The following is a 113650-nucleotide window of genomic DNA, read 5'->3' on the forward strand; positions in this document are numbered from 1 at the left end:
TGCGCGCTGGATGAGCAGTTGCGGGTCACGGAGGCGACGCTGGCGACCCGCAATAATTCGCTGAAGCTGGCACAGCGTCAGTTTGAAACCGGCTACACCTCCAGGCTGGAGTGGATGCAGGCCGCCTCGGAATATCAGTCGGCCAAAGCGCAGATGCCCCAGTTGCAGCACCAGATCACTCAGCAGGAGAATGCGCTGAGCCTTCTGGTCGGTATGAACCCGCGCAGCATCGCCCGTCGTCAGCAGTTTGACCAGATTTCACCGCAGCGGATGCCGTCGCTGCTGCCATCAGAGCTGCTCAATCGCCGTCCGGATATTGTGCAGGCTCAGCGTCAGTTACTGGCCGCAGATGCCAGCCTGGCATCGTCGCGCGCTAAGCTGCTGCCCGGGCTTAACCTCACCGCGACCGGCACTCTGCAGAGTTCGGTGCTGCACCAGCTCGCGGATGATCCGTTCCGGCTCTGGAGCGTGGGCGGCAGCATCCTGGCACCGCTGCTGAACCGTGAAGCGCTGACGGCGCAGGTGGATGTCTCAATGGCGACGCGAAATCAGGCACTTTATGGCTATGAAAAAGTGGTGCGCAACGCCTTCTCGGAAGTTAACGATGCAATAGACGCTATCAGGCAGCGTGAGGCACAACTTCAGGAGCTGCAAAAGCAGGAAGCTTATGTAACGGAGGCGCTGCGCATTGCCCGCAATCGCTATCAGAACGGCTACGCCTCCTATCTGGATGAACTCGATGCGCAGAGAACCCTGTTTTCAACGCAGCTGAATCGGGTGACTGTCAAAAATAACCTGCTGCTGGCGCAGATCGATCTCTACCGCGCGCTGGGCGGTGGCTGGACACCCGTCTCCACACAGTAATCCTCAGACCGATCCAGCCGCATCCAGAGTTTCTGCGGCCGGGATCGGCCTCTGCGCTGTCGCGGCGACTGCGTATATTCCCCGCTTTAATCCCCCAAATAACCCCCTAAAACCCATGCATACTTCTGCTTACCTGTCTTTACATTCGGTGGTATCATGCGCGGGTTTTAAGCCAGTCAGACGGAAAAGCGCACTGAAAGCTTAGCCTGCGCGAGGCGGATTAACCGTTTAACTTACTGATATGAAAACAAAAGAAGGGATTCATCATGAATAAAAAATTATTTTCACGCTGGCCGTGGTCGCTGCGTTATTAACCGGCTGTGCGCGCACTGCGCCGATTCATAACGTGAATCAAACGCTCACTCAGCGTTACAGCGACAACCAGATGAAACTGGCGATCATCGAAGCGGGTATTGGCCGGAAATGGGTGATGACTCCCGTTTCGCCTGGCGTGATCAATGGTCGTCTGGCCCAGCGTGATTTCGTGGCGACTATTCGCATCACGTATACCAGCCAGAACTACCGCATCGATTATGTCAGCAGTGAGAACCTGAAAGCGGAGCAGGGCGAGATCCACAATAACTACAACCGCTGGATTGCCAATCTCGATCAGGATATTCAGTTACGACTCTCTGCTCTTGCCGCTCAGTAATGCTTACGCTGTCGCAATGATGTGTCGACAGACGATCAAAGCATAAAGATCTCCGGCAGCCGGCCGACAAATCAGATGAGCTGCTATTGCTGAACCACTGAGTAACCCTCTACCGTGAAGGCCTGATGCGGAATCGGCAGAGGGTTTCCCGGACGCACTTTTTTTGCAGAGGGCCGGGATGACGCCCCGATGAACGCCGACGCCACACATATGACAAAAAGAGTGTTGAGATGAGACTCGCTTACTCACTGGTCGACTGGCAGGCTCTGGCTCCGGGATTACACGGGTGCGAGGGCTGGCAGCACTGGGCGCAACAGGGCACCGTCATAGACCCTAAAGAGGCGATGGCAAAGCCGCAATTTTTACCGATGATGACAGCACGTCGTCTGAGCGGCGGCAGTCGTGCGGCGGTAGAGTGTGGGCTGGCGCTGCTTGCGCGTCAGCAGGTTGACGCTATCGTGTTCACCAGTCGTCATGGTGAACTGGAACGTAATCTGCGTATCCTCACTACGCTGGCCGATCAGCAGTCTATGTCACCCACGGATTTTGCCATGTCGGTTCACAATTCGGCGGTCGGCAGCCTGACCATTGCAGCCAAAGCACCACTGGTCTCCACCTCAATCGCCGCCGGAGTCGACTCGTTTCAGCAGGGATTGATCGAAGTCAGCGCGCTGCATCAGGCGGGTTATCAGCAGGTACTGCTGGTCGATTTCGACGGCATCGTGCCTGACTACTATCTGCCGTGGCTGCCGGAACAGCGTGTGAACTTTCCCTATGCGGTGGCGCTGCTGCTGCGCCCGGGCGACCAGCTGCACTGCACTGGCCGTGCTGGCAGAGAGGAGAGGGCAGACACAGGGTTACCGCAGAGCCTGCGCTTTCTGCAGGAGTGGCTGGCGAAATCGCCCATCTTCAGCCTGCCGGGCGAACGCCTGACATGGCACTGGGAGAGACATCATGGCTGATTGTTCACAACCGGCGCACTACACCGGCAGCCGCATGAACTATTGCTGGCGGCTGGTGATGACGGCGGTGAGTTTTACGCTGTTTGGCATAGGCGGGCTGCTGCTGTCGCTGATTGGCTTCAACCTGCTGCTGCTGGTACAGCGCGATTCGCTGCGCCGCCGCCTGCTGGCCCGACGCGCTATCGCCTTTAGCTTCCGCTGCTTTCTGCGATTCTGCCGGATGACCGGGGTCTATGACTACCGGATTGAAGGCGCAGAGCTGCTGCAACAGGATCGCGGATGCCTGATTGTCGCTAATCATCCATCACTGATCGACTACGTGATGATCGCTTCAGTACTGCCAGAGATGGATTGTCTGGTTAAGGCCGATCTGCAAAAAAATCCCTTTATGCGTGGGGTGATCCGCGCCGCGGACTATCTGATCAACAGTGAAGCGGAGACGCTGTTGCCGGACAGTCAGCAGCGACTGGCACGCGGCGACAATATCCTGATCTTTCCGGAAGGCACCCGTACCCGCTACGGTCATCCACTGACTCTGCAGCGCGGGGCAGCCAATATCGCGGTGCGCGCCGGATGCGATCTGCGCGTGGTTCACATCACCTGTAGCCAGCGTATGCTCGATAAACAGAGCCGCTGGTATCAGATTCCGCCGGTTAAACCGCTGTTTACCGTGCGTGTACAAACGCGAATCGACAGTCAGTCGTTTTGTGAAAGCAATCCCGATGCGCAGCCGCTGGCCGCGCGTCGCCTGACCCGCCATTTACAGCAGGCGCTGGTCCCCCAGAACAGGTAAGACGAAAACCGGTATGGATTCATTAATTAACGATATCAAACAGATGATTATCGACACGCTCAACCTTGAAGATCTCAGTCCCGATGATATAGAGACCGACGCTGCACTGTTTGGCGACGGGCTGGGGCTGGACTCGATTGATGCACTGGAGCTTGGCCTGGCAGTGAAAAATCGCTACGGCGTGGCGCTGTCCGCTGAGAGTGAAACCCTGCGCGCCCACTTTTTCTCTGTTGCGACGCTGGCTGCGTTCGTCAACCAACAGCGCGGCTGAAAGCGGAGACAACCTTATGATGAACAAAGAACAGATCTATCAGGAAGTAGCTTCGCTGCTGACCAGCCTGTTTGAAATTGCGCCTGAGGATATCCATCCCGAGGCACGTCTGTATGAAGATCTCGAACTCGACAGCATTGATGCCGTCGATATGGTGGTTCATCTGCAAAAACGTACCGGCCGTAAGATTAAACCGGAAACCTTCCGCGCAGTGCGCACCGTGCAGGATGTGGTGGATGCCGTGGAACAACTGATGCGCGAAGACGCCTGATCCCGCCGTGCCTGCTGCTACGCTTCGCCTGCTGAATCTGCTTACGCTGCTGGCCTGGCCACTGCTGGTCTGGCTGGCGCTGACCCAGCCGCGCTGGCAGGGGCTTTTCTGGCTGCTGGCGCTGCTGTTTGGCCTGCGCTGGCTGCAGCTGCGTCGTCAGAAAAACGCCATGGGCGCGGTCATGGGCTGGCTGGCGCTGCTCGGCGCACTGCTCTGTGTCAGCAGCCAGCTATTACGCATTCAGCATCTGCTGCTGTGGTATCCGGTGGCGGTCAATCTGGCGATGCTGCTGGTGTTTGGCGCCTCACTCTGGAGTGCGATGCCGCTGGTGGAACGCCTCGCCCGGCTGCGTGAGCCTGAGCTTCCCCCTGCGGCAGTGCGCTATACCCGCCGCGTCACCCAAATCTGGTGCCTGTTTTTTATCGGCAACGGCAGCATGGCGCTCTTTACCTGTCTGCTGGGCGATCTGCGACTCTGGACGCTGTGGAATGGCGGCATAAGTTATCTGTTAATTGCAGCGCTGATGAGTGCTGAATGGCTGGTACGTCAACGCGTGAGGCGAAAAGCATGAGGGTGGCCGACTGGCTGACGGGAGACGATCGCGAGGTTTCCTGGCGCGGCGATCAACGCCTGATGCTCAGCACGATGCATCGTCAGGTCGTGGCGCTCAGCCAGCGATTAGCGGTACAACCGGGTAGCCACTGGGCGCTCTGTTTTGATGACAGTTACCGTTTTTGTGTGGCGCTGCTGGCATGCTGGTATGCCGGTAAAACGCCGGTGATGCCGGGCCACTGCCGCGCCGCGCTGCTGAATGAGAGGCAGGATCGGCTGGATGGCGTGCTGTGCGACATGCCGCTGGCGGTCAGCCTGCCGCTGCTGGCGTGGGACGACGCAGAAACGCAGGGGCCGCTGCCACCGCTGCCGGAGAGTGCAGAGCTGGTGCTCTTCACCTCGGGATCCACCGGCGCGCCGCGTCAGGTAGTGAAGTCGCTGGCGGTGATGGAGCAGGAGAGCCGCTGGCTCAGCAGCCTGTGGGGCGAACCGTTGCGGGGGTGCCGGGTCATCGCCTCGGTCAGCCATCAGCATCTCTACGGTCTATCGTTTCGACTTTTCCTGCCGATGACGCTCAGGCTGCCGTTTGCCGCCCAGCCGCTGTTTTACGGTGAACAGCTGGCCCGGCTTCCGCGCGACGTTCGCTATGCCTTTATCAGCAGCCCGGCCTTTTTATCGCGGCTGGACAGCACGCTGAAAGCGCCCGCCTGTGAACTGATTGTCTCTGCCGGTGGCGCACTGCGCGAATCTGATGCGGAGCAGGTCTGGCAGCGCTTTGGCTGTCAGGTCAGTGAAATCTACGGCAGCACCGAAACCGGCATTCTGGCCTGGCGTCAGCGTGATCGGGCGGAGGCGCCGTGGCGCTGCTTCCCGCAGGTCAGGCTGGAGCAGGTGACGCCCGATCGCTGGCAGGTCTGGTCGCCGCTGATTGCCGGTGACAGCGGGCTGCAGCTCGACGATCGACTGACTATGCAGCCGGATGGCGGATTTCAGCTGGCAGGCCGCCACGATCGCATCGTAAAAATCGGTGACAAGCGCATCTCATTAAGCGAGATAGAACGCCGTCTGACCGACCTGCCGGAAATCGAGGATGCCGTGGCGCTGGTGGTCACGCGTCATGAGCGTCAGGCGATTGGCGTCGTGCTGGCGCTGAACAGCGCGCTGGATGAGGCGGCTCTGCATCAGCGCAGGCAGCAGTGGAAACGCCAGCTGCAGCGCTGGCTGGAACCGCTGGCGATGCCGCGCTACTGGCGGATTGTGGCCACTATTCCGGTGACCACCCAAAGCAAACGCGCCTGGCCGCAAATAGAGGAACTTTTTCATGTTGCCGATTGAACGCAGCCGGGAGCTGCGGGCTGACAGCGTCACGCTGACCCTGCAGATAGATGCCGGACTCTTCTGGTTTCAGGGCCACTTTCCGCATCTGCCCATTCTGCCGGGTGTGGCTCAGCTCGACTGGGTGATGCACTACGGCGTATCACTGCTTGCGCCCGGTAAACAGTTTGCCGCCGTTGATAACATTAAATTTCAGCAGCCGGTATTACCCGACTCGCTATTGCAACTGCATCTGGACTGGGACGCTGAAAAATCCCGCCTGAGTTTCCGTTACAGCCTGCTGAAGAACGACGGCGAGCAGACCGCCAGCAGCGGGAAGATCGCGCTGTGTTAAGCGCCCCGTTTTCACCCTGCGTAGTGATCCCCTGCTACAACCACGGCGCGATGATGGCGTCGGTGCTGGCACGGCTGGCACCCTTTAATCTGCCGGTAATCGTGGTAGATGATGGTAGTGATGCGGCCACTCAGCTTCAGCTGGCGACGCTGCACGCCCCGCAGCTCAGCCTGCTGCGACTCGACAGTAATCAGGGTAAAGGCGCGGCGGTGATCCACGGTCTGCGGGCCGCGGCTTCACGCGGCTTCACCCATGCGGTGCAGCTCGACGCGGACGGCCAGCATCAGGCGGAAGATCTGCCGCTGATGCTGGCGGAAGCGGAGCGTTATCCCGACGCGCTGATCTCCGGTCAGCCGCTCTATGACGACTCGATCCCCAAATCACGTCTTTACGGTCGCTACATCACCCACTTCTGGGTCTGGATTGAAACGCTGTCGCTGTCGATCCGCGACAGCATGTGCGGCTTCCGCGTCTATCCCCTGGCCGCGACGCTGGCGCTGTGCGATCGCCGGGCCATCGGTCAGCGCATGGATTTTGATACCGAGATCATGGTGCGGCTCTACTGGCAGGGAACCCGCAGTCGCTTTATCCCGACCCGCGTCACCTATCCGGCCAGCGGGCTGTCACACTTCGATGCGCTCTACGACAACCTGCGCATCTCCTGGATGCATACCCGGCTGTTTTTCGGCATGCTGCCGCGCATTCCTCGTCTGCTGGCGATGCGCAAACCGCCGACGCACTGGTCTGTGGAAACGGAGCGGCGCGGACAGTGGGGATTACGTTTTATGCTGGCGGTCTATCGCTACGGCGGGCGCCTCCCCTTTACGCTGCTACTCTGGCCGGTAGTGGCGGTCTACTGGCTGAGCGGACAGCGCGCGCGACGCGCTTCCCGGCAGTGGCTGGCGCAGGTCACTACCGCCGCGCAGCAGCAGCAGATTGCGTTACCGCCACGGCTTAACAGCTACCGCCATTTCCTGCGGTTTGCCGTGGCAATGCTGGATAAAGTGGCCAGCTGGCGCGGCGATCTGCGCTGGGGACGTGATATCGATTTTGCGCCAGGCGCAGAAGCGGTGATCCGCACACCCACGCCGCAGGGCAAGCTGATTCTCGCTTCCCATCTTGGCGACATTGAAGCCTGTCGCGCGATGGCGCAGCAGGTCAGCGGGCTGGTGATTAATGCGCTGGTGTTTACCGACAACGCCCGGCGTTTTCGGGCGGTGCTGGAAACCATTGCTCCACAGGCGGGGGTGAATCTGATGCCGGTGAGCGATATCGGGCCGGAGACCGCTATCCTGCTGCAACAGAAGCTGGATGCGGGCGAATGGGTGGCGATTGTCGGGGATCGCACTGCGGTCAATCCGCAGCGCGGCGGCGAGCGGCGGGTGATCTGGAGCGACTTTCTGGGCCGCGCCGCGCCCTTTCCACAGGGGCCGTTTGTACTGGCGGCTGCGTTGCGCTGTCCGGTGCTGCTGATGTTCGCCCTGCAGCAACAGGGTAAACTGCGTATTCACTGTGAGCCCTTCGCCGATCCGCTGCTGCTGCCGCGTGCACAACGTCAGCAGGCACTGCAACAGGCGGTCGATCGTTACGCAGCGCGGCTGGCCCATTACGCACTGCTGGCACCGCTCGACTGGTTTAACTTTTTCGATTTCTGGACGCTGCCTGATCAACAGGCGCACCACAAGGAGTCTGACCATGACTGAACATCATGCTGAAGTCGTGCTGACCGTCTCATTCCACGACTGCGATCCTATGGGCGTGGTCTGGCACGGCAACTATTTCCGCTTTTTCGAAGTGGCGCGTGAAGCCCTGCTGCGCAGCATTAACTACAGCTATGTCGAGATGGCCGCCAGCGGCTACGTCTGGCCGGTGGTCGATACCCGGGTCAAATACCGCAAGCCACTGCGCTGCGAAGAGACAATTCGCGTCAGCGCCCGGATCACAGAATATGAGAATCGTCTGCGCATCGACTATGAAGTGCGAAATGCTGCCGGCCAGATCACCACCAAAGCGCATACTCTGCAGGTGGCGGTGGAGCAGGAGAGTCAGGCGTTGTGCTTTGTTTCACCCGATATTTTACTGGAACGTTTAGGAGTGAAAGGATGCTGAAAATTGTGCTTACCAGCCTGCTGCTGTGGGCCAGTGCCGCCAGCGCGGTCACGCTGGATCAGCTGCAGCAGCGTTTTGCCAGCCAGCCGGTGATTCGGGCAGACTTTATCCAGACGCGCACCATTTCCGGCATGCGTCAGCCGCTGGTCTCGCACGGGCAGATGCTGATCGCTCGCGAGCAGGGCTTATGGTGGCATCAGCAGACACCCTTTGTGATGACGCTGCTGCTGGATGATAAACGCATGGTGCAGAGCCTCAGCGGCCAGAAGCCTCAGGTGATCACTGCCGACAGTAACCCGCAGATGTTCCAGTTCAACCATCTCTTGCGGGCGCTGTTCCAGGCCGACCAGAAAGTGCTGAACGAGAACTTCAGCGTGGCCTTCAGCGATCGCGGCAACGGAGCCTGGACGCTGGAGCTGACGCCCAAAGCGGCGCCGCTCAACAAAATCTTCAACCGTATCTCGCTGGCGGGCAGCGCTTACCTGGACAGCATCAACCTGGATGATAAGCAGGGCGATAAAACGCAAATAGAGCTCAGCAACACCCGAATTGAACCGCCGCAGTTAAGCGACGAGGAGCAGGCGCGTTTTGCCGGGCCGTAACGATCGGCTGCTGGCCCTCCTGTGGCTGGCCCTCTGTCTGCTGCTGGCGGCAGCGCTGTCTTTTTTGCTGCCGCGCAGTCAGCTCAACAGCAGTGTGCTGGCGCTGCTGCCGCAGCAGAATCTGGGGGCGGCACCGCCTGCGCTGCAGCAGGGCTTTATGCAGCGACTGGATCGCCAGCTGGTGTGGCTGGTTTCACCCGGAGAGCAGGACGATCCCCAGGTCGCCGCCTGGTGGCTGGCCCAGCTGCGCGCGCTGCCTGACCTGAAACAGGTGCAGGGTGATCTCGACGGGCAACAGCAGCAGCAGTGGGGCCGCTTTGCCTGGCAACACCGTAACGGCCTGATCGATGAAGTGACGCGCGACCGCTTGCAGAACGGCGGCGAGGCGCAGGCTGACTGGCTGCTGGCGCAGCTCTTTTCGGCTTTCTCTGGCGTCAGCAGTAAAGAGTTGCAGGGCGATCCTCTGATGCTGGTGCGGGGTTCGCAGCTGGCGCTGGCACAAAACGCCGGGCGCATGACGCTGCATGATGGCTGGCTGACAGTAAAAGATGCACAGGGTCAGCAGTGGTATTTTCTGCATGGCGAACTGGCGAACAACGCCTTCAGTATGCAGCAAAGTCATGCGCTGGTTACCCGGCTCAGCGCGCTGGAGCAACAGCTTAAAAGCCGCTGGCCGCAGGCGAAACTGCTGACGCGCGGCACGGTGCTGTTCAGCGACAACGCCAGCCAGCGTGCGCAGCATGACGTAAAAACGCTGGGCAGTGTGACGCTGGGTGGCGTCATCCTGCTGGTGCTGCTGGTCTTCCGTTCACTGCGCCCGCTGTTGCTGACGGTCACATCCGTGGTCATCGGCGCGATGGCGGGCACGGTGATGACGCTGCTTTGCTTCGGTGAACTGCATCTGATGACGCTGGTGATGAGCCTGAGTATTGTCGGCATCTCGGCCGATTACACGCTCTATTATCTCACCGAGCGCATGGTTCATGGCGATCAGCAGACGCCGTGGCAGAGCTTGCGAAAAGTCCGCGGCACGCTGCTGCTGGCGCTCGGGACCACCGCCATCGCCTGGCTGCTGATGCTGCTGGCACCCTTTCCGGGGCTGCGGCAGCTGGCGGTGTTTGCCGCCAGCGGCTTAACGGCTTCCTGTCTGACGGTGATTCTGATCTATCCGTGGCTGGTGCGCGGATTACCGGTGCGTCCGGTACCGCTGATGGTGCCGCTGGCGCGCTGGCTTGCCGCCTGGCGTCGCCAGCGCGGGCTGCGCGTCGGATTACCGGTGGCGATGGCGATCTTCGCGCTGGCCGGTATCGCCCAGTTAAAGGTGGATGATGATATCGCCCATCTGCAAAGTGCGCCTGCGCATCTGCTGGAGCAGGATCGCCAGCTGGCAACCCTGACCGGACAGCGCGCCGATCAGACCTGGTTTGTGGTCTGGGGCGATGACGCGCAGCAGACGCTGCAGCGGCTGGAAAAACTGGCACCGGATCTGCAGCAGGCGCAGCAGCAGGGCTGGCTGCAGCACTATCGTCTGCTGCCGCTGACGTCGCTGGCGCAGCAACAGCGGGATCTTCAGCTGTTGAAAGAGGCAGCACCGGATATTACGGCCCGCCTGCAGCAGGCGGGTATCACGCTGCCGGCACCGGATCTGACCCCGATGCCGGTAACACCAGAGGCGTGGCTGGCGAGTCCGCTGAGTGAAGGCTGGCGACTGCTGTGGCTGACGCTGCCAGACGGGCGCAGCGGTGTTTTGATCCCCACCAGCGGCGTAAAAAACAGCGCTGCACTCGCGGAGCTGACCAAACAGCATCCGGGCGTCAGCTGGATTGACCGCAAATCAGGTTACGATTCGCTGTTCAGCTTCTGGCGCACCCTGCTGAGCGGGTTACTGGCGCTGGCGTTGCTGCTGATCACCCTGAGTTTTGTTATGCGACTGGGGTTAAAAGCGGGCTTACGCAGCGCGCTGCCGTCAGTGCTGTCGCTGGCGATGGCGCTGGCAACGCTGGGCTGGATCGGCGCTTCGCTGAACCTGTTTGCGCTGCTGGCACTTATTCTGGTGCTGGGCATTGGCATTAACTACACGCTCTTTTTCAGCAACCCGCAGGGTACGCCGCTGACCTCGTTGCTGGCGGTGTCGCTGGCGATGATTACCACCTTACTGACGCTGGGTATGCTGGTATTCAGCAGCACCAGCGCGATTGCCAGTTTTGGCACAGTGTTATGCAGCGGCATCTTCAGCGCTTTCCTGCTGTCGCCGCTGGCGATGCGACCCACCCGATTAAGGAGTAAACGATGATCCGCGCCGCTCTTATTCTGCTGACGGCTCTGCTGCTCAGCGCCTGTGCCGGACCTGCACCTGACAGCAGCCGTCCCACCGCCTGGCTGAAACCGGGCGTGAAGGTGACGCTGCCACCGCCGGGCATCCGTCCCGCCTTTCAGCAGCAGCAGTTGCTGACCGGACAGGTGAAAGGCCAGAGTCAGACACTGCTGGTGCTGCTCAGCGCCGATGAACAGCAAATTGATCTGGCCGGACTCTCCTCGGTGGGTATTCGCCTGTTCAGCCTGCGCTACGATGCCAGCGGTATTCACACTCAGCAGCTGATGCCGCTGCCGCAGATGCCGCCTGCCAGTCAGGTGCTGGCGGATATTATGCTCAGCTACTGGCCACGGGATCTGTGGCAAAAACAGCTGCCGCCAGGCTGGACGCTGCAGGATCAGGGGTTAAAGCGACGGCTGATCGATGCCGATAACCAGCTGGTCACCGAAATCGATTATCTGCAACGCGGTAATCAGCGCCAGCCCATCAGCATTCAGCAGCATGCGTTTGGCTATCAGATCCGCATTCAACATCTGGACGGCTCATGATTTACATCTCTGCCATCGGCATGCTGAATGCCCTGGGGAATAATACTCAGCAGATTGCGGCCAGCCTTACCAAGGGTGAGGCACCCGGCATGCAGCTGCGTCATGGCTGGCTGAGCGGTGACCGTGCCTGCTGGCTTGGCAGAGTTGAAGGTGATTTGCCATCGATTCCTGTTGCCCTGAGCGTGCACAACACCCGTAATAACCAGTTGCTGCTGGCCGCGCTGGCGCAAATCCGTCCGGCGCTCGACGCGGCGATTGCGCACTATGGTGCCAGCAGAGTGGCAATTGTGCTGGGAACCAGCACCTCGGGCGTGGACGAGGGCGATCAGCAGATTGGCGGCAGTCAGTCCGGTTATCACTATCAGATGCAGGAGCTGGGCGATCCCTCCCGTTTCCTGGCTCACTTTCTGCGCCTGGATGGCCCGGCCTATACCATTTCAACCGCCTGCTCCTCCAGCGCCCGCGCCATTATCAGTGGTGAGCGTCTGATCGCGGCGGGGCTGGCGGATGTGGCGCTGGTGGGCGGTGCGGACTCGCTGAGCCGGATGCCGATCAACGGATTCGACAGCCTGGAGTCGCTCTCTGAACGTCGCTGCGCCCCTTTCAGCCGCGATCGCGACGGCATCTCCATTGGCGAAGGGGCCGCACTGATGCTGCTGACGCGGGAACCGCAGCCGCTGGCGCTACTGGGAGCTGGCGAATCGTCTGACGCCTGGCACATGTCCGCTCCCCATCCGCAGGGCGAGGGCGCTGAACGGGCGATGCGTATGGCGCTGCAACAGGCGAACCTGTTGCCAGAGCAGGTGGGTTATATCAATCTGCACGGCACTGCAACGCCGCTTAACGACCAGATGGAAGCTGCCGTGATTCAGCGTCTGTTTGGCAATGCGGTGCCGTGCAGCTCGACCAAACATCTGACCGGCCATACGCTCGGCGCAGCAGGAGTATGTGAAGCCGCCCTCAGTGCGCTGATCCTGCAAAACAATCTGCCACTGCCCGCACAGGATTTCAGTGCGGCGGCGCAGGATGAGACGCTGCCGGATTGCGGATTGTTATTACAGCCGCAGGCGCTGCAACGGCCGGTCATCGCCTCTAACTCCTTCGCCTTTGGCGGCAACAACACCTGTCTGATTCTGGGACGCCAACATGGTTATTAATTCTCCCGCGGCACGCTGGCTGCCGCATGCTGCGCCGATGCTGCTGCTTGATCAGCTGATCGCCGTGGATGATGAGCAGGTCCACTGTCAGGTGTCGACCTGCGCCGGTGGCGTACTGACACCGTTTCTGACGCCTCAGGGTGAACTGCCCGCCTGGTTTGGCGTGGAAATGATGGCGCAAACCGTGGGCGTCTGGTCGGGCTGGCATGCAAAGCAGGGCGGCGCAACCCTTATCCCGCCCGGCATGCTGCTGGGCGGACGCGGCTGGCGGGCAGAGCGATCCCTCTTTCCCGCCAGTGTTACGCTGGATATCAGAATGACGCTGCTGATGCGCGATGACCGCATGGGCAGCTTTGAGGGCGACATTCATTACGGCACCCAGCGGCTTGCCAGCGGTCGCCTGAATACGTATCAACCCAATGAAGCAGAATTACAGCAATTGATGTCACAAGGAAATCAGCCATGACAGATTCGGTATTAGTGACGGGCGCCAGTAAAGGGATTGGCCGCGCGATTGCGTTGCGTCTCGCCCAGGATGGCTATCAGGTTATCGTCCATTTCAACCGTGACCGCGCAGGCGCTGAGCAGTGCCTGCAGCAGATCGAAACCGCAGGCGGCAGCGGCCGTGTGCTGGGATTTGATGTGGCCGATCGGGCGGCAACCCGCGCTGCCCTGGAGGCGGATATTGAGCAACATGGCGCCTATTATGGCGTGGTAAGCAACGCCGGTATCACCCGCGATGCGGCGTTTCCCGCCCTGACGGATCAGGAGTGGGACAGCGTCATCCACACCAATCTCGACAGTTTTTACAATGTGATCCAGCCCTGCGTGATGCCGATGATCGGTCTGCGGCGCGGCGGCCGCATTATCACCCTCTCGTCGGTGTCGGGGATAATGGGCAATCGTGGTCAGGTGAACTACAGCGCGGCGAAAGCGGGCATTATTGGTGCCACTAAGGCGCTGGCGATTGAGCTGGCGAAACGCAAAATCACCGTTAACTGCATTGCGCCAGGCCTGATTGATACCGGAATGGAGGGGCTGGAACCTCAGGTGATTGAGGAAGCGATGAAGATCGTGCCGATGAAGCGCATGGGCGCGGCTGAAGAGGTCGCCGGACTGGCGAGCTATCTGATGTCCGATATCGCAGGCTACGTGACGCGTCAGGTCATTTCTATAAACGGAGGCATGCTGTGATCCAGCGGGTAGTCGTAACCGGCATGGGCGGCGTAACCGCCTTTGGTGAGTCCTGGGCTGAAGTTTCGGCACGGATCCGTGCGGGCCGCAATGCGGTGCGCTTTATGCCGGAGTGGCAGATCTACGACGGGCTGCATACGCTGCTCGGCGCACCGGTGGATGACTTTGTGCTGCCTGCGCACTACACCCGCAAGCGTATCCGCGCCATGGGCCGCGTTTCGCTGCTGGCAACGCGCGCGACCGAGCTGGCTCTGACCCAGGCGGGCCTGATTGACCATCCGGTGCTGACCAGCGGAGAAACGGGTATCGCCTACGGTTCTTCCACCGGCAGCACCGGGCCGGTCAGCGAGTTCGCCACCATGCTGACCGAAAAGCACACCAACAATATCACCGGCACCACCTATGTGCAGATGATGCCACACACCACGGCCGTCAATGCCGGGCTCTTTTTCGGCCTGCGCGGCCGGGTGATCCCGACCTCCAGCGCCTGTACCTCTGGCAGCCAGGCGATTGGCTATGCCTGGGAAGCGATTCGTCACGGGTATCAGACGGTGATGGTGGCTGGCGGCGCAGAAGAGCTCTGTCCGTCGGAAGCCGCGGTGTTCGACACCCTGTTTGCCACCAGCCAACGTAATGACGCGCCGCACACCACACCTGCACCTTTTGATCAGCAGCGCGATGGTCTGGTAATTGGCGAAGGGGCGGGCACGCTGATCCTTGAGTCGCTGGAACATGCCCTGGCACGCGGTGCAACGATCTACGCCGAGCTCACCGGTTTCCATACCAACTGCGACGCCGCCCATATTACTCAGCCGCAGCGGGAAACCATGCAGATCTGCATCGAGCGGGCGTTGCAAAGCGCCGGTATCACGGCCGCAGACGTTGGTTATGTAAATGCGCACGGCACCGCCACTGAACGGGGTGATATGGCCGAAAGTCTGGCGACGGCGGCGGTGTTTGGCGAAACGACACCGATCTCCTCGCTGAAGTCCTATTTTGGCCATACGCTGGGTGCATGTGGGGCGCTGGAAGCCTGGATGAGTATTGAGATGATGCGGGAAGGGTGGTTTGCGCCAACCCTGAACCTGACGCAACCGGCAGCAGATGGCGGCCAGCTGGATTACATCATGGGTGAGCCGCGTGAGCTTGAAACCGACTATATCCAGAGCAACAACTTTGCCTTTGGTGGCATTAATACTTCACTGATCTTCAAACGCTGGCGCGGCGTCTGATCTCAGGCCCGTGCCGCGCTGGCACGGGCCAGTTTATTTTTCGGACGAAAGAACCGGACGATAATCAGCCTTTCATCTACACTGTCACTCACCGCATCACAACCCGGCGGCCCATGTTTTTCACAGGATAGTTATGTCTTTACCCTTGCCACCCGACGATCACGATGAGCCAATTCGCCAGTCACTTGACGATGCGCACTTTGCGATAGTGGTGCTTGCGGTGACCTCGGTAACGCTTATAATCTTTGTCCTGATGATTACGCTCTGGATGAGCTGACACGCACAGGGATTCAACGGATTGAATAAGGAGAAGGCGATGGACTCCGGAGATGACAAATTAATCGCAATTATCGGTTTGCTGGCGGCCTGCCTGATCGGGGTGACCTTCCTGTTTACCATGGTCTGGCTGACCGACGTACGTCATCCTGCCGATCCCTCTCTCGACGTTCGCTCCTGTTACCCTAAAAAGCCACCTTCTCAGCACGTCTGATTACGTGTCGCAAACTTAATCTGCTGACTGCGCAATACCAGCGCCAGCGGCTCATGCAGATTACGGTTGCCATTGGGATCGGCTAATCCCAGCAGCGGGCCAGGCGAACGCCGGTCATCGGCCCAGGCCGGATACTCCACTACCGGATAGAGCGAAATCCCCTCCACTGCAATGCCCTGATCCAGCGCCACCGCCACGTTTTCACTGATCTCCTGCAGCCAGGGGGCGCGCGCTTCACCCTCTGCGCCGGTTTCAGCAATCAGCATCGGACGCTGGTAGCGCTGCCAGCACTGCGCCAGCAGGATATGCAGCGGCACACGCTCCGGATCCTCCAGCGACATCGGCTGGTCGGGAAAAAACCAGTGGTTATCGGGATAGTAGTTCAGGCCGAGGATATCCAGGCAATCTTCACTGCCGCCCAGCTCCTTATCGACGCGACCGGCCAGCATGTCCCAGGCTTCGAACTGCGCCTGATGCTGCGCATCGGCATAAGGTTTGCTGTCCGGATTATCGGGATGATGAGCGATCTGCACCAGCGGGTCAGTCAGTACAAAACGCGCCTCCGGATAGACCTCGCGAATGGCATGTATCGCCGCCAGTGAGGCGCGAACCAGCTGCCGCTTCAGCTCTTTACCACGCTGCGCAGCATGAGGATTAAACCAGGCCACATCCGCCCCGGCCCATGACCAGAATGAGATTTGATTAACTGGTGTAAAGAAGGGGCGTTCGATGCCCTGATCGCGCATCAGTTGTGCCATCGCGCGGGCGAAACGACTAAAATGGTCAACAAATTCGGCTTTCCAGATATTAAGATGATCGGGATAACCGAAATGAGCCAGCTCCCAGATGATCTCCATCTGCTGACGTCGCGCGGCGTCGACCATCGGCAGAAAGCTCTGCCAGTCATACTGGCCAGGGATCTTTTCAATCAGATGCCAGCGCGCACCGTCGCGGGCGGTGAGCAGATGCTGCTCAGCCAGTGCGGCATAATCTTTTTCCAGCAGCATATCGTGTCCGCTGCTGATCACCATATCCAGCCGTTTCCCGGGTGTACGGCAGGCAGTGGAACAGGGGAAACTGCCCTGGAAAAAGCTGCGAAACAGGCCGGGATGATAGCGCTGGCGGGCATCTGTAAGGGATTGATGAGACATATTCCTCTCCTGCCGGGATAATGCCGGTCACAGATCGTCCGGTTAAGTCTAGACTAAAAAACGCCCGTGACCCCTCACTAACTCAGAACAGAGGAATAGCATCAGAGGTCGGACCGGGGAATAATAAAAATAACTGCATTTTACAGGGAAATGTCATGACCGAAGCGTTTGAGCTCTCCCAGCCATTGGAACGGTCCAGCTGGCTTGAAACACAGCTGGAACCAGAGTGTCTGCGCCATCCGGGGCTGAGCGGCGTCCATCAGCTAAGCGACGGGCTGGATGCCTTTGCTGCCCGCTATCTGCTGATGCAAAAAGCGGAGCGTTCACTCGATATCCAGTATTACATCTGGCAAAACGATCTCTCTGGCCGGTTGCTGTTCAGCGCCGTGCTGGAAGCTGCCCGTCGCGGGGTAAAAGTGCGGCTGCTGCTGGATGACAACAATACGCCGGGCCTGGACGAGACGCTGGCCCAGCTCAACCGCCATCCCAACATTGAGGTGCGGCTATTTAATCCGTTCTCGTTTCGCACCCTGCGCGCGCTGGGTTATCTCACCGATTTTGCCCGTCTGAACCGCCGCATGCACAACAAAAGCTTTACGGTGGATGGCGTCACGACCGTGGTCGGTGGGCGCAATATCGGCGACGAATATTTCGGCACCGGCAATGAACCGCTGTTTGCCGATCTCGACGTCATGGCAATAGGCCCGGTGGTTAAAGAAGTCGCAGAGGATTTTGAGCGCTACTGGCGCAGCAAGCCGGTTTCTCCACTGCAGCAGGTGCTGGATGAAGAGGAGCCGGAAGAGGACAGTGTGAGTCTGCCAGCAGAGTGGCGTCACAGTGAACCGGTGCAGCGCTATCTTCAGCGGCTGGAAAATTCTTCGCTGCTGCAGGAGCTGGAAGAGGGCTCGCTGGCTCTGACCTGGGCAAAAGCGCGCCTGCTGAGCGATGATCCGCGTAAAGGGCTGGGCAAAGCGCGTGCCAGAAGCCTGCTGCCGCAGCGAATGCTGGAGGTGATAGGCACGCCACAAAAGCAGTTCGACATCATCTCGGCCTATTTTGTACCCACCCGCGCAGGGGTCGCTCAGTTGCTTTCGCTGAAGCGCAAAGGGGTAAAAATTGCCATTCTGACCAATTCGCTGGCGGCTAACGATGTGTCGATTGTCCATGCCGGCTACGCTAAGTGGCGCAAAAAACTGCTGCGTCATGGTATTGCGCTCTATGAGCTGAAACCGCAGGCGGGCGTGCCTGATGCCCCGCACGACCGGGGATTAACCGGTAACTCCGGCTCCAGCCTGCATGCCAAAACCTTCTCAGTGGATCAACAGACGCTGTTTATCGGCTCGTTTAACTTCGATCCCCGTTCAGCGGTGCTGAATACGGAAATGGGACTGGTGATTGAGAGTGCGGCGCTCGCCGCAGAGACGCATCAGCGTTTCAGCCAATCAATGCGCGATCGGGCATGGACGCTGCGGCTGGATAAATGGGGCAGGGTAAACTGGCTGGAGTATCCGGATGAGCCGCAGCAGATTGTGCATAAACACGAGCCGGGCTGCTCCTGGTGGCAGCGCCTGCAGGTACGTCTGGTGTGGCGACTGCCGATTGAGTGGCTGCTGTAAGCTGGACCTTGCCTGGGTCCAGGCGCTGGCTCAGGAAGCATACGCCCTCCGCAAAGACGCAAAACCCGCCATCCCTGGCGGGCTCAGCGCGGGCCATCCCTGGCCCGCTATGCTTTGCTAATGGCGTATGCTCCCATCGCTTTAAACTCTTAAGCTGTCTGTGAGACACATCATTTATAGCCTGACCTCACTTATGGCCCGAGGTCACTGATCGCCTGTCATTGTGCTTGTTTACGCTCAAATTTCCCCGAGAAAAGGAACCGCAGCAGCGGGATGCGCAGGTGAATCTCATACAGCAGAAACGCGATGCCAAACACCATTAGCAGGCCGACGAAGAAGCCCAGCGTGTTGTTTTCAATGCGCGGCGTCACGTAAATGCCATACAGCAGCGTCAGCGGATGGTGCACCAGATAGATAAACAGTGACGCATTGACCAGATACATAATGCGCGGCGAATGTGAATTCAGCAGCTTATGACCAAAGCAGAAGCAGACGTTGAGCATGCAAATGCCCATCAGCGTCGAGATAATCGCATCCAGCTCATACAACCAGCCCTCACCGCTGCTCAGTCGCTGGTTGGCGCAATAGGCCGCAAACATCAGCAGCGCACCGACCCACATCACCAGATTGAAGCGGACAAACAGCTGCTTCAGCGGGGGATGTTTCCACGCCAGCGCTCCCAGCATAAAGAACGGCAGATAGAAGAGTGTCTGCATCACAATGATGCTAAACAAACCATCCATTAGCCACGCAGGCTGGAAAATAAACACCAGACGGCGGAACACGCACCAGAGCAGCGCCCATGCCAGTACGCCCGCCGTCAGCGATCCCCAGCCAACCCGCGAATAATCAATGGTGCGATGCTGATCGCGCAGCCAGCGGAAGGTCACCATCCCCAGCGTGGTCAGCATCACCAGCACCACCAGGAACCACAGGTGTGAAATCAGCTCCCACATCAGGTTATTAAACTTCTGATAGGGGGTGAAACGTGGCCAGTCAGCCAGCTTAGCCGTCCACTCTTTCAGCATAAAAAATTGCGGCAGCGTCAGCAGCGGAATGGCGGTCAGCAGTGGGATACCTACTCGTTCAAGACGCACCTTAAGGAAGCGACGTGGCTGATAGCGCAGATACAGCATGTAGGAGAAATAGCCCGAAATGACGAAAAACACCTGCATACGAAACGCATGAATAAAATCATTCAGCAGCGTCAGCCATAACGACGCTTCATGACTGTTTACTGCCCATTTCTGCGCAGAGTAAATGAGGGATACGTGAAACGGCACCCCCAGTAACATCAGATAGGCGCGGATGGAGTCGAGGAAGTATTCACGTTCAGGTTTTACAGTACTCATAAAGTTCCAGTTCGTTAGTACGTTTGACCGGTTTCACCCTGAAACCGGATTATGCTCTGTGAAAATTCTACCTGGGATAAACCAGGTATACTATCAGTGGAATCCGTAGTGTCTAATTGTCCTAAAAGTAGCGTAATGCCAGACGAAATGCGGGAACAATGTTGCGCATAAGCTGTCGGAAAACCGAATAATCCTTTAAGATAAACGGGTTTGATTTAAGCACACGAAAGGGGGGGATGTGCCGACTAAAGAAAAAAATAAAGCCGGACTGATGAAGGTACGCTGGATTGGTACTGCAGTTCTGCTGGCGTTGTACGCCAATAACAGTTGGGCGTTTAACATCGATGATGTTGCCAAACAAGCCAAAGCGTTGGCAGGGAAAAGCTTCGAAGCGCCTAAAAGCAATTTACCCTCTCAATTTCGTGAAATGAAATTTGCTGATTATCAGCAGATCCAGTTTAACCACGATAAAGCGTATTGGGGCAAACTGCGCACGCCGTTCAAGCTGGAGTTTTATCATCAGGGTATGTATTTCGATACCCCGGTGCAGATCAACGAAGTGACCGCCAGCGCGGTGCGCGAGATTAAATACAACCCCGATTATTTTAATTTCGGTAATGTAAAACATGACGCGGATGCGGTAAAAAACCTCGGTTTTGCCGGTTTCAAAGTACTTTACCCACTCAACAACAAGGGTAAAAACGATGAGATCGCCAGCTTCCTGGGCGCGAGCTATTTCCGTGTCATCGGTGCCGGTCAGGTTTATGGCCTGTCGGCGCGTGGACTTGCCATCGATACGGCGCTGCCGTCCGGTGAAGAGTTTCCGCGCTTTAAAGAGTTCTGGATTCAGCGTCCTAAACCACAGGACAAACAGCTGGTGATCTACGCACTGCTCGATTCGCCGCGTGCGGCGGGTGCGTATCGCTTTGTGCTGCATCCGGGTGACGCTTCAACGGTTGATGTGCAGTCAAAAGTTTACCTGCGTGATAACGTCGGCAAACTGGGTGTTGCACCGCTGACCAGTATGTTCCTGTTTGGTCAGAACCAGCCATCAACGGTGAACAACTTCCGTCCGGCACTGCACGACTCTGACGGTCTCTCTATCCACAATGGCAACGGGGAGTGGATTTGGCGTCCGCTGAACAACCCGCGTCATCTGGCAGTGAGCACCTTCACCATCGAGAATCCGAAAGGGTTTGGTCTGCTGCAGCGTGGGCGTGACTTTAACAACTATCAGGATCTTGATGACCGCTATGATCTTCGTCCAAGCGGCTGGGTTGAGCCAATAGGCGACTGGGGTAAAGGCCGGGTTGAACTGGTTGAAATCCCGACGGCAGATGAAACCAACGACAACATCGTTGCGTTCTGGACGCCGGAGACACTGCCAGAGCCTGGCAAAGAGATGAACTTCAAATATCGTCTGCACTTCTCGCGCGACGAAAACCAGCTGCACTCTGATGATACGGCCTGGGTCAAAAATACCCTGCGTTCAGCGGGTGACGTCAAGCAGTCTAATCTGGTGCGTCAGCCGGATGGCACCGTGGCTTTCACCATCGACTTCGTGGGTAAAGACATGAGCAAGATGGCGGAAAACAGTCAGGTGGCACCGCAGGTCAGCGTGGGTAAAAATGCTGATGTGGTTGAACAGAGCGTACGTTATAACCCGGTCACCAAAGGCTGGCGTCTGGTGTTGCGTCTGCGTGTGAAAGATGCCAAACAGTCCACCGAAATGCGTGCGGCCCTGGTTAGCGGCGACAAGACATTGACGGAAACCTGGAGCTATCAGTTACCTGCCAATGAATAAATCGACTTTTACACCTCAACGTTATGTGGAATCTCTGCCGCTGCATGCGGCAGGGAAGGCCCGCCTGAGCGTCTCATTGCAGAATGCCAGCGAGTTCCACTTCATCCATGATGTGCTGGGCAGGGATGTCGCAGCCAGTGACCGTCCCGACGATGCGCCGTTAAAATCGGTCTCATCGCGGGTTGAAATGGCCTGGCCCGATTCGCTGGCCGAAGGTCAGCAGTTGGGTAAAGATTACCTCGACCGCACCACGCTGAAGGCGATGCCGAAGGTCAAACGCTCACTGATGTTCCCGGAAGCCTGGCGCACCAACCCGGTCGCCCGTGCCTGGGACTCACTGCGTGGACACAAATCGGTGCCGCGTTATGCCAATGCGGAAGAGCGACGTGCCGAGGAAAAGTGGCGTCATGTCGGTTCGATTCGACGCTACATTCTGTTGATCCTGACCATTTTCCAGACCGTGGTCGCCACCTGGTACATGAAGAGTATTCTGCCGTATCAGGGCTGGACGCTTCTGGATCCGATGGAGATGATCAATCAGAACTGGCAGCAGTCAGTGATGCAGATCCTGCCTTATTTGTTGCAGACCGGCATCCTGTTCCTGTTCGCCATACTCTTCTGCTGGGTCTCTGCCGGTTTCTGGACGGCCCTGATGGGCTTCCTGCAGCTGCTGATTGGACGTGATAAATACAGTATCTCTTACTCAACGGTCGGAGATGAACCGCTTAACCCGGAACATCGTACCGCGCTGATTATGCCGATCTGTAACGAAGACGTTGAGCGTGTGTACGCCGGTCTGCGTGCGACCTGGGAGTCGGTGGTTCGTACCGGTAACGCTGAACACTTCGACGTCTATATCCTCAGCGACAGTTACGATGCGGATATCGCGATTGCCGAACAGAAAGCCTGGATGGAACTGGTGCGGGATGTTGGCGGGGCAGGCAAGATTTTCTATCGCCGTCGTCGTCGTCGTGTGAAGCGTAAAAGTGGAAACATCGATGACTTCTGTCGTCGCTGGGGCAGCAACTACAGCTACATGGTGGTGCTGGATGCTGATAGCGTCATGAGCGGAGAGTGTCTCACCGGTCTGGTACGCATGATGGATGCCAACCCGAATGCCGGGATCATCCAGTCGTCGCCGAAAGCATCGGGTATGGATACGCTTTATGCGCGCTGTCAGCAGTTTGCGACCCGCGTCTATGGTCCGTTGTTTACCGCCGGTCTGCATTTCTGGCAGCTGGGCGAGTCTCACTACTGGGGCCACAACGCCATTATCCGCGTGAAACCCTTTATTGAGCACTGTGCCCTGGCACCGTTACCGGGAGAGGGCTCCTTTGCGGGTTCAATCATGTCGCATGACTTTGTAGAAGCTGCGCTGATGCGTCGTGCCGGTTGGGGCGTCTGGATTGCCTATGACCTGCCGGGATCCTATGAAGAACTGCCACCGAACCTGCTGGATGAGCTGAAACGTGACCGCCGCTGGTGTCACGGCAACCTGATGAACTTCCGCCTGTTCCTGGTGAAAGGGATGCACCCGGTTCACCGTGCGGTGTTCCTGACGGGTGTGATGTCCTACCTCTCGGCTCCGCTGTGGTTTATGTTCCTGGCACTCTCCACTGCCCTGCAGGTAGTGCATACGCTGATGGAACCGACCTACTTCCTGCAACCGCGGCAGCTCTTCCCGGTCTGGCCGCAGTGGCGTCCTGAACTGGCGATAGCGCTGTTCTCGACCACCATGGTGCTGCTGTTCCTGCCGAAAATGCTGAGTGTGGTGTTGATCTGGTTTAAAGGATCGAAGGCCTACGGCGGACCTCTGCGGCTGCTGGCTTCACTGGTGCTGGAAACGCTGTTCTCGGTGCTGCTGGCTCCGGTGCGTATGCTGTTCCATACGGTATTTGTGGTCAGCGCCTTCCTCGGCTGGGAAGTCGTGTGGAACTCACCGCAGCGTGATGACGATGCAACACCGTGGAGCGAGGCGTTTAAACGTCACGGTTCGCAGATGGCATTAGGTCTGGTGTGGGCGATTGGTATGGGACTGCTGGATCTTAACTTCCTGTGGTGGCTGGCACCGATTGTCTTCTCACTGATTCTGTCGCCGTTTGTCTCGGTCATGTCGAGCCGCGCAACGCTGGGCATTAAGAGCAAGAAAGCGAAGCTGTTCCTTATCCCGGAAGAGTACTCGCCGCCGCAGGAGCTGGTGGATACCGATCGCTATGTGGTGCTGAACCGTCAGCGCGCGCTGGAAAATGGCTTTATGCATGCCTTATTCCATCCTGCCTTCAACGCGCTGGCAACGGCACTGGCCACATCGCGTCACAAGCAGAGTCAGTTACTGGACTATGCGCGTGACCGTCGGGTTGATCAGGCGCTGAGCGATGCGCCGGATAAACTGGGCCGTGAACAGCGTCTGCAGCTGATCAGCGATCCAGTGGTACTGGCCCGTGTTCATACCCGACTGTGGGAAGATGCGGACAAGTATCATCAGTGGGTTGAGAGTTATCAGAAACTCACGCTCAACCCCAACGCGCTGGCAAACAACGCGTAATCTGAAAAAGCGGCAGCGATGCCGCTTTTTTTATCGGATTAAAACAGCGATTCGCTGATAAATTTATTGCTGGCAGTCACCGCGAGCAGCGTGTGACGATCTCAATGGCTGTTTCTTCATGGCGGATATGAGTGTTGAAAGGGTGCTTAAAGGCGGGTGTTATCGTCGCGGCTGTGCTCTGCTTAAGCGGATGCGGCAGTATTATCAGTCGTACCATTCCCGGGCAGGGGCACGGTAATCAGTACTATCCCGGCGTACAGTGGGATGTTCGCGACAGCGGATGGCGGGTCCTGACGATCCTCGACCTGCCGCTGTCGCTGGTGGTTGATACCCTGTTGTTACCGGTGGATGCCAGCCACGGTCCTTACGAGTAACTGCGATCGGAATCGCTGTTATCATCTTCCCACTCTTGCGCGGCGGCTTCGCCTTCTTCGGTGTCCAGCGGCGGCTCCAGCTGGAATTCGCCGTCATCCCACTCGTGCAGGGTATTTTCTGCTAACCACTCCTGACGCAGTTCCACTTCGTCAAAATCTGCATCAAAAATAGCCTGTGCCGCTTCACCGCTGCGGTAAGGCAGACATTCGCCTGATTCACCTTCTTCTGCCATGAATTCAGCCTGCCACATGATATCGCCATCCTGCATCACATACTTTTGCAGACCAAACTGGCTGATTGATGCATCCCCCTCCTCAAGCTCTGGGTGGTTAGCGAGGAACTCTTCACGTGCAGCATCGATGGCTTCCTCTAAGGTACTGTACATGCTCATCGCTCTTCTCCTTCACGGGTCTTTGACTATGGATTTATTTGATTTCAGTGAAGGATAGACGAAATCTGAAGGAGGGAAAGGTCAGGCCGGTGCAACTGGCGGGAAATAAGCCATTTCCCGCCAGTCAGGGTCACATCATCTTTTGCGGAAAATGCAAAACCGGTTGAACGGACTCATGAATCACGGGTGCTGAGTAGCGGATACAACATTTTATACATGGCTTAACTTTCTTAAAATTAATCCTTGCGATGGAGAGGGCCTGACTCAAATTATATAACGTGCCGATAAATATGACCTCTTCTTTATCAGGCATACGCTTGCACCCTTTACGATGAAGAAAGTGATAATTTTCCTGATCGGTACCAATTGTAACGTAATAGTAGAGACCTTTGTTCATATTAACTGTCCCATTAGAGGTTTGCTGTGTTGTCTTTTTATAATTCTGGCCAGAGCCGTTAAAGGCCTGACTGTTACAAACGAAACTACCGATAAGCTTTAATTTCTTCAAATGCCATAACGGTCTATCGGGATGTTAAAAAGATGTAAAATGGAATATAAGCCAAATCCGCAAGGCAATAGCTTGTATTGTAAGTTAATTTTTACCGATTCATAAGCAGTGAGACACCGTTAAGACCGGCTAAATAGGATTAGGCCTGGCGTGCAGAATAATCAGCGCCATCACGCATTTAATAGCACTCGCTGCAATATTAATTAATAAAAAGCGAAACAGGCTGAATGCCGCCTGCCGTCCTGTTAATTGATAAGCAGTTTTAACTTTAAACAGAGAGAAATTATATTATGAATACGGGCGTTTATTAATTACTGGACCTGCGGTTTCGCTTACAGGAGGAGTCAGGCATGAGTGATTTATTTAGCGGGGGAGTAAAATGCGCTAAATGCCTGACAGACATTTAGCGCGAAATGATTAGTAGCGTGAGGGTTCGCCCTCGGGGCGCGTTTTAAAGCGGCGGTGCAACCACATGTACTGTTCCGGTGCCAGCAGCACACCCTCTTCAACAACCTGATTCATTCTGGTTGCGGTTGCGACATCACTTTCCAGCGTAAATTCGCCGCTGATGTCAGGCAGTATCATCAGTTCATAGCCGCGCCCCCCAGGCAGACGACGCGGTACGAAAGGGATGACAGCCGGTTTACCGGTGCGGATCAGCAGATGGGTGCCCACCGTTGTGGCCGCTTTTTCCACGCCAAAGAAGGGCACAAAGACGCTGCTGCGCGGGCCATAATCGTGGTCGGGCGCATACCAGATAATGTCACCCTGTTTCAGTGCGCGGATCATTCCTTTGAGATCTTTACGGTCGAGCATGCTTTTATTCGACCGCATCCGACCTTTGACCTGAAGCCAGTCGATCAGTTTGTTGTCATTAGGGCGATAGACGCCAATGCCAGGATTATGGATACCAAACATGCGTGCACCAATCTCCAGCGTCAGAAAGTGCATGCCGATAAGCAACACGCCGCGTTGGCTATCGCGCGCCTGCTGAATATGCTCCAGCCCCGAAGGCGTATGCCATTTATTGATGCGCCAGTCAGGCCAGAACCACGCCATACCGGTCTCGATTAATCCCATGCCGACCGATTCGAAATTGTGTTTAACCATCGCTTCGCGTTCATTTACCGGCATATCCGGAAAACTTAATTCCAGATTACGCCGGGAAATACTGACGCGGTGTTTCATAAAACGCATACCAATGCGGCCAATATTACAGCCGAGAACATAAAGCAGGGGATAAGGAAGTAGCACCAAAAGATAAAGAGAAGCGACACCCAGCCAGGTCAGCCAATAGCGCGGGTGAAGCAGTTCTCGTGAAAACTGAGGCAACTGAGTCATGTGAAGGTTAATTTTCCTGCGTCGCGCACCGTGCGGTGCTGATATCTCGTTGATTTACACTATTGTGCCAGTTTTTGACGTGCGCTTAAATATCACTATCGGAACGTGCCATCAATGAACAAAGGTTAATAGTCCAATGTTGCTGGAAAAAACGGCAACAGGCGATCAATCTGGTCACTGGCCTTTGCATCCCGGTGAAATCAGGTATCATGTGCGCGCTAAATTTCTTCTATTGATAACAGGACGAACACCATGCCAGTGTTACATAACCTCGTTTCCAATAAAGAGCTGAAGGCGCGCATGCTGGCTGAAACCGAGCCGCGCACCACTGTCTCTTTTTATAAATATTTCCAGATTGCCGATCCCAAAGCATTCCGTGACGCGCTCTATCTTGGCCTGACGGCTCTTAAGGTCTTTGGTCGCGTTTACGTGGCCCACGAAGGCATCAATGCGCAGATCAGCGTGCCAGCCAGCCAGTATGAAAAGATGAAAGAATGGCTATATGGCTTTGATCCGGCGCTGAACAACCTGCGGATGAATATTGCGCTGGATGATGATGGTAAATCGTTCTGGGTGCTGCGTCTGAAAGTACGCGACCGCATTGTCGCGGACGGTATTGAAGACGACAGTTTTGATGCCAGCGATGTGGGTCAGTATCTTAAAGCGGCGGACGTTAACGCCATGCTGGACGATCCTGACGCCCTGTTCGTGGATATGCGTAACCACTACGAATATGAAGTGGGCCGCTTCGACAACGCGCTGGAAGTGCCTGCTGACACCTTCCGCGATCAGCTGCCGATGGCGGTTGAGATGCTGCAGGATCAGAAAGACAAAAAGATCGTAATGTACTGCACCGGCGGGATCCGCTGTGAAAAGGCCAGCGCCTGGATGCGGCACAACGGCTTTGAGGATGTCTATCACATTGAGGGCGGTATCATAGAGTATGCCCGACGCGCCCGTGAGCAGGGATTACCGGTACGCTTCAAAGGCAAAAACTTTGTTTTTGATGAGCGGATGGGTGAGAGGATCTCTGACGATGTGTTGTCGAACTGTCATCAGTGCGGCGAACCCTGTGATACCCACGTTAATTGCATCAATGACGGTTGTCATCTGCTGTTTATTCAGTGCAAAAGCTGCGCGGAGAAGTTTGAGAACTGCTGTAGCCCGATCTGCCAGGAAGAGGCGAAGCTCTCACCGGAAGAGCAACGTGCGCGTCGGGCAGGACGTGAAAATGGCAACAAAATCTTTAACAAGTCGCGTGGCCTGTTAAACATGACCATTCCCTCGCCGCTGAAGAAATAAGCGTGGCCGCCTGAAGTCAGCTTCAGGCGGCTTGCTCTTTTACTGGCGTACACCCTCAACCGAGATCATCAGCTGAACCTTCTGCGAAGCTGGCCCCAGATCTTTGGTGATGTTGAAATCTTTCAGTGCAATTTCCCCTTCGGCCTCAAAGCCAGCGCGGTAGCCGCCCCACGGATCTTTACCTTCTCCCAGCATTTTTGCCTCGAGCGTTACCGGTTTGGTCACGCCATTCAGCGTAAGGTCGCCAGTAATCTTCAGCTCATCACCCTCTTTTTTTACCGCTGTGGATTTGAAAGTGGCCTGCGGGTTTTTGCTGGTGTTCAGGAAGTCCGCACTGCGCAGGTGCTTGTCACGTTCAGCATGGTTAGTATCGATACTGCTGGTGTTAATAGTGACGTCGACTTTATCTGCGGCAGGATTCTTCTCATCAAAGGTGAAGCGGCCATCAAAATCCTTAAAGGTGCCGTAGAGCCAGCTGTAACCCAGATGCTGGATACGGAACTGAATAAAGGCGTGCTGGCCCTCTTTATCGATTTTGTAGTCAGCGGCAGAGGCGGTGAGTGAGCCGAGCAGCAGACTGGCACCGGTCATCGCCAGCAGGGTCTTTTTAAACATATTATTTATCCTTTTCAGAGGGAGAGGTGAAACGCAAACCCGACATCCGTTTTAAGGTGATATCGCGATCGATAAAGTGATGTTTGACCGCAGCCAGACCATGCAGCAGTGACAGGACCACAACCGTCCAGGCCAGCCAGAGGTGAATGTCGCCCGCAAGATCAGCCTGTTCGCCAGCACCGCTGAACAGCGCGGGCAGGGTGAACCAGCTGAATACTGAGATGGGTTTGCCATCGGCGGTGGAGATCAGATAGCCGCTGATCAGAATCGCCAGCAGCAGGGTATACAGTAACAGGTGGGCCACCACCGAACTGATGCGTACCAGCGGGGAATAACTGCTAAGCGGTTTTGGCGGCGGTGAAATAACGCGCCACAGCAGGCGAACGATCAGCGTCAGCAACAGGATCACGCCGATGCTTTTATGGATCTCAGGCGCGTCGTGATACCAGCTATCGTAATAGCCGAGGCCGACCATCCATAATCCCAGCGCGAACATGGCATAAATCGCCAGCGCCATCGACCAGTGCAACAGCACGGCAACCAGGCCAAACTGATGAGATGAATTACGTAATAACATAATGGGGTTTTCATGAAGTAATAATCTGAAATAAGCATCCACATTATGAAATATAAAAGCAATCATCCTTACGCTTCTATAACTTTAATTTTATATCGTGAAAAGGTTGAATAAACCGGGCGTGAAATGCGCAATATTACTGAATGAGTTATTTCTGACGCGCTGGTCGTCAACTAAAAAGGGCCGGAATTAACCATAAGGGCGAAATATAATCTGGCCTTATGTCAGTAATAGTCAGTTTTTGTCAAAGCCTGTCAATCGGGCGGCATCAACCTGATACCACCCTTTATCAGAGTCAGAAACGTGAGAGGCGGAAGGGGGTCAGATCAAAAGAGAACGGTTTTTGCTGGGCAAATTCTGCAGCCAGTTCGCCCAATACGCTGGCAAATTTAAACCCGTGTCCACTGAGCCCGGTAATTAACAAGCGGTCTGGTTCACCCGGCAGGGTATCAATAATAAAGTCTTCATCCGGGCTAAAATCGTAGCTGCAGGCTTCGCCATGCAGACAGACACCGACGCCAGGTAAAAACTGACGGAGGAATCCAAAAGCTTCACTGCCATCGGCCGCCACCGCGCCAAAAGGTTTACGATCCTCCGGCTGCTGCATCAGCTGACCGCCATCATGACGACCTACTTTCAGGGCATTATTATCCGCCGGGAAGCCATAAAACTGGCTGCCATCGCCCATTTCCACCGTAAAACCGGGAAACTTATTATTCTCACTGTAGCGGCCATCTGCCTGATACCAGGCGAACACCTTGCGGGTGGGCGCAACCGGCAGGTCAGGCACTAATTTGCCAACCCAGGTGCCCGCACTGATCAACATTTTGCGGCCCCGATAGACGCCATCCAGGGTAGTGACCTGCTGCAGATCGCCATCGCGACCCAGCTCTGAAACCGGGCAGTTAAACAGCTGCGCGCAGCCCGCCTGCTCCGCCAACTGGATCCAGCTGCGTACCGCCTGTTCACATTTCAGATAGCCAGACTGCGGCTCAAATACGCCCAGATAGCCCTCAGGCACATTGATTTGTGGCCAGCGCCTGCGCACGTCGTCAGGCTGCATCACCTCGATATTGAGCTGCCAGCGGGTCGCGCTGTCGATAACGTTCTGAATAAACGGCGACTGATTCGGGGCGAGGTTAAGTACGCCGCTGCGATGCATGATGCGCTCACCGGCACGCTGTTCCAGCTCATCCCACAGCGTTTGCGCCCGCAGAACCAGGGGAACATAGCGTTCACCTTCACCATAAGCGTGACGAATCAGCCGGCTCTCGCCATGATGTGTGCCCTGATTATGGGGAGGATGGGCGCTGTCGATCATTAACACCGATAAACCCGCCAGGGTGGCATAGTAGCCTGCCGCCGCGCCCACAGAACCGCTGCCAACGACGATAAGATCATAAATCATGGTAACTACGCTCTAAGAGACAGATAATCAAAAGCATACCAGAAACAGAAACGAAAAAGGCACCCCTGAGGGCGCCTCTTTGATGCGGCAGAAATTAATGCTTATTGAGGAGTCGTTCTATCTGCTCGGCTGATTCTATCTTGGCGATGCCTGCTTCGAGGATCGAGATAAATTGCCTTGCCACATCCGTTGTCAGCCAGTATGTCGGGCCAACATCCGCTTCTTCTTCTTTTTGATCCTGCGACGACAACGAGTGCAGGCGGATCATCATGGCGTCATAGCTGTCAACGGTACTGATATCCCAGCCCACCAGTGGGTGAGTCTGTATAACATCTTTTCTTCTGTCCATTATAACCTCCTTATTACTCGTTATCGAAGTGCATGATGAGGTTCAATGCGGCTTTTTTATTCCAATAGCGAAACAATTATAACAGTAAACGAGAGTATCACTGTTTAAAAAATGCCGTGAGTCAGCTTCTCACAGAATATTTGCGTTTGAAAGACGGGGGTAAAAAAATAAAATGCCTGACGGGCAGGCATTTTTATCAGCAGTCAAAAGACAGGCAAAAAGCGGGCTATGACGCGTGAGCGGGGACTCAGAGAGCCGGCGTTTCTGGCACTACGCCGCCGCCGCGTTTTTGCAGTGTTTCTGCCAGACGGGCAAAGTGCTGCTGAAGCTGCTCATCATGGTTTTGATTTTGGGCTTCCAGCGACAGATTGTGTACCAGTAGCTGACTGGCACGATCGTCAAGACAGAAAATCAGACTGGAAAAGGCATTTTCCAGCACCGTTAAACGACGCTTCTGATCACCAATCAGTGCTAACAACTCACCAAAGGTCATCGCCTCTTCCGGTTTATCAGTAGTCATGGTGTCGCACCTCCTGTTATGCGTGACGAGCGCAAGGATAGGGCATTGATCATTAAGAGTCTAGATGCAGGACGGGGTAAGTGCGAGAGGGGAGAAAAGATAAAAAAACCGGGTGGCGACACCCGGAAAAAAAGCACAGTGGCGGTTAATCAGTATTGAACCAGTCGTCAGCGCTTTCCCACGTCTGCTGCAGGATTTCGCTGATCTGGTCGCGCGTCTCTTTTCCACCGCCCAGCACGCTGAGATTATTGGCACTGGCATAACGTACCTTGACGTGATTGGTCGAGTCAGGGAACTGTTCATCAATGCGGCGCGATAATTCATCGCTTAACGCTTCTATCGCGCCAGCAGGAAGAGGTCGGGTATTTGATACGGTAATTTCAACGCGCATAACAGCCTCCGTTTAAGATACTGTATATATTTACAGTATCAGCAGGCCGGAGGCAAGTAAAATTATGCGATGCGCCAGTTCAGCGTTTCACCCGCCAGGAACGGCACCAGTGAGTGGCTGCCGAGTGCGATGGACTCTGGCACCTGCCAGGGCTCACGCACCAGGGTGATCGTCCCTTCATTCAGCGGCAGGCCGTAAAAACACGGGCCATTCTCCGAACAGAACGCTTCAAAATGTTCCAGCGCGTTCAGCTCTTCAAAAACGGTGGCGTAAGCGGGTAACGACGCTGGCGCATTAAATACCCCCGCGCAGCCGCAACTGGCCTCTTTAAGATGACGCAGATGCGGTGCTGTGTCGGTGCCGAGGAAGACGCGCGGATGACCACTCGCCACTAATTTGCGCAAAGCCTCCTGATGCACGTTGCGCTTAAGAATCGGCAGGCAATAGAGGTGCGGACGAATTCCGCCCACCAGCATGTGATTACGGTTAAACATCAAGTGCTGCGGGGTAATGGTCGCGCCCAGCGTTTCATCGGCGGCGGCAACATATTCTGCGGCGTCCTGAGTGGTAATGTGCTCCATCACTACTTTCAGTGCCGGAAACTGGCTGCGCAGCGGCACCATGACCGTTTCGATAAACCGGGCTTCGCGGTCAAAAATATCGACATGGGCATCGGTGACTTCGCCGTGGATCAGCAGTGGCATACCGAGCTTCTGCATCCGCTCCAGCACTCGGGTAATGGAGGCGATATCGGTAACGCCATGGCTGGAGTTCGTCGTAGCGTGCGCCGGATAGAGCTTAGCCGCGGTAAACAGACCGGAGGTGAAACCGCGCTCAAGCTCATCAGGATCAAGCGAGTCGGTCAGATAGCAGGTCATCAGCGGCGTAAAGGCGTGATCGGCGGGCAGCGCCGCCAGGATGCGATCGCGGTACGCTTCACCTGCTGCCACGCTGGTCACCGGCGGCACCAGGTTAGGCATCACAATGGCACGACCATTCACCGCGCTGGTATAGGGGAGGACCGTGTTGAGCATCTCATCGTCGCGCAGATGAATATGCCAGTCGTCAGGGCGACGCAGGGTAAGTTGCTGAGGTTGTGCTGTCATCAGTGAAGCTCCGGCAGAAGGGAAACAAAAGGCGTGTTTTGGCCGGGGTCTAAGCATAAGGATTCAGGCAACCGTTTGCACCTGCTTTTTATACTGATAAAGAAAATCCGCGCCAGGGGCGCGGATAACGGCGTTACTGCGTAAAGGGAATAACCAGTTCGCCAGGTTTTACTTCCAGTCCTTTGGCAAACTTCTTCGCCAGCGACTCGCCTTTGCTGCGGTCGGCGCTGAGCACGTAAGCCGGTTTTTGATCAAAGTAGTTTTTCAGCGACTGATTCAGATAAGGCGTCAGCGTTTTCATAATGGAGGCCATTTTTTCCGGAGCAACCTGCGCATCAACAATTTCCAGATCGCGCAGATAGATTGCACCCTGCTGCTGGTCATAGACCGGCTGAGCACGCATCTTCAGTTGCATATCGGCCTGCTGCGGACCAAACAGTGACGTCACATTGATTTTAGCATTACCAGAGAGCGTCACTTTACCTGGCTCTTCACGGCCAATCTGACTGGTCAGGTTGTTCAGGACGATGTGCGCATTAACCAGCCCGGAAACGCCAATATCTTTCTCATAGTTGTTGTGCTTCTGCAGCGCCTGGTTTACTTCCTGTTCGCTGATGGTGTATTGCGTCAGTTGATTACAGCCGCTCACCAGCAGCGCGATCAACAGGGCAGTCAGCCCGAAAAAAGCCTTTTTCATCGATCTTATCCTGAATATCAGAGCCAATAAACAGGCCATAGCCTGCCTGAATGCGTAGCGGGTGTCATCAGGAAAGAGATGAGAAACGCCGCAGCGTCTCTCATCGGGAGGGGTTAGTGAGCTATCGAGGAGAGCAGGTTCACCTGGGTCTGTTTAGCCATGTTATCGCGGTAGTCAGCGACCCGGCTCGGCCAGTCGATACCGGCCACCAGCGTCAGAGAGCGCAGCAGCGGGAAGAGATTAAAATCATCTTCGGACAGCTCGCCATTCACCGCATTGGGCTGGGCGATTAATTTGTCCAGCTTGCGCAGATCGTCGCTGACGTTTTTGATCAGGCCAGCAGAGTGACTTTTCAGCGTGTCGAAATCACCGATGCTCGCCTGCTTTTTGTTGCGGAAATAGTCACGCGCCTCAGGCGTCGCAAATTCGGCAAACGCCGCTTCTGCAATGCGCGGCAGCAGCAGTTTATTGACATAGCTGTTCATGTGACGCAGCCAGTCGCCGATCGCCGGATTCAGCGCGCCGATGATCAGCGGTTCGCCATCCTGCTGATCGACATAGTGTACGATCTCCATACTTTCAGGCATCGCGCTGCCATCCTGCTTCTGCAGAATGGGCGCCATTTTCTGTCCGATCAGTCGTTTCGGCGTCTCTTCATCGTCGTTGAGCATTACCACCAGCTCAACCGGTTTGTTTTTCAGGCCAAAAATCATTCGCGCTTTAACGCAGAAAGGGCAGTGGTCGTAGATATAGAGCTTCATCCTGATCTCCCGGGTTTTACAGGTTTAGTGTTTAACAGAGTGAATCAATTCATCCTGCTTTCGGGCTCGTAAAAAGTATGGAAGAGATTACCCCACAGGGCAAACCTGCCTGTCAGGCGCGCTGCAGGATCCGCTGGTGATGCTGCCTGCAGCAGGGGTTATCCACGGTGCGACCCGAGCAAAATCAGCCTCTTTATCGCTAAACCGCTGTAACGTTTTACCGCAGCCCAGGCGGCGGTTATAGTGAAAGCCGGGTAATGACGGCTCATCTCTATCAGCCATTGATTTCAGGAGTCAGGATGTTTGGCTATCGTTCTGCCGCGCCCAGGGTGCGATTAACCACCGATCGGCTGGTGGTCCGTCTGGTTCACGAGCGTGATGCCTGGCGAATGGCAGATTACTACGCGGAAAACCGCCTGTTTTTAAAGCCGTGGGAGCCGGTGCGCGATGACAGCCACTGCTATCCCTCGGGCTGGCAGGCGCGGCTCGGGCTGATTTCCGACATGCATAAGCAGGGTTCGGCCTTCTATTTCATTTTAATGGACAGCAATGAAACCGAAGTGAGGGGAGTGGCGAACTTCAGCAACGTGTTGCGTGGATCCTTTCATGCCTGTTACCTCGGCTATTCACTGGGTGAAAAGTGGCAGGGGCAGGGGTTCATGTTCGAAGCGTTGCAGGTGGCTATCCGCTATATGCAGCGCCAGCAGCATATTCACCGCATCATGGCTAACTACATGCCGCACAACCAGCGCAGCGGCGATCTGCTGGCGCGACTCGGTTTTGAGAAAGAGGGTTACGCGAAAGATTATCTGCTGATCGACGGACGCTGGCAGGATCACGTGCTGACAGCCTTAACCCTGCGGGAATGGACGCCTGACCGGCGTGGATAATAATGAGGATGCGAGCATGAAGATGACTTTATCGGCGCAGGCGATGCGCGTGCTGGGCTGCCTGCTTGAGAAGCAGGTCACCACGCCGGAACAGTATCCGCTGTCACTGAATGGCGTGGTGGTTGCCTGTAACCAGAAATCGAACCGCGAGCCGGTGATGGAGCTGAGCGAAAGTGAGGTACAGGATCAGCTCGATCAGCTGGAAAAACGGCATCTGATTACCGCCAGCAGCGCCGCCGGGCAGCGGGTCGTGAAATATGAGCAGCGTTTCTGCAACTCCGCGTTTGGCACGCTAAAGCTTAACAGCGCAGAAGTCGCTCTGCTGACGCTGCTGTTACTGCGCGGGCCCCAAACGCCAGGCGAGCTGCGTACCCGCAGCGGCCGTCTGCACGAGTTCAGTGATGTCAGCGAAGTTGAGCAAACGCTGGAAGGATTAATGCAGCGCGACGACAGTGCTCAGGTGATCCGTCTGTCGCGTGAACCTGGCAAGCGCGAAAGCCGCTTTATGCATCTGCTGGGCGATGAGCCTGACCAGCCGCAAGCAGCAGACGCGTCGGAAGAGAAGGGTGATCTGGCGGCGCGGGTCGCAACGCTGGAACAGCAGGTTGCAGCGCTTCAGACACAACTCACCCAACTGCTGCAACCGGAGAGCTGAGATGACCTTACGTATTGGCGTAGTGGGATTAGGCGGTATCGCGCAGAAAGCCTGGCTGCCGGTGCTGTCGGCGGCGACGGACTGGACCCTGGCAGGGGCGTTTTCCCCGAACCAGGCCAAAGCCCGGCCGGTCTGTGACAGCTATCGCATGCCATGTTTTGGTTCGCTGAATGAATTAGCCGCTGCCTGCGACGCGGTCTTTGTCCACAGCAGCACCGCCACGCACTATGAAGTGGTCAGGGCGCTGCTGCTGGCAGGAAAGGATGTCTGCGTCGATAAGCCGCTGGCTGAAACCCTGGAGCAGGCTGAGGCGCTGGTGGCGCTGGCGGAAAAACGGCAGCGTAAGCTGATGGTGGCGTTTAACCGGCGGTTCGCCCCGCGCTATCAGCAGCTGCGGGCAGAGATGGCGGACGCCGCTTCTCTGCGGATTGAAAAGCACCGTAGCGACAGCGTCGGGCCACAGGATCTCCGCTTTACCCTGCTCGATGACTATCTGCATGTGGTGGATACCGCCCTCTGGCTGGGCGGGAAACCCTTTCGCCAGGTTCAGGGACGCATCGACACCAACGAACAGGGGCAGATGCTCTATGCCGAGCACCATTTCGCTGTTGAGGGCTTGTCGATTACCACCAGCATGCACCGGCGCGCAGGCAGTCAGCGCGAGCGGGTCAGCACAGTGTGTGACGGTAAGTGCATCGACATCAGTGAGATGCGCGACTGGCAGGAAGAACGGCGTGACGGGCTGCTGATTACGCCACCGCCCGCCTGGCAGAGTCATCTGACCCAGCGCGGTTTCAGCGGTGCGGCTCGCCATTTCATCGACTGCGTACAAAATCAGACGAAGCCTGAAACCAGCGGTGAGCAGGCACTGATGGCGCAGCGTGTGGTGGAAAAATTGTGGCGTGAGGCGACGCAGGAATAACGCCTTGTAACACTCCGTGCTGGTCATTTCCCTCCGTGGCAGTAGACTGTCGCCGGGCATCTTCTGGGTGCCCGCGCTAATTCTCCTTTTTGCTGATTCTTTTCAGGATGCGCCGTCAATTATGAATTTGTTGAAATCGCTGGCAGCGGTCAGTTCTATGACCCTGTTTTCCCGCGTACTGGGCTTTGCCCGTGATGCCATCGTGGCGCGGGTGTTTGGCGCCGGAATGGCGACCGATGCGTTCTTTGTTGCGTTTAAACTTCCCAATCTGCTGCGGCGTATTTTTGCTGAAGGCGCCTTTTCTCAGGCCTTCGTGCCCATTCTGGCTGAATATAAAAGCAAGCAGGGCGAAGAGGCAACGAAACTGTTCCTGGCTTACGTCTCGGGCCTGCTGACGCTGGCGCTGGCGCTGGTCACGGTGGCGGGCATGATTGCTGCGCCCTGGGTCATCATGGTGACGGCACCCGGCTTTGCCGACAGTCCCGATAAGTTTGCGCTCACCAGCTCGCTGCTGCGGGTGACGTTTCCCTACATTATGCTGATTTCGCTGGCGTCACTGGCGGGTGCGGTGCTGAATACCTGGAACCGCTTCTCGGTACCGGCCTTTGCACCGACCCTGCTGAACGTCAGCATGATTGGCTTTGCGCTGTTTGCCGCGCCGCACTTCCACCCACCGGTAATGGCGCTGGCCTGGGCCGTGGTGGCTGGCGGCGTGCTGCAACTCGGCTATCAGCTGCCACACCTGAAGAAACTCGGGATGCTGGTGCTGCCACGCCTGAATCTGCGTGATGCGGGCGTCTGGCGGGTCATGCGTCAGATGGGACCTGCCATTCTGGGCGTTTCTGTCAGTCAGATCTCACTGATCATCAACACCATCTTCGCCTCGTTTCTGGTCTCAGGTTCGGTCTCCTGGATGTACTACGCGGACCGCCTGATGGAGTTCCCCTCGGGTGTGCTGGGCGTGGCGCTGGGCACCATTCTGCTGCCGTCGCTGGCCAAAAGTTTTGCCAGCGGCAACCATGATGAATATTCCCGGCTGATGGACTGGGGTCTGCGCCTCTGTTTCCTGCTGGCGCTTCCCAGCGCGGTGGCGCTGGGCATGCTCTCCGGCCCGCTGACCGTGGCGCTGTTCCAGTACGGCAAATTCACTGCCTTTGATGCACTGATGACGCAGCGCGCCCTGATCGCCTACTCCGTCGGACTGATGGGGCTGATCGTGGTCAAGGTGCTGGCTCCGGGCTTCTATTCCCGTCAGGACATCAAAACGCCGGTTAAAATTGCGATTATCACGCTGATCATGACGCAGGTAATGAACCTGGCGTTTATTGGTCCGCTGAAACACGCCGGTCTGTCACTGTCGATTGGGCTTGCAGCCTGTCTGAATGCGTCGCTGCTCTACTGGCAGTTGCGTAAGAAGAATATCTTTATGCCGCAGCCGGGCTGGAGCAGCTTCCTGATCCGCCTGCTGATAGCTGTAGTGGTGATGGCAGGCGCGCTGTTTGCCATGCTGCAGTGGATGCCAGCCTGGGAGCAGGGATCGATGCTGTGGCGGCTGCTGCGTCTGGCCGCGGTCTGTGGTGTGGGCGGCGGGGCCTACTTCCTGGCGCTGGGGCTGCTGGGCTTCCGGCTGCGCGACTACGCACGTCGCACCGCTGTGTAAGGTTAAGCGCCTGACAATAAAATAAGGCGAAAAAAAATCCCGCACCAGGCGTAATGCTGGTCAGTTAAGATTAGATTTGTAAAGGCTGTCACGGTCAAACGTGGCAGTTTTTTTTCCGGGCGAGCGAGCCGCAGTGCGGGCCAGCGCACCTCTGCTGCTGCCGGGCCGTCCTCGCGCCGCTCACGCGGTACCTTCGGCTTTGACGTCGTGCCGACGAACCGTTCGGGGATCGGCCCTCCCTGGCCGGCCCCGAACTGTCCACGCTTCCCGGCGTGGACTTCTGGCCCACCGTCACGCCTCAGCGCTGCGGATAGCCCTTTCAGCAGCAGAGGCGCTCAGGCCTCCACTCTCGTGCCCTTTTTAACAATACACACTGAAGTTTCAGAGCAGGCAGGTGCCGGGCAGGGGCAGGCAATCCGCAGCGCTGAACAGAATGAGTCTGCCAGGAGAGCCCGCAGGACGCGGGCGAAAGGCGGGGCGGCACAGGATGTGCCATCCCCGGCGCTCCGTCAGGCAGAGGAATGACGTGAAGGAACCGCGCAGCGGCGCGAGGACCGCCAGCCCCTGCCCGGCACCAGACTGCATTATCACCTGCCGTTCAACTGACTGGCATTACGCACCAGGCGGGATTTTTTTTTCGCTACTATCCGGTTCAGGCTTTGCGACTTAACGTCGCCTGGCCTTTACCCATCCCATCCGGGCCGTAAAAGGCCTGGGTCTGATGCGGCTTCAGCACGTCAAGCGCATCCTGAGTGTAGCGGATCTGGTGTTGCAGCAGCAGGCCGTTATGAACATTGGCATCCTGCAGACGACGGCTATGCTGCTGGATAGTGTCCCAGCGGCGCGCCATGTCGTTCTGACCACGATAAGGTGCCGATGTCGCCTGACTCTGTTCAGCGGTGCGGCGCATCTCATCCAGATAGTTCAGCGTACTGAGCAGCGCGCTTTTATCTTCGGTAATACGCTGCAACAGATTGCTGTTAATGTTTCCGGCGGCCAGCTGCTGCTGCTCTTCTTCCAGCACGGCTGAGAGCGACGCCAGCACGTCCTGCATCTTATCTAAGGTGGTCTGCAAATTACTCATGGGAACTAATTACCCTCTAAATACGCCTTGGTGTCGGCAATCAGCGCATCGGCGATTTTGCCGGTATCCATCTTCAGTTCGCCATTACGAATGGCGGTTTTCAGTTGTTCAACGCGCTCGACGTTAATATCTTTGCTGCTCGGCTGCATCAGCTGCGACTGCGCGCTGCTCAGGCTGACCTGGGCTGCTGCAGGGGTCGTGGCTGCTGCCACCGGGCTGGCGCTCTGGCGCACTTTGCTGCTGCCGGACTCACTGCTATCGCGGCTCTGTACGGTGCTGGCGGGTTTCAGAGGTTGCGTTCTGTCAATGCTCATGTTCGGGCTCCTGTACGGTCAGGGGAAGTCTGCCACCTGAATCAGAATAGCGTTATCGCTTCGTTGATTCTTCTATCGGCAGCACTACTGGCTTCTTTAACACTTTACAGCGTTATAAGAATATTCCCATCCTCGCGTACCTTGCCGCTGACAATCTGGCCATTTCCCATCCTGACCCGGACCGACTGCGATCGGGCGGCGTTATTCAGCGCCTTGCCCTCACCGCTGGCGTCAAAGCCGTCACCGCTGGCAATCACCATCACATTCTGACCTGCCTTGACACGCCACGGCTGACGTAGCGTAGAGGGATTAATCGGCTGTCCTGGCTGGATATCACGCAGCACCACGGCGTCTGCGACCGAGTCCGCATTCAGCAGGGCGCGGGCAGGCAGAGTATCGAGGCGGCCGGTCTGCAGAGTGAAATCACTCTCGCTCACGCTACTGCCCTGGCTCAGCAGCCGGTTCGCCACCAGATAGGAACCGGTGACCTGCACCTGAACCTGAATATAACGGCGGTTCTCACCACAGTTTGCCGCCACGCTCATATTGCCCCACAACCGGCTGTTGCCGGGCAGGGTGAACTGTGGCGCCTCACAGGCTGGCCACTGTTCCTGCGGCGTGCGTACCACCACGACCATGCCATCAGCATGCTGGGCGTCACGCGCTTTAAAAAATTGATTCAGTTGTGCATTAAGATCCCCGGCGGAAACCGGCAGGGCGATCGCGACCAGCAGACTGGTCAGCAGGGTCAGATATCGACGCATTGTGCATTTCCTCACTGATGATGGCGACGAGTGTACTCCCTTAAGAAAAATCCTTAATTGTCAAAATAGCGGTCATTTGAGGCCTTATTCAGACGATGACCCCTTGCGTTTTCAAATTAAGCTGCGAGCTCGAAATTCTCATACGCGGAGGAAACATGCTCGACAAACTGGATGCGGCGCTGAAATTTGGTACGGAGGCCCTCAACCTGCGTGCTCAACGTCAGGAGATCCTGGCGTCAAATATTGCCAATGCCGATACCCCTGGTTATCAGGCCCGGGATATCGACTTTGCCAGCGAGCTGAGTCGGGTGATGTCCAATGGTCGTGCGGAAGGCAGCAGCATGGCGTTAAAAGTCACGTCAGCTCGCCACATTGAAGCACAGACAAACGGCGTGCCATCGATGGATATGCTTTATCGCATTCCTGACCAGCCTTCTGCCGACGGCAACACCGTAGATATGGACCGTGAGCGTACGCAGTTCGCGGATAACAGCCTGAAATATCAAACCGACCTCACCCTCATCAGCAGCCAGATCAAAGGCATGATGAGCGTGTTACAAGGACAATAATTATGGCCTTGCTGAATATTTTTGACATTGCCGGTTCAGCGATGACCGCGCAATCACAGCGATTAAACGTCAGTGCCAGTAACCTGGCGAACGCCGATAGCGTCACCGGCCCCGATGGCAAGCCTTACGTGGCAAAGCAGGTGGTTTTCCAGACCGATGCGGCACCAGGCTCAGCCACCGGCGGCGTGAAAGTGGCAAGAGTCGTGGATGACCCTACACCGGCCAAGCTGGTCTATGACCCGGGCAATCCGATGGCAGATGCCAAAGGCTACGTGAAGATGCCGAACGTGGATGTGGTCTCTGAAAGCGTCAACACCATGTCGGCGTCACGCAGCTACCAGGCCAACGTCGAAGTGCTCAACACCGTGAAGTCGATGATGATGAAAACCCTGACGATCGGGCAATAACGGAGAAAAATTATGGCTATCGCGGTAGGCGTTAACGAAAGACTGGACCCCACGGTCCTTAGCTCTTCTAACACCAGTGGCACCGGCAACAATGCGCAGGATCTGCAGAATCAGTTCCTGACCATGCTGGTGACGCAGTTAAAGAACCAGGATCCAACCAATCCAATGGATAACAGCCAGCTCACCACGCAACTGGCACAGATCAATACCCTGAGCGGCATTGAAAAACTGAATACCACGCTGGGATCGATCTCCGGCCAGATCAGCACCAGCCAGTCGCTGCAGAGCTCCACGCTGATTGGGCATGGCGTAATGGTCAATGGCGGACAGATTCTGGTAGGCAACGGTACCACAACGCCATTTGGCGTTGAGCTGGCCTCCGCCTCAACCGGCACATCGGCCACCATTAAAGATGCCAGTGGCACGGTGATCGACACCGTCGATCTGGGCGCGCTGAGCGCTGGCGTGCACACCTTCTCGTGGGACGGCAAGCTGACAGATGGCTCTGTCGCCCCGGATGGTAAATACAGCGTTGCGATTGCCGCAAGCAATGGCAACGCACAACTGGTGGCACAACCGCTTAACTACGCCTACGTCAATGGGGTGAGTACTGCGAACAACACCACAAAACTGGATCTCGGCACCATGGGCTCCGCCACCCTTGACGACGTACGTCAGATTCTCTGATTAACCTGTAGACAGGAAACAAACACATGTCATTTTCCCAAGCGGTCAGCGGCCTTGGTGCTGCTTCAAGTAACCTTGATGTCATCGGTAACAACATTGCCAACTCCGCCACTGCGGGCTTTAAATCGAGCACCATCGCGTTTGCCGATATGTTTGCCGGTTCTAACGTCGGCCTCGGCACCAAAGTCGCTGCGGTAATCCAGAACTTTAACGACGGCGCCACCACCACGACCAGCCGTGGCCTGGACGTTGCGCTGAGTGGCAACGGTTTCTTCCGTATGACCGACAGCAGCGGCGGCGTCTTCTATTCACGCAATGGTCAGTTAACGCTGGATGCCAACCGTAACCTGGTCAATACCCAGGGTCTGAACGTGACCGGCTATCCGGCCAGCGGTTCACCGGCCACTATCCAGGCAGGTGCTAACCCGGTGGCGCTGCGTATTCCTACCGAGCAGATGTCAGCCCGCGCGACCACCACTGCCGGTCTGGTTGCCAACCTGAACTCAACGGATACAACGCCATCTGTGGCCACCTTCTCGACGGCGAACGCAGACAGCTACAACAAGAAAACCACGGCAACCGTGTTCGACTCGCAGGGTAATGATCACGCGCTCGACATGTATTTCGTGAAAGACACCACCAGCAACAGCTGGACCGTGCGCACCATTGATGGCAACACCGGCAGTTCAGCGGGTGACTTCAGAATGGCATTTGACACCAGCGGTAAGCTGACCAGCGTCTCTAAGCTGGATGCCACCGGCGCTGTCGTCAGCACGACTACCGATGGCACCGTCGGCCTGACGCTGAACGTGGGCGGAGCGAATGGCGCAGTCGCCAATCAGCCGATCAACCTGAGCATGCTGGGCAGCCTGCAGCAGAACACCGGCAGCACCACCTTTGGCAGCCCGACCCAGGATGGTTATGCGCCTGGCGATCTGACCAGCTACGCGATCAATGATGACGGCACCATCACCGGCAGCTACTCAAACCAGAAAACCCAGCTGCTGGGTCAGATTGTCCTGGCTAGCTTCTCTAACCCGGAAGGTCTGCAGTCTCAGGGCGACAACGTCTGGTCTGCGTCAAGTGCATCCGGTCAGGCAGCAATCGGTCTGGCGAATACCGGCACCTTTGGTTCACTGACGGCTGGCGCACTGGAATCTTCCAACGTCGACATGAGTAAAGAGCTGGTGAACATGATCGTCGCGCAGCGTAACTATCAGGCGAATGCGCAGACCATTAAAACTCAGGACCAGATTCTCAACACGCTGGTTAACTTACGTTAATTCGCTAACAGGATTGCCATATGGATCACGCGATATATACCGCGATGGGCGCGGCCAGCCAGACGCTGGATCAGCAGGCGGTTACCGCCAGCAACCTCGCCAACGCCTCTACACCGGGTTTTCGTGCGCAGCTGAATGCGCTGCGCGCTGTGCCGGTGAGTGGCTGGTCGCTGCCAACCCGTACGCTGGTCGCCGCCTCGACACCGGGCGCCGACATGAGTCAGGGCGCGATGGATTACACCGAGCGTCCGCTCGATGTAGCGGTGCAGCAGGATGGCTGGCTGGCGGTGCGTACCGCTGACGGCAGCGAAGCCTATACCCGCAACGGCAATATGCAAATCAGTCCGACCGGTACGCTGACGGTTCAGGGCAATCCTGTGATGGGCGATGGCGGTCCGATTGTGATCCCGCAGGGCACTGAAATCACCATTGCAGCCGACGGCTCGATCACCGGGCTGAATGCCGGTGATTCGCCGAACGCCACGGTTCAGCTGGGCAAGCTGAAGCTGGTCAGGGCAACCGGACAGGAGCTGCAGCGCAGTGATGACGGCATGTTCCGGCCTACTGCGTCGACGCAGGCGACCCGCGGTGCCGCGCTGCAGGCTGATGCCACTATGCAGGTGATGCCTGGCGTGCTGGAAGGCAGCAACGTCAAACCGGTAGAAACCATGGTCGATATGATCGCCAACGCCCGACGTTTTGAGATGCAGATGAAAGTCATCACCAACGTCGACGAAAATGAACAAAAAGCCAACCAGCTCCTGAGCATGGGCTAAGGCACGAGGATAACAACATGATTCGTTCTTTATGGATCGCTAAGACCGGTCTTGATGCGCAGCAGATGAACATGGACGTTATTGCCAACAACCTGGCAAACGTCAGCACCAACGGCTTTAAGCGTTCGCGTGCCGTGTTCGAAGATCTGATGTACCAGACTATGCGCCAGCCGGGCACCCAGTCATCTGAACAGACAACGCTGCCATCTGGTTTGCAGATCGGTACCGGTGTACGTCCGGTGACCACTGAACGTCTGCATACGCAGGGCAACCTGTCGCAGACCAGCAACTCAAAAGATATCGCCATTAACGGCCAGGGTTATTTTCAGATTCAGATGCCGGATGGCACCTCTGCTTATACCCGTGACGGCGCGTTTCAGGTTGATCAGAACGGCCAGCTGGTGACCAACTCCGGTTTCCCGGTACAGCCAGGCATTACTATTCCGGCTAACGCCACCAGCATCACGGTGTCGCGTGACGGTGTGGTCAGCGTGACGCAGCAGGGCCAGGCTCAGGCCGCGCAGGTCGGTCAGTTAACCCTGAGCACCTTTATGAATGACGCCGGTCTCGATAGCGTGGGTGAAAACCTCTACAAGGAAACGCAGGCATCGGGCGCTCCGACGGACAGCACGCCAGGCCAGAACGGCGCGGGCCTGCTCTATCAGGGCTATACCGAAACCTCGAACGTTAACGTAGCGGAAGAACTGGTCACCATGATTCAGACGCAGCGCGCCTACGAAATCAACAGCAAGGCGATCAGTACCTCTGATCAGATGCTGGCGAAATTAACTCAGCTTTAATCCCGAACAGGGCCAGCGCGTGCTGGCCTGAATGACAGACATTAATAAGGTCGTGACGCCGTGGCGAAGCAACAGATTCTCAAGCCTGGACATTGGTTAGTCGCCTCGTTGCTGCTAACTCTCAACGGATGTGCCCTGGTCCCGCGTACCCCGCTGGTCGAAGGTGCAACTACAGCGCAACCAATGCCGTCCGCGCCACCGGTGGTCAACGGCTCTATATTCCAGGGCGTCGCACCGCTTAACTACGGCTATCAGCCGCTGTTTGAAGATCGCCGTCCACGCAACATTGGCGATACTCTGACCATTACGCTGCAGGAAAACGTCAGCGCCAGCAAGAGCTCCTCAGCCAATGCCAGTCGCGATGGCAGCAACAGCTTTGGTGTGAGCGCGGTGCCGACTGGTCTGGCAGGCCTGGTGGGTGCAGGTGGTGAAAAAGCCAACCTCAGCGCCGAAGGCAAAAACGATTTCGCAGGTAAAGGCGGCGCATCCGCCAATAACACCTTTACCGGCACCATTACCGTCACCGTGGATCAGGTGTTGTCAAACGGCAACCTGCACGTGGTCGGTGAAAAACAGATCGCCATTAATCAGGGCACGGAGTTCATTCGCTTCTCGGGCGTGGTCAACCCACGCACCATCAGCGCCAGTAACGCCGTGTTATCTACCGCTGTCGCCGATGCACGTATTGAGTACGTCGGAAATGGTTACATCAATGAGGCGCAGACCATGGGTTGGTTCCAGCGTTTCTTCCTGAACATCTCGCCGATGTAAGAGGTTTCAATGAAAAAGTTAACGCTGTTACGCGCCGGGCTGGCGCTGCTGCTGGGCTTCAGCCTGCTGGCAAAAGCCGATTTGATTCGTGATTTAACCACGGTACAGGGCGTTCGTGATAACCAGCTGCTGGGCTACGGCCTGGTTGTGGGGCTGGATGGCACCGGTGACCAGACTACCCAGACGCCATTTACTACCCAGACAGTGAGCAACATGCTGTCGCAGCTTGGTATTACCGTTCCCACCGGGACCAACATGCAGCTGAAGAACGTGGCGGCCGTCATGGTCACCGCAAAACTGCCCTCGTTTGCCCGTCAGGGACAGAACCTGGATGTGGTGGTCTCGTCACTGGGTAACGCCAAAAGCCTGCGCGGCGGCACGCTGTTAATGACGCCGATGAAAGGGGTCGATAACCAGGTTTATGCGCTGGCGCAGGGTAATATCCTTGTCGGTGGCGCGGGTGCGTCAGCGGGCGGCAGCAGTGTTCAGGTTAACCAGCTGAACGGTGGCCGTATTACCGGCGGTGCTACCGTTGAGCGTGAACTGCAGAGCAACTTTGGTACGCAGAACACCATTAACCTGCAGCTTAACAGCGAAGATTTCTCGATGGCGCAGCGAATTGCTGATGCTATTAACGCCCGAGGCGCCTACGGCGCAGCACAGCCGCTGGATGCCCGTACCGTGCAGATCCGCGTATCGCCTAATAATGGAGCGCAGGTGCGTCTGCTGGCTGAGATCCAGAACATTAATGTGTCGATCCCGGTTGAAGATGCCAAAGTCATCATCAACTCCCGTACCGGTTCGGTGGTAATGAACCGTGAAGTGACGCTGAATCAGTGTGCGGTGGCGCAGGGCAACCTGTCGGTGACGGTTAACCAGCAGCAGAACGTCAGTCAGCCTGATACCCCACTGGCCGGTGGTCAGACGGTGGCGACGACGCAGACTCAGATCGATCTGCGCCAGACCGGCGGTGCGCTGCAACGCGTCAACGCCAGCGCCAACCTGAACAACGTGGTGCGTGCGCTGAATGCGCTGGGTGCGTCACCTATCGAACTGATGTCAATTCTGCAGTCGATGCAGAGTGCCGGCTGTCTGCGTGCCAAACTGGAAATTATCTGATGGCTGATATGCAATCTCTGACGAGTTCGGCTTTCGACAGCCGTTCCCTGAATGAACTGAAACGCCAGGCCAGCAACGATCCGAAAGGACAAGCGTTGCAGGTGGCGCGTCAGGTCGAAGGGATGTTTGTACAGATGATGCTGAAGAGTATGCGCGAGGCGTTGCCGCAGGACGGCATTATGGGCAACGAGCAGACCAAACTCTTTACCTCTATGTATGACCAGCAGATTGCACAGGAGATGGGGAAACGTGGCCTCGGCCTGGCGGAAACCATCGTCAAACAGATGCAGCCCGCCACCGCGCCGGATGAAAAAGCCGGTACGGTGCCGATGAAGCTGGATAACAGCTTTGTTCTCAGCACCAGCGGGGCAACACCACTGCCCACGCAGCAGCTGGAGCAGATTGTGCGTAAGGCAATGCCGCGTCTGCCGCCGGTCGCTTCACCGACGGGTCTGCCCAGTGACAGCCGCGAGTTTATCGCCCAGCTGACGCAACCGGCCCAGGCTGCCAGCCAGCAGAGTGGCATTCCTCATCACCTTATTCTGGCGCAGGCTGCGCTGGAGTCAGGATGGGGCCAGCGTCAGATCCTGACCCGCGACGGCAAACCGAGCTACAACGTGTTCGGGATTAAAGCCAGCGGCGACTGGAAAGGTGACACCACCGATATCATGACCACCGAATATGAGCAGGGCGAAGCGAAGAAAGTGCGTGCCAGCTTCCGCGTCTATAACTCCTATTTCGAGGCGCTGACCGACTACGTCAAACTCCTGACCAAAAACCCACGCTATGCGGCGGTGACGAATGCCGCAAGCGCAGAGCAGGGTGCGCAGGCCTTACAGGCGGCCGGTTATGCCACCGATCCAAAATATGCGCAAAAGCTGGTGGGAATGATTCAGCAATTCAAAAGTATGGGCGACAAAGTCGTCAAAGCTTACAGTCAGGATATGGGTGACCTGTTCTGATCATTGCGCCTCAAGTTTCACTTTAGCAAGCCGATAACATCCCTATAGCCAGAAGCGTTTTCGCCTGCTGGCGCCCACATTGATGTCTGCCAGCCCGGTTGACGGGGAACGTAAGGAACCGAGATGTCCAGCATAATTAACTCCGCGATGAGCGGATTGAGTGCCGCGCAGGCCGCTCTGAGCACCACGAGTAACAACATTTCCAATTACACCGTGGCGGGCTATTCACGTCAGACCACGGTACTGGCGCAGGCGAACAGTACCCTGCAGGGCAATAGCTATTATGGTAACGGCGTGAATATCACCGGTGTACAACGTGAATATGATGCGTTTATTGCTACGCAGCTGCGCGGTTCCAGCGCGAACTACAGCGCGGTAAGCACCCAGCACAGCCAGATTTCTAACATTGACGATCTGCTGTCGACCTCGACTACCAGCCTGTCGACGTCGCTGCAGGGCTTCTTTACCAACCTGCAGAACGTGGTCAGCAACGCCAACGATCCGTCGGCGCGTCAGTCGATGCTCAGCAATGCGCAGGGGCTGGTCAGCCAGTTCCAGACGTCAGCACAATACCTGAATAATATGCAGAACAGCGTCAACGCCGATGTCGATTCCAGCATCAAGCAGGTCAATACCATTACCAGCCAGATTGCCGATCTGAACAAACAGATTGGCAAACTGAGCACGGCAAACGGTGCCGCACCTAACGATCTGCTCGATAAGCGCGATCAGTTGGTGAATACCCTGAATAACGTGGTTGGTGTGACGGTATCGCAGCAGGATGGCGGTTACACGGTCGCGATGGCCAATGGCCTGACGCTGGTGAACGGCGACAAATCTCACGATCTGGTGGCGATGCCCTCCAGCAGCGATCCGACACGCACTACCATCGGCTATGTCGATAAACAGGCGGGCAACGTCGAGATCCCGGAAAAGCTGATTACCACCGGTTCACTGGGCGGTCTGCTGGCGTTCCGTACTCAGGATCTGGATCTGGCACAGAACCAGCTGGGTCAGTTAGCGGCGGCGTTTACCACCAGCTTCAACGATGTTCACAAGCAGGGCTTTGATAGCAAAGGCAATCAGGGCGTCGATTTCTTTAATATCGGCAGCCCGATCGTGGTGGGCAACAGTAAAAACAGCACCGCCGCGTCCGTCACCGCTGAGTGGACCGATACCAGTGCACTGAAAGCGTCCAACTACACCGTGAGTTATGACGGCAATAACTGGACCGCGACCCGCGCCTCAGACAGTACGGCCGTTACCATCACGCCAGGTACCGATGCCAGTGGCAACACCACGCTGAGCTTTGACGGCCTGAAACTGACCGTCGCTGGCACGCCTGCACCTGCTGCCAAAGACAGTTTCCTGGTGAAGCCGGTCCAGAACGCCATCAACGATATGTCAGTCGCGATCACCAGTGAATCGCAGGTGGCCGCCGCGGGTGCCGTAGGCGGTGAGAGTGATAACCGTAATGCGCAAAAACTGCTGAATCTGCAGGATGTGAAACTGGTCGGCGGCAACGCCACGCTGTCTCAGGCCTACGCCACCATCGTCAGTAGTGTGGGTAACAAAACCAGTTCACTGGAAACTACCAGCACCACTCAGAAAAGCGTGGTCAGCCAGCTGACCCAGCGCCAGCAATCGGTCTCTGGGGTAAACCTCGATGAGGAGTACGCCAACCTGACCAAATATCAGCAATATTACATGGCTAATGCGCAGGTGCTGCAGACTGCCAGCACCGTGTTTAATGCATTGATCAATATTCGCTAAGGGCAGGAGATAACATGCGAATCAGTACCAATATGATTTTTGAGCAGCAGGTGCGCGGCATCACTGACTCACAGGCCTCCTGGCTGAAATCAGGCCAGGAGCTTTCCAGCGGCCGCCGTGTGAATAATCCTTCGGACGATCCGATTGCCGCGTCTCGTGCTGTCGTGTTGTCTCAAACCCAGCAGCAGGGCAAGCAGTATGAGCTGGCGCGTACCTTTGCCGAGCAGGGTCTGTCACTGGAAGAGAATACGCTGAAAGGCGTCACCGATGGGATCATTGCTGCGCAAGGGCTGATCGTCAACGGTTCAACCGGTACGCTGAGCGACGATGACCGTGGTTCGATTGCTACCCAGCTGGAGGGTATCCGCGCCCAGTTGCTGAACCAGGCCAACAGCCAGGATGCCAATGGCCGCTATATTTTTGCCGGTTATAAAACTGACAGCGCGCCATTTGTGGATGCGGCTGGCACCGGCGTCGGTTACGCAGGCGGCACCGATGCGATCACTCAGAAGGTCGATACCAGCCGTACGATGACCGTGGGCCATACCGGTGACAATATCTTTATGGCGATCTCCGGCAATGCCACCAAAGAGCCGGATGGCAGCGCCAGCGAAACGAATGTGTTTACGATGCTGGATAGCGCCATTGCTGCACTGAAAGTGCCGCAGGATGATGCTGATGCCGCAACCAAACAGACCTTCCAGGCGGCGATGGATAAAACCAACCGTGGCCTGGGTAACTCGCTGAATAATGTCTTAACCGTGCGTTCTGAGATTGGTACCCAGCTTTCAGAGATCGATACGCTGAATGCCCAGGGCGATGACCGTAGCGTGATTTACAGTTCGCAGATGAGTGACCTGGTTAACGTCGATTTAACCGAAGCGGCTTCTAACTACACCATGCAGCAGACGGCATTACAGGCGTCCTATAAGACCTTTACCGACATGTCTAAGATGTCGCTGTTCCAGATGAACTCGTAGTCTGACCTGAAATTTTGAGCGTACTTTAACCGGATACGCTTACTTTTTCCCACCCTCCCGCTAAAGGAGGGTGGGATTTTTTTGCCTGCGATTCAGCCGGTGGCGGGAGTGATAGAAATTAAACCGGGTTGATTTACATCGCAGGCTGCTCGCATGGCAGTCCTGCTTTTACGCTTTCACGCACACACTTTCCTGATTCCTGATTCCTGATAAACGAGGAGGGGAGGTTAATTATCCTCTGTCCGCTGGCGGGCAGAATCGCAGGCATAAAAAAACCCCGGCTTGCAGGCCGGGGTTCAGTTCACAACAGCTTATGCGTTACGGCTTGGTCGCCGGGGCAGTGGCATGATGTGTGGCGCTATGACCACCTGCAGAACCGCGACCGTCGAACTCATAAGGTGCACGCACCCAGTCACTATGTGGTGCCGGTTCTGACTGCCAGACTGGCGCAGGTGCTTTAGTCATCGGCGCAGAGGCAAAATGTTTCCAGCGCGTACCGTCATTCGGCACTGAGGCAGTTGCAGGTACTGATACAACAGGTTCGGCCGCAGTCACCGGTGCTTCAGGGGCGACATCGCGTGCGGCTACCGGAGCATGAGGTTCACGAACAGGCGCTGTTTCAGCTTCAGCAGCGACCGGCGCATTCAGAACTTCTTCAACTTCTGCTGCGATCGCTTCGCTGACGTCGGTAGCCGATTGCTCAGCAACCTCCACAGGCTGTGCTTCTTCTGCAACCGCTGCAGGCTGTGCAGTCTCAACCGCTGGTGTCACAACCGGCGCTTCAGTGACAGGCTCAGCAGGCACGGCTTCGGCTGCTACCGCTTCCGCTTTTGCTTCATCTGCCGCCGGAACAACGGAAGGCTGCTCGTCAACCGGCGCGTCGATAGCACGGGTATCGTCAGTATTCACGACCGGCACTGGCGTTTCTGCCTGCGGCTCGGCCTGTTGCACTGGCGCTTCCTGAGCAACAGATTCAACAGCGGCAGCAACAGGCAGCGCACTCGCGGCGTCTGCTGTCTCTTCGCGGTTGTACGCTGGCGTCTCGTGAGTCACATTCTGAACCTGCTCTTCGCTGGCCTGGCTCACCGGGTAACGGATCCAGACTTTACCGGATGCCATCTCTGGTGATGCAGCTGCAGCGGCCAGCGGCATTGCTGACTGAGTCGGATAACGCTCATCACGGTAACGACGACGACGCTGTCCGCTGACGCGCAGATGACGAGGCGAACGACGTGAACGACGCGGCATATTGGCGTTATCACGGTTGTCGTTGTCATCCTGCTCTTCACCCTGGGGTGCCTGGAACTCAGGCTGCGGCTGAGCCACCTCTGTCTGCTGAGGCTGACGCACTTCAGCCGGCTGGGCAAAGTCGCTGGCTTCGGCTGGCATAGGTGGACGGTTATCATCAACACGCACCTTCTGGTTCAGCTGACGCGGCTTGCGACGCGGCATAACCTGTACGCGCTCATCATCCTGCGGCTCGGTCACGTCCGGAACGTCGGCTACCACTACCTGCTGCTCAGCCACTTTGGCAGCTTCTTCACCGGCGCGTTTCTCTTCCTGACGACGACGCTGACGCTCAGCACGCTGTTCACGGCGCTGTTGCTGCTGCTCATCACGCTGCTGACGTGCTTCTTCGCTCAGTGCCGGACGCTCTTCACGCACTTCACCAGCCTGGGACTGACGCTTGTTACGGCGATTATCGTTACCCTCGCGCGGCTCGCGATTTTCACGTGGCTCGCGACTTTCGCGCGGTTCACGACTTTCACGAGGTTCGCGGTTTTCACGAGGCTCACGGTTTTCGCGTGGTTCACGGCCTTCACGCGACTGCGCGTTATCTCCGTTACGCGGCGTACGCTCACGACGATTATTGTTACGGCGGTTGTTATTATTGCTGCGGCGCTCGCCACGGCCATTGCCGTTTTCCTGCTCGCTTTCAGGCGCTTTCTGAGGTTCTGCAACCTCAGTGGCCACTGGTGCGGCGGCAGGGGCTTCTTCGCCTGCGAACATTTTTTTCAGGCCACCAAGCAGACGGCCAAAGAAGCCGGTGCTGACGGTAGCAGGCGCAGCCACAGCAGGTGCTGCTTTTGCGGCCGGCTGGGCTTCAGCGCGCTGCGCTTCTGGCTCAACTTCTACCGGTGCAGGAGGCGCATCAGGCATCACAAACGCGGCCAGAGCAGGCTGCTCAGGACGACGACGTTCAGCATGTTCCTCTTCCGACGGCATCGCCATTTCGGCTTCATGCAGCTTCGGCAGATGATAGCTCAGGGTCTGCGTCTCTTCGCCTTTGCGCACGCGCAGCACGGAGTAGTGTGGGGTCTGCATCTTGTCGTCAGGAACGATGATAGCCCGCACGCCACCCTGGCGTGTTTCAATAGCGTTAACCGCTTCACGTTTTTCATTCAGCAGGTAAGAGGCCACCTGAACCGGAACAATGGCGTGAACTTCTTTGGTGTTGTCTTTCAGCGCTTCTTCTTCAATCAGACGCAGGATCGACAGCGCCAGTGACTCGTTATCACGGATGGTGCCGGTGCCGCTACAGCGTGGGCAGACGTGATGACTGGATTCACCTAATGACGGGCTCAGACGCTGACGGGACATCTCCAGCAGGCCGAAACGTGAAATGTGGCTGATCTGAATGCGGGCGCGGTCCTGACGGACAGCTTCACGCAGACGATTCTCAACCGCGCGCTGATGGCGTACCGGCGTCATATCGATGTAATCGATAACGATCAGGCCGCCCAGGTCACGCAGACGCAGCTGACGAGCAATCTCATCGGCCGCTTCAAGGTTGGTGTTGAACGCGGTCTCTTCGATATCACCGCCGCGCGTCGCACGTGCTGAGTTGATATCGATAGCGGTCAGCGCTTCGGTACTGTCGATCACAATCGAGCCACCGGAAGGCAGGCGGACTTCACGCTGGAAAGCGGATTCGATTTGCGATTCGATCTGATAGTGGCTGAACAGCGGGATTTCACCGGTATAGAGCTTAATTTTGCTGCTGAAGTCCGGACGGCCCAGCGCAGCGATATGCTGACGCGCCAGTTCCAGTACTTTCGGGTTATCGATAAGGATTTCACCGATGTCCTGACGCAGATAGTCGCGGAAGGCACGCACAATTACGTTACTTTCCTGATGGATCAGGAACGGAGCAGGGCGGTTTTCAGCGGCTTTCTTGATCGCTTCCCAGTGTTTGAGACGGAAGCTTAAATCCCACTGCAGCGATTCGGCTGATTTACCGACGCCCGCAGTACGGACAATCAGGCCCATACCTTCCGGCAGTTCCAGCGCCGACAGGGCTTCTTTCAGTTCGGTACGATCGTCACCTTCGATGCGGCGAGAGATACCGCCTGCACGTGGGTTATTCGGCATCAGTACCAGATAGCTGCCCGCCAGAGAGATAAAGGTGGTCAGCGCAGCGCCTTTATTGCCACGTTCTTCTTTATCGATCTGAACAATGACTTCCTGACCTTCACGCAGCACGTCTTTAATATTCGGACGACCATGCGCGTTATAGCTGGAGGGGAAGTATTCGCGGGATATTTCTTTTAACGGGAGGAAACCGTGACGCTCTGCGCCGTAATCGACAAACGCAGCTTCAAGGCTGGGTTCAATGCGAGTGATTTTACCTTTGTAAATGTTGGCTTTTTTCTGCTCGTGTCCAGGACTTTCAATATCCAGATCGTACAGACGCTGACCGTCAACCAGGGCAACGCGCAACTCCTCCTGCTGAGTTGCGTTTATTAACATTCTTTTCATCGTGACTTACTCGTTATTCTTTCATGAGTGATTACAGCTGCGGGCATAGTTACCCTGGACGAGTATCAACCGATGGCCCCGTGACTTAGTGCAATGTCGTCAACCTCACGGCTGTCGACCGCGCGAGGGGCGCAAATAACGTCGGTGGCCTGTTTTTCATAAGGGAAAACAGCACCAGATAGTGGAAATGCCTGAGAGAATAAAGAAAACCCGTGCATCCCATACTGTTGTCCAGGCCGCAACCCGCAGCCCGCTAAGTGCCTGATTTCGCATTACGTCTTACGCCATTGCTGCGTGTCTGCTCAATCCGGCAAAATGACAATTTCGCTCTTTTTCTGCCCTGAAATGCAACAGGCAAGAAACTCAAGCATTATTCCATTGCTAACCTTCATATAGCAAGGCGACTTTAGCCAGCTTGTGAAGTTTCTTTATATCTAAATCGCTAATGTGTCGGACAAAACAGCGCTTTGCTGAAAAAGCCAGCAGAGAGGCGACCTGCCGTCACATCAACTCCAGAGTTAAGCACAGAAAAAGGGGTGGCGCTATCAGGGGACACTATTTAGAATCGCCGCCATGAAAACAGAGAATCCCGGCGTACATTTTGTCGCCATCACGGCTGAAAATGCCGGACAACGCATTGACAACTTTTTGCGCACCCAGCTCAAGGGTGTGCCCAAAAGCATGATTTATCGCATCGTTCGCAAAGGCGAGGTGCGGGTGAATAAAAAGCGCGTCAAGCCAGAATATAAGCTGGAGGAGGGCGATGAGGTGCGCATTCCGCCGGTTCGTGTAGCGGAACGCGATGAAGATGCCGTTTCCCCCAAACTGGCGAAAGTGGCTTCACTGGCCAATGCCATCCTGTTTGAGGATGAGTCGCTGCTGGTGATGAACAAGCCTTCCGGCACAGCCGTGCATGGCGGTAGCGGACTCAGCTTCGGGGTGATTGAAGGGTTACGTGCCCTGCGGCCGGAAGCACGCTTTCTGGAGCTGGTGCATCGCCTGGATCGTGATACCTCCGGTATTCTGCTGGTCGCTAAAAAGCGTTCGGCGCTGCGTTCCCTTCATGAGCAACTGCGTGAAAAGGGGATGCAGAAAGATTATCTGGCCCTGGTGCGCGGCAACTGGCCGTCACACCTGAAGGTGGTTCAGGCGCCGCTGCTGAAAAACATCCTGCAGAGCGGTGAGCGCGTGGTGCGCGTCAGCAGCGAAGGCAAAGCCTCAGAAACCCGCTTTAAAGTAGAAGAGCGGTTCGAATTTGCCACGCTGGTGAAAGCGAGCCCGGTCACCGGTCGTACCCATCAGATTCGCGTCCATACGTTGCATGCCGGGCATCCCATTGCCTTCGATGATCGCTACGGAGAACGTGAGTTTGACAGTCAGCTGGCGGCAACCGGTTTAAAACGCCTGTTCCTGCATGCTGCGGCGCTGACCTTTACGCATCCCGGCACTGGTGAAGTGATGCGGGTCGAAGCGCCACTGGATGATGGCCTGAAGCAATGCCTGCTTAAGCTGCGTCAGCTGAAAGCGTAATCTCTCCGGCATCAGTTCGTTAAAGGATTGATGCCGGCCTGCTGCAACATCTCATTGAGCGCGATCAACGGCAGCCCGACCAGCGTATTGGGATCGCGTCCCTCCAGCCGATCAAACAGACAAATCCCCAGACCTTCACTTTTAAAACTGCCCGCACACTGAAGCGGCTGCTCCTTTTCCACATAGCCGTTGATTTCAGCGTCAGTTAACGTGCGGAAATGAACCACAAAGGGCTCACAGCAGTGCAGCAGCGTGCCACTGACCGGATGAAATAGCGCCAGACCGGTGTAAAAGGTAATGGCTTTTCCGCTGGCGGCACGCAGTTGCGCCCGCGCATTCTCAGCGGTATGAGGCTTACCGGCGATTGCGCCATCCAGCACGCAAACCTGGTCGGAGCCGATTATCCAGTGGCTGGGATACGTTTTTGCCAGTGCCTGCGCTTTAGCCACGGCAAGACGGGTCACCAGTGCTTCTGCGGTCTCATCGGGCTGGGGTGACTCATCAACCTCAGGCGCGGCGGTAATAAAAGGCAGGCCCAGTTTATGCAGTAATGCCTGCCGAAAGGGCGAGGTTGAAGCTAAAAGAATCGATGGCGTCATTTTTTTTCAATAGTGATAGCGAATTGGTGACAGTCATTTTAAACTGTGCGCCGCACTGGATGCGAATAGTGGTTGAAAGATGCTGTTTAACGGCCTTTTTCTTTGACTCTATGACATTACAAAGTTAATATGCGCGCCCTATGCAAAAGGTAAAATTACCCCTAACGCTGGACCCTGTCCGCACTGCTCAGAAGCGCCTTGATTATCAGGGTGTCTACACATCTGTACAGGTGGAGCGTGTGGCCGAGTCGGTCGTTAGTGTGGACAGTGATGTGGATTGTGCCATGTCGTTTGCGGTTGATAACCAACGTCTGGCAGTACTGACGGGTACTGCTGAAGTACAAGTGACGTTGCGTTGCCAGCGCTGCAACCAGACCTTTCCTCATCACGTAAAAGTGAGTTACTGCTTCAGCCCTGTCTCTTCTGAAGAGCAGGCCGAGGCATTGCCGGAAGCGTACGAGCCGGTCGATGTCAACGAGTTTGGTGAGATCGATCTGCTGGCGGTTGTCGAGGATGAAATTATTCTCGCGCTGCCGGTCGTTCCGGTGCACGATTCTGAACACTGTGAAGTGTCCGAGGCGGACATGGTCTTTGGTAAACTGCCTGCAGAGGTGGAGAAACCAAATCCATTTGCCGTATTAGCCAGTTTAAAGCGTAAGTAATAGGAGTAAGGTCCATGGCCGTACAACAGAATAAACCCACCCGTTCTAAGCGTGGTATGCGTCGTTCACACGATGCGCTGACCACTGCTGCTCTGTCAGTAGATAAAGTTTCTGGCGAAACTCATCTGCGTCACCACATCACTGCGGACGGTTACTACCGCGGTCGCAAGGTTATCGTTAAGTAAGTTTCTTGCTTAGCAAGGCGATACCTTGACACGTTTGACCCTGGCGATTGATGCCATGGGCGGGGACTTCGGTCCCTGCGTGACAGTGCCTGCAGCATTGCAGGCACTGGCCTCTCATTCGGAACTATTCCTTCTTCTGGTCGGACACCCCGACACTCTCATGCCATTGCTTGCCAAAGCGGATTCCTCCCTGATGGGGCGTTTGCAGGTTATCCCTGCCGAATCGGTTATTGCAAGTGATGCGCGGCCCGCTCAGGCCATCCGCAACAGTCGCGGCAGCTCAATGCGTGTGGCACTGGAGATGGTTAAAGAGGGACGTGCACAGGCCTGCATCAGCGCTGGGAATACCGGTGCGCTGATGGGGCTGTCGACACTCTTATTAAGACCGCTGGATGGCATTAAACGCCCGGCGCTAATGTCCGTTTTACCGCACCAGCAACAGGGTAAAACCGTGGTGCTGGATCTGGGCGCAAATGTGGGCTCAGACAGTGCGATGCTGGTGCAGTTTGCTGTAATGGGGTCGGTAATGGCTGAGCATGTGCTTGGTATTGCACGGCCCCGTGTCGCGTTGCTCAATATTGGTCATGAAGAGACCAAAGGGCTGGAAACAATCCGCGACGCCGCGGCAGTGCTGCGAGAATCACCGCAAATCAACTATATTGGTTACCTTGAAGGTAACGAACTGCTTACCGGTAAAACGGATGTGATGGTCTGTGACGGTTTTGTCGGAAACGTCACGCTGAAGACTATGGAAGGCGTGGTAAGAATGTTTCTTTCTCTGCTGAAGTCATCAGGGGAAGGTAAAAAACGGTCATGGTGGCTTCAGTTGCTGGGGCGCTGGATTCAGAAACGTCTGACGAAGCGCTTCGGGCATCTCCACCCTGACCAGTACAATGGCGCTTGTCTGTTAGGATTGCGCGGAACAGTGATCAAGAGTCACGGTGCGGCAAATCAACACGCCTTCGCTGTGGCGATAGAACAGGCAGAGCAGGCGGTGAGGCAGCAAATTCCCGAGCGAATTGCTGCGCGCCTTGATGCTGTATTAGCCAGGAGTGACAAAGCCTAGATGTATACCAAAATTATCGGTACGGGCAGTTATCTGCCAAGCCAGATCCGCACCAATGCCGATCTGGAAAAAATGGTGGAGACGTCGGACGAGTGGATTGTTACCCGTACCGGCATCCGCGAGCGCCGTATTGCTGCGCCTGACGAAACCGTCGCCACTATGGGATTCAGTGCGGCGCAACGCGCCCTTGAAATGGCAGGCATTGAAGCGAACGATGTTGGGCTGATTATTGTCGCCACAACCTCTTCCAGCCATGCCTTCCCCAGCTCTGCCTGCATGATCCAGCAAATGCTGGAGATCAAAGACTGTGCGGCGTTTGACCTCGCTGCCGCCTGTGCAGGCTTCACCTATGCACTGAGCGTGGCCGATCAATACATCAAAAATGGCGCAGTGAAACATGCTCTGGTGATTGGTGCTGATGTCCTGGCACGCGCACTTGATCCGGAAGATCGCGGCACCATCATCCTGTTTGGCGATGGTGCAGGCGCGGTCGTGCTGGGTCAGAGCGAAGAGCAGGGGATCATCTCTACCCATCTTCATGCTGATGGTCGCTATTCACAGCTGCTGACGCTGCCTTATCAGGATCGTGCGCATCAGGATCAGCCCGCTTATGTCACCATGTCAGGCAACGAAGTCTTCAAGGTTGCCGTCACCGAGCTGGCTCACATCGTTGATGAAACGCTGCAGGCCAATAATCTCGATCGTGAAATGCTGGACTGGCTGGTGCCGCATCAGGCGAACCTGCGCATTATCAGCGCCACCGCGAAAAAACTCGGCATGACCATGGATAAAGTGGTCGTCACACTGGATCGTCATGGCAATACCTCTGCCGCATCGGTGCCAAGTGCACTGGATGAAGCGGTCCGTGATGGCCGCATCAAACCCGGACACCTTATTCTGCTGGAAGCCTTTGGTGGTGGATTCACCTGGGGTTCTGCGCTGGTTCGCTTTTGATTGACAGGAACGAAAAATGACGCAATTTGCATTTGTTTTCCCCGGTCAGGGTTCACAGACCGTGGGCATGCTGACTGAATTAGCGGCAACCTATCCGCTGGTAGAAGAGACCTTCCGTGAAGCCTCTGACGCGCTGGGATATGATCTGTGGCAATTAGTGAGTCAGGGTCCGGCTGAAGAGCTGAACAAAACCTGGCAGACTCAGCCTGCACTGTTAGCCGCCTCCGTAGCAATCTATCGTGTCTGGCAGCAGCAGGGCGGTGAACAGCCAGCCCTGATGGCCGGCCACAGCCTGGGTGAATATTCAGCGCTGGTTTGCGCGGGTGTGCTTAACTTTGCTGATGCAGTGAAGCTGGTTGAACTGCGCGGCAAACTGATGCAGGAAGCGGTGCCTGAAGGCACTGGCGCGATGCAGGCGATTATTGGCCTGGATGACGCGGCTATCCGTAAAGCCTGTGAAGAGAGCGCGCAGGGCCAGGTTGTCTCACCGGTTAACTTTAACTCGCCGGGCCAGGTGGTCATTGCGGGTAACAAAGAAGCCGTTGAACGTGCGGGTGCCGCCTGTAAAGCAGCGGGCGCTAAGCGTGCCTTACCACTGCCGGTCAGCGTTCCTTCTCACTGCGCACTGATGAAGCCTGCGGCCGATAAACTGGCGGTGGCGCTGGAGAGCATCACCTTTAACGCGCCTGCGGTACCGGTGATCAACAACGTCGATGTGAAAGCTGAAACCGACGCTGCAGCCATCCGCCATGCGCTGGTCCGTCAGCTCTACAGCCCGGTTCGCTGGACCGAGAGCGTGGAAGCGATGGCAGCACAGGGCGTGACGCAGCTCCTGGAGATGGGGCCAGGTAAAGTCCTGACCGGACTGACGAAACGTATTGTCGATAGCCTGACAGCGGCTGCCGTTAACGATACTGCATCCCTGACGGCTGCACTCGGTAAGGAATAAGAGGAAAATCATGAGCTTTGAAGGTAAAGTTGCGCTGGTTACCGGCGCGAGTCGCGGCATTGGTCGTGCGATTGCAGAAACACTGGCGGCACGCGGTGCTAAAGTGGTAGGAACTGCAACCAGCCAGAGTGGCGCCGACGCCATCAGTGCTTACCTTGGCGACAAGGGCAAAGGCCTGTTACTTAATGTGACTGACGCTGACTCAATCAGCACTGTTTTAGAGAATATTCGTGCTGAATTTGGCGAAGTGGATATTTTAGTCAATAATGCAGGCATTACGCGTGATAATCTTCTCATGCGCATGAAGGACGATGAGTGGGAGGATATCCTGGATACCAACCTCACATCGGTATTCCGCCTTTCCAAGGCGGTCCTGCGTGCCATGATGAAAAAGCGCGTGGGCCGTATCATCACCATTGGTTCCGTTGTTGGAACCATGGGTAATGCGGGCCAGGCAAACTATGCGGCAGCAAAAGCGGGTTTGATTGGCTTTAGCAAATCACTGGCGCGCGAAATCGCGTCACGTGGCATTACCGTCAACGTCGTGGCTCCAGGCTTTATTGAGACTGACATGACGCGGGCACTGAACGAAGATCAACGTTCCGGTATTTTGGCGGAAGTTCCTGCGGGTCGCTTAGGCGATGCTCAGGAAATCGCCAATGCTGTGGCATTTTTAGCCTCTGACGAAGCAGCCTACATCACAGGTGAAACGCTGCACGTCAATGGCGGAATGTACATGGTCTGATAAATCACGAAATGATTTGCTTTATTTGCGGTTAGAACCGCAAAATAATGCAAAATCGTGGTTCGACCAGCCGGGATTTTGTTGCATCTTTTTCACCATTTTATACACTACGAAAACCATCGCGAAAGCGAGTTTTGATAGGAAATTAAATAGTATGAGCGATATCGAACAACGCGTTAAGAAAATCATCAGTGAGCAGCTGGGTGTGAAAGAGGAAGAAGTCACCAACTCTGCATCTTTCGTAGAAGACCTGGGTGCCGATTCTCTTGATACCGTTGAGCTGGTGATGGCTCTGGAAGAAGAGTTTGATACTGAGATTCCAGACGAAGAAGCTGAGAAAATCACTACCGTTCAGGCAGCGATCGACTATATCAATAGCCATAAAGGCTAATGAATATCTTCAGGCGGTCGCTCGACCGCCTGATTTTTTTGTTTGTCCCACATAGTTCCCTATTTCCCCTCCCTGGAGGACGAACGTGTCTAAGCGTCGTGTAGTTGTGACTGGTCTTGGCATGTTGTCTCCTGTCGGCAATACCGTAGAGTCTACCTGGAGTGCTCTCCTTGCCGGTCAGAGCGGCATTACCCTGATCGACCATTTTGATACCAGTGCTTATGCAACACGTTTTGCAGGTCTGGTAAGAGATTTTAATTGTGATGACTACATCTCGCGCAAAGATCAGCGCAAGATGGATGCCTTCATCCAGTACGGCATTGTGGCCGGTATGCAGGCCATGCAGGACAGTGGTCTGGTTGTTACCGACGAAAATGCAAGCCGTATGGGCGCAGCAATTGGCTCCGGCATCGGTGGTTTAGGTCTGATTGAAGAGAATCATACTTCACTGGTCAACGGCGGCCCGCGCAAAATCAGCCCATTTTTTGTGCCTTCAACCATCGTTAACATGGTGGCGGGTCATCTCAGCATCATGTATGGCCTGAAAGGTCCAAGCATCTCTATCGCGACAGCCTGTACCTCTGGTGTGCATAACATCGGTCATGCCGCACGTATCATCGCCTATAACGATGCTGATGTGATGCTGGCGGGTGGCACAGAGAAAGCCAGTACGCCATTAGGCGTCGGTGGCTTTGGCGCAGCACGTGCTCTCTCAACCCGTAATGAAAACCCGCAAGCGGCCAGCCGCCCGTGGGATAAAGATCGTGACGGTTTTGTGCTGGGTGACGGCGCTGGCATTGTGGTACTCGAAGAGTATGAACATGCGAAGAAACGTGGTGCGAAAATCTACGCGGAAATCGTAGGTTTTGGTATGAGCAGCGATGCCTACCACATGACTTCACCACCAGAAGATGGATCAGGCGCCGCGGCGGCAATGATCAACGCATTGCGCGATGCTCAGCTTACGCCAGAGCAGATCGGCTATGTCAACGCGCACGGCACCTCCACGCCAGCGGGTGATAAAGCGGAAGCGCGGGCGGTGAAATCGGTCTTTGGGGCAGCAGCCAGCAGCGTGATGGTGAGCTCGACCAAATCAATGACCGGGCACTTACTGGGTGCGGCAGGCGCGGTTGAATCGATCTATTCGATTCTGGCGCTGCGCGACCAGGCCGTTCCACCGACCATTAACCTCGACAATCCGGATGAGGGCTGCGATCTCGACTTCGTGCCTCACACCGCGCGTCAGGTTCCCGGTCTGGAGTACACCCTGTGTAACTCCTTCGGTTTCGGCGGAACCAACGGTTCGTTGATCTTCCGTAAAGTGTAATCGTTGTTGATTGCTAAAAAGGCCCGCGATGCGGGCCTTTTTTTATCCTGCAGAATGCGCTGAAATCACGAGTCACGCTCAGGAGAGAACCATGTGGATTAACGGGTTAAAACAATCGGTGCTGGCCATCAGCGACCGTGGCCTGCAGTTTGGCGATGGCTGTTTTACTACCGCCGCCGTGCGTCAGGGTAAAATCGTGCTGCTGGAGAGCCACATTCAGCGACTCAAAGAGGGCTGTGAGCGATTATGGATTGATGGCGTCGACTGGCTTCAGCTTGAGACTGAAATGCGACAGGCCGCGCAGCAACAAACCCAGGCGGTGCTGAAAGTGATTATCAGTGCCGGCAGTGGCGGGCGGGGCTACAGCCGGCGCGGCTGTGGTGAACCCACGCGGATCGTCTCGCTGGCGCCCTGGCCGCAACACTACGCCGATTTACAGCAGCGTGGCGCGTCACTCCGACTCAGCCCGATCCGTCTGGCACGTAATCCACAGTTTGCCGGAATCAAGCACCTTAATCGTCTGGAGCAGGTGATGATCAGAGCTCATCTTGACCAGACAGACGCCGACGAGGCGCTGGTGCTTGACACTGAAGGTTGGGTGGTGGAATGCTGTGCGGCCAATTTATTCTGGCGTCAGGGCTCGCAAATTTTCACGCCTGATCTATCAGCGTCGGGCGTGGATGGCATTATGCGGCGGAGTCTGATGGCGCAACTTGCTGCCGCAGGCCAGGCTTGCCAGGTAATAAAAAGCGAACCGGCGCAGTTGCTGGCCGCCGATGAAGTGGTGATATGTAACGCGCTGATGCCGGTCCTGCCGGTCCGACAGATAGAAGCGGTAGAGTTTACTGAGCGCTCGCTGTTTAATCAGTTGCGCGCAAGCTGTGAAAAGATAATGGATGCATCATGATTCGAAGCAAAAAAATCGTCGTCAGCCTGCTGGCGATCGTGGGTCTCGCGGCTGTGCTGAGTTACTGGCAGGTTAAGCGGTTTGCGGCCACCCCGTTAACTCTGCAGCAGGAAACGATCTACACGCTGCCTGCCGGCACGGGCCGGGTCGCACTTGAAGCGCAGCTGGAAGAGCAGAAGATTATTCCGCACAGTATCTGGTTTGGCGCGCTGCTGCGTCTGGAACCTGAACTGGCGACCTTCAAGGCGGGTACCTATCGCCTTGAGCCGACCATGACTGTGCGCTCACTGCTACAGCTGCTGGCCAGCGGTAAAGAGGCGCAGTTCCCGGTGCGGTTCGTGGAAGGCCAGCGGCTGAAAGAGTGGCTGAGTGAGTTGCGCAAAGCGCCTTATATCCGGCATACCCTGAAAGATGATCAGTTCGCCACCCTTGCCAGCGCACTAAAAGTGGAGCCTGAGCAGCTGGAGGGCAACTTCTTCCCGGATACCTGGCTCTACACGGCTAATACCACCGATATGGCGCTGCTGCAGCGCGCTCATGAGCGGATGAAAAAAACCATTGATGAGGTGTGGCAGGGACGGGCGGATAATCTGCCCTATAAAACCCCACAGGAGCTGGTGACCATGGCCTCAATCATTGAGAAAGAGACTGGCGTCAGCGAAGAGCGCGCGCGCGTAGCCTCGGTGTTTATCAACCGCCTGCGCACCGGTATGCGGTTACAGACCGATCCCACCGTCATCTATGGCATGGGCGACAGCTATAACGGGACGCTGACCCGCAAAGATCTTGAAACGGCCAGCGCTTACAATACCTATATCATTAACGGTCTGCCGCCTGGTCCGATCGCCATGCCGGGTAAAGCCTCCCTGCAGGCAGCGGCCCATCCCGAGAAAACCAACTATCTCTACTTTGTTGCGGACGGCAAGGGCGGCCATACCTTTACGACTAATCTTGCCAGCCATAACAAGGCGGTGCAGGTTTACCGGCAGACGCTAAAGGAAAAAAATGAACAGTAAGTTTATCGTCATTGAAGGCCTGGAAGGCGCCGGTAAAACCACCGCGCGTGATGCCATCGTCGCCACGCTGCGTGCCCGGGGCATTCACGATCTGGTCTTTACCCGTGAGCCTGGCGGAACGCCGCTGGCAGAACAGCTGCGGATGCTGGTTAAGCAGGGTATTGAGGGCGAGCAGGTTACAGATAAAGCGGAACTGCTGATGCTCTATGCGGCGCGGGTTCAGCTGGTGGAAACGGTCATTAAACCAGCGCTGGCTCGCGGTGCCTGGGTGATCGGCGACCGTCATGATCTCTCTTCTCAGGCTTATCAGGGGGGCGGACGTGGACTTGACGCCGATCTGATGCAGACACTACGTGATACCGTGTTAGGTGATTTCCGTCCCGATCTGACACTCTATCTTGATGTGACACCCGACATCGGTCTGCAACGCGCCCGTGCGCGCGGTGAGCTGGATCGCATTGAGCAGGAGTCATTGCGCTTCTTTGAACGCACCCGCGCGCGCTATCTGGCGCTGGCAGCGGAGGACCCCACCATCATCACCATTGATGCCACACAATCACTGGGCGATGTGACAGCGTCACTTCAGGCGGCGCTGGATGGCTGGCTGGCGGAGCAGGCGTGATGAACTGGTATCCGTGGCTGAATCAGCCTTATCGCCAGGTGATTGGCCAGCATCAGGAGAATCGCGCTCACCATGCGTTGTTGATCCAGGCGATGGCAGGTATGGGCGATGAGGCGCTGGTCTGGGGGATGAGCCGCTGGCTGATGTGCCAGCAGCGGGATGGCCTGAAAAGTTGCGGACTGTGCCACGGTTGCCAGCTGATGCAGGCCAATACCCATCCTGACTGGTATCGGCTTGAGGCGGAGAAGGGCAAAAGTACCCTGGGCATCGACGCGGTGCGGCAGGTTACGGAAAAAATGTACCACTTTGGTCAGCAGGGCGGCGCGAAAGTGGTCTGGCTGCCGGATGCCGCGCAGCTTTCGGAAGCGGCGGCCAACGCCCTGCTGAAAACGCTGGAAGAGCCGCCAGCCAACAGCTGGTTCTTCCTCAGCAGCCGCGATCCCTCGCGCCTGCTGGCCACGCTGCGCAGCCGCTGCATGGCGCTGCATCTGACGCCGCCGGACGAAGGACAAAGCCTGCTCTGGCTGAAGAAGCACGCTGCGCACGACGAACAGATGCTGCTAGCGGCTCTGCGTCTGAGCGCAGGTGCACCCGGTGCGGCGCTAAGCCTGCTGGAAAACGGGCCGTGGCAGGCCCGACAGAAGCTCTGCGATGCGCTGTCCGCTGCGTTGCAGCAGGACATCCTGCAACTGCTGCCTGCGCTGAACGCCGACGACGCGGCAGCGCGTATCGGCTGGCTGCTCTCTTTGCTGCTGGATGCAATGAAGTGGCAGCAACATGCAGGTCAGTGGCTGAGTAATATCGATCGTCAGGATGTGGTGCAGTTGCTGGCCAGATACTTTTCTGCCAGCGCGCTCAACAGCAGCATCCAGGACTGGATGCGCTGTCGCGAGCAGCTACTGCATGTGGCATCGGTAAATCGCGAATTATTGCTGACCGATCAGCTTCTGAGCTGGGCGGACAAACAGAAGCCCGCGCAGGTGTGCTAAACCTATCTGAGAGTAATTATGTTTATTGTGGATTCCCATTGCCATCTTGATGGCCTGGACTATGAAAAGAACCATCGTGACCTGGATGATGTGATCGCCAAAGCGGCGGCGCGTGATGTGAAATTTATGCTGGCAATCGCCACCACGCTGCCGGGTTTTCATACCCTTAAAAGTCTGGTCGGCGAACGGAAAAATATAGCGCTCTCCTGCGGTGTGCATCCGCTGAATCAGGAAGAGGCCTATGATGTTGAGGAGTTTCGTCGGCTCTCTGCCGATCCTCAGGTGGTAGCTCTGGGTGAAACCGGGCTGGATTATAACTATCAGCCAGAAACGAAAGATCAGCAGCAGCGCTCGTTCCGGGAACATATCCGTACCGGTATTGCGCTGAACAAACCGATCATTGTTCACACCCGTGATGCCCGCGAAGATACGCTGGCGATTCTGCGTGAAGAGCAGGTTGAACGTTGCGGCGGCGTGCTGCACTGCTTCACTGAGGATCAGCCCACCGCAGCAAAACTGCTGGATATGGGCTTCTATATCTCTTTTTCGGGTATCGTCACGTTCCGCAATGCTGAGCAGTTACGTGAAGCCGCACGCTATGTGCCGCTGGATCGGATGCTGGTGGAAACGGATTCGCCTTATCTGGCCCCGGTGCCTTTCCGTGGTAAAGAGAATCAGCCCGCTTATACGCGCGATGTTGCCGAATATCTGGCTGTGCTAAAAGGAGTGGATTTAGAAACGCTGGCAGCCACCACCACCCAAAACTTCTCCACGCTGTTTCATATCCCGATGAGTCAGCTGGGCACCTGATCAGCAATTATTTCAGCCTCTGTAATTAATCTGTAACCTGCGTATATGACCCTGTTTTTTCAGACAGGGTCAGCTTTTTATCGCCGATTACTGGTGCGGATCAGTAAGAAATTTCGTAAAGTGCGCCCTTGTGATTGTCGAAACGTGATACCCGTCAAAGTAACAAATCGGGAATTATTTTACCCTTCGTAATAAATCAAAAGGCGGTCACCGCCAGCCCGGCAAAGAATCCTCCCTCTTTGCCACGCGCACTGCGCAAATATGCACTCATACTCAGGAGCTTCACGCTATGTTCAAAAATGCTTTTGCCAACCTTCAAAAGGTCGGTAAATCGCTGATGCTGCCGGTATCGGTTCTGCCGATTGCCGGTATTTTGTTAGGAGTCGGTTCAGCCAATTTCAGCTGGTTACCTGCAGTGGTTTCGCATGTGATGGCAGAAGCGGGTGGATCGGTGTTCGCCAACATGCCGCTGATTTTCGCTATTGGTGTGGCGCTGGGCTTTACCAATAATGACGGCGTTTCGGCGCTGGCAGCGGTTGTTGCCTATGGCATCATGGTGAAAACCATGGCGGTAGTTGCCCCGCTGGTGCTGCATCTGCCTGCGGCGGAGATCGAGGCTAAACACCTCGCCGACACCGGGGTTCTGGGCGGTATTATCGCCGGCTCCATTGCCGCATACATGTTTAATCGCTTCTACCGCATCAAGCTGCCAGAATATCTGGGCTTCTTTGCCGGTAAACGTTTTGTGCCGATTATTTCCGGTCTGGCAGCTATCATTCTCGGCGTGCTGCTCTCCTTTATCTGGCCACCGATAGGTTCCGCGATTCAGGAGTTCTCACAGTGGGCTGCCTATCAAAACCCGGTTGTCGCCTTTGGTATTTATGGCGTAATTGAACGTGCGTTGGTGCCATTTGGTCTGCATCACATCTGGAACGTTCCTTTCCAGATGCAGATCGGTGAATACACCAATGCGGCAGGTCAGGTGTTCCACGGTGATATCCCGCGTTATATGGCGGGTGACCCGACCGCAGGTAAACTCTCTGGCGGCTTCCTGTTCAAAATGTACGGTCTGCCAGCGGCAGCGATTGCTATCTGGCACTCAGCGAAGCCTGAAAATCGCGCCAAAGTGGGCGGTATCATGATCTCCGCCGCGCTGACCGCATTCCTGACGGGTATCACCGAACCGATTGAATTCTCATTCATGTTCGTGGCACCGATCCTGTATGTGATCCATGCGCTGCTGGCGGGTCTGGCATTCCCAATCTGTATTCTGCTTGGGATGCGTGACGGCACCAGCTTCTCACACGGTCTGATCGACTTTATCGTACTGAGCGGCAACAGCAGTAAAATCTGGCTGTTCCCGATTGTTGGTATCATCTATGGTCTGGTTTACTACACCATATTCCGTGTACTGATCGCGAAGCTGGATTTGAAAACGCCAGGCCGTGAAGAGAGCAGCAGCAGCGAGCAATCTACCGCGACCGGTACCGAGATGGCGGGAAAACTGGTGGCAGCGTTTGGTGGTAAAGAGAACATCACCAACCTGGATGCCTGTATCACCCGTTTACGTGTCAGCGTCGCCGATGTGGCGAAAGTGGATCAGACTGAACTGAAAAACCTCGGCGCCCGTGGCGTGGTGGTTGCCGGTTCCGGTGTGCAGGCGATTTTCGGGACTAAATCCGATAACCTGAAAACCGATATGGATGATTACATCCGCAGCATGTAATGATTTATAGCGATGAAAAAGCCCCGCTTAGCGGGGCTTTTTTTTGGCCGGGATTCAGAGGTAAACGCGCAGATACTCTGTCAGACAGAGCAGGGCCATCGCCTGGCCATAGGGCATAGAGGTCAGGGGAACCGTGCGGTAGTAATCCAGATCCTTGCCCATTGCGGTTCCAAAGGAGACCTGTTTTAACTCGCCATCATCATCAATATTGGCAATCACGCCGCGCAATGCTTTTTCTGCCACCTCACGATACTCCACGGGCAGATAGCGCTTACGAACCCCTTTCAGAATGCCATAGGCAAACCCGGCGGTAGCGGAGGCTTCCGGGTAGCTGTGCGGATCATCAAGCAGGGTGTGCCACAATCCGCTGCTGTGCTGACACTCCCTGAGCGCTTTAACCTGGGTCTCCAGCACCTGCTGCAGGAAACGGCGGGTAGCGTGATGCTCAGGCCAGTTCATCATCTCCAGGAAGTCGGGAATGACAATCGTCACCCAGCTGTTACCACGCGCCCAGCGTGCATCAGCAAAGTTATGGCGGCCGTCAAAGTTCCAGCCGTGGAACCATAAGCCGGTTTTACGATCCATCAGATACTGGGTGTGCAGCAGGAACTGATAACTCGCTTCTTCAATCCACTCATCGCGCTTCAGCAACTGGCCAATTTTAGCCAGCGCCATTACGCTCATCATCAGCGTATCGTCCCAGAGTTGCTGTGGGTTTTCATTGTTATAGACAATGTGCTGCAGGCCGCCCTGTTCGGTACGCGGCATCTCATACATGACCCATTCTGCCCAGCGCTCCAGCACCGGCACCCAGGCAGGGTTCCTGGTCTCTTCGTAACGGTAGGCCAGCGTCAGAAAAGGACAAACGGTGTTCACATTTTTGGTCGGCGTGCCTTCTGCCAGACGCTGCGTAAACCACTCATCGATGATCGCCAGCGTCTGCTGGTCACCGGTCTGCTGATAGTAGTGCAGCATGCCATACAGACCGATGCCGTGTGTCCATTCCCAACCCGCCCAGCCTTTGGTATCAATCACCCGGCCATCGTCCAGCCGTAATAAAAATTCGCCTGTCTCATCGGTGATGTTAACCAGATTCTGTGTCAGCTTTTGAATCAGCTGTACCAGTTCGCTGCGTGGCAACAGATGCTCGGGCTGGCACAATAATTTGCTGTGTTTAACGGGAAATACAGTCATGGTTTATTCCTGTCGTTTTAAGGTCGGGTTTAAAGAAGGGTTTAAAGTGGGATGTGCGGACAATTTTTCCGGCGCTGGCTTATTACGATTAAGGAAGCCAATGTTGTTGTTGCCCCAGAGGTTTTCGTAAGGCATGCCAGCCAGCGTTTCTACAATTGCGCGTGCTTCCGGCGTGATGCTTTCCGGCACGATGCGGCCCGCGTCGCGCATCTTAAGCGTCTCCTGACGCAGCACAGTGTGGGTCTGCAGATTAAGCTTAAAGCGCAGTGACACGATAAAGCCGCAGGCCAGCACGGCCACGGTACCGACGCTGAGAATCGCCAGGATAGTGTGGCTGACGCCGGGTACCTGGGTTGCCTGGCCAGAGACAAAGCCGGAGAGCTGCAGCACGATACCGACCAGCATAACTGCGCCAGCCTGCGACGCTTTACGCGTCAGGGTCATGATGCCGGCAAAAATCCCTTCACGGCGCTGTCCGGTGATCACCTCATCCACATCGGCGATATAGGTATAGGTGTTCCATGGCACATAGTTAATGCCGCCACGTCCCAGGCCTGCCAGGGCGGAGATCACCAACAGCAGTGACATGTTGTCGTTCATTCCGGCATACCACAATCCTGCGTAGGAGAGCGCCGCAAGGCCAAACAGCACAGCCACCAGACGGTAGGCGGGCGCGGGTCCCATGCGGATGCAGAGCGGAATCATCGCCATCACCGCAATAAACTGCAGCACCGCCATGGTGCCCATCAGGCTGGAGGCGACCTGAGCGCTCTGCATCAGCACAAATACCACATACCAGGTAAAGACGGCGTTAAACACATCCTGGGCGATATAGCCGCCGAGGTACATGCCAAGGTGCTGGCGGAAGATGCGGATGCGTAAGGTTGAAGCCAGTTCGACATAGAGCCGTTTGAGATTCTGCATCAGCGTCAGCTGCTGCTTTTCCTGCTCTGCACGGCGTGACTCGGCGGAAAAGTCATCCGGGTGACGCTCCCAGGTAAAGCACCACACCAGCGTCAGCACCAGCGCGCAGATTACCGAGAACACCAGGCTGGCGTAGAAGAAGGAGAGAGGATTATCTTTGCCCAGCATACCCAGCAAAATACCGGGTAAAAAGGCGGCCAGAATGGCCGACAGCTGTGCCAGGCCGATGCGGGCACCAGAGAAGCGGGTTTTCTGTTTGAAATCGTCGGTCATTTCCGGCACCAGCGTTTCATACGGCACCAGGATCATGGTGTAGACGATATCAAACAGCAGATACGTGCAGAGATACCACCAGAAACTCATGTCGCTGACCCACATCAGGCTATAACTGAATACACAGGGTATGCCGAGCAGGATAAAGAATTTGCGGCGGCCAAAGCGTTTGCCCAGCCAGGTCGAACCGAAGTTATCGGTCAGAAAGCCCATCAGCGGGCTGACTATCGCATCCAGCACGCGCGCAGCGGCGAAGATCAGCGTGGCCTGAATCGGGGTTAACCCACAAAAGGTGGTGTAAAAATAGAGCAACCAGGCGGCGGTCAGCGCCGTGGTGCCTGCTCCAAGAAAATCTCCGGAACCGTAAGCCAGATAGTGGCCAAGACCAATTTTACGTGAGCGCATGTCTGATGCTCCTTGATGTTTATGGCGGTTTATCCCTGGTGATGCCGGTCATCTCACCCGGACTGGTTAGCAAAGTAGAACTGACGGGGCGGCTAAACCTTCGCAATTTGGCAAGCGCTGGCGCTGAAGTGGCAAACAGACAAAGAAAAGGGTGGCGAAATTCTAATTTATAAAACAGCGTTTCATTTTTATGGTGTGGCAGGTGTGTTGACAGCATTCAGGACGGCGTTCTGGTCACAGAGAGAGGGTGCTGCTGCAAAGGCAGGCGAACAATGCAAGAAAAGTGGTACTGAGGTTGAAAGAAAACAAATTTCTCCCGCATACTGATTGATTAAGACTCAGGCTAAAGCTAAAGGAATTGCACCATGGCAGAAGAAACCATTTTTAGTAAAATTATTCGCCGCGAAATCCCCGCTGATGTGGTTTATCAGGATGAACTGGTCACTGCCTTCCGCGACATTTCGCCCAAAGCGCCGACCCATATTTTAATCGTGCCGAATGTGCTGATCCCAACGGTCAACGAGGCGGAAGCGGCGCACGAGCATGCGCTGGGACGTATGTTTACCACCGCGGCGAAAATCGCCCGTCAGGAAGGTATCGATCAAAATGGTTATCGTCTGATTGTGAACTGCAATCAACATGGTGGTCAGGAGGTTTATCACATTCATATGCATCTGCTGGGCGGTGAACCGCTGGGACCGATGCTCTCTAACTGACCTGATAACGGAAGCGTGCTATGCGATCCTGGCTGACTGGCCTGCCGATCCTGCTCTGCCTGACGGCCTGCAGCAGTGATAAACCGATGATTAATACGTCACAGTCGCTGGTGATGGAGTCCTCTGTGCTGTCGGCAGGGATCATTACCGATGAACCGACGCTGGATGAGAACGATGGACTGAAGCGTGCCACCAGCGTGCTCTATAATCAGCGCGAAACACCGGTTGTTGTGCACTATCGTTACTACTGGTATGACGACAAAGGGCTGGAAATCACCCCGCAGGAACCGGCGCAGACCGTTACCGTTCCGGCGCAGGGCAGCATTATCGCCACTTCGCAACTGGGTAACCTGACGGCCAGCAAGGTTCGTCTTTATCTCTATCTTTAAGGATTTTCTACGTGATACGCAGTGTTAATCGTACCGGAGCGCTCCTGATTGCGCTCATTCTGACCGGCTGTGTGGTGAAACAGCAGCAGCCTGCACCGGTTGAACCGACTCAGCCTGTGGAGCCGGTGCAGCCCGTTCCACAACCTGAACCGGTGCCGCAACCGCAGCCTGTGCCGCAGCCACCGAAACTGGTCACTATCAACTGGGATGCCAGCGTTCAGCCGCTGGTGGCGCAGATGTTACAGGCTGCCAGCGCCGAGCCGGGCAGCGTGTTGCTGGTGGATCGCGTTAAAAACAGCACCAACGGTGCGCTGCAAAGCGAGAAAGCGACGGCAGCTATCCAGAATGCGCTGAATAACAACGGCAAATTCACCCTGGTTTCTGCTGACCAACTGGCGCAGGCCAAGCAGACGCTGGGATTATCGCCGGATGACAGCCTGAACTCGCGCAGTAAAGCGATTGGCCTGGCGCGTAACGTTAACGCTCAGTATGTGCTCTATAGCAACGCGCGTGGCGATGTCAAAGCGCCGACGCTGCAAATGCAACTGATGCTGGTTCAGACAGGCGAGATCATCTGGTCCGGCAACGGCATTGCACAGAATTAATCCCGCTTTCCAGCGGATGATTCAGCAGGTCACCGGCGAACCAGAAAAGATATCCTTTATCCCGCTGGCCGGTCTGACCGGGCACAGCCAGAAGATTGTCAGCCCGCGCGGAACCTTTATCGCGCGGGCGACACCGCAACCGGCTATTCCGTTTGTGGATCGGCAGCGCGAATTCCGTCTGTTACGCAAATTGCAAGCCAGCGGAGTAACACCGCAGCCCGTGGCGTGCCATCGTCAGGGGATTATCCTGACCTGGTGCGCAGGCGATGCGCTGGATGAACACCGCTTCAGCCAGCAGCGTCCACAGATCGTGGCACTGCTACAGCAGCTGCATCAGCAGCCGCTGACCGGCTATCGTCTGCAGTTGTTGCCGCTGTTATGGCGCTACTGGCAGCTTACTCCACAGCGGCATCACCGCTGGTTGCGGGCGCTCAGGCGTCTGACGCAGCAGGGTGAACCCCAGCCGCTGAGGCTGGCTCCGCTGCACATGGATCTGCATGCCGGAAATGTCATACAAAGTCCCGAAGGTCTGCGTCTGATCGACTGGGAGTATGCCGCCGATGGCGACGTGGCGCTGGAGCTGGCGGCTCTCTGTGCCAGCGATCCGCAGCACCAGGCCGAGTGGCTGGCTGAGTATGCCGCGGCGATGCAGCTGCCGCTTACCGCGCTGGTGCATCAGGTCAGACGCTGGCAGCCCTGGCTGCAGTTGCTGATGGCCAGCTGGTATCAGCTCCGTTCTGGTCAGCGTGACGACGACACATTACAACAGCTGGCTCGACAGAGCTGGGAACAGATTTAATCGCGTTACGCAGGTGCGTTTCGCTACAGGATTCATGATATGAGATCAGATTTACCCGGCCCCCTGATGCTTGACGTCGAGGGTTATGAACTGGATGGCGAAGAGCGCGACATCCTGCAGCATCCGCTGGTGGGCGGTTTAATTTTATTTGCCCGAAATTATCATGATCCCGCACAGCTGGCAGAGCTGGTGCGGCAGATCCGCGCCGCCTCTCACACCCGGCTGGTAGTGGCGGTGGATCAGGAGGGTGGTCGCGTGCAGCGTTTCCGTGACGGCTTCACCCAACTGCCTGCCATGCAATCTTTTGCTGCGCTGCATGACCTGGATACCGCCGGTGAACTGGCACAACAGGCGGGATGGCAAATGGCGGCCGAGATGATCGCCATGGATATCGATATCAGCTTTGCGCCGGTACTCGATATTGGTCATATCAGCGCCGCGATTGGCGACCGTTCTTTCCATGCCGATCCGGGCATCGCCCTTGACGTCGCTCGCCGCTTTATTGCTGGGATGCACGAGGCCGGCATGAAGACCACCGGCAAACATTTTCCGGGTCACGGTGCGGTGAGTGCGGATTCGCATAAAGAGACTCCACGCGATCCGCGGGATGAAAAGACGCTGCGTGAACATGACATGGCAATCTTCAGCAAGCTGATTACCGAACAGGCACTGGACGCGATCATGCCGGCACACGTCATCTACTCCGAAGTTGATCCGCTGCCCGCCAGTGGTTCGCCATACTGGCTTAAAACCGTGCTGCGTGAGCAACTGGGCTTTGACGGTATTATTTTCTCCGACGATCTGTCGATGGAGGGTGCAGCGGTGATGGGCAGCTATCCTGAGCGGGCGCAGCAGTCCCTTTCCGCGGGCTGTGACATGATTCTGGTCTGCAATCAGCGTCAGGGTGCCATCAGTGTACTGGATAACCTGATCCCGGTCGGGTCAGAGCGGGTTACACAGCTGTATCATCAGGGCAGGTTTACCCGCGATGAACTGCGGGGAACGCATCGCTGGAAAAATAATGCTCAGCAACTGAGTGCGCTTCAGGAACGCTGGCTGGCTCATAAGGCGTCGTGGTAAGCAGTGACTGCCCGGCGCTATCACTACCTTGAGGATTATCATGATCATCTATCTGCACGGTTTTGATTCCAACAGTCCGGGCAATCACGAAAAAGTGCTGCAACTGCAATTTATCGATCCTGACGTCAGGTTGATCAGTTACAGCACCCGCCATCCCAAACATGACATGCAGTTTCTGCTAAAAGAGACCGATAAGATGCTGACGCTTTCTGACGACGACCGGCCGCTGATTTGCGGCGTCGGACTGGGCGGCTTCTGGTCAGAGCGCATTGGATTTCTGTGCGGCATCCGGCAGGTGATTTTTAATCCCAACCTCTCGCCGCAGGCGAACATGGAAGGGAAGATCGACCGGCCGGAGGAGTATCAGGATATCGCAACGAAGTGCGTCAGCGATTTTCGCGAGCGTAATCGTGACCGCTGTCTGGCCATTCTCTCCCGTCACGATGAGGCGCTCGACAGCCAGCACATTGCTGACCAGCTGCATCCGTTTTATGAAATTGTCTGGGATGAGACGGAAGGGCACAAATTCAAAAACATATCCCCACACCTTAAGCGGATAAAAGCTTTTAAAACATTAGGTTAAGCAGCAAAGGCACCGTAAGGTGCCTGTTTTTATTACGTAATTATCTGAGTTTTATTTTCCCGCTTTGATGTATATCAATATTCTTATGTTCTCCTCTTCCCGCCATGCTATTCTCCCAGCAGATTGCGATTTTAACTTCGCCAACCCTATGTTTCTTAAGGTTTAATTTAACCTTTGGTTAACTTTTGGTTCACAATTTGAGGGGGTCTTTGTTGACTACGTCTGTTAAGAAAATTGTTATTGTCGGAGGGGGAGCGGGCGGCCTGGAAATGGCCACGCAGCTGGGCCATAAACTGGGTCGTAAAAAGAAGGCCGAGATTATCCTGGTTGATCGTAACCACAGTCATTTGTGGAAGCCGCTACTGCACGAAGTGGCGACCGGCTCAATGGACGAAGGCATTGATGCATTGAGCTATCTGGCTCATGCCCGCAATCACGGTTTTGAGTTCCAGCTGGGTTCGCTTACCGATATCGATCGCACCCGAAAAGTGATCCGCCTGGCCGAAGTGCTGAATACACAGGGCGAAGTGCTGGTGCCACAGCGTGAAGTGGCCTACGACCAGCTGGTGATGGCGCTGGGCAGCACCTCGAATGATTTCGGTACGCCGGGCGTCAAAGATCACTGCATCTTCCTTGATAATCCGCATCAGGCGCGTCGTTTCCATAACGAAATGCTCAACCTGTTCCTGAAATTCTCCGCCAGCGAAGGCCGGGTCGAGAAAGTTAACATCGCCATCGTGGGTGGCGGGGCAACAGGCGTTGAGCTGTCAGCTGAATTGCACAACGCGGTGAAACAGCTGCACAGCTACGGCTTCAAAGGCCTGGGCCGCGAAGCGCTGAATGTGACGCTGGTGGAAGCGGGTGAACGTATCCTGCCTGCACTGCCACCACGCATCTCTGCTGCGGCACATCAGGAGCTGACCAAGCTGGGCGTGCGCGTGCTGACGCAGACCATGGTCACCAGCGCCGAGCGTAATGGCCTGAATACCAAAGGCGGTGAGTTTATCGAAGCCGATCTGATGGTCTGGGCGGCTGGGATTAAAGCACCCGACTTCCTGAAAGAGATTGGCGGACTGGAAACCAACCGCATCAATCAGCTGGTGGTCAAAGAGACGCTGCAAACCACGCTGGACGATGACATCTACGCGATTGGTGACTGCGCCTCCTGCGCCTTGCCGGGCGGCGGTTTTGTACCACCGCGCGCCCAGTCAGCGCATCAGATGGCTTCACGCGCCATGGACAACATTCTGGCGCAGCGTGACGGTAAACCGCTGAAAGCCTATGTCTATAAAGATCATGGCTCGCTGGTATCGCTCTCCCGCTTCAGTACGGTCGGCAGCCTGATGGGCAATCTGATGCGCGGCTCAATGATGGTGGAAGGGCGCATCGCGCGCTTTGTCTACATCTCGCTCTATCGTATGCACCAGATCGCCCTGCATGGCTATTTCAAAACCGGCCTGATGATGCTGGTCGGCAGTATTAACCGGGTTATTCGTCCCCGGCTGAAGCTGCACTAATTCGTCACTGGCGATCAAGGTAGATTGATAACAGCCCCCTCTGATGCAGGGGGCTTTTTTTTGCGGACCAGCACTGAAACCGGTTCTTGTGCCATGCTGGGTCTTATCGGTCAGAGCATGAATTAATTTAAATATTATGAAGGTGCCACAGTAACTTTATAATGATCTCCTCATGCGATGCCATAAAGAACAAGAGTCTGCCTGGAGGCGTAAACTCCAGTAACGGCAATCTATTTCAGTCACGCTTAGCTACTTCAGTTTCATCGACCCCGGCTGTTTGGTCTCACTGAGCACGCGACTCATCCCTTGTTAAGACACGGCTAAACCGAGACCGGTATTAACGTTGTCGATACGCAGGAACGGGCACTGACCGCGGGTCGCGTTCTCAGCATCACGGCTGCCATAGAAATGCGTGATCGAGACATACATCAGCGCGCGGAAACGTTTGGGTCTGGTGTCTGTGATATTGATCAGCCAGATAGACCCACACCCCTCAATTTCGGCACAGAATCACACAATGACTGCCCATCTATTAAAGTTTAACTCTGCTGATTTATCGACGCCCGACCCCCCGACAATCTGTCCCCGTCCTGATACAAATAACACGTGCTTCTTTAATACGTCTGAAGCGATTATAAAAGACAAAATTCGGTGCAATATTAGATTCATTGTTATATTTGTTTTTGTTTTTTACAAAAGAAAGGTTTCGAAGGTAAATATAAACTAAACCGCAGGTCGCTTTCTGAACGTCAAAATGACCATAATAGATGTCACTATTATGAAGAGGGCTTTTTGTTTTTAATATTGAAAGTTCTTTTAAGACATGGTGTTACATAAATCGCTATTTAATTAATAATCGTTAGGAACGATCATTAGGCTGATTGTGATAGGTTCAGGCTATTGTAATCCTATTATCGATCGATATTGACAATTGTTTTTTGCGCTGTAAGCTTATTATTCAACCGGTCTTACCGTTATTTAAATTTTAATCTTTGAAAGATTTTTTAGGATAAAATGCGGTCAGAAAAGTAAAGTTAAATTCAAAAAAAAAGGGTGTTTTTAAAAGGAAGGGAGTTTTCAATTTGAATTTTTTTATTCAAAAAGATCTCATGCTAACCTGTTTGAATAGTCATATGAACAGTCTGAGCTTGGATGACATGAATTACAGTAAGGACATTTTCTGAATTATCAGAGAAAATACAGGAGCGCGGTATGGTCAGATGTCTAGCCTCAATAATATTTGCTATCGGTTTATCCTCATGCAGTCGTGATGTCAGCATTGCCACAACATCATCAGATCACCCTATTCAGAAAGCAATGCCCGATATCTTTCAATCGATTACCCCATCGCAGCAAAGGGCCATTATGTCAGGTGAACGCCCAGACTGGTCTGAACTCTCCCCATTGCCCCGCACGTTAAAAAGGTGAGGCGCGGGAAATGAATACTGAAACGCCGATCAACTTGTACCATTAGTGTTGCCGGTCTTTTAATTAAGGATAAAACCAAAACTGTTTTACTGTCAGTAGCGGAATTACGTTATCTATTTGTTCTGGATGTGTAAAACATACGGGGACGAAAGTAATCTGGACAATTACATGTCTATCTAAGCCTGATCGTGACTTCCCTGTAATGACACGCTTAATAAACGGTAATCGGGTGCTTATTATAAAGATTTTTCATCGGCTAATGGTGTGGAAGTCAGATGGTTTGACAAGAGTAACTATGCTGACATTATTCTATTTTTTAGCGTGGTTGATGATCTGTTTTGTTTGCTGCTTTGCACGTCGTTACTGGAAGAGCAGCAGTCAACGAAGAGGCTGCGTCCTTATTGCTATGCTGGTGATGATATTTCTGACTGTTTATAGTATGACACTCTATTATGGGCTGGATTTAATCAGAAGAGTCAGCTGGCATCGGTGTATCCCGTGGCTTCCTCCGGTTTATGATTGGTTAATGTCACTTTAATATTTTTAAATTAAAGGTCCTCTAAATGAAACGCAGACTTATTATAGTGGCTTTTCTGGCATTGTCTTTTTCATCTTTTGCTGAGATGCGCTGGACGAAGAGTGAAAGCAACAGCCCTGAAAATTTACATGAAGCCAAAATCGCCTACATTGGCGAAGTCAACTCACGTCTGGTATCAGAAATTATATCGGCAATAAACGATATTAACAATAACTACCCGGCGGTTAAAGTAATAGAATTGTATATCAGCAGCTTCGGTGGAAGCATGGAGAGCGGCTATCTTGCCTATGCAGAGTGTTAAAGGCTCTGTGATACCCATTGAAACGATTAACGACGGGGTAGCCGCTTCTGCTGCAACGCTTATCTATTGTGGCGCGAAAAAGAGATATACGTTTCCGCTGGCATCATTCATTCTTCACCCTTCGGCCGCGCCGAATATTAAAAGCGAATGGGTTCGGCCTAATGAACTTGCACTATTAAAAAAAGATGTTGAAGACGGCAATAAATATTTCAGAGAGGTCTATAAAACCTGCACCTCGTTAAGCAGCGAAGCGTTAGATAAGGCACTATACAGCAATGATAACGCGATGTACCTTCAGTCAGATGAAGCAAAAAAGACAAAGCTTTCTCAGGGCAATGCATTCGGTATTCTCCCTGCGCCTCTTTCATATTATATTATTGATGAAAAAATTAACCCTCATTGGTAATGTGAAGCGGGCTGCGCCTGAGGAAAATATCATTGTCGCTTTGCTACACATCGCAGGGCTGCATTGCTTATTGCCCGAACGCATGCCGCTATCGACATTATTTTCTGATCTTACAGGATTATCAGGTGATGTTTTCCCTGCGTCACCAGGCCTAAGGTAGATAGGCCTCAACGTTTCATGAAAAATACTCTGTAACCTCCTGCCAGCGTCTGTTTAGCGCCAGCTATACGCCCTGTTGAGGGGCTATATCATGAGTGTTAGTCCGGTAAAACGTTAACCTCAGAACTCTCCTAAAAACTGGTCCTGATAGCAAAGTGACCAATTTCCTCCATTTATCTGATGTTGCATTTTCGGTCCATCTGTAAAACTTCATCTCAACAAACACGGCGCGTCGCGCACGCCGGTTATACCTCAGTTAACGAGGATGCTTTAGCAGCAGGATTGCGCGGTAACACTTTTCAGGAGGAACTTCCTGTGAATAAATCAATGTTAGCGGGTATCGGTATTGGTGTGGCAGCAGCTCTGGGTGTTGCAGCCGTAGCAGGCATGAACGTGTTTGATCGCGGTCCTCAATATGCTCAGGTACTGTCTGCAACGCCAATCAAAGAGAGCATTAAACAGCCTCGTCAGGAGTGCCGTAATGTCACTCTGACTCACCGTCGGGCCGTGCAGGATGAAAACCGTCTTGCCGGGTCTGTATTAGGTGCAGTGGCAGGTGGAGTGCTGGGTCACCAGTTTGGTGGCGGTCGCGGCAGAGATGTGGCGACAGTAGCAGGTGCGGTAGCGGGGGGTTATGCCGGTAATCAGGTCCAGGGCGGACTGCAGGATCGGGATACCTACACCACAACCGAACAGCGCTGCAAAACCGTTTACGACAAACAAGAGAAAAAACTGGGATATGACGTGACCTATAAAATAGGCGATCAGCAGGGTAAAATCCGTATGGAAAATGACCCCGGCACGCGTATTCCACTGGATCGCAATGGTCAGCTGGTTCTCAACGGCGATCAGGCGTAATTGGGCAAAGCTTTGCCGCTCACGCGGCCACACAGCACAACGTAATACAGCAGTAATGAAAAAGGCGCATCTCACTCAGGATGCGCCTTTTTTTGCGGCAAACTAACCGGCGCTTAACCGGTTAGCTCATCAACGCACGGGCAGGGTGTTACGCCTGCCGTTGAGCTAGTTGCGAAACGAATCCCTGCACCCACTCAAGTCGTACCTTTCTTTCCGATAGCTCACGGGTAAACCGCAGTCGCGTCGGCCCATCCAGCTTCCACTGCTGAGGCTCTTTCTGCAGCAGGCCTATCAGCCATGCCGGATCCACGTTGTTCTTCGGCGCAAAATCGAAATAACCGCCTTTGTCGCTGGCTTCGATCTTACGCAGACCGACAGCGCGGGCTTTCAGCCGGATAATCGCCACATCCAGCAGGTTACGCGCCGGATCGGGCAGCAGGCCAAAGCGATCGATCATCTCAACCTTCAGCTCCTGCAGCTCCTCTTCAGCCTCCGCGCTGGCGATGCGTTTATAGAGTGAAAGACGGGTACTGACATCCGGGATAAAGGTCTCGGGCAGCAGGGCGGGCATCCGCAGCTCCACCTCGGTCTGGTTGCTGGTGAGATCTTCCAGTGACGGCTCGCGACCCGCTTTCAGTGCATTGACCGCATTCTCGAGCAGCTCCATATAAAGCGTGAAGCCCAGCGTCTCCATCTGTCCGCTCTGCTCATCACCCAGCAGTTCGCCGGCACCGCGAATCTCCAGGTCGTGCGTTGCCAGCGCAAAACCGGCTCCCAGATCTTCCAGTGAAGCGATCGCCTCCAGCCGCTTATGCGCATCGGCGGTCATCGACTTCGGATGCGGTGTTAACAGCCAGGCATAAGCCTGATGATGCGAGCGCCCGACGCGACCACGCAGCTGATGCAACTGCGCCAGGCCAAAGTGATCGGCCCGCTCGATGATGATGGTATTGGCGGTCGGAATGTCGATACCGGTTTCGATAATGGTGGTACAGACCAGCACGTTGAAACGCTGATGGTGGAAATCGTTCATCACCCGTTCCAGATCACGCTCACGCATCTGACCATGGCCAATCGCGACACGCGCTTCCGGCACCAGTTCGCTGAGACGCTGCGCCGCTTTCTCGATATTTTCAACGTCATTGTAGAGATAGTAGACCTGTCCGCCACGCAGAACCTCACGCAGGATCGCTTCGCGGATCACCAGATCGTCAAATTCACGGACAAAGGTTTTCACCGCTAAACGGCGCGCAGGCGGCGTGGCGATGATCGAGAGATCGCGCATGCCGCTCATGGCCATATTCAGGGTGCGAGGGATTGGCGTTGCGGTCAGCGTCAGAATGTCCACATCGGCGCGCATCGCCTTGATGCGCTCTTTGTGACGCACGCCGAAACGGTGCTCTTCATCAACAATCAGCAGACCGAGATCGTGCCATTTGAGATCGCTCATCAGCAGCTTATGGGTGCCGATTAAGATGTCGATCTTGCCATCGCTGGCCTGTTCCAGCACCTGCGCCTGCTCTTTGGCAGTACGGAAACGGGAAAGCATCTCAATGCGAACCGGCCAGTTGGCGAAGCGATCGCGGAAGTTATCGTAATGCTGCTGTGCCAGCAGGGTGGTCGGCACCAGCACGGCCACCTGTTTATGGTTCTCAATCGCCAGAAACGCCGCGCGCATGGCCACTTCGGTTTTACCGAAACCAACGTCGCCGCACACCAGACGATCCATCGCCAGCGGCTCGCACATATCACTCAGCACCGCGTTGATCGCCTGCGCCTGGTCCGGGGTGGTTTCAAACGGGAAGCTTTCGCAGAACAGCTGATACTGCTCGCGATTATGCTTAAAGGCAAAGCCGGTTTTGGCGGCGCGCTGAGCATAGATATCCAGCAGTTCAGCCGCCACATCACGCACTTTCTCAGCCGCTTTCTGCCGTGCGCGCGACCAGGCATCGCTGCCCAGTTTGTGCAGTGGTGCATTATCGTCGGCACCGCCCGCGTAGCGGCTGATCAGGTGCAGCGATGAAACCGGCACATAAAGTTTGGCGTCGTTGGCGTAAGAGAGCATCAGATATTCCGCCTCAATGCCGCCGGCTTCCAGCGTGGTGAGGCCGATATAACGGCCCACACCGTGTTCCAGATGCACCACCGGCTGGCCGGGATGCAGCTCCGCCAGGTTACGGATCAGAATGTCCGGATTGATAGTGCGACGGGTATCCTGACGGCGACGGCTGACGCGTTCGCCCAGCAAATCGCTTTCGCAAATCAGCGCCCGGTTGCCCTGGGTATCGATAAAACCGCGCTCGCTGGCGCCGATCATCAGTCGGAAACGCTCTTCGCCGGTTTCATCGAAGCGGTGCACCGGCTGAGGACGCAGTTTAATCCGTGCCAGCAGATCCTGCAGGCTCTCACGGCGGCCTTCACTTTCCACCGAGAAGACCACGGTGCCGCTGAAGGTCTCAATAAACTGACGCAGATGGTCGAGCGGCGCTTTAGCCTGCGCCTGAACGGTCAGATCAGGCAGCGGGGTATAGCCGAGGTTGGTATTCGCGGCTTTGGCGGGCAGCACCTCATTGGTCATCTGGATGCGCGGCCAGGCTTTCAGCTCTCCCATCAATGCATCCGGACGCAGCCACAGGGTGACCGGCTCCAGCAGTGGACGCATCGGATCAACGCGGCGATTTTCATAACGCGCCTCGGCATCCTGCCAGAAGCGGCTGGCGCTGCCTTCAAGATCGCCGCAGTTCACAATCAGGGTATTATCCGGCAGATAGCTGAACAGGCTGGGTAACGGCTGCTCAAAAAACAACGGCTGCCAGTATTCGATGCCCGCTGGCAGCGTGCCTTTGCTGACCTGCTGATAGACATGCTCCGACTCACGGCGCACATCAAACGTTTCACGCCAGCGGCTGCGGAACAGCTCAATGGCGGCTTTGTCGCTGGGAAACTCATGCGCAGGCAGCAGGTTAATTTCGGGGACCGCTTCCAGCGTGCGCTGACTGTCGACGTCGAACAGACGCAGGCTGTCGATCTCATCATCGAAAAAGTCGATGCGGTAGGGCTGATCGCTGCCCATCGGGAACAGATCGAGCAGGGCGCCGCGCGTGGCGTATTCACCGTGCTCCATCACCTGATCGACATGGCGATAGCCGGCCTGCTCAAGCTGGTCGCGCAGCCGGTCGCGTGACAGTTTTTGTCCCTGCTTCATCACCAGCGCATGGCCGTGCAGGAAACTGTGCGGGCAGACGCGCTGCATCAGGGTGTTGACCGGCATGATCAGCATACCGCGCTGCATCACCGGCAACTGGTAGAGGGTCGACAGGCGGGCGGAGATAATATCCTGATGCGGCGAAAAGCTGTCGTAGGGCAGCGTTTCCCAGTCGGCAAGGTGCGCCACCGGCAGATCGGTAAACTGGCGGATTTCATCCAGCAGACGCAGAGCGGTTTGGGTGTCGGGTGTAATCATTAACACCGGACCAGCATGTCGTTCGGTAATGCTGGCACACTCCACCGCGTGCGCCGCGCCTATGAGCTGGCCGAGCTGACGGTGATCGCCGGATTTAACGGGCAGGGTATAACGAGTCTGTTCGGGCATGGGATCTCGGGGTTGCTCCATTTTTCCAGGACGTAATCATTCCATATTATGTCAGGGGGATCACCTCTGCGGCACAATTTTCCTGCCGCGCCGCGCTGAATCTGGGGATCGGTCAGCTATTACCGGGCGTCAGCGGTAATAGTGCGGATAAAGAGAGGATAGACGGAGTCTGGCAAGGGATCAGAAAAAACCGCCGTCGCCATGCAGCGACGGGGTTAAACGGGCATTTTATTTTATGGATTGCTGTGTGTAATGCATGCGTGGGCGGTCGATATTCGCCCAGGATAACTCCTGCTCGGGATGATAGCTGAGGTTACCGTCGTCCCACTTTACGTAGTAGCCGGCTGGTGCGTTTCCCTGCTCAAAGACGTTGATGATTTCGCCTCTGATCTCCCCGGATTTATGTTTAACGATGCTGCCTTTGGGAAATTTCAACATGGTCGCTACCTCATACTGCCCGGCGATAAATCACCCGTGATCGTGGTACTGATTGTAGTCTACCCCCCCTGGCGCTGAATAATCAGCCAATAAGCGGCGGCTTTATCGGCTATTCCGCTGCTTTGGCGCGCAAAGTGACGCATCCGGATGCAACTTTGCTGCCGACTCAGAGGGTTAGAGGTTTCATAAAGCCAGCCGCTCCTTTATCATCCCACTACCTATTTTCAGGCAACGGCTTACTGGATTCCATGTATCAACCTGTCGCGCTATTTATCGGTCTGCGTTATATGCGTGGACGAGCATCGGATCGCTTCGGTCGCTTTGTCTCCTGGCTCTCAACGATTGGCATTACGCTCGGCGTGCTGGCGATGGTCACCGTGTTATCGGTGATGAACGGTTTTGAGCGTGAACTCGAAGGCAATATTCTTGGCCTGATGCCTCAGGCGCTGATCACCAGTGACAAAGGCAGTCTCAATCCACAACAGCAACCCGCCACTTCGCTGAATCTGCAGGGTGTCAGCCGTATTGCGCCGCTGACCACCGCCAATGTGGTGCTGCAAAGCCCGCACAGCGTCTCCGTTGGCGTGATGCTGGGCATTGAGCCGGATGAAAAAGATCCGCTGACTCCTTTCCTGGTCAATACCCGGCAGAGCGTGCTGCAGGCCGGGCAGTATAATGTCATCCTCGGCGAACAGCTGGCATCTCAGCTTGGCGTAAAACGTGGCGATCAGCTGCGTCTGATGGTGCCGTCGGTCAGCCAGTTCACCCCGATGGGGCGCGTGCCAAGTCAGCGTCTGTTTACCGTAGCGGGCACCTATGCCGCTAACAGCGAAGTCGATGGTTATCAGATTCTGGTCAATCTTCAGGATGCGTCGCGCGTGATGCGCTATCCGGCCGGTAACATTACCGGCTGGCGACTGTGGCTGGATAAACCGCTGTCGGTCGACAGTCTGAGTCAGCAGACACTGCCTGCGGGTCTGGTCTGGAAAGACTGGCGTGAGCGTAAAGGCGATCTCTTCCAGGCAGTGCGTATGGAGAAGAACATGATGGGCCTGCTGCTGAGCCTGATCATCGCCGTGGCTGCCTTTAACATCATCACCTCGTTAGGCCTGCTGATCATGGAGAAGCAGGGCGAAGTGGCGATCCTGCAAACCCAGGGCCTGACGCGCCGGCAAATAGTGGCGGTGTTTATGGTGCAGGGTGCCAGCGCCGGCATTATCGGCACGCTGCTCGGCACGCTGCTCGGTGTCTTGCTGGCCAGCCAGCTCAACAACTTAATGCCGGTGATTGGCCTGTTCCTTGATGGTGCCGCATTGCCGGTTGATATTAATGTGTGGCAGGTGGTCACCATCGCCCTCAGCGCCATGATTGTGGCGCTGTTGTCTACGCTCTATCCTTCGTGGCGCGCTGCCGCCGTTCAACCTGCTGAGGCTTTACGTTATGAGTAACACTCCTTTGTTGCAGTGCCGCGACCTGTGCAAACGCTATCAGGAAGGCAGCGTGCAGACCGATGTGCTGCGCAATGTGGCTTTCAGCCTCCAGCCCGGTGAACTGACAGCGATTGTCGGCAGCTCCGGTTCCGGTAAAAGTACGCTGCTGCATCTGCTCGGCGGCCTGGATGCACCGACATCGGGCGACGTGGTGTTTGATGGCCAGTCACTGAATGCCATGTCCTCGTCGGCCAAAGCGGAACTGCGTAATCGCGAGCTGGGCTTTATCTATCAATTCCACCATCTGCTGCCGGACTTCAGCGCGCTGGAGAACGTGGCGATGCCGCTGCTGATTGGCAAAACGGCTAAAACGGAAGCGCAGGATCGCGCCCGCGATATGCTGGCCGCGGTCGGGCTGGACCATCGCGCCACGCACCGGCCTTCAGAACTGTCAGGCGGCGAACGCCAGCGCGTGGCGATTGCCCGTGCGCTGGTTAACCGCCCACGGCTGGTGATGGCGGATGAGCCAACCGGTAACCTCGATGCGCGCAACGCCGACGCCATTTTTGAATTACTGGGCGAACTGAACGTGCGTCAGGGCACCGCGTTTCTGGTGGTGACCCACGATCTGATGCTGGCAAAACGCATGACGCGTCAGATGGAGATGCGTGATGGTCAGTTAAGCGATCAGCTCACCATGGCAGGAGCGGTGTAATGGGTTCGTCGTTATCCCTGTTGCTGGGCCTGCGCTTTAGCCGGGGCCGCCGTCGTGGCGGCATGGTGTCGCTGATTTCAGTGATCTCCACCATCGGTATTGCGCTGGGCGTGGCGGTGCTGATTATCGGTCTGAGCGCCATGAATGGTTTTGAGCGTGAGCTGAACAACCGCATTCTGGCGGTGGTGCCGCACGGCGAGATCGAGGCGGTCAATCAGCCGTTCCAGCACTGGCAATCGATGATTGCCCCGATTGAAAAGGTGCCCGGCATTGCGGCGGCGGCGCCTTATGTTAACTTCACCGGCCTGATTGAGAGCGGCGCCCGGCTGGAAGCGCTGCAGGTAAAGGGCGTTGATCCGGCACAGGAGCCGCGCCTCAGTGCCCTGCCACAGTTTGTGGCAGATGACGGCTGGTCCTCTTTTGCCGCCGGTAAGCAGCAGATCATTCTGGGCGGCGGCATAGCTAAATCGCTGAATGTGAAGCAGGGCGACTGGATCACCATCATGATCCCCAATAACGATGGTGATAACAAACTGCTTCAGCCTAAACGTATCCGGCTTCAGGTCAGCGGTATTCTGCAACTGAGCGGCATGCTGGATCACAGCCTGGCGCTGGTGCCACTCGCCGATGCGCAGCACTATCTGGAGATGGGTGACAGCGTGTCCGGCATCGCCCTGAAGATGACCGACCCGTTCCAGGCGGTCAGACTGGTGCGGGATGCCGGTGAAGCGACCCGTTCCTACGTCTACATCAAGAGCTGGATTGGCACCTACGGCTATATGTACCGCGACATTCAGATGATCCGCGCCATCATGTATCTGGCGATGGTGCTGGTGATTGGCGTCGCCTGCTTTAACATCGTCTCAACGCTGGTGATGGCGGTGAAGGATAAGAGCAGTGACATTGCGGTGCTCCGTACCCTCGGTGCTAAAGACCGGCTGATCCGCGCCATCTTCATCTGGTACGGTTTGCTGGCAGGCTTGCTGGGCAGCGTCAGCGGCGTGGTCGCGGGCGTGCTGGTGGCGCTGAATCTGACCTCACTGGTGCGCGGACTGGAGTCGGTTACCGGTCATCATCTGCTGGCGGGTGATATCTACTTCATTGATTTCCTGCCGTCGGAACTGCACTGGATTGATGTGTTCTCAGTATTGATTACCGCGATTCTGCTGAGCCTGCTGGCGAGCTGGTATCCCGCCAGACGCGCCAGCCGCATTGACCCGGCTCGGGTATTAAGCGGTCAGTGAAAAAATGCGGCGCGAATCCTTTCGCGCCGCATCTGTTTAAGACCTTTGCTGTTGGGCGCGGCCCTCAGCAACCGTTACTATCGGGTGATGTTAACCCGGAATCTGTTTAGAGCGGCTCGCCGCAGCTGCTACGCCAGGAGATTTTATGCGTACACCACGTCGCCGCATACGACTTGCCCGCCTGAAGAAAACCCGGAGAAAAGTGCATCAGCGCTTTCGCCAGCGCATATTTGAGCGCGATCGTCAGGCCGAACTGGCCGCCCATCCTCAGCCGCATATTGTCGTGCTGACCGGCGCAGGCATCTCAGCGGAGTCCGGCATCCGGACCTTCCGCGCGGCTGACGGCCTGTGGGAAGAGCACCACGTTGAAGATGTTGCGACGCCCGAAGGATTTCAGCGCGATCCTGCGCTGGTGCAGCGCTTTTACAATGCGCGCCGTCAGCAATTGCAGGAGGCAGAGATTCAGCCTAACGCGGCCCATCTGGCGCTGGCGGAGCTGGAACAGGTATTAGGCGATAACTTTTTGCTGGTCACGCAAAACATCGACAATCTGCATGAGCGTGCCGGAAACAGCCGGGTGCTGCATATGCATGGTGAGCTTTTAAAAGTGCGCTGTGTCACCAGCGGTCAGGTCATTGAGTGGATCGGTGATATCACCCCGGACGATCGCTGCACCTGCTGCCAGTTTCCCTCGGCGCTGCGGCCGCACGTAGTGTGGTTTGGTGAGATGCCGCTGGGCATGGAGCAGATTTATCAGGCGCTGGAACAGGCCGATTACTTTATCGCTATCGGCACCTCAGGCCATGTCTATCCGGCGGCGGGTTTTGTCCATGAAGCCAAACTGCAGGGCGCGCATACTGTTGAGCTGAACCTGGAGCCAAGCCAGGTGGGCAACGAATTTGCCGAGCGACATTACGGCCTGGCGAGCCAAGTGGTGCCGGAGTTTGTGCATAAGCTGCTGCGCGCGCTTTATAAGTAAGCAGGGGCGGCTATGGCCGCCTCGCCGTTTTTTTGCCCGTCATTCTGATTCCAGCCGCCCGGTGTTTATCAACATTGCGAGGTTTGCCGCAACAATCTTGTAATCAGCCGTTTTTTTCGGGCTTATTGCTTTCCCAAAGGTCATCGACAGCGCTAACCTGTCTGCGAATGATTTTACGCAACGTTGTAACCGGCTGGTCTGTTAATAATACCGGATGGCACTTTTAAAGGATGAGATATGGAACAGTTACTTGAGCGCTTTTTAAGTTATGTGGCCGTTGAGACACAGGCTAAGCCGCAGGCGCGCCAGGTGCCCAGCAGTGAAGGGCAGTGGACGCTGGCGCGTCAGTTGCAGGAGGAGTTGCTGGCATTGGGTTTTGTCGATGTCTCCTTAAGCGATCACTGTTGCGTCATGGGCACGCTGCCCGCCAATGTTGACTGGCCGACGCCAGTCATCGGTTTCATCTCTCACATGGATACCTCGCCAGACTTTACGGCGAAACATGTTAATCCGCAGATCATTGAAAATTATCGCGGCGGAGACATTGCGCTGGGTAACGGCAACGAAATTCTCTCGCCGGTGATGTTCCCGGTGCTGCATAAGCTGATTGGGCATACGCTGATTACCACCGATGGCAAGACCCTGCTGGGCGCGGATGATAAAGCAGGTATTGCCGAGATTATGACGGCAATGGCGCAACTGGCTGCGAGCGATACGCCGCACGGTGCGATCCGTGTTGCCTTTACGCCCGATGAAGAGATTGGCCGCGGCACTTCTCACTTTGATGTGGAAGGCTTTGCCGCTGACTGGGCCTACACCATTGATGGCAGTGATTTAGGGGAGTTCGAATATGAGAACTTCAATGCTGCTTCGGCCACCGTCAAAATCGTCGGTAACAACGTGCACCCTGGCTCCGCCAAAGGGGTGATGGTCAATGCGCTGGATCTGGCAAACCAGTTTCATGCCGCGGTCCCGGCTAGCGAAAAACCGCAATATACTGACGGCTATCAGGGCTTCTATCATCTGCATCAGATCAAAGGCAGCGTTGAACACGCCGAGATGCTTTATATCATTCGTGACTTCGGAACGGAGAGTTTTGAACAGCGTAAACAGACGCTTCTGCAGATTGCCGCAGAGATCAACAAAACCCTGCACCCGGACTGTTCGGTCACCGTCGAGATCACCAACAGCTATCGCAACATGCGTGAAAAGGTTGAGCCGTTCCCGCACATCATCGAACTGGCTTTACAGGCGATGCGTGACTGCGGCATTGAGCCGGTAGTGAAACCGATTCGCGGCGGTACGGATGGATCGGCGCTGTCGTGGAAAGGGTTACCTTGCCCGAATATCTTCACCGGTGGCTATAACTATCACGGTAAGCATGAGTTTGCTTCGCTGAATATCATGGCGAAATCGGTGGAAGTGATTGTGCGGCTGTCAGAGCTGGCGGCGCAGAAGAAGAATTAAACTCGCAGACACAAAAAAGGCTCTCTGCCACGGCGGCAAGAGAGCCTGATTCAGTATCAGCTCAGATTATTCGTCGCCGAAGTACCAGTAACCGGCATTGACCAGATCAGCAATCTGCGCCAGTACCGACGGGTCATCCAGCGCATCGCCCAGATCGTCCAGTGTGATGCGATAGTGGCGCGCCAGGACCGCCATCACATCGGGATGTGAACACTCAACCCGCTCACCGTTGACATAGACCGCATCACCAATCGTCAGGACACGCAGGCCACCTAACCGGCTCAGGGTATCGCCCTGTTGCAGCGCATCATAAATTTCATCGGGCTGATAAGGCGGTTCCGGCGGCGCGACATCGAGTTCGTGACGTGACTGGGAAATGAATTCGCCAAACCACTGAGAGAACTGCTCCGGCTGATTGACCACATCCAGCATCAACTGACGTACGCCTTCGATCTCCTGCGGCAGAATCTGCGACGGGCAATCACGTGCAGGCACATCCGGATCGCTGAAGCGCAGGCTGCCCAGCTCATTGGCCAGCGCGTAATCCGCAAAGCCGCTGATTAATTCGCGTCCGCTGGGGGCACGGAAACCCACGGAGTAGTTCAGGGCGTTTTCCAGCGAGTAGCCTTCATGCGGGAACCCTGGCGGAATATAGAGAATATCACCCGGCTCCATCTCTTCATCGATGATGGCGTCGAATGGCTCAACCTGCAGCAGATCCGGGTGCGGGCAGTGCTGCTTCAGCGGCACCTTTTCACCGACGCGCCAGCGACGGCGACCGGCACCCTGAATAATAAAGACATCATACTGATCAAAATGGGGACCGACGCCGCCGCCCGGCACGGCAAACGACACCATCAGGTCATCAACACGCCAGTCAGGCAGGAAACGGAAAGGGCGCATCAGTGCGGCAGAGGGTTCATGCCAGTGATTGACCGCCTGTACCAGCAGCGACCAGTTGTTCTCACCCAGATGATCATAGCTCTCGAACGGGCCGTGGCTGACCTGCCATTTGCCATCCTGATGGCTGACCAGGCGGCTATCCACCTCGTTTTCCATCGCCAGACCGGCCAGTTCATCCGGTGAAAGAGGATCGACAAAGTTTTTAAAACCACGCTTCAGCACTACCGGGCGTTTCTGCCAGTAACGCTGAATAAAATCGGGCCAGTTAATATCGAGCTGATAGTCCATAAAAGGGTTCCGCTTAGGGCTGTAAATGCCAGCAAGTATAACAGCCCTGAGGGTTTTCTACTCGCGGCGATGTTCGACTTCCTGGCGCTGAAAGACCACTTCCATGCGTGTTCCGCCGAGTGCGCTGCTGGAGGCGATGACGTTGCCCTCATATTGCTCAAGAATATCGCGCACCACCGCCAGACCCAGTCCCTGACCGGGACGCAGGGTATCGGCACGCTGACCCCGGACAAACACTAAATCGCGCTTGCTCTCGGGAATGCCCGGACCATCATCGTCAATATAGAGATGGAGTGCATCTTCGCTCTGAAAAGCGCTGATTTCGATAAATTCCAGGCAATATTTGCAGGCGTTATCGAGCACGTTGCCGAGCACTTCCATAAAGTCATTCTGGTCGCCAACAAAGGTCAGCTCCGGTGAGATATCCAGCGAAATCGCCACGCCTTTACGCTGATAGACTTTGTTCAGGGCCGAGCAGAGCTTGTCAAGCAGACCGGAAACGGAATGCAGATCGCGCTGTAGCGGGTTGTGATCGGCCTGCATACTGGCGCGATGCAGATAATAACCGACCTGCTGCGAGATTCGACTAATCTGCTCCAGCATCACCGGCTCAGCCTGTTCTACCGTCAGTTCCTTGCCGTTGCGCAGCGAGCGCAGGGTGCTCTGCAACACGGCCAGCGGCGTTTTCAGGCTGTGGGTCAGGTCTGAAAGCGTGGTGCGATAGCGGGTATAGCGTTGCCGCTCATTGGTCAGCAACAGATTGAGGTTACGCACCAGACTGCGCAGTTCCTGCGGCGGATTATCCGCCAGATTTTCGCGCTGACTGGTCTCCAGTTCGCGCACCTGCTGCGTCAGCGCGCCAATCGGCCGCAGACTCCAGTGCGCCGCCAGCCACAGCAACGGAATGATCAGTATCAGGTTGGCTGCCAGCACATAGCTGAACCACGACCAGACCACATCAGAATGCTGCAACTCCTGCGGGATAGAGTCGACCACCACAATGGTGAGCGCGGGCAGATTCGTGGTGGCATCGTAACGGTTAACGGCGACCGAGTGGGTAAATGTATCGTTGCTGTCATTGTCCCAGTCGTTGAGTCGTTGCTGAGCATTCAGGTTATTGCCCATCGCCACCATGCTGGTACGGTTACTGGTATCAATCTCGTAGAAGTCAGGCTTCAGCAGCCATTCACGGCGGATCTTCTTGCGGATCTCCGGCACGTCGCGTTGCTGCCATAACAGCTTGCCGTGCTCATCGTAAATAAACACCAGCGTCGGGAAGTTGAGCGTCATCCGTTCCGGCTGGGCGATGGTGAGTTTGTTGTCGTGCCATTGCGCCAGCGTAAAAAACAGGTTGCTCTCGCCGCGCATCACGCGATAGGTGTTTTTATCGAAACTGACCACATAGCCAATCACCGCGACCATGCCGTAGGAGAGTGAGAGGAAGAGGACTATCGCTGCGGAGGCCAGCAAAAAGCGGGCGCGCAGCGAAATAGGGCGATAACGATTAAACCAGGACATGGTCAGAGATCAAAACGGTAACCCTGGCCACGCACGGTGGCGATTACGTCAGTAGGATGTAACGCCAGAATTTTTTTGCGCAGACGACCCATAAGGACATCGATGGTGTGGCTTTCACGCAGTTCAGCGTCAGGATAGAGCTGCAGCATCAGCGAGTCTTTGCTTACCACTTTGCCCGCGTTACGGATCAGCGTCTCGACAATGGTGTACTCAAAAGCAGTGAGCTTCACCGGCTGATCATTGACCGTCAGTTCACGGCGGGAGAGATCAACCTGAAACGGGGCCATATCGATGATTTGCGAGGCATGACCGCTGTTACGACGCATCAGCGCCTGCAGGCGTGCCGCGACTTCTTCAATATGAAACGGCTTGGTGACGTAGTCATCCGCACCGGCTTCCAGCGCCTCAACTTTGGCCTGCCAGCCTTCACGGGCGGTCAGCACCAGAATCGGCTGGCGCACGGCATCGCTGCGCCAGCGGCGAATCAGAGACATCCCATCTTCATCCGGCAGGCCGAGATCCACCAGCGCGATATCGGGCAGATGTTCCCGAAGAAAATAGTCAGCTTCTTTGGCGTCTTCGGCGGCATCGACCTGGTGGCCCATGTCACGTAACTGGACGGCGAGATGATGGCGCAGCAGGGCATTGTCTTCAACAACCAGAACACGCATAGGAATTCCTTACACTCTGTTTGAGTCAACCTGCAGAAAGTATACGCGAAGTGTATTAAACAAGATGTTAACGCAGACCGGACTGGGCCGGTCTGCGGCGGGCATTATTTCAGATCGTCAACCATCTGGATAGCGCGACCAATATAGTTTGCAGGCGTCATCTGCTTCAGACGCACTTTTTCCTCTTCCGGCAGCGCCAGGCTGTCGATAAAGGCCTGCATGCCGGCGGCATCGACGCGTTTACCGCGCGTCAGCTCCTTCAGCTTCTCATAAGGCTTCTCAATGCCGTAACGACGCATTACCGTCTGGATCGGCTCTGCCAGCACTTCCCAGTTGTGATCCAGTTCATCCAGCAAACGATCGCGGTTCACTTCCAGTTTCGAGATGCCTTTCAGGGTCGCCTGATAGGCGATCAGCGCATAACCGACGCCCACGCCGAGGTTACGCAGCACGGTGGAGTCGGTCAGATCGCGCTGCCAGCGTGAGACCGGCAGTTTGCTGGCCAGATGCTGCATTACCGCGTTCGCCAGGCCCAGATTGCCTTCGGAGTTTTCGAAGTCGATCGGGTTCACTTTGTGCGGCATGGTCGATGAGCCAATCTCGCCCGCAATGGTCTTCTGTTTGAAATGGTTCAGCGCCACATAACCCCAGATATCGCGATCGAAATCGATCAGGATGGTGTTAAAGCGGGCGATGCAGTCGAACATTTCGGCAATATAGTCATGCGGCTCAATCTGGGTGGTGTAAGGGTTCCAGGTGATCCCCAGCGAGGTGACGAAGTTCTCGCTCAGCGCATGCCAGTCCACTTCGGGATAGGCGGCAATGTGGGCGTTGTAATTCCCTACAGCACCGTTGATTTTGCCCAGTACTTCAATCTGTTTCAGCTGACGTAACTGACGCTCCAGGCGGTAAGCGACGTTCGCCATCTCTTTACCCATCGTCGACGGTGTAGCCGGCTGGCCGTGGGTGCGGGAGAGCAGCGGAATGTCACGATATTCGCTGGCAAGATCCTTCACAGCGTTAATCAGCTGCTGCCAGTAAGGCAGGATCACGTCACGGCGGGCTGTTTCCAGCATCAGGGCGTGCGACAGGTTGTTGATATCTTCAGAAGTACAGGCGAAGTGGATAAATTCAGAAACGGCATGCAGGGCAGAGACGTCGGCAACTTTCTCTTTCAGGAAATACTCAACCGCTTTGACGTCGTGGTTGGTGGTGCGCTCAATGGTTTTGATGCGCGCTGCATCTTCTTCGGAAAAACCGGCGACAATCGCATCAAGGAAAGCGTTTGCGTCGGCATCAAATGCAGGAACTTCCTTGATCTCTGCGGTCGCGGCCAGTTTTTGTAACCAGCGAACTTCAACCTCAACGCGGAATTTCAGCAAACCAAATTCGCTGAAAATCGCACGCAGCGGGCTGACTTTATCGCCGTAACGGCCATCGACAGGTGAGACGGCGGTCAGAGAGGATAATTCCATCAGTGCAACTCCTGAATCATTTAGCAGTGTTTTGCCGCACCGACTTAGTAAGTCAGTGGCAGCCGGGATAAGAGGGTTTTCGCTTCACGCAGCAAACGCTGACGCGAGAACATCAGTTGCAGTCGGCCACCACCGACCTGCTGCCACAATACGGCAGCACGGATACCGGCTAACAGGGTAGCGCGCACTTTACTCTGTACCTGCGTATTCTGCAGTACTGCAGGCGAACCGGTGACCTGAATACGCGGGCCAAGCGGGCTGATCACATCCACATAGATGGCAGCCATCGCGCTGAGAATGGTGTCTGACTCCAGTTCATAATGCGCCAGCTGGCGATCCAGCTGAGTGATGCGCTGGGCCAGCGTTGCCATAGCCGTTTTACTGGCGCTGAGCTTGCGCTCCAGCACCATCATGCTCAGGGTGTAACGCGTCAGTTCTGCACCTGCACCCTGGCGACTGCTGCTGTTCAGCACCGCCATCAGGGTTTCAAGTCCGAGGCGCAGGTTGGCTTCATTGTTACCAAACACCGCCAGCGTTGAGCCAGGATTGAGGTCCAGTACGCTGCGCAGCGACACGGTCAGCGCCTCCGGCTGGCAGTGACCCTGCTGAGCCAGCTGCTGCACCAGATGGGCCGACTGACAGATGCCCGCCAGCGCCAGCGTAATTTCCTGATAATTTTTCGCCACGGTTACTCCTGTTTACGCGTCATCAATGCGGGCTGAACCCGCTTACTCCGCCACTAACGGCAGACGCTGTTCGATAATACCGCCACCGAGGCAGACCTCGCCAAGGTAAAACACCGCAGACTGACCCGGCGTCACCGCTGCAACCGGCTCGTCGAAACGCACCTCAATCCGATCGTCGCCGTGTGGAATAATCTCACAGGGAATATCGGTCTGACGATAGCGGGTTTTCACGGTGCAGCGAAGCGGGGCGGTTATCGGCTGGCGATCAACCCAGTGCAGCTGCTGCGCAATCAGGCCGACGGACATCAGACGCGGATGATCGCCGCCCTGGGCGACAATCAGGCGGTTACGCGCCACATCTTTGTCGACCACATACCAGGGATCATCTTTGCTCTCTTTCAGACCGCCAATACCCAGGCCTTTACGCTGTCCCAGAGTATGGTACATCAGCCCCTGATGTTCACCGACGATCTGGCCTTCGGTGGTTTCGATTTCGCCAGGCTGAGCCGGGAGATAGCGCGCCAGGAAGTCGCGGAATTTGCGCTCACCGATAAAGCAGATGCCGGTGGAATCTTTCTTCTTCGCGGTGATAAGGTCGAGCTGTTCGGCAATGCGGCGCACCTCCGGCTTTTCCAGTTCACCAACCGGGAACAGACTTTGAGCAATCTGCTGGTGGCTCAGGGTATAGAGGAAGTAGCTCTGATCTTTGTTGCCATCCAGACCGCGCAACAGCTGGCTCTGGCCGGCCACGTCCTGACGACGCACGTAGTGACCGGTGGCGATAAAGTCTGCGCCAAGATCCTCAGCCGCGAACTCCAGGAACGCTTTGAATTTGATCTCTTTGTTGCAGAGGATATCGGGGTTGGGCGTGCGGCCCGCTTTGTACTCTTCGAGGAAATGCTCAAAGACGTTATCCCAGTATTCAGCGGCAAAGTTAACTTTGTGCAGCTTCATACCCAGCTTGTCGCACACCGCTTGCGCATCCGCCAGATCGTCCGCGGCGGTACAATACTCCTCGCCATCGTCCTCCTCCCAGTTCTTCATGAACAGGCCTTCAACCTGGTAACCCTGCTGTTGCAGTAACCAGGCGGAAACGGAAGAATCGACGCCGCCGGACATACCGACGATCACTTTTTTCTGGCTGTTATCAGACATGACACGCTCGCATTACGATAAAAAAACAGGCGGCGCATTCTATCATGCAGAAGGCAGCCGCGCACCCTCGTGAAACGGCCACCGGAACGGGCTGACCAGATGTAGCGGGTAGCGCGTGCCCTGTTGCCACAGGCGTACGCTTTCCGCGACCAGCGGCGAACGCAGGTTAGAGGCAGTGAGAATCTGCGCTGGCGGCAACCACCAGCAGCAATCGATGTCGCTGTCCTGCGGCTGGGTTGGCGCTTTTTTAGCCAGATCCACGCCAAACAGAAAACGCACAAAAGGCGTACTGTCGGGCGCGATCCACTGGTTTATCGCGATGAAATAGTGCATCTGCGTGATGATGCCGGTCTCTTCATAGAGTTCGCGCTCTGCGGCTTCCAGCAGAGTTTCATCCGCTTCAAGATGCCCGGCAGGCTGGTTCCAGGTGGGGCGACCGTTGATCGTCTCTTCCACCACCAGTAATTCACCTTCTGCCTGAACCAGACAGGCGACAGTAACATGAGGTTTAAACATCACTTCTCCGCAATTGTTAACCTGAGGTTATAAAAAACCGGTTTTCAGAGAGCACTTTCACTGAGTTCGCGCCACGCGCCCGGAGCCAGATCGTCGAGCGAATAACTCCCCATCGCGTACCGGATCAATCGCAATGTGGGAAAGCCAATGTGGGCGGTCATCCGGCGAACCTGACGATTTCGGCCTTCATACAGCGTGATTTTCAGCCACTGCGTCGGGATGTTTTTACGCTCGCGGATGGGTGGCTGACGTGGCCAGAGCCACTCAGGTTCATCCACTGTTTCTACCCCAGCGGGCAGCGTCAACCCATCTTTCAGATTAACCCCATCCCGCAAAGGCTGCAGATCCGTCTCCTGTGGCTCGCCTTCCACCTGCACATAATAGATCTTACCTGTGCGTTTGCCGGGCTGAGTCAGCGCAGCCTGCAGCGCGCCGTCGTTGGTCAGCACCATCAATCCTTCGCTGTCGCGGTCGAGGCGACCTGCGGCATAAACTTCTGCGACGCTGACAAAATCCTTCAGTGTTCGGCGGCCCGCTTCATCGGTGAATTGCGGCAACACGTCGAACGGTTTGTTAAACAGAATCACGCGGCGCGGAGCCGCAGGGCGGGCAGGGGAACGCCGCGCATCACGCGTCGGGCGGCTGAATCGTTTATCCTGGTGAATTCGTTGAGAAGTTTTTCGCATGGGCTTTGCAGTCAGAAACATTCGGCGCATTATAACGTGAAATTGCGGTGATTGGCGTGGCGGAAATATTCAAGTAGTATTGACGCGCATCTTACAAATCATTAACAAACGCCCAGGAGAGGTTAATGGAAAGCAAAGTAGTTGTTCCGGCGGAAGGTCAGAAAATCACCCTGAATCAGGGCAAGCTCACAGTGCCAAACAATCCGGTCATTCCTTACATTGAGGGTGACGGTATCGGTGTTGATGTTTCCCCGGTAATGCTGAAAGTCGTCGATGCGGCGGTGAAGAAAGCCTACAACGGCGAGCGTAAGATCTCCTGGATGGAGATTTACACCGGTGAGAAGTCAGTTGAACTCTACGGCCAGGACGTCTGGCTGCCACAGGAAACTCTCGACTTAATCAAAGAATATCGCGTGGCCATTAAAGGCCCACTGACCACCCCGGTCGGCGGCGGTATTCGTTCACTGAACGTGGCCCTGCGTCAGGAGCTTGACCTCTACGTCTGCCTGCGTCCGGTACGTTACTACAAAGGCACGCCAAGCCCGGTTAAACGTCCTGAAGAGACCGACATGGTGATCTTCCGTGAAAACTCCGAAGATATCTATGCGGGTATCGAGTGGAAAGCGGGCTCTGCCGAAGCGGACAAAGTGATCAAGTTCCTGCGCGAAGAGATGGGCGTGAAGAAAATTCGCTTCCCTGAGCAGTGCGGTATCGGCGTTAAGCCGTGTTCAGAAGCGGGCACCAAACGTCTGGTGCGCGCGGCAGTGGAATACACCATCACTAACGATCGTGATTCACTGACCCTGGTTCACAAAGGCAACATCATGAAGTTCACCGAAGGCTCTTTCAAAGACTGGGGATACCAGTTAGTGAAAGAAGAGTTCGGCGGCGAACTGATCGACGGCGGCCCGTGGATGAAGTTCAAAAACCCGAACACCGGCAAAGAGATCATCGTTAAAGATGTGATTGCTGATGCGTTCCTGCAACAGATCCTGCTGCGTCCGGCTGAGTATGACGTTATCGCCTGTATGAACCTGAACGGTGACTACATCTCTGACGCTCTGGCAGCGCAGGTTGGCGGTATTGGTATCGCACCAGGCGCCAACATCGGTGACGAGTGTGCGCTGTTCGAAGCGACCCACGGCACAGCACCTAAGTATGCAGGTCAGGATAAAGTGAACCCAGGTTCAATTATTCTGTCCGCAGAAATGATGCTGCGTCACATGGAGTGGTTCGAAGCGGCTGACCTGATTGTTAAAGGTGTTGAAGGCGCTATCGCTAACAAGACCGTGACTTACGATTTCGAACGCCTGATGGATGGCGCTAAACTGCTGAAATGTTCAGAGTTTGGTGACGCGATCATCGAAAATATGTAATCGGCTTTACGTAACATACAGCCAACACGAATGTAAAAATCGTGTTGGCTTTTTATTTCACGCCTTCTTTCCCCAAAACGCCTCCAAAACTATTTCAAAATAACCGCTCCAGGGCCACGACCCTCCACTCCACGATCATTTTTGTAACATTCAGTCATCTTCTGAGAGCTATGGCCCAGCAGTTTTGATAATCGAGCCCTTGTGCACAATAACGACGTTCAGAAAGAGAGCGTTATACGTGGAATATTGACTGTCATCTGGCAAGGTTATTTCACTGTTATTACGCGCTTTAAAGACTGCATTGTGAGTAAAGTAACCCTGATCCTGCATCAGATGATGGCAAGAGATATGATGTGCCTGAAATGAACCCGATATTTAGTCAGAGCAGCCATCATAGCAGCGGCTAAAGATCTGTTAGCGCAGAACGGTTCTGCTGAAAGTGAAAAGCGTTCAGCCACAATACGATGCTGGTCTCTCCGGTTGAAGCCGTTAAGCAGGCGGAAGAACCCGGATACTGTTCATAATGCTTTTCATCACAGAATGCGTTTCGGTAATAAAGATACGCCAGGGTACAACCTAGAAAAGAAAGCATAGGATCCAGGAAAATCGTTGCCTCAACACCTTCTGTTTTTGATCACTCGATTGCCCCATTCCCAACGTAACTGAACCTGATAAAACCGAGTCAGATAAGCTCTGATGTATAACATCGGGTGTCAAATAGCATTTTTTGTATAATAATTCTCTTTGCAAAACAAGTAATTAAAACTTGCGTGTAATCGCATTCATTTGCCCGATATGCAACATTGATCAGGATCATATTTCATTGAGATGTTGAGGCGTAGATTGCCCGTCATTAGTCACACGATGCAGCGGGATCGCTATTTGTAATCGCTTTCACATTTATTATCATTAATCTTATTGCACAAAGCATTTTGAATTTTTGACCTGTTTATGAGGCACTTTAAGTGGTTCATAAAAAAAAGTCAGGTGCTCACATCAATCCCTCAGGCTTTGAGGGGGATCAATCAATTCGTTCACAATTTTTATCGCTGAACGTAGATTGTTAATATTATTGTAATCGATTACAAAAGCGTCAGTTTATTAAACACATTCTTAAATCGGAACCTTAAGAAGGATGGTGATATTTAATTTTTAGATTTTTAAGCAGTATAGCGTTACTAAGCAAGGCACAGAATAGTTTTAATCACTCTGGTCGGGCTTCTGAAGAAATGATTATCTTTTCTGACTTACTAAGAGTTTTTAGTAATTGTCAGGATGAAATCTAAGGTTCATCGGAATGACGGGTGAGTCGAAAGGGGGGGGCAGACTTAAGAGCAATCAACGTCAGGTATTTAAAATAAAGAAACGGCGTTGCTTAAAAATATAAGGTGCAGATTTTAGTAAGTGAATAAAGGATTTTAACCCAATGTAAAAAGGCCTCGTCCATTAAGACGAGGCCTTTCAGGGATTCTGATCAAATGGCTGGCGGGCCAGAAGACAGATATCCGTTTGTGATTTACAAATCTTGACATAAATCAACTTTAGCGAGTTCATATTAATGAAGAAATCAATTATAGCTGTGGCTATTTGTGCGATCTGCAGCGGATCCATGACAACCAGTGCAAATGCGAATGTTGTCTTCTCGGGGCCAGTGCAAAGCCTATATAACACTATTGCTGCCGGGCATATGGACAATGCTGTCGCTCGCGATGTCTGGGCAACGATGAATTCTGAACAACAGGCGGAATTCAAGCGTATTGAGCACAGTCACAATATGAATTATTCCTTCGATTTAGGTAATTCTGTTGCGCCAATGGCGATCCCGCAGGCCACACCACAAGCCAGACCGCAAAAGATACCGGTTGCGCCGCAGAAGGTTCCGCAGGCTACGCCACCGCGCCCACAGTCTGTGCCGTTCGACCAGAAGGTGCCTGTTGCACCACAGCAGGTTCCGCAGGCAACGCCACCGCGTCCACAGTCCGTGCCGGTCGCCCAGAAGGTGCCTGTTGCACCGCAGCAGGTTCCGCAGGCCTCACCGGTTAAAACGCCAGCCATTACCGGCAGCTCCTATCGCGCGGCCGTTACCGGAATGCAGGCGCATCCGGCTCAGTCTGTTCCGGTTCTGGCTCCGCAGAAAATTCCGCAGGCCACGCCGCCGATGCCACATCCGCAGGCAACGCCACCGCGTCCACAGTCCGTGCCGGTTGCCCAGAAGGTGCCTGTCGCACCGCAGCAGGTTCCGCAGGCCACGCCACCGCGTCCGCAGTCCGTGCCGGTCGCCCAGAAGGTGCCTGTTGCACCACAGCAGGTTCCGCAGGCCACGCCACCGCGTCCACAGTCCGTGCCGGTCGCCCAGAAGGTGCCTGTTGCACCGCAGCAGGTTCCGCAGGCTACGCCACCGCGCCCACAGTCTGTGCCGTTCGCCCAGAAGGTGCCTGTTGCACCACAGCAGGTTCCGCAGGCAACGCCACCGCGTCCACAGTCCGTGCCGGTCGCCCAGAAGGTGCCTGTTGCACCGCAGCAGGTTCCGCAGACCTCACCGGTTAAAACGCCAGCCATTACCGGCAGCTCCTATCGCGCGGCCGTTACCGAAATGCAGGCGCATCCGGCTCAGTCTGTTCCGGTTCTGGCTCCGCAGAAAATCCCGCAGGCCACGCCGCCGATGCCACATCCGCAGGCCACGCCATCGCGTCCACAGTCCGTGCCGGTCGTCCAGAAGGTGCCTGTCGCACTGCAGCAGGTTCCGCAGACTACGCCATCGCGTTCACAGTCCGTGCCGGTCGCCCAGAAGGTGCCTGTCGCACCACAGCAGGTTCCGCAGGCAATACCGCCACGTCCGCAGTCCGTGCCGGTCGTCCAGAAGGTGCCTGTTGCACCACAGCAGATCCCGCAGGCCACGCCACCGCGTCCACAGTCCGTGCCGGTTGCCCAGAAGGAGCCTGTCGAACCGCAGCAGGTTCCACAGGCAATACCGCCACGTCCGCAGTCCGTGCCGGTCGCCCAGAAGGTGCCTGTTGCACCGCAGCAGGTTCCGCAGGCAACGCCTCCACGTCCACAGTCCGTTCCGATCGTCCAGAAGGTGCCTGTTGCACCACAGCAGATCCCGCAGGCAATGCCGCTTAAAACGCCAGCCATTACCGGCAGCACCTACCGCGCAGCCGTTACCGAAATGCAGTCGCATTCGACTCAGTCTGTTCCGCACAATGCAACTCGCACCGATACTGACGGGCAGGATATTAGTGCTAATCGTGAAAGCATCCAGACTAATGCAGCTCGCATTGATGCTGAAGGGCAGGATATTAGTATTAATCGCGAAAGCATCCAGAACAACAGCGCTCGTATTAATACAAACGGACAGGCTATTCAGTACAACGCTGCGCGTATTGATACCAATGGACAAGCCATCAGTACAAACCGAGAAAGTATTCAGCACAACAGCGCTCGCATTGATCAAAATAGCGCACGCCTCAATAGCGCTGAGAAAAGCATCAGGCACAACGCAGATCGCATCGATGAAAACAGCAAGAAAATTAAGCAAATTGGCGATAATGCCGCGGCTATGTCTTCACTGCATTTTGATGCGAATCATAATAGCTGGGCGCTTTCTACCGGCACTGCAAACGGCGAAGGTGCAGGCTTCGCGGCTGGCATTCAGAAAGGTGTAACCGAACACTCAGCCGTATCCATCCAGGCTTCTACCGATTCTTACGGTGGCTGGATGGCAGGCGCAGGCGTACACGGGGACTTCTGAAAATGGCCCGCTTCGGCGGGCTGTTTTAGTGGGTGTTGTCAGCGTGAACAAGTGGAATGTGAACACCATGGGTTAATTCCGGTTTATTGGCGCTGTAATAATTGGTTAGGTTTATTCGGCTTCTGGCGTTCTGTCTGGCAATAACGTTATCGCTTATTGCGCAAGGACTCGCTATTCAGAACTTTGGGAATTTGCCAGGTTTTCATTTTTTATCAGAGTAATGGATTGATTAATAGCGCGCGGTTAATGCGCTGGAGTGAAAGGGCTCTTCTGGCGGCATGTACAGTTTTCATGCCGGGTTTATTCATTTTTGAGCGTCGCGGCATTATTGCAAGCAATTCAGGCAGAGATGTGATGAATACTGAAAAAGTTAAAGCGTGGTTGATGGTGCATGCAAATGGCACTGAGTTAGTCACACAGCATAAAAAGCATGCGCTCACAGTTGCGCAACTGAAATTCTGGACGGTTTATCCATTGATACCTACAGCAGGAAGCCATGTGGTGAACCTCCGAGCCCAGGGCCAGAGTAAAGCGCCAGCAATGAATGACAAATGTTAAAGCACAGGGCGATGAGCCTTTGTTTTGTGACGTCGACCTGCCGGCAACTAAACATGCTTACTTCCTGCCATTACCTGCGGGCATGCCTGACGAAATTTCATTAACGTTTGAAGCAAAATAGGGCTGTAACATGAAAAAATTTTTGATTGTAGGTGCATTACTTGCGCTAACCGGCTGCTCGTCTTCCGCGTCTCGTATGGCCGGGAGCGAAGCACAAGGCGTAATCCGTGATGCGTGCTATCTGGCTGAACAGAACCGCCAGGTGGCGATGGTGGACGTAGCCGGGAAACAGGCTCCGGAAAATGCACAGTTCGCCCAGGAAGCGCATAAGTCTGCTGCCAAAACGTGGCGGTATAAAGACGTGGTCGTCTCCCGCGATAAACTGGGCATTGTGAGCATAGACGGTAAACCGGCCGTAATGACTGAAGAAAATAAGGGGAATCAGGTCTTTGCGACAGGTATCAATAATGTGATTTTTTACAAAAACGGTAAAGTCGCATTAATGCAAAATGGCCAGTTTGAGGGCTGGATGAAGTGAGACAGGGTGAAGATTTGAAATTTATTTGCCAACTGCATCAGGAAACAATGCAGGCCATGGAGAAACAGATTCGTGACGAACGTGAAGTGTTTTTTCTGGCGGTAGGGATGTGGAAACAAATCTTTGTCACGCTTGCTTTAGTTGCGGTCGCTATTGTCCTGGTCGAATGCCTGCGCTGGACCTGCACTCACTGACATAAGAGTTAGTTAAACCTGTTTTAAGGGAGCCCGCTTCTCTTTGACACCGAAAGGAGAGGGTTCCTCACAGTGTGCCATTTAATTCTTTCTCTGACGTTATCGAGTCGGGAAACGTGAATCTGGCCTGTCGCGGTCTGGACAGTCTTTTTTCAATTCAGCTTTAATCACGTCGTCTGCGGCATGTTCAGTCAGCCGTTTGAATCTGAATCTGAGTTTCAGTCCGTCATCAGAACAGTTATGCCTTTCTGCAAGCGCTACCGCGGCGCTGTAGGCATTGTAACAACGGGTCACATCCGTCACTTTACGCTAACACTGACTGAACAGCGTAAACGCGGTGTCGGGATGTGCAGTCAGATAGGCAATTTGCGGATTGTTTCTTACCTGGTCAAGGATACCCGGTAAGGTCAGATAACTCAGCAAGATCGCCAGTGTGGTGATGATATAAATAAAATACTTATAAGGCACCGGGTCTCCTTCTTGCTGGCGCAGTTTTTTTACCGAGCGCGGATGGTGACAGACTGTCGCTAAATACGATATCAACCAAAGCGTAATACCCGTTCCCTGACACGAGGCTCAGCGATTGTCCACCAGGCAGGCTGGCGTAAACTGCTTTGCAGGTTAATAGTCATAGTAGCAATTATTGTTAAGTCCGGCGTGCCGCATAATGAGATGATTCTTACGCCCCTTCAAGAGCTAAGCCATTACGAGTGCCGGAGATAAGCGCCGGATGGGGCATGTTTCTTTTTTTGTTCTGTCAGCTCTGCCGCCTGTCTTCTCTCTCCCCAGCCAGATCTATTTCTGCTGTTCCCGTCAGGGAACCATCCGCAATCCACGCTGACTAATGGCTGACGTATGCCGTCACGTTTATCCCATCAACGGGGAACGCTGTGATGTGTTTCATGTTTAGCCTGTGCGCAGAGGATGTCAGACATGCGGGTTTTAATTATTTGTCGGGATAATATTGGCGACACCTTACTGACCACGCCGCTGATCAGTGCGCTGGCGCATTCGGGGCAGCATCAGGTCGACGTGCTGACTAACAATTACGCTGCGCCAGTGTTGCAGCATAATCCCGATATCCGGCAGCTCTTCTATTACACCAAACTGCATCACCGTGTGGCAGGGCAGGGACGACTGGCCTGTCTCTTACAGCGACTGAAGCTGATGCTGACGCTGAAAAAACAGCGTTACGATGTAGTAATTCTGGCAAAAAGCCGCTGGGATCAGCATGGCCTGAAGTGGGTTAAAACAGTGCGTCCCGCCAGAGTGATCGCACTGGGCCATCCCCATCCGCTGATTACCGATCTGTTGCCGCCACCCAGCCAGTCGCCGTGTCATATCAGTGAAACCCTGTTTAGCCTGGGGCGGCCTTTCAATCTCAGCGTCACAGCGCCAGGCAAACTGACGCTGCTGCCGGATGCGGCAATCGCTGCCAGCCTGCGTGACACCTGTGCGATCGATCCCGCTGTTCCGGTCTATGCATTGCAAATCAGCGCCCGCAAGCCGAGCCAGCAGTGGGAAGCCGCGCGGTTTGCCGGGCTGGCTGAAAAAATCGCGGCGCGTCATCCCTGCCAGATAATGCTGCTCTGGTCACCCGGCAGCCGTGATAATCCGCGTCATCCGGGAGATGATGAAAAAGCGCGTGAAATTATGGCGCTCTGCCCCCATCTGCCGATCAAAGCGGTGGCTACCACCAGCCTGCCGCAGTTGATTGCAGCAATGTCGTTGTGTCAGGGGCTGGTGAGCAGTGATGGCGGGGCAATGCACATTGGCGCGGCGCTGGGATTGCCGGTCGTCGCGCTGTTTGGCGACAGCGATCCGGCGTGCTGGCACCCGTGGCAGGTTAATTATCAGGTGCTGCAACCGGCGTCACGTGAGGTCAACGCGCTGAGCAGCAGCGAGGTCTATGACGCCTTCGCCCATACCATTACTCAGTAATCCTCTTCAGGCCAGCGTCCCAGTCTGGCCGCTTCACACAGCATGGCGACCGTCAGTGGACGATAAGGCTGTGCTGTGCCCGCAGTAAGCCAGCTTGCCACTGCAAAGCGACGTCGGCGCGGCTCCGGAAAATAGCGGGCTTCATCATAGTGTTCTGAACAGACGCCGAAAGTGATAAAAAAGTCACTCATCAGAATGGCAAAATCCACCTCACTCAGCGGTAACTGCTGCAGATGAAATCCCGTCCGATCCACTTTCCGGAACCAGCCCAGTGCGGTTGGCTGATTGTGGTACTCAATCAGCGCAATGATGGATTGAGAAAGGTCGTTCATTACCCCACCAGCTTCGCCACGGCCTGCCCGACCTCATCGGCCTTGATCGTTGCCATCGGATGCTGTGAGGCGGTTTTATCCGGGCGATGAATAATGATGTGGCGATCGCTGTCCTGGCAGGGACCGGTATAGCGCGGATTGGCGGTGGAGAACAGGCTGACCGTCGGCGTCTGCGCGGCCACGGCGATGTGCAGTGGACCGGTGTCCCCGGTAACCAGCACATCCAGCGTGCGAATCAGGCTAATCAGGCCGCTGAGATTCGTTTTACCCGCCATCGGCGTCACACGCTGACGGCAGTGCAGTGGCAGGCTTTCAATAAATTCCTGCTCAAGAGGCTGCTCAGCGGCGGTGCCGGTAACGATAATTTCCGTGTCAGGCCAGCCTTCAAGCAAGGCTGTCGCCAGCTGGTTAAAGGAGGCCAGCGGCCAGCGGCGAATATCTTTTGATGCCCCTAACTGAAAACCGATACGGCGATGGTCAGCCTTTGCAGTCGGACTGTTGTTCAGTTCTGGAAGGTGCATCCGGGTCTGCTCTGTCTCTGCGCCCAGGACTTCAATCAGTTTCAGCTTACGCTTGATGGTATGGTCATCAAAATAACCTGAATAGTGAGCGAGATATTTATTTAGCAGAGGCGACTCGCGGCCGTAATGATCGCGCACAATCACCTTACTGCCGGTCAGTACCGAACTCATAATATCGTAGGGGAAATGGGCGTGTAATATTACTGACAGGTCAGGTTTCTGGCGGCGCAGTTTGAAAAACAATGGTAAAAAATTCGCCAGTTTGTTATCCCAGATATAGATCTTATCAAACCAGTTATAACGGCTGACAAGATCCTTATTTTTCTTGCTGGAAACCAGAATAAACTTGCTGGTGGGAAAGCGATTTTTCAGGCTCCAGATAGCCGGCGTATTCATCAGAAAGTCGCCCAGTGCCGTGGTGGAGTAAATCACCACTGTTTGTGGGGCCAGGTCTTGCAAGGCCTGTGGTTTTGTTCTGCTGGAAAATCGAGAATAGAGCGTTAAAAGTCGGTCTATCAGATAAATCTTTTTTTTCTTCACGTCTGAATTCTCTTGAACGTATCAATAATATTTAACAAAAGGTGTTGTGAGTTATTAGAGAATATTTCTGCGGCTAAAGTTCATTGTTAAGGATTATTTTTTCGCGACCGTAGACATTTCGTTTAAATTGTTTCCACAATTTTAATGTTGTTTATTCCGGGTATATATACAGAATTGTGTAAAGGAAGTAAGGGATTATTAAAAAGAGATGGGATGATTCTTATAAAAAGGAAACTATGGGAAATTTTCTAATTCCGGCCATAACTAATAGCAGGTTAATTATTAGCGGAATTATTCTATGAGTCCTATGTATTGCAAAATACACGATAAAAAAAACCCGGCACGTGTGCCGGGGCAGGGTATTACGATTGTGGCTGTCCCACCGGGCCTGAACCCAGCGTACCGCCCGGTGACGACTGACCGCTTGGTGCATGAGGGCGGCCATCATCTTTAATCGCGTCGCTCTTCTGCGAGCAGCCCGCCAGAGAGGTTAAGGTTGCTGCAACCAGCAACAGGGCAGGAATTGTTTTCATAAGGTCACCTTGATGTTGTCAGAAAGAGACGAAACCAGACTAAGCATAGATACTTACCGCAACCCGACCTGAAAAGGCTTATCTTTCAGATGTTTCTCAGCCGGCGGAAGGCATCCAGGCAAAAAAAACGGAAGCCAGTGGCTCCCGTTCTGTTGACGTTCAGCGCGATTACTTGCGGCCCAGCAGGAAGCCGATAAATACGCCAACGCCTGCAGCAACGGCCAGACCTGCAACAGGATTGGATTGAACCTGATCCTTGATACAGTCAGCAGCATCGCGGGCAGCATAGCTTGCCTGGTTGGTGTAACGGCGTGCTGCGCCTTTAGCCTGATGCTCAGATGAACCGGTTGCTGCACCCCATTGTTCCTGAACTGCGCCAGCGGCTTCTTTTACTTTATCTTCGATTTTTCCTGACATTTATTGCTCCTTGGTTTTGAGTGAGACCCTCAAAGCGTAGCAAAGATAGTGAATTCTGCTCCTCCAGCGGAGGAAAATGGGCTAAAAAATCATTTCTGGCTGTTAATGGCGCTGCGTTTGCGGGTAAGAGATTTACTGTCTAGCCTTTGGAAAGAGAGGCGCACTCAGGCGCTGCCACAGCCATAGTTAAAGCTACAGCCGGAGGATAAGCAATGAAACGTGATGCACTGAATGATGACGACTATGACGAAGTCTGCCGGGTCATTGGCGATGCGGTCATTGTGCTGTCGGAGCGCGGCCATGACACCCGCCGTGGCGAAATCTACGACCTGCTTAAACGTATACGTCAGCAGCGGGCCCACAGTGAACGGGATGAGCAGCGGATGCTGGATCATGCTATCCGGCTGATTAAGCCTGAGATATAGCATAGTGCGGAAACGCTGCGCTACTGCAGCAGCACGCCCTGAATCAGACTGGCCTCAACAATCGTAACCTCATTAATTTTCAGCGCCTGCATATAACCTTCAACCAGTAAGAGATTGCTGACATCAGTGGCCCGGTAGTCGCCCGGGAGTTCACTGTCGCCTTTCCAGACCTGCTGCTGCGACAGCTGACTTAATGCCGTCAGACTGTAACGATGGGGTTTGCCCGGTAACTGATTGCGGATTGAAAAACCATGGACGCCGCCGATGCCAATGACCTGACGGCTCGCCAGATCCTGTTTAATCTGCGGGCTGACCTCATTAGCGGCATAAAATTGCACAAAGCGCAGCACCGACTGCCGCCATGAGCCAATCGGGTTAGGGGATCTGGCCTCCGGGCTGTTCTTCAGCACCGTCAGAATAAAGTTTTTCAGCGTTACCGAGGCCAGTTTGCCCTGATAGATATCTGCAACCGGCTGACCCGCCTGCTGTCGCCAGGCAGTCATCTGCATCGATCCTCCACCAATATCCCAGACCAGCAGCTGCTCATCACGGATCGCCGGATCGTTAAGCGCGGCTTTGGCCGAGAGGAAACCGAGTTTCGCTTCCTGCTGCTGCGAGATGATGCTGATTTGCGCACCGGTCTGGCGCTGCAACTGTTCGATGACCGCCTGACCGTTGCTGGCGTTGCGGAACACCGCGGTGGCAACGCCGCTGATCCGCTGTGGATGAAAGCGCTGTGCCTGCGTTAAAAGCTGCTGCAGGGCGGCGGCACCTTCTTGAGTCATCGCCGGGCTGAGCTGATTATCTGTTGAGTGCGCTAAGGCCTCGTTCCAGGCCACGGCGCGCTGATCCTGATACAGCATCTTTTCGATGCGCAGCTGGCAGACATTGACACGGGCTACCGCAATTTTGGTGGTGCCGGAACCGATATCCAGACCGGCGCGGATTTGCTGGCAGCGATCGGCCTGGGCAGCAGCGGCAAAAAACAGTGAGCAGAACAGCGTGACAGCAGACAGCGCAGCAGAACGCATAGCGACTCCGGGGGCAATGAAGATCAGAGTGAACGGGCTGCGACGCAGGCCGGATAGACGCTCACCAGGAAGTGACGCAGATGATCAAAACACCATTCGGCGTCATCCGCCTGCGGGCAATAGAACTGAATAGTGATCTTTTCATAATCGCGCTGACGCTGGCGCAGCGGCGACCAGCTCCAGTCGAGTACCGAGCGGGCATAATTGACCAGCGTCTCCGCGGGCATCTGATGCTGCTGCTCCTGCCCGGTCAGGTAGCGATAAAAGTTCGCTTCCAGCTGCAGCGCCTCCTCAAAGCCGTGTTGCGGCAGGTCGGGACGAAAAGCCACATCGATAAAGCCACAGACCGCATCTGCCTGCTGCTGCCAGTCGCAGGCCAGCGTCATAAACAGCCCTTCCTGCAGATTGATCTCCTCGACCAGCCGCCGCAGATTCACTGAATGCTTCAGCACCGCGATCTCCTCAAGACGACCGGTTTCCAGCGTCAGATCAAAGCCACAGGGATTCACGGAGCCATCCGCATTGCGGGTGGCGGGGAAGGGGAAGTCGATATAACCGTTGTTATCCAGACGCTTTTCCATCGGGGAGACCTGCTGCTTGACGTTTCCTGACAATAAACCATCTGGCAGCAGGATTCATCACTTATGGACAGGTCCAGGTGATTTGGGTGTCCTGGTAAGGGTTGATCAGGCGGAACTGCTTGTCTGACAGGCGCTGCGCGTAATAGCCCTCAGGCGTGACGGCGGAGGGAACATATTTAAAGCGATCCAGCGACTGCAGCGGGCCACTCTTAACGCTGACCTTATCCCGGGTCACGGTGAAGCTATTAACCAGATCAAAAATCACGCCCTGGGTCTGTCCCAAAGACTGACCATAAATTGTCGAGACCTCACCCGGACATTCCACCCCTTTCGGGCCAGATGAACATCCAGTCACCATCGCGATGAGGATAAAAATGCTGAGACGCATCATGATTTTCTACCTGCTTCAATCCCTGGGAGTTTCGTGGCGCAGAGTCTATCCTGCTGCGTCACTGATTACTTAATCATAGCAGTTTACGCTGCGCTTCCTGTTTGTGATTTGTTTAATCGTTAAGCAACAGGAATGTAAAAGGGTGACTTTGCTTATCAATAAACGTTATTCTTGGCTCCTTTGCGCACCACTTAGGCAAATTCAGGGATAAATGATGAACGAAGAAGAAGCAAGTCTAATGATTATTCGCCATGCGATTGACCAGTTAGAAGCCGATAAGAAGCAACAGGTGATCGCTTGTTCAGCGGATATACGTGCAGCAATGCAGGCTTATGATAGCGAGAATGCCGGGCTGGCACTGATGTTAGTGGCCGCCGAGGTAGCAGCCGAATAATCATATCCGGTCAGTGTGGCAGCCTGTTACGCTGGCCGGATTACTTTATTTTTTCTCAACTTTCAGATTTCTTCGCACGCCGATTCTATCTTTCAATGGTCTTGCTGTGGGTTACCCCGCGTCCCTTCTCTGTCCTGTGATGTGTTAAGCTAAAAAACCTCAATAAAATCAGCGGAGACACAGCATGAAGGCAGTATTAATTGCCCTGGGCCTGCTGGCCTGTCACATCGCACCCGCCTGGAGCGAGACGGAATTTCAGCTTAACTGTCCCGGCCGGACAACCATGACCGTTTCGCGTGCCGAATATGGTTTAACCACGTTAATGTGGCCGCCGGGGCATTTCCAGATTGCCGCCGGTCAGCAGCGTACCCGTTTAGAGGCGGGTGATAAGGTGGCGATTACCCGCTTTCGCAATGGCGATCAGCTGATTGTGAACCAGCGCAGCCAGGCGACCTTTTTTGTCTACCGCGACAGCGATAAACTGCTGCCCTGCAGCCGCAGCGAAAAACGCGATGTTGATGCGTTGAGCCTGGAGCGCTACGACGATCGTCAGCACTCCGACACTTAACCCCCGGAGCCACTATGCAACCCGAGATTACCGATAAGGTCACGACGCAGGATCTGGATGAAGTCAGGCTGGGTCTGACTGCGTTCAACAGCAAATATATTAATATTGATGAGATCAGATCGATCGGCGTGTTTATTCGTGATGACCAGGGCAGAAAGCTGGCCGGACTGACCGGATCAACCGCCGGAAACTGGCTGCGGATTGATATGCTGTGGGTGAGTGAGGCGCTACGCGGGCAGGGAGCGGGCAGCAAGCTGATGCAGGCGGCAGAGCAGGAGGCGCGTGATCGCGGCTGCCGCTTTGCCCAGGTGGATACCGCCAGTTTTCAGGCGCGGCCGTTTTATGAAAAGCTCGGCTATACGCTGCGCTTCAGCCTGGATAACTATCCGCGGCATCATCAGCGCCACTATCTGACGAAAGCCCTGTAATCAGAACAACGGTTGCTGACGCAAATCCAGCGGATGCTGTTCAGCTTCATC

The 113650-nt window shown here is 55.4% G+C and carries 120 protein-coding genes (2 of these 120 cut by a window edge); 80 read left to right on the forward strand and 40 right to left on the reverse strand.

What is annotated here, in order from left to right:
- From FOV68_RS08590 to FOV68_RS24015, 20 genes are all read left to right on the forward strand, one after another.
- Positions 1–864: the 3' portion of an efflux transporter outer membrane subunit gene (locus FOV68_RS08590; protein WP_186289724.1), read on the forward strand. The gene continues 522 nt to the left of window position 1, outside the view; 864 of the gene's 1386 nt are visible here — the last part of the coding sequence; the start codon falls outside the window, past its left edge; its stop codon occupies positions 862–864.
- A gap of 277 nt (positions 865–1141) precedes the next feature.
- On the forward strand, positions 1142–1516 hold the full coding sequence (locus tag FOV68_RS08595) for a hypothetical protein (protein ID WP_143990609.1): 375 nt from the start codon (positions 1142–1144) through the stop codon (positions 1514–1516).
- Between the two features lie 230 nt (positions 1517–1746).
- Positions 1747–2478, forward strand: a complete 732-nt coding sequence (locus FOV68_RS08600; RefSeq protein ID WP_143990610.1) for a beta-ketoacyl synthase chain length factor — start codon at positions 1747–1749, stop codon at positions 2476–2478.
- Complete coding sequence (locus FOV68_RS08605; RefSeq protein ID WP_022625895.1) at positions 2471–3271, forward strand: 1-acyl-sn-glycerol-3-phosphate acyltransferase; 801 nt, start codon at positions 2471–2473, stop codon at positions 3269–3271. The genes FOV68_RS08600 and FOV68_RS08605 overlap by 8 nt, the downstream gene beginning before the upstream one ends.
- Positions 3272–3284: 13 nt before the next feature.
- Positions 3285–3542 carry a phosphopantetheine-binding protein gene (locus FOV68_RS08610; protein ID WP_010669816.1) on the forward strand — a complete coding sequence of 86 codons (258 nt, stop codon included), beginning with the start codon at positions 3285–3287 and terminating at the stop codon, positions 3540–3542.
- 16 nt (positions 3543–3558) lie between these two features.
- Positions 3559–3813, forward strand: a complete 255-nt coding sequence (locus tag FOV68_RS08615; RefSeq protein ID WP_010246453.1) for an acyl carrier protein — start codon at positions 3559–3561, stop codon at positions 3811–3813.
- 7 nt (positions 3814–3820) lie between these two features.
- Positions 3821–4384 carry a hypothetical protein gene (locus FOV68_RS08620; protein WP_143990611.1) on the forward strand — a complete coding sequence of 188 codons (564 nt, stop codon included), beginning with the start codon at positions 3821–3823 and terminating at the stop codon, positions 4382–4384.
- Positions 4381–5700, forward strand: coding sequence for an AMP-binding protein (locus FOV68_RS08625; RefSeq protein ID WP_143990721.1), 1320 nt, complete (start codon positions 4381–4383; stop codon positions 5698–5700). Before FOV68_RS08620 ends, FOV68_RS08625 begins: the two co-directional genes overlap by 4 nt.
- Complete coding sequence (locus FOV68_RS08630; protein ID WP_143990612.1) at positions 5687–6034, forward strand: 3-hydroxyacyl-ACP dehydratase FabZ family protein; 348 nt, start codon at positions 5687–5689, stop codon at positions 6032–6034. The genes FOV68_RS08625 and FOV68_RS08630 overlap by 14 nt, the downstream gene beginning before the upstream one ends.
- Positions 6028–7737, forward strand: a complete 1710-nt coding sequence (locus tag FOV68_RS08635) for a glycosyltransferase (protein WP_143990613.1) — start codon at positions 6028–6030, stop codon at positions 7735–7737. The genes FOV68_RS08630 and FOV68_RS08635 overlap by 7 nt, the downstream gene beginning before the upstream one ends.
- Positions 7730–8143 (forward strand): thioesterase family protein, encoded by a 414-nt coding sequence (locus FOV68_RS08640; RefSeq protein WP_143990614.1) that lies wholly within the window; start codon positions 7730–7732, stop codon positions 8141–8143. Before FOV68_RS08635 ends, FOV68_RS08640 begins: the two co-directional genes overlap by 8 nt.
- Positions 8137–8745 (forward strand): outer membrane lipoprotein carrier protein LolA, encoded by a 609-nt coding sequence (locus tag FOV68_RS08645; protein ID WP_010246442.1) that lies wholly within the window; start codon positions 8137–8139, stop codon positions 8743–8745. Before FOV68_RS08640 ends, FOV68_RS08645 begins: the two co-directional genes overlap by 7 nt.
- On the forward strand, positions 8732–11038 hold the full coding sequence (locus FOV68_RS08650; protein ID WP_143990615.1) for an MMPL family transporter: 2307 nt from the start codon (positions 8732–8734) through the stop codon (positions 11036–11038). Before FOV68_RS08645 ends, FOV68_RS08650 begins: the two co-directional genes overlap by 14 nt.
- Entirely contained in the window at positions 11035–11607 is a 573-nt protein-coding gene (locus FOV68_RS08655; protein ID WP_143990616.1) for a DUF3261 domain-containing protein, read from the forward strand. The genes FOV68_RS08650 and FOV68_RS08655 overlap by 4 nt, the downstream gene beginning before the upstream one ends.
- Positions 11604–12764: a beta-ketoacyl-[acyl-carrier-protein] synthase family protein gene (locus FOV68_RS08660; RefSeq protein ID WP_143990617.1), complete on the forward strand. Its 1161-nt coding sequence runs from the start codon at positions 11604–11606 to the stop codon at positions 12762–12764. The genes FOV68_RS08655 and FOV68_RS08660 overlap by 4 nt, the downstream gene beginning before the upstream one ends.
- Entirely contained in the window at positions 12754–13230 is a 477-nt protein-coding gene (locus tag FOV68_RS08665) for a 3-hydroxy-fatty acyl-ACP dehydratase (RefSeq protein ID WP_010246435.1), read from the forward strand. The genes FOV68_RS08660 and FOV68_RS08665 overlap by 11 nt, the downstream gene beginning before the upstream one ends.
- A complete protein-coding gene (locus FOV68_RS08670; RefSeq protein WP_010246433.1) occupies positions 13227–13958 on the forward strand; it encodes a 3-ketoacyl-ACP reductase FabG2 in 732 nt (243 codons plus the stop codon). The genes FOV68_RS08665 and FOV68_RS08670 overlap by 4 nt, the downstream gene beginning before the upstream one ends.
- Complete coding sequence (locus tag FOV68_RS08675; protein ID WP_181882715.1) at positions 13955–15190, forward strand: beta-ketoacyl-ACP synthase; 1236 nt, start codon at positions 13955–13957, stop codon at positions 15188–15190. The genes FOV68_RS08670 and FOV68_RS08675 overlap by 4 nt, the downstream gene beginning before the upstream one ends.
- 133 nt (positions 15191–15323) lie before the next feature.
- The gene (locus FOV68_RS24010) at positions 15324–15467 is read left to right on the forward strand and encodes a hypothetical protein (RefSeq protein ID WP_010246429.1); all 144 of its coding nucleotides are present in this window, start codon (positions 15324–15326) and stop codon (positions 15465–15467) included.
- A 39-nt stretch (positions 15468–15506) separates the two neighbouring features.
- Positions 15507–15680, forward strand: a complete 174-nt coding sequence (locus FOV68_RS24015) for a hypothetical protein (protein WP_010246427.1) — start codon at positions 15507–15509, stop codon at positions 15678–15680.
- On the opposite strand, the gene FOV68_RS08680 is transcribed toward FOV68_RS24015, so the two are convergent.
- Positions 15668–16831 carry a beta-glucosidase gene (locus FOV68_RS08680; RefSeq protein WP_134160245.1) on the reverse strand — a complete coding sequence of 388 codons (1164 nt, stop codon included), beginning with the start codon at positions 16829–16831 and terminating at the stop codon, positions 15668–15670. The two genes, FOV68_RS24015 and FOV68_RS08680, sit on opposite strands and share 13 nt — an antisense overlap.
- A gap of 155 nt (positions 16832–16986) precedes the next feature.
- Between FOV68_RS08680 and FOV68_RS08685 the strand changes: the two genes are divergently transcribed.
- Entirely contained in the window at positions 16987–18447 is a 1461-nt protein-coding gene (locus FOV68_RS08685) for a phospholipase D family protein (RefSeq protein WP_039387457.1), read from the forward strand.
- Between the two features lie 218 nt (positions 18448–18665).
- Here FOV68_RS08685 and mdoC read toward each other — a convergent pair whose 3' ends face one another.
- The gene (gene mdoC / locus FOV68_RS08690) at positions 18666–19799 is read right to left on the reverse strand and encodes a glucans biosynthesis protein MdoC (protein WP_039387455.1); all 1134 of its coding nucleotides are present in this window, start codon (positions 19797–19799) and stop codon (positions 18666–18668) included.
- Positions 19800–20067: 268 nt separating this feature from the next.
- On the opposite strand from mdoC, the gene FOV68_RS08695 reads away from it, so the two are divergent.
- From FOV68_RS08695 to FOV68_RS08705, 3 genes are all read left to right on the forward strand, one after another.
- Positions 20068–21603, forward strand: a complete 1536-nt coding sequence (locus tag FOV68_RS08695) for a glucan biosynthesis protein G (RefSeq protein ID WP_170933489.1) — start codon at positions 20068–20070, stop codon at positions 21601–21603.
- A complete protein-coding gene (gene mdoH / locus FOV68_RS08700; RefSeq protein WP_143990618.1) occupies positions 21596–24148 on the forward strand; it encodes a glucans biosynthesis glucosyltransferase MdoH in 2553 nt (850 codons plus the stop codon). The genes FOV68_RS08695 and mdoH overlap by 8 nt, the downstream gene beginning before the upstream one ends.
- Positions 24149–24282: 134 nt before the next feature.
- On the forward strand, positions 24283–24522 hold the full coding sequence (locus tag FOV68_RS08705; RefSeq protein WP_010669829.1) for a YceK/YidQ family lipoprotein: 240 nt from the start codon (positions 24283–24285) through the stop codon (positions 24520–24522).
- Here the strand turns inward: FOV68_RS08705 and FOV68_RS08710 are convergent.
- From FOV68_RS08710 to FOV68_RS08720, 3 genes are all read right to left on the reverse strand, one after another.
- Positions 24513–24914, reverse strand: a complete 402-nt coding sequence (locus FOV68_RS08710; RefSeq protein WP_064704827.1) for a MysB family protein — start codon at positions 24912–24914, stop codon at positions 24513–24515. The two genes, FOV68_RS08705 and FOV68_RS08710, sit on opposite strands and share 10 nt — an antisense overlap.
- A gap of 130 nt (positions 24915–25044) precedes the next feature.
- Positions 25045–25311 (reverse strand): hypothetical protein, encoded by a 267-nt coding sequence (locus FOV68_RS24325; protein ID WP_052270943.1) that lies wholly within the window; start codon positions 25309–25311, stop codon positions 25045–25047.
- A gap of 528 nt (positions 25312–25839) precedes the next feature.
- The gene (locus FOV68_RS08720) at positions 25840–26763 is read right to left on the reverse strand and encodes a Kdo(2)-lipid IV(A) acyltransferase (protein WP_010246409.1); all 924 of its coding nucleotides are present in this window, start codon (positions 26761–26763) and stop codon (positions 25840–25842) included.
- 252 nt (positions 26764–27015) lie between these two features.
- Between FOV68_RS08720 and FOV68_RS08725 the strand changes: the two genes are divergently transcribed.
- Positions 27016–28065, forward strand: a complete 1050-nt coding sequence (locus tag FOV68_RS08725) for a rhodanese-related sulfurtransferase (protein WP_064704828.1) — start codon at positions 27016–27018, stop codon at positions 28063–28065.
- Positions 28066–28104: 39 nt separating this feature from the next.
- Here the strand turns inward: FOV68_RS08725 and FOV68_RS08730 are convergent, their stop codons facing one another.
- From FOV68_RS08730 to grxB, 9 genes are all read right to left on the reverse strand, one after another.
- Positions 28105–28680: a YceI family protein gene (locus FOV68_RS08730; protein ID WP_010669831.1), complete on the reverse strand. Its 576-nt coding sequence runs from the start codon at positions 28678–28680 to the stop codon at positions 28105–28107.
- Position 28681: 1 nt separating this feature from the next.
- Positions 28682–29257: a cytochrome b gene (locus tag FOV68_RS08735; RefSeq protein ID WP_029519566.1), complete on the reverse strand. Its 576-nt coding sequence runs from the start codon at positions 29255–29257 to the stop codon at positions 28682–28684.
- A 295-nt stretch (positions 29258–29552) separates the two neighbouring features.
- Entirely contained in the window at positions 29553–30665 is a 1113-nt protein-coding gene (gene solA / locus FOV68_RS08740) for an N-methyl-L-tryptophan oxidase (RefSeq protein ID WP_143990619.1), read from the reverse strand.
- 94 nt (positions 30666–30759) lie between these two features.
- Entirely contained in the window at positions 30760–31014 is a 255-nt protein-coding gene (bssS, locus tag FOV68_RS08745; protein WP_003849911.1) for a biofilm formation regulator BssS, read from the reverse strand.
- A gap of 247 nt (positions 31015–31261) precedes the next feature.
- Entirely contained in the window at positions 31262–31534 is a 273-nt protein-coding gene (locus FOV68_RS08750) for a hypothetical protein (RefSeq protein ID WP_010246397.1), read from the reverse strand.
- Positions 31535–31679: 145 nt separating this feature from the next.
- A complete protein-coding gene (gene dinI, locus FOV68_RS08755) occupies positions 31680–31925 on the reverse strand; it encodes a DNA damage-inducible protein I (RefSeq protein WP_010246395.1) in 246 nt (81 codons plus the stop codon).
- 62 nt (positions 31926–31987) lie between these two features.
- Positions 31988–33031, reverse strand: a complete 1044-nt coding sequence (gene pyrC, locus FOV68_RS08760; RefSeq protein ID WP_143990620.1) for a dihydroorotase — start codon at positions 33029–33031, stop codon at positions 31988–31990.
- 133 nt (positions 33032–33164) lie between these two features.
- Positions 33165–33728: a lipoprotein gene (locus FOV68_RS08765; RefSeq protein ID WP_010246390.1), complete on the reverse strand. Its 564-nt coding sequence runs from the start codon at positions 33726–33728 to the stop codon at positions 33165–33167.
- Between the two features lie 113 nt (positions 33729–33841).
- Positions 33842–34489, reverse strand: a complete 648-nt coding sequence (gene grxB / locus FOV68_RS08770) for a glutaredoxin 2 (RefSeq protein WP_033757257.1) — start codon at positions 34487–34489, stop codon at positions 33842–33844.
- Positions 34490–34788: 299 nt separating this feature from the next.
- On the opposite strand from grxB, the gene rimJ reads away from it, so the two are divergent.
- The 4 genes from rimJ (at position 34789) to murJ (ending at position 38616) form a co-directional block, all read left to right on the forward strand.
- Positions 34789–35379: a ribosomal protein S5-alanine N-acetyltransferase gene (rimJ, locus tag FOV68_RS08775; RefSeq protein WP_031593649.1), complete on the forward strand. Its 591-nt coding sequence runs from the start codon at positions 34789–34791 to the stop codon at positions 35377–35379.
- A gap of 16 nt (positions 35380–35395) precedes the next feature.
- A complete protein-coding gene (locus tag FOV68_RS08780) occupies positions 35396–36034 on the forward strand; it encodes a YceH family protein (protein WP_143990621.1) in 639 nt (212 codons plus the stop codon).
- 1 nt (position 36035) lies between these two features.
- Entirely contained in the window at positions 36036–36956 is a 921-nt protein-coding gene (locus tag FOV68_RS08785; RefSeq protein WP_143990622.1) for a Gfo/Idh/MocA family protein, read from the forward strand.
- A gap of 121 nt (positions 36957–37077) precedes the next feature.
- Positions 37078–38616: a murein biosynthesis integral membrane protein MurJ gene (murJ, locus tag FOV68_RS08790; RefSeq protein ID WP_010246379.1), complete on the forward strand. Its 1539-nt coding sequence runs from the start codon at positions 37078–37080 to the stop codon at positions 38614–38616.
- A gap of 652 nt (positions 38617–39268) precedes the next feature.
- Here murJ and flgN read toward each other — a convergent pair.
- The 3 genes from flgN to flgA form a co-directional block, all read right to left on the reverse strand.
- On the reverse strand, positions 39269–39700 hold the full coding sequence (gene flgN, locus FOV68_RS08800; RefSeq protein ID WP_010246377.1) for a flagellar export chaperone FlgN: 432 nt from the start codon (positions 39698–39700) through the stop codon (positions 39269–39271).
- A 5-nt stretch (positions 39701–39705) separates the two neighbouring features.
- The gene (gene flgM, locus FOV68_RS08805; RefSeq protein ID WP_010246375.1) at positions 39706–40014 is read right to left on the reverse strand and encodes a flagellar biosynthesis anti-sigma factor FlgM; all 309 of its coding nucleotides are present in this window, start codon (positions 40012–40014) and stop codon (positions 39706–39708) included.
- 104 nt (positions 40015–40118) lie between these two features.
- Entirely contained in the window at positions 40119–40778 is a 660-nt protein-coding gene (flgA, locus tag FOV68_RS08810) for a flagellar basal body P-ring formation chaperone FlgA (RefSeq protein ID WP_010246373.1), read from the reverse strand.
- A 155-nt stretch (positions 40779–40933) separates the two neighbouring features.
- On the opposite strand from flgA, the gene flgB reads away from it, so the two are divergent.
- From flgB to flgL, 11 genes are all read left to right on the forward strand, one after another.
- Entirely contained in the window at positions 40934–41347 is a 414-nt protein-coding gene (flgB, locus tag FOV68_RS08815; RefSeq protein ID WP_009090882.1) for a flagellar basal body rod protein FlgB, read from the forward strand.
- Positions 41348–41349: 2 nt separating this feature from the next.
- The gene (gene flgC, locus FOV68_RS08820) at positions 41350–41754 is read left to right on the forward strand and encodes a flagellar basal body rod protein FlgC (protein ID WP_013357440.1); all 405 of its coding nucleotides are present in this window, start codon (positions 41350–41352) and stop codon (positions 41752–41754) included.
- 12 nt (positions 41755–41766) lie between these two features.
- The gene (gene flgD / locus FOV68_RS08825) at positions 41767–42441 is read left to right on the forward strand and encodes a flagellar hook assembly protein FlgD (RefSeq protein WP_031592458.1); all 675 of its coding nucleotides are present in this window, start codon (positions 41767–41769) and stop codon (positions 42439–42441) included.
- Between the two features lie 26 nt (positions 42442–42467).
- Entirely contained in the window at positions 42468–43724 is a 1257-nt protein-coding gene (flgE, locus tag FOV68_RS08830; protein WP_031592459.1) for a flagellar hook protein FlgE, read from the forward strand.
- Positions 43725–43744: 20 nt separating this feature from the next.
- Positions 43745–44500 (forward strand): flagellar basal body rod protein FlgF, encoded by a 756-nt coding sequence (locus tag FOV68_RS08835; protein ID WP_010669843.1) that lies wholly within the window; start codon positions 43745–43747, stop codon positions 44498–44500.
- A gap of 17 nt (positions 44501–44517) precedes the next feature.
- Positions 44518–45300, forward strand: coding sequence for a flagellar basal-body rod protein FlgG (gene flgG / locus FOV68_RS08840; protein WP_003849881.1), 783 nt, complete (start codon positions 44518–44520; stop codon positions 45298–45300).
- A 60-nt stretch (positions 45301–45360) separates the two neighbouring features.
- Complete coding sequence (locus FOV68_RS08845) at positions 45361–46071, forward strand: flagellar basal body L-ring protein FlgH (protein WP_029518984.1); 711 nt, start codon at positions 45361–45363, stop codon at positions 46069–46071.
- Positions 46072–46080: 9 nt separating this feature from the next.
- Complete coding sequence (locus tag FOV68_RS08850; protein WP_143990623.1) at positions 46081–47190, forward strand: flagellar basal body P-ring protein FlgI; 1110 nt, start codon at positions 46081–46083, stop codon at positions 47188–47190.
- Complete coding sequence (flgJ, locus tag FOV68_RS08855) at positions 47190–48152, forward strand: flagellar assembly peptidoglycan hydrolase FlgJ (protein ID WP_039392471.1); 963 nt, start codon at positions 47190–47192, stop codon at positions 48150–48152. Before FOV68_RS08850 ends, flgJ begins: the two co-directional genes overlap by 1 nt.
- Positions 48153–48275: 123 nt before the next feature.
- Positions 48276–49925: a flagellar hook-associated protein FlgK gene (flgK, locus tag FOV68_RS08860; RefSeq protein ID WP_010669846.1), complete on the forward strand. Its 1650-nt coding sequence runs from the start codon at positions 48276–48278 to the stop codon at positions 49923–49925.
- A 14-nt stretch (positions 49926–49939) separates the two neighbouring features.
- Positions 49940–50905, forward strand: a complete 966-nt coding sequence (gene flgL, locus FOV68_RS08865) for a flagellar hook-associated protein FlgL (RefSeq protein WP_031592461.1) — start codon at positions 49940–49942, stop codon at positions 50903–50905.
- Positions 50906–51223: 318 nt separating this feature from the next.
- Here the strand turns inward: flgL and rne are convergent, their stop codons facing one another.
- On the reverse strand, positions 51224–54664 hold the full coding sequence (gene rne, locus FOV68_RS08870) for a ribonuclease E (RefSeq protein WP_143990624.1): 3441 nt from the start codon (positions 54662–54664) through the stop codon (positions 51224–51226).
- A 573-nt stretch (positions 54665–55237) separates the two neighbouring features.
- On the opposite strand from rne, the gene rluC reads away from it, so the two are divergent.
- Complete coding sequence (gene rluC, locus FOV68_RS08875; RefSeq protein ID WP_031592464.1) at positions 55238–56194, forward strand: 23S rRNA pseudouridine(955/2504/2580) synthase RluC; 957 nt, start codon at positions 55238–55240, stop codon at positions 56192–56194.
- 11 nt (positions 56195–56205) lie between these two features.
- Here the strand turns inward: rluC and FOV68_RS08880 are convergent, their stop codons facing one another.
- Entirely contained in the window at positions 56206–56793 is a 588-nt protein-coding gene (locus tag FOV68_RS08880; RefSeq protein ID WP_031592465.1) for a nucleoside triphosphate pyrophosphatase, read from the reverse strand.
- Between the two features lie 140 nt (positions 56794–56933).
- On the opposite strand from FOV68_RS08880, the gene yceD reads away from it, so the two are divergent.
- From yceD to ptsG, 14 genes are all read left to right on the forward strand, one after another.
- Positions 56934–57455: a 23S rRNA accumulation protein YceD gene (yceD, locus tag FOV68_RS08885; protein WP_010246346.1), complete on the forward strand. Its 522-nt coding sequence runs from the start codon at positions 56934–56936 to the stop codon at positions 57453–57455.
- Positions 57456–57469: 14 nt separating this feature from the next.
- Positions 57470–57640, forward strand: coding sequence for a 50S ribosomal protein L32 (gene rpmF / locus FOV68_RS08890; RefSeq protein ID WP_003849870.1), 171 nt, complete (start codon positions 57470–57472; stop codon positions 57638–57640).
- A 25-nt stretch (positions 57641–57665) separates the two neighbouring features.
- On the forward strand, positions 57666–58706 hold the full coding sequence (gene plsX, locus FOV68_RS08895) for a phosphate acyltransferase PlsX (RefSeq protein ID WP_039392475.1): 1041 nt from the start codon (positions 57666–57668) through the stop codon (positions 58704–58706).
- Positions 58707–59660: a beta-ketoacyl-ACP synthase III gene (locus FOV68_RS08900; protein ID WP_010246341.1), complete on the forward strand. Its 954-nt coding sequence runs from the start codon at positions 58707–58709 to the stop codon at positions 59658–59660.
- Between the two features lie 16 nt (positions 59661–59676).
- Positions 59677–60609, forward strand: coding sequence for an ACP S-malonyltransferase (gene fabD, locus FOV68_RS08905; protein WP_010669852.1), 933 nt, complete (start codon positions 59677–59679; stop codon positions 60607–60609).
- Positions 60610–60619: 10 nt separating this feature from the next.
- The gene (fabG, locus tag FOV68_RS08910; protein WP_010246337.1) at positions 60620–61354 is read left to right on the forward strand and encodes a 3-oxoacyl-ACP reductase FabG; all 735 of its coding nucleotides are present in this window, start codon (positions 60620–60622) and stop codon (positions 61352–61354) included.
- Positions 61355–61508: 154 nt separating this feature from the next.
- Positions 61509–61745, forward strand: a complete 237-nt coding sequence (acpP, locus tag FOV68_RS08915; protein WP_003849865.1) for an acyl carrier protein — start codon at positions 61509–61511, stop codon at positions 61743–61745.
- An 85-nt stretch (positions 61746–61830) separates the two neighbouring features.
- On the forward strand, positions 61831–63072 hold the full coding sequence (gene fabF, locus FOV68_RS08920; protein ID WP_022625869.1) for a beta-ketoacyl-ACP synthase II: 1242 nt from the start codon (positions 61831–61833) through the stop codon (positions 63070–63072).
- Between the two features lie 91 nt (positions 63073–63163).
- A complete protein-coding gene (gene pabC / locus FOV68_RS08925; protein ID WP_143990625.1) occupies positions 63164–63979 on the forward strand; it encodes an aminodeoxychorismate lyase in 816 nt (271 codons plus the stop codon).
- The gene (yceG, locus tag FOV68_RS08930; protein ID WP_031592470.1) at positions 63976–64995 is read left to right on the forward strand and encodes a cell division protein YceG; all 1020 of its coding nucleotides are present in this window, start codon (positions 63976–63978) and stop codon (positions 64993–64995) included. Before pabC ends, yceG begins: the two co-directional genes overlap by 4 nt.
- Positions 64985–65617: a dTMP kinase gene (gene tmk, locus FOV68_RS08935; protein ID WP_033766939.1), complete on the forward strand. Its 633-nt coding sequence runs from the start codon at positions 64985–64987 to the stop codon at positions 65615–65617. The genes yceG and tmk overlap by 11 nt, the downstream gene beginning before the upstream one ends.
- Positions 65617–66606: a DNA polymerase III subunit delta' gene (gene holB / locus FOV68_RS08940; protein WP_143990722.1), complete on the forward strand. Its 990-nt coding sequence runs from the start codon at positions 65617–65619 to the stop codon at positions 66604–66606. Before tmk ends, holB begins: the two co-directional genes overlap by 1 nt.
- A gap of 18 nt (positions 66607–66624) precedes the next feature.
- On the forward strand, positions 66625–67416 hold the full coding sequence (locus FOV68_RS08945; RefSeq protein WP_143990626.1) for a metal-dependent hydrolase: 792 nt from the start codon (positions 66625–66627) through the stop codon (positions 67414–67416).
- 289 nt (positions 67417–67705) lie between these two features.
- Positions 67706–69142, forward strand: a complete 1437-nt coding sequence (gene ptsG / locus FOV68_RS08950; protein WP_010669858.1) for a PTS glucose transporter subunit IIBC — start codon at positions 67706–67708, stop codon at positions 69140–69142.
- Between the two features lie 54 nt (positions 69143–69196).
- Here ptsG and FOV68_RS08955 read toward each other — a convergent pair whose 3' ends face one another.
- Together FOV68_RS08955 and FOV68_RS08960 are read right to left on the reverse strand one after the other, a co-directional pair.
- Positions 69197–70336, reverse strand: coding sequence for a glycoside hydrolase family 105 protein (locus tag FOV68_RS08955; RefSeq protein ID WP_069026066.1), 1140 nt, complete (start codon positions 70334–70336; stop codon positions 69197–69199).
- 3 nt (positions 70337–70339) lie between these two features.
- Positions 70340–71938, reverse strand: a complete 1599-nt coding sequence (locus FOV68_RS08960) for an MFS transporter (RefSeq protein WP_031592476.1) — start codon at positions 71936–71938, stop codon at positions 70340–70342.
- A 365-nt stretch (positions 71939–72303) separates the two neighbouring features.
- Between FOV68_RS08960 and hinT the strand changes: the two genes are divergently transcribed.
- The 10 genes from hinT (at position 72304) to FOV68_RS09010 (ending at position 81317) form a co-directional block, all read left to right on the forward strand.
- Entirely contained in the window at positions 72304–72654 is a 351-nt protein-coding gene (hinT, locus tag FOV68_RS08965) for a purine nucleoside phosphoramidase (protein ID WP_009090851.1), read from the forward strand.
- Positions 72655–72674: 20 nt separating this feature from the next.
- Positions 72675–73043: a YcfL family protein gene (locus FOV68_RS08970; protein WP_010669861.1), complete on the forward strand. Its 369-nt coding sequence runs from the start codon at positions 72675–72677 to the stop codon at positions 73041–73043.
- An 11-nt stretch (positions 73044–73054) separates the two neighbouring features.
- A complete protein-coding gene (gene lpoB / locus FOV68_RS08975) occupies positions 73055–73648 on the forward strand; it encodes a penicillin-binding protein activator LpoB (RefSeq protein WP_143990627.1) in 594 nt (197 codons plus the stop codon).
- Between the two features lie 16 nt (positions 73649–73664).
- Positions 73665–74447, forward strand: coding sequence for a thiamine kinase (gene thiK, locus FOV68_RS08980; RefSeq protein WP_143990723.1), 783 nt, complete (start codon positions 73665–73667; stop codon positions 74445–74447).
- A gap of 39 nt (positions 74448–74486) precedes the next feature.
- Positions 74487–75527, forward strand: a complete 1041-nt coding sequence (gene nagZ, locus FOV68_RS08985) for a beta-N-acetylhexosaminidase (RefSeq protein WP_143990628.1) — start codon at positions 74487–74489, stop codon at positions 75525–75527.
- 40 nt (positions 75528–75567) lie between these two features.
- Positions 75568–76110, forward strand: coding sequence for an alpha/beta hydrolase YcfP (ycfP, locus tag FOV68_RS08990; RefSeq protein ID WP_010246299.1), 543 nt, complete (start codon positions 75568–75570; stop codon positions 76108–76110).
- Between the two features lie 212 nt (positions 76111–76322).
- The gene (locus tag FOV68_RS08995) at positions 76323–77627 is read left to right on the forward strand and encodes an NAD(P)/FAD-dependent oxidoreductase (RefSeq protein WP_031592482.1); all 1305 of its coding nucleotides are present in this window, start codon (positions 76323–76325) and stop codon (positions 77625–77627) included.
- Between the two features lie 1991 nt (positions 77628–79618).
- Entirely contained in the window at positions 79619–79894 is a 276-nt protein-coding gene (locus tag FOV68_RS09000) for a hypothetical protein (RefSeq protein WP_143990629.1), read from the forward strand.
- Positions 79851–80300, forward strand: a complete 450-nt coding sequence (locus FOV68_RS09005; protein WP_143990630.1) for an ATP-dependent Clp protease proteolytic subunit — start codon at positions 79851–79853, stop codon at positions 80298–80300. Before FOV68_RS09000 ends, FOV68_RS09005 begins: the two co-directional genes overlap by 44 nt.
- A 474-nt stretch (positions 80301–80774) precedes the next feature.
- Positions 80775–81317 (forward strand): glycine zipper 2TM domain-containing protein, encoded by a 543-nt coding sequence (locus FOV68_RS09010; RefSeq protein WP_003849847.1) that lies wholly within the window; start codon positions 80775–80777, stop codon positions 81315–81317.
- Positions 81318–81465: 148 nt separating this feature from the next.
- On the opposite strand, the gene mfd is transcribed toward FOV68_RS09010, so the two are convergent.
- Both mfd and FOV68_RS09020 read right to left on the reverse strand, forming a co-directional pair.
- The gene (gene mfd / locus FOV68_RS09015) at positions 81466–84909 is read right to left on the reverse strand and encodes a transcription-repair coupling factor (protein WP_069026076.1); all 3444 of its coding nucleotides are present in this window, start codon (positions 84907–84909) and stop codon (positions 81466–81468) included.
- 228 nt (positions 84910–85137) lie between these two features.
- Positions 85138–85347, reverse strand: coding sequence for a hypothetical protein (locus tag FOV68_RS09020; protein WP_003849845.1), 210 nt, complete (start codon positions 85345–85347; stop codon positions 85138–85140).
- A gap of 248 nt (positions 85348–85595) precedes the next feature.
- On the opposite strand from FOV68_RS09020, the gene lolC reads away from it, so the two are divergent.
- The 5 genes from lolC (at position 85596) to pepT (ending at position 91182) form a co-directional block, all read left to right on the forward strand.
- Positions 85596–86795, forward strand: coding sequence for a lipoprotein-releasing ABC transporter permease subunit LolC (lolC, locus tag FOV68_RS09025; protein WP_039392496.1), 1200 nt, complete (start codon positions 85596–85598; stop codon positions 86793–86795).
- Positions 86788–87492 (forward strand): lipoprotein-releasing ABC transporter ATP-binding protein LolD, encoded by a 705-nt coding sequence (gene lolD, locus FOV68_RS09030; RefSeq protein WP_143990631.1) that lies wholly within the window; start codon positions 86788–86790, stop codon positions 87490–87492. Before lolC ends, lolD begins: the two co-directional genes overlap by 8 nt.
- Positions 87492–88736, forward strand: a complete 1245-nt coding sequence (lolE, locus tag FOV68_RS09035) for a lipoprotein-releasing ABC transporter permease subunit LolE (protein ID WP_109653249.1) — start codon at positions 87492–87494, stop codon at positions 88734–88736. Before lolD ends, lolE begins: the two co-directional genes overlap by 1 nt.
- A 145-nt stretch (positions 88737–88881) precedes the next feature.
- Positions 88882–89715 (forward strand): Sir2 family NAD+-dependent deacetylase, encoded by an 834-nt coding sequence (cobB, locus tag FOV68_RS09040; protein WP_143990632.1) that lies wholly within the window; start codon positions 88882–88884, stop codon positions 89713–89715.
- A 237-nt stretch (positions 89716–89952) separates the two neighbouring features.
- Positions 89953–91182, forward strand: a complete 1230-nt coding sequence (pepT, locus tag FOV68_RS09045) for a peptidase T (RefSeq protein WP_143990633.1) — start codon at positions 89953–89955, stop codon at positions 91180–91182.
- Positions 91183–91248: 66 nt separating this feature from the next.
- Here pepT and FOV68_RS09050 read toward each other — a convergent pair whose 3' ends face one another.
- The 8 genes from FOV68_RS09050 to rluE all read right to left on the reverse strand — a co-directional run bounded on the left by FOV68_RS09050 (position 91249) and on the right by rluE (position 99101).
- Positions 91249–92373, reverse strand: coding sequence for a cupin domain-containing protein (locus FOV68_RS09050; RefSeq protein WP_083068362.1), 1125 nt, complete (start codon positions 92371–92373; stop codon positions 91249–91251).
- A 57-nt stretch (positions 92374–92430) separates the two neighbouring features.
- Complete coding sequence (phoQ, locus tag FOV68_RS09055) at positions 92431–93891, reverse strand: two-component system sensor histidine kinase PhoQ (RefSeq protein ID WP_143990634.1); 1461 nt, start codon at positions 93889–93891, stop codon at positions 92431–92433.
- A 2-nt stretch (positions 93892–93893) separates the two neighbouring features.
- Positions 93894–94562, reverse strand: coding sequence for a two-component system response regulator PhoP (gene phoP, locus FOV68_RS09060; RefSeq protein WP_031593449.1), 669 nt, complete (start codon positions 94560–94562; stop codon positions 93894–93896).
- A 104-nt stretch (positions 94563–94666) separates the two neighbouring features.
- Positions 94667–96037: an adenylosuccinate lyase gene (gene purB, locus FOV68_RS09065; protein WP_143990635.1), complete on the reverse strand. Its 1371-nt coding sequence runs from the start codon at positions 96035–96037 to the stop codon at positions 94667–94669.
- A 44-nt stretch (positions 96038–96081) separates the two neighbouring features.
- Positions 96082–96723, reverse strand: a complete 642-nt coding sequence (gene hflD, locus FOV68_RS09070) for a high frequency lysogenization protein HflD (protein WP_010246266.1) — start codon at positions 96721–96723, stop codon at positions 96082–96084.
- A 42-nt stretch (positions 96724–96765) separates the two neighbouring features.
- Positions 96766–97878 carry a tRNA 2-thiouridine(34) synthase MnmA gene (mnmA, locus tag FOV68_RS09075; protein ID WP_010669869.1) on the reverse strand — a complete coding sequence of 371 codons (1113 nt, stop codon included), beginning with the start codon at positions 97876–97878 and terminating at the stop codon, positions 96766–96768.
- A 42-nt stretch (positions 97879–97920) separates the two neighbouring features.
- Positions 97921–98394, reverse strand: a complete 474-nt coding sequence (locus FOV68_RS09080) for an NUDIX domain-containing protein (protein ID WP_143990636.1) — start codon at positions 98392–98394, stop codon at positions 97921–97923.
- Positions 98395–98438: 44 nt separating this feature from the next.
- On the reverse strand, positions 98439–99101 hold the full coding sequence (gene rluE, locus FOV68_RS09085; protein WP_143990637.1) for a 23S rRNA pseudouridine(2457) synthase RluE: 663 nt from the start codon (positions 99099–99101) through the stop codon (positions 98439–98441).
- 104 nt (positions 99102–99205) lie between these two features.
- Here rluE and icd point away from each other — a divergent pair, with 104 nt between their 5' ends.
- The 5 genes from icd (at position 99206) to FOV68_RS09110 (ending at position 105497) form a co-directional block, all read left to right on the forward strand.
- The gene (icd, locus tag FOV68_RS09090) at positions 99206–100456 is read left to right on the forward strand and encodes an NADP-dependent isocitrate dehydrogenase (RefSeq protein ID WP_010246256.1); all 1251 of its coding nucleotides are present in this window, start codon (positions 99206–99208) and stop codon (positions 100454–100456) included.
- Positions 100457–102179: 1723 nt separating this feature from the next.
- Entirely contained in the window at positions 102180–104207 is a 2028-nt protein-coding gene (locus FOV68_RS09095; RefSeq protein WP_143990638.1) for a hypothetical protein, read from the forward strand.
- A 246-nt stretch (positions 104208–104453) separates the two neighbouring features.
- Positions 104454–104765, forward strand: a complete 312-nt coding sequence (locus tag FOV68_RS09100) for a hypothetical protein (protein WP_143990639.1) — start codon at positions 104454–104456, stop codon at positions 104763–104765.
- A gap of 130 nt (positions 104766–104895) precedes the next feature.
- A complete protein-coding gene (locus FOV68_RS09105; RefSeq protein ID WP_143990640.1) occupies positions 104896–105303 on the forward strand; it encodes a hypothetical protein in 408 nt (135 codons plus the stop codon).
- Between the two features lie 14 nt (positions 105304–105317).
- A complete protein-coding gene (locus FOV68_RS09110; RefSeq protein ID WP_143990641.1) occupies positions 105318–105497 on the forward strand; it encodes a hypothetical protein in 180 nt (59 codons plus the stop codon).
- 309 nt (positions 105498–105806) lie between these two features.
- Here FOV68_RS09110 and FOV68_RS24020 read toward each other — a convergent pair whose 3' ends face one another.
- Positions 105807–105965: a hypothetical protein gene (locus FOV68_RS24020; RefSeq protein WP_186289725.1), complete on the reverse strand. Its 159-nt coding sequence runs from the start codon at positions 105963–105965 to the stop codon at positions 105807–105809.
- 465 nt (positions 105966–106430) lie between these two features.
- Between FOV68_RS24020 and FOV68_RS09115 the strand changes: the two genes are divergently transcribed.
- Positions 106431–107438: a glycosyltransferase family 9 protein gene (locus FOV68_RS09115; protein ID WP_143990642.1), complete on the forward strand. Its 1008-nt coding sequence runs from the start codon at positions 106431–106433 to the stop codon at positions 107436–107438.
- Here the strand turns inward: FOV68_RS09115 and FOV68_RS09120 are convergent.
- The 4 genes from FOV68_RS09120 to FOV68_RS09130 form a co-directional block, all read right to left on the reverse strand.
- Positions 107432–107770, reverse strand: a complete 339-nt coding sequence (locus FOV68_RS09120) for a DUF1493 family protein (protein ID WP_143990643.1) — start codon at positions 107768–107770, stop codon at positions 107432–107434. The two genes, FOV68_RS09115 and FOV68_RS09120, sit on opposite strands and share 7 nt — an antisense overlap.
- Positions 107770–108831 (reverse strand): glycosyltransferase family 9 protein, encoded by a 1062-nt coding sequence (locus FOV68_RS09125; RefSeq protein WP_143990644.1) that lies wholly within the window; start codon positions 108829–108831, stop codon positions 107770–107772. The genes FOV68_RS09120 and FOV68_RS09125 overlap by 1 nt, the downstream gene beginning before the upstream one ends.
- 362 nt (positions 108832–109193) lie before the next feature.
- On the reverse strand, positions 109194–109364 hold the full coding sequence (locus FOV68_RS24025; protein ID WP_010246238.1) for a hypothetical protein: 171 nt from the start codon (positions 109362–109364) through the stop codon (positions 109194–109196).
- A gap of 168 nt (positions 109365–109532) precedes the next feature.
- Positions 109533–109781, reverse strand: coding sequence for a YqjD family protein (locus FOV68_RS09130; protein WP_010246235.1), 249 nt, complete (start codon positions 109779–109781; stop codon positions 109533–109535).
- Between the two features lie 212 nt (positions 109782–109993).
- Between FOV68_RS09130 and FOV68_RS09135 the strand changes: the two genes are divergently transcribed.
- On the forward strand, positions 109994–110206 hold the full coding sequence (locus FOV68_RS09135) for a DUF2767 family protein (RefSeq protein ID WP_069026087.1): 213 nt from the start codon (positions 109994–109996) through the stop codon (positions 110204–110206).
- A 20-nt stretch (positions 110207–110226) separates the two neighbouring features.
- Here the strand turns inward: FOV68_RS09135 and FOV68_RS09140 are convergent, their stop codons facing one another.
- The 3 genes from FOV68_RS09140 to FOV68_RS09150 all read right to left on the reverse strand — a co-directional run bounded on the left by FOV68_RS09140 (position 110227) and on the right by FOV68_RS09150 (position 112209).
- Positions 110227–111237 carry a Ppx/GppA phosphatase family protein gene (locus FOV68_RS09140; RefSeq protein WP_143990645.1) on the reverse strand — a complete coding sequence of 337 codons (1011 nt, stop codon included), beginning with the start codon at positions 111235–111237 and terminating at the stop codon, positions 110227–110229.
- Positions 111238–111260: 23 nt separating this feature from the next.
- Positions 111261–111818, reverse strand: coding sequence for a hypothetical protein (locus FOV68_RS09145; RefSeq protein ID WP_033786040.1), 558 nt, complete (start codon positions 111816–111818; stop codon positions 111261–111263).
- 61 nt (positions 111819–111879) lie between these two features.
- Positions 111880–112209: a hypothetical protein gene (locus FOV68_RS09150; protein ID WP_031593460.1), complete on the reverse strand. Its 330-nt coding sequence runs from the start codon at positions 112207–112209 to the stop codon at positions 111880–111882.
- 214 nt (positions 112210–112423) lie between these two features.
- Between FOV68_RS09150 and FOV68_RS09155 the strand changes: the two genes are divergently transcribed.
- From FOV68_RS09155 to FOV68_RS09165, 3 genes are all read left to right on the forward strand, one after another.
- Positions 112424–112603, forward strand: coding sequence for a hypothetical protein (locus FOV68_RS09155; RefSeq protein WP_010246220.1), 180 nt, complete (start codon positions 112424–112426; stop codon positions 112601–112603).
- 184 nt (positions 112604–112787) lie between these two features.
- Positions 112788–113171 (forward strand): hypothetical protein, encoded by a 384-nt coding sequence (locus tag FOV68_RS09160; RefSeq protein ID WP_022625837.1) that lies wholly within the window; start codon positions 112788–112790, stop codon positions 113169–113171.
- Positions 113172–113185: 14 nt separating this feature from the next.
- Positions 113186–113599: an N-acetyltransferase gene (locus FOV68_RS09165; protein ID WP_010669877.1), complete on the forward strand. Its 414-nt coding sequence runs from the start codon at positions 113186–113188 to the stop codon at positions 113597–113599.
- Here the strand turns inward: FOV68_RS09165 and FOV68_RS09170 are convergent, their stop codons facing one another.
- On the reverse strand, positions 113600–113650 hold the final stretch of the coding sequence (locus FOV68_RS09170; protein ID WP_010246210.1) for an MBL fold metallo-hydrolase. Its footprint extends 612 nt past the window's final position; 51 of the gene's 663 nt are visible here — the last part of the coding sequence; its start codon lies beyond the right edge, outside the window — the gene reads right to left on this strand; its stop codon occupies positions 113600–113602.

It is taken from the genome of Pantoea sp. paga, assembly GCF_007558755.1.
Taxonomy (GTDB): Bacteria; Pseudomonadota; Gammaproteobacteria; order Enterobacterales; family Enterobacteriaceae; genus Pantoea; species Pantoea agglomerans.

Coding starts and splice junctions, on each gene's coding strand:
- flgA (WP_010246373.1), bottom strand. CDS start 40,778: ATGCGTCGATATCTGACCCTGCTGACCAGTCTGCTGGTCGCGATCGCC.
- pyrC (WP_143990620.1), bottom strand. CDS start 33,031: ATGACAGCACAACCTCAGCAACTTACCCTGCGTCGCCCTGACGACTGG.
- FOV68_RS08600 (WP_143990610.1), top strand. CDS start 1,747: ATGAGACTCGCTTACTCACTGGTCGACTGGCAGGCTCTGGCTCCGGGA.
- mnmA (WP_010669869.1), bottom strand. CDS start 97,878: ATGTCTGATAACAGCCAGAAAAAAGTGATCGTCGGTATGTCCGGCGGC.
- FOV68_RS24025 (WP_010246238.1), bottom strand. CDS start 109,364: ATGAAAACAATTCCTGCCCTGTTGCTGGTTGCAGCAACCTTAACCTCT.
- mdoC (WP_039387455.1), bottom strand. CDS start 19,799: ATGAGTACTGTAAAACCTGAACGTGAATACTTCCTCGACTCCATCCGC.
- FOV68_RS08750 (WP_010246397.1), bottom strand. CDS start 31,534: ATGACTACTGATAAACCGGAAGAGGCGATGACCTTTGGTGAGTTGTTA.
- FOV68_RS09100 (WP_143990639.1), top strand. CDS start 104,454: ATGCGCTGGAGTGAAAGGGCTCTTCTGGCGGCATGTACAGTTTTCATG.
- murJ (WP_010246379.1), top strand. CDS start 37,078: ATGAATTTGTTGAAATCGCTGGCAGCGGTCAGTTCTATGACCCTGTTT.
- FOV68_RS08610 (WP_010669816.1), top strand. CDS start 3,285: ATGGATTCATTAATTAACGATATCAAACAGATGATTATCGACACGCTC.
- lolD (WP_143990631.1), top strand. CDS start 86,788: ATGAGTAACACTCCTTTGTTGCAGTGCCGCGACCTGTGCAAACGCTAT.
- FOV68_RS09115 (WP_143990642.1), top strand. CDS start 106,431: ATGCGGGTTTTAATTATTTGTCGGGATAATATTGGCGACACCTTACTG.
- FOV68_RS09080 (WP_143990636.1), bottom strand. CDS start 98,394: ATGTTTAAACCTCATGTTACTGTCGCCTGTCTGGTTCAGGCAGAAGGT.
- flgG (WP_003849881.1), top strand. CDS start 44,518: ATGATTCGTTCTTTATGGATCGCTAAGACCGGTCTTGATGCGCAGCAG.
- fabD (WP_010669852.1), top strand. CDS start 59,677: ATGACGCAATTTGCATTTGTTTTCCCCGGTCAGGGTTCACAGACCGTG.
- FOV68_RS08765 (WP_010246390.1), bottom strand. CDS start 33,728: ATGAAAAAGGCTTTTTTCGGGCTGACTGCCCTGTTGATCGCGCTGCTG.
- flgD (WP_031592458.1), top strand. CDS start 41,767: ATGGCTATCGCGGTAGGCGTTAACGAAAGACTGGACCCCACGGTCCTT.
- lolE (WP_109653249.1), top strand. CDS start 87,492: ATGGGTTCGTCGTTATCCCTGTTGCTGGGCCTGCGCTTTAGCCGGGGC.
- mdoH (WP_143990618.1), top strand. CDS start 21,596: ATGAATAAATCGACTTTTACACCTCAACGTTATGTGGAATCTCTGCCG.
- FOV68_RS08685 (WP_039387457.1), top strand. CDS start 16,987: ATGACCGAAGCGTTTGAGCTCTCCCAGCCATTGGAACGGTCCAGCTGG.
- rimJ (WP_031593649.1), top strand. CDS start 34,789: ATGTTTGGCTATCGTTCTGCCGCGCCCAGGGTGCGATTAACCACCGAT.
- flgB (WP_009090882.1), top strand. CDS start 40,934: ATGCTCGACAAACTGGATGCGGCGCTGAAATTTGGTACGGAGGCCCTC.
- FOV68_RS09155 (WP_010246220.1), top strand. CDS start 112,424: ATGAACGAAGAAGAAGCAAGTCTAATGATTATTCGCCATGCGATTGAC.
- FOV68_RS08835 (WP_010669843.1), top strand. CDS start 43,745: ATGGATCACGCGATATATACCGCGATGGGCGCGGCCAGCCAGACGCTG.
- flgN (WP_010246377.1), bottom strand. CDS start 39,700: ATGAGTAATTTGCAGACCACCTTAGATAAGATGCAGGACGTGCTGGCG.
- flgM (WP_010246375.1), bottom strand. CDS start 40,014: ATGAGCATTGACAGAACGCAACCTCTGAAACCCGCCAGCACCGTACAG.
- FOV68_RS09130 (WP_010246235.1), bottom strand. CDS start 109,781: ATGTCAGGAAAAATCGAAGATAAAGTAAAAGAAGCCGCTGGCGCAGTT.
- lolC (WP_039392496.1), top strand. CDS start 85,596: ATGTATCAACCTGTCGCGCTATTTATCGGTCTGCGTTATATGCGTGGA.
- FOV68_RS24010 (WP_010246429.1), top strand. CDS start 15,324: ATGTCTTTACCCTTGCCACCCGACGATCACGATGAGCCAATTCGCCAG.
- FOV68_RS09150 (WP_031593460.1), bottom strand. CDS start 112,209: ATGATGCGTCTCAGCATTTTTATCCTCATCGCGATGGTGACTGGATGT.
- FOV68_RS08670 (WP_010246433.1), top strand. CDS start 13,227: ATGACAGATTCGGTATTAGTGACGGGCGCCAGTAAAGGGATTGGCCGC.
- FOV68_RS08680 (WP_134160245.1), bottom strand. CDS start 16,831: ATGTCTCATCAATCCCTTACAGATGCCCGCCAGCGCTATCATCCCGGC.
- FOV68_RS08730 (WP_010669831.1), bottom strand. CDS start 28,680: ATGTTTAAAAAGACCCTGCTGGCGATGACCGGTGCCAGTCTGCTGCTC.
- FOV68_RS08900 (WP_010246341.1), top strand. CDS start 58,707: ATGTATACCAAAATTATCGGTACGGGCAGTTATCTGCCAAGCCAGATC.
- flgC (WP_013357440.1), top strand. CDS start 41,350: ATGGCCTTGCTGAATATTTTTGACATTGCCGGTTCAGCGATGACCGCG.
- FOV68_RS08960 (WP_031592476.1), bottom strand. CDS start 71,938: ATGCGCTCACGTAAAATTGGTCTTGGCCACTATCTGGCTTACGGTTCC.
- tmk (WP_033766939.1), top strand. CDS start 64,985: ATGAACAGTAAGTTTATCGTCATTGAAGGCCTGGAAGGCGCCGGTAAA.
- FOV68_RS08625 (WP_143990721.1), top strand. CDS start 4,381: ATGAGGGTGGCCGACTGGCTGACGGGAGACGATCGCGAGGTTTCCTGG.
- FOV68_RS09120 (WP_143990643.1), bottom strand. CDS start 107,770: ATGAACGACCTTTCTCAATCCATCATTGCGCTGATTGAGTACCACAAT.
- acpP (WP_003849865.1), top strand. CDS start 61,509: ATGAGCGATATCGAACAACGCGTTAAGAAAATCATCAGTGAGCAGCTG.
- holB (WP_143990722.1), top strand. CDS start 65,617: ATGAACTGGTATCCGTGGCTGAATCAGCCTTATCGCCAGGTGATTGGC.
- FOV68_RS08665 (WP_010246435.1), top strand. CDS start 12,754: ATGGTTATTAATTCTCCCGCGGCACGCTGGCTGCCGCATGCTGCGCCG.
- FOV68_RS08615 (WP_010246453.1), top strand. CDS start 3,559: ATGATGAACAAAGAACAGATCTATCAGGAAGTAGCTTCGCTGCTGACC.
- FOV68_RS09145 (WP_033786040.1), bottom strand. CDS start 111,818: ATGGAAAAGCGTCTGGATAACAACGGTTATATCGACTTCCCCTTCCCC.
- yceG (WP_031592470.1), top strand. CDS start 63,976: ATGATTCGAAGCAAAAAAATCGTCGTCAGCCTGCTGGCGATCGTGGGT.
- FOV68_RS09105 (WP_143990640.1), top strand. CDS start 104,896: ATGAAAAAATTTTTGATTGTAGGTGCATTACTTGCGCTAACCGGCTGC.
- cobB (WP_143990632.1), top strand. CDS start 88,882: ATGCGTACACCACGTCGCCGCATACGACTTGCCCGCCTGAAGAAAACC.
- FOV68_RS09000 (WP_143990629.1), top strand. CDS start 79,619: ATGAAACGCAGACTTATTATAGTGGCTTTTCTGGCATTGTCTTTTTCA.
- bssS (WP_003849911.1), bottom strand. CDS start 31,014: ATGGACAGAAGAAAAGATGTTATACAGACTCACCCACTGGTGGGCTGG.
- FOV68_RS24015 (WP_010246427.1), top strand. CDS start 15,507: ATGGACTCCGGAGATGACAAATTAATCGCAATTATCGGTTTGCTGGCG.
- FOV68_RS08655 (WP_143990616.1), top strand. CDS start 11,035: ATGATCCGCGCCGCTCTTATTCTGCTGACGGCTCTGCTGCTCAGCGCC.
- pepT (WP_143990633.1), top strand. CDS start 89,953: ATGGAACAGTTACTTGAGCGCTTTTTAAGTTATGTGGCCGTTGAGACA.
- FOV68_RS08640 (WP_143990614.1), top strand. CDS start 7,730: ATGACTGAACATCATGCTGAAGTCGTGCTGACCGTCTCATTCCACGAC.
- nagZ (WP_143990628.1), top strand. CDS start 74,487: ATGAGATCAGATTTACCCGGCCCCCTGATGCTTGACGTCGAGGGTTAT.
- ptsG (WP_010669858.1), top strand. CDS start 67,706: ATGTTCAAAAATGCTTTTGCCAACCTTCAAAAGGTCGGTAAATCGCTG.
- FOV68_RS08645 (WP_010246442.1), top strand. CDS start 8,137: ATGCTGAAAATTGTGCTTACCAGCCTGCTGCTGTGGGCCAGTGCCGCC.
- ycfP (WP_010246299.1), top strand. CDS start 75,568: ATGATCATCTATCTGCACGGTTTTGATTCCAACAGTCCGGGCAATCAC.
- FOV68_RS08605 (WP_022625895.1), top strand. CDS start 2,471: ATGGCTGATTGTTCACAACCGGCGCACTACACCGGCAGCCGCATGAAC.
- phoP (WP_031593449.1), bottom strand. CDS start 94,562: ATGCGTGTTCTGGTTGTTGAAGACAATGCCCTGCTGCGCCATCATCTC.
- FOV68_RS08710 (WP_064704827.1), bottom strand. CDS start 24,914: ATGAGCATGTACAGTACCTTAGAGGAAGCCATCGATGCTGCACGTGAA.
- FOV68_RS09095 (WP_143990638.1), top strand. CDS start 102,180: ATGAATTCTGAACAACAGGCGGAATTCAAGCGTATTGAGCACAGTCAC.
- mfd (WP_069026076.1), bottom strand. CDS start 84,909: ATGCCCGAACAGACTCGTTATACCCTGCCCGTTAAATCCGGCGATCAC.
- fabG (WP_010246337.1), top strand. CDS start 60,620: ATGAGCTTTGAAGGTAAAGTTGCGCTGGTTACCGGCGCGAGTCGCGGC.
- FOV68_RS08850 (WP_143990623.1), top strand. CDS start 46,081: ATGAAAAAGTTAACGCTGTTACGCGCCGGGCTGGCGCTGCTGCTGGGC.
- FOV68_RS09135 (WP_069026087.1), top strand. CDS start 109,994: ATGAAACGTGATGCACTGAATGATGACGACTATGACGAAGTCTGCCGG.
- rpmF (WP_003849870.1), top strand. CDS start 57,470: ATGGCCGTACAACAGAATAAACCCACCCGTTCTAAGCGTGGTATGCGT.
- phoQ (WP_143990634.1), bottom strand. CDS start 93,891: ATGTCCTGGTTTAATCGTTATCGCCCTATTTCGCTGCGCGCCCGCTTT.
- thiK (WP_143990723.1), top strand. CDS start 73,665: ATGATTCAGCAGGTCACCGGCGAACCAGAAAAGATATCCTTTATCCCG.
- FOV68_RS09140 (WP_143990645.1), bottom strand. CDS start 111,237: ATGCGTTCTGCTGCGCTGTCTGCTGTCACGCTGTTCTGCTCACTGTTT.
- FOV68_RS08955 (WP_069026066.1), bottom strand. CDS start 70,336: ATGACTGTATTTCCCGTTAAACACAGCAAATTATTGTGCCAGCCCGAG.
- rne (WP_143990624.1), bottom strand. CDS start 54,664: ATGAAAAGAATGTTAATAAACGCAACTCAGCAGGAGGAGTTGCGCGTT.
- FOV68_RS08725 (WP_064704828.1), top strand. CDS start 27,016: ATGCCAGTGTTACATAACCTCGTTTCCAATAAAGAGCTGAAGGCGCGC.
- solA (WP_143990619.1), bottom strand. CDS start 30,665: ATGATTTATGATCTTATCGTCGTTGGCAGCGGTTCTGTGGGCGCGGCG.
- flgJ (WP_039392471.1), top strand. CDS start 47,190: ATGGCTGATATGCAATCTCTGACGAGTTCGGCTTTCGACAGCCGTTCC.
- FOV68_RS09165 (WP_010669877.1), top strand. CDS start 113,186: ATGCAACCCGAGATTACCGATAAGGTCACGACGCAGGATCTGGATGAA.
- flgK (WP_010669846.1), top strand. CDS start 48,276: ATGTCCAGCATAATTAACTCCGCGATGAGCGGATTGAGTGCCGCGCAG.
- flgL (WP_031592461.1), top strand. CDS start 49,940: ATGCGAATCAGTACCAATATGATTTTTGAGCAGCAGGTGCGCGGCATC.
- FOV68_RS08720 (WP_010246409.1), bottom strand. CDS start 26,763: ATGACTCAGTTGCCTCAGTTTTCACGAGAACTGCTTCACCCGCGCTAT.
- FOV68_RS08630 (WP_143990612.1), top strand. CDS start 5,687: ATGTTGCCGATTGAACGCAGCCGGGAGCTGCGGGCTGACAGCGTCACG.
- FOV68_RS08735 (WP_029519566.1), bottom strand. CDS start 29,257: ATGTTATTACGTAATTCATCTCATCAGTTTGGCCTGGTTGCCGTGCTG.
- hinT (WP_009090851.1), top strand. CDS start 72,304: ATGGCAGAAGAAACCATTTTTAGTAAAATTATTCGCCGCGAAATCCCC.
- rluE (WP_143990637.1), bottom strand. CDS start 99,101: ATGTTTCTGACTGCAAAGCCCATGCGAAAAACTTCTCAACGAATTCAC.
- FOV68_RS09160 (WP_022625837.1), top strand. CDS start 112,788: ATGAAGGCAGTATTAATTGCCCTGGGCCTGCTGGCCTGTCACATCGCA.
- FOV68_RS09020 (WP_003849845.1), bottom strand. CDS start 85,347: ATGTTGAAATTTCCCAAAGGCAGCATCGTTAAACATAAATCCGGGGAG.
- icd (WP_010246256.1), top strand. CDS start 99,206: ATGGAAAGCAAAGTAGTTGTTCCGGCGGAAGGTCAGAAAATCACCCTG.
- FOV68_RS08880 (WP_031592465.1), bottom strand. CDS start 56,793: ATGACGCCATCGATTCTTTTAGCTTCAACCTCGCCCTTTCGGCAGGCA.
- FOV68_RS09050 (WP_083068362.1), bottom strand. CDS start 92,373: ATGGACTATCAGCTCGATATTAACTGGCCCGATTTTATTCAGCGTTAC.
- dinI (WP_010246395.1), bottom strand. CDS start 31,925: ATGCGCGTTGAAATTACCGTATCAAATACCCGACCTCTTCCTGCTGGC.
- yceD (WP_010246346.1), top strand. CDS start 56,934: ATGCAAAAGGTAAAATTACCCCTAACGCTGGACCCTGTCCGCACTGCT.
- FOV68_RS08660 (WP_143990617.1), top strand. CDS start 11,604: ATGATTTACATCTCTGCCATCGGCATGCTGAATGCCCTGGGGAATAAT.
- FOV68_RS08970 (WP_010669861.1), top strand. CDS start 72,675: ATGCGATCCTGGCTGACTGGCCTGCCGATCCTGCTCTGCCTGACGGCC.
- flgE (WP_031592459.1), top strand. CDS start 42,468: ATGTCATTTTCCCAAGCGGTCAGCGGCCTTGGTGCTGCTTCAAGTAAC.
- FOV68_RS08780 (WP_143990621.1), top strand. CDS start 35,396: ATGAAGATGACTTTATCGGCGCAGGCGATGCGCGTGCTGGGCTGCCTG.
- FOV68_RS08945 (WP_143990626.1), top strand. CDS start 66,625: ATGTTTATTGTGGATTCCCATTGCCATCTTGATGGCCTGGACTATGAA.
- rluC (WP_031592464.1), top strand. CDS start 55,238: ATGAAAACAGAGAATCCCGGCGTACATTTTGTCGCCATCACGGCTGAA.
- FOV68_RS24325 (WP_052270943.1), bottom strand. CDS start 25,311: ATGAACAAAGGTCTCTACTATTACGTTACAATTGGTACCGATCAGGAA.
- purB (WP_143990635.1), bottom strand. CDS start 96,037: ATGGAATTATCCTCTCTGACCGCCGTCTCACCTGTCGATGGCCGTTAC.
- grxB (WP_033757257.1), bottom strand. CDS start 34,489: ATGAAGCTCTATATCTACGACCACTGCCCTTTCTGCGTTAAAGCGCGA.
- FOV68_RS08785 (WP_143990622.1), top strand. CDS start 36,036: ATGACCTTACGTATTGGCGTAGTGGGATTAGGCGGTATCGCGCAGAAA.
- pabC (WP_143990625.1), top strand. CDS start 63,164: ATGTGGATTAACGGGTTAAAACAATCGGTGCTGGCCATCAGCGACCGT.